100 protein-coding genes and 2 tRNA genes (1 of these 102 running past the window's edge) are annotated in these 115,343 nt (G+C 41.7%); 41 read left to right on the top strand and 61 right to left on the bottom strand.

Annotated features, from left to right (window positions below; all coding sequences use genetic code 11):
• Positions 1 to 558: the 5' portion of a glucose 1-dehydrogenase gene (locus H140_RS0103270; RefSeq protein ID WP_019672227.1), read on the bottom strand. 216 nt of this gene lie to the left of the window's left edge; the window shows 558 of its 774 coding nt (coding positions 1-558); it begins with the start codon at positions 556 to 558; its stop codon lies off the left edge, out of view.
• A gap of 908 nt (positions 559 to 1,466) precedes the next feature.
• Between H140_RS0103270 and H140_RS15780 the strand changes: the two genes are divergently transcribed.
• Both H140_RS15780 and H140_RS0103260 read left to right on the top strand, forming a co-directional pair.
• Complete coding sequence (locus H140_RS15780) at positions 1,467 to 1,757, top strand: hypothetical protein (RefSeq protein ID WP_156819061.1); 291 nt, start codon at positions 1,467 to 1,469, stop codon at positions 1,755 to 1,757.
• A 378-nt stretch (positions 1,758 to 2,135) separates the two neighbouring features.
• Positions 2,136 to 2,933 carry an SDR family NAD(P)-dependent oxidoreductase gene (locus H140_RS0103260; protein ID WP_019672225.1) on the top strand — a complete coding sequence of 266 codons (798 nt, stop codon included), beginning with the start codon at positions 2,136 to 2,138 and terminating at the stop codon, positions 2,931 to 2,933.
• 217 nt (positions 2,934 to 3,150) lie between these two features.
• On the opposite strand, the gene hemH is transcribed toward H140_RS0103260, so the two are convergent.
• On the bottom strand, positions 3,151 to 4,173 hold the full coding sequence (gene hemH / locus H140_RS0103255; protein WP_019672224.1) for a ferrochelatase: 1,023 nt from the start codon (positions 4,171 to 4,173) through the stop codon (positions 3,151 to 3,153).
• Between the two features lie 270 nt (positions 4,174 to 4,443).
• Between hemH and metX the strand changes: the two genes are divergently transcribed.
• The 3 genes from metX to H140_RS0103240 all read left to right on the top strand — a co-directional run bounded on the left by metX (position 4,444) and on the right by H140_RS0103240 (position 7,358).
• On the top strand, positions 4,444 to 5,697 hold the full coding sequence (gene metX, locus H140_RS0103250; protein ID WP_265088625.1) for a homoserine O-succinyltransferase MetX: 1,254 nt from the start codon (positions 4,444 to 4,446) through the stop codon (positions 5,695 to 5,697).
• A complete protein-coding gene (metW, locus tag H140_RS0103245; RefSeq protein ID WP_019672222.1) occupies positions 5,694 to 6,317 on the top strand; it encodes a methionine biosynthesis protein MetW in 624 nt (207 codons plus the stop codon). Before metX ends, metW begins: the two co-directional genes overlap by 4 nt.
• A 459-nt stretch (positions 6,318 to 6,776) precedes the next feature.
• Positions 6,777 to 7,358, top strand: coding sequence for a tetratricopeptide repeat protein (locus H140_RS0103240; RefSeq protein WP_019672221.1), 582 nt, complete (start codon positions 6,777 to 6,779; stop codon positions 7,356 to 7,358).
• A gap of 194 nt (positions 7,359 to 7,552) precedes the next feature.
• Here H140_RS0103240 and H140_RS0103235 read toward each other — a convergent pair whose 3' ends face one another.
• From H140_RS0103235 to H140_RS0103205, 7 genes are all read right to left on the bottom strand, one after another.
• Positions 7,553 to 8,953 (bottom strand): FAD-dependent oxidoreductase, encoded by a 1,401-nt coding sequence (locus tag H140_RS0103235; RefSeq protein WP_019672220.1) that lies wholly within the window; start codon positions 8,951 to 8,953, stop codon positions 7,553 to 7,555.
• A gap of 401 nt (positions 8,954 to 9,354) precedes the next feature.
• A complete protein-coding gene (locus H140_RS0103230) occupies positions 9,355 to 10,542 on the bottom strand; it encodes an isovaleryl-CoA dehydrogenase (protein WP_019672219.1) in 1,188 nt (395 codons plus the stop codon).
• Positions 10,543 to 10,681: 139 nt separating this feature from the next.
• Positions 10,682 to 11,602, bottom strand: a complete 921-nt coding sequence (locus H140_RS0103225; protein ID WP_019672218.1) for a hydroxymethylglutaryl-CoA lyase — start codon at positions 11,600 to 11,602, stop codon at positions 10,682 to 10,684.
• A 105-nt stretch (positions 11,603 to 11,707) separates the two neighbouring features.
• Positions 11,708 to 13,870 (bottom strand): acetyl/propionyl/methylcrotonyl-CoA carboxylase subunit alpha, encoded by a 2,163-nt coding sequence (locus H140_RS0103220; protein ID WP_019672217.1) that lies wholly within the window; start codon positions 13,868 to 13,870, stop codon positions 11,708 to 11,710.
• A gap of 100 nt (positions 13,871 to 13,970) precedes the next feature.
• Positions 13,971 to 14,750 (bottom strand): enoyl-CoA hydratase/isomerase family protein, encoded by a 780-nt coding sequence (locus H140_RS0103215; RefSeq protein ID WP_019672216.1) that lies wholly within the window; start codon positions 14,748 to 14,750, stop codon positions 13,971 to 13,973.
• Between the two features lie 63 nt (positions 14,751 to 14,813).
• Complete coding sequence (locus H140_RS0103210) at positions 14,814 to 16,424, bottom strand: carboxyl transferase domain-containing protein (RefSeq protein WP_019672215.1); 1,611 nt, start codon at positions 16,422 to 16,424, stop codon at positions 14,814 to 14,816.
• A gap of 137 nt (positions 16,425 to 16,561) precedes the next feature.
• Entirely contained in the window at positions 16,562 to 18,295 is a 1,734-nt protein-coding gene (locus H140_RS0103205) for an AMP-binding protein (protein WP_019672214.1), read from the bottom strand.
• Between the two features lie 287 nt (positions 18,296 to 18,582).
• On the opposite strand from H140_RS0103205, the gene hslO reads away from it, so the two are divergent.
• Positions 18,583 to 19,512 carry an Hsp33 family molecular chaperone HslO gene (hslO, locus tag H140_RS0103200; protein WP_019672213.1) on the top strand — a complete coding sequence of 310 codons (930 nt, stop codon included), beginning with the start codon at positions 18,583 to 18,585 and terminating at the stop codon, positions 19,510 to 19,512.
• A gap of 144 nt (positions 19,513 to 19,656) precedes the next feature.
• On the opposite strand, the gene H140_RS0103195 is transcribed toward hslO, so the two are convergent.
• Together H140_RS0103195 and H140_RS13775 are read right to left on the bottom strand one after the other, a co-directional pair.
• A complete protein-coding gene (locus H140_RS0103195; RefSeq protein ID WP_019672212.1) occupies positions 19,657 to 20,295 on the bottom strand; it encodes an HdeD family acid-resistance protein in 639 nt (212 codons plus the stop codon).
• Between the two features lie 259 nt (positions 20,296 to 20,554).
• Positions 20,555 to 22,093, bottom strand: a complete 1,539-nt coding sequence (locus H140_RS13775) for an esterase/lipase family protein (RefSeq protein ID WP_019672211.1) — start codon at positions 22,091 to 22,093, stop codon at positions 20,555 to 20,557.
• A gap of 660 nt (positions 22,094 to 22,753) precedes the next feature.
• Here H140_RS13775 and tynA point away from each other — a divergent pair.
• The gene (gene tynA / locus H140_RS0103185; protein WP_051086846.1) at positions 22,754 to 25,069 is read left to right on the top strand and encodes a primary-amine oxidase; all 2,316 of its coding nucleotides are present in this window, start codon (positions 22,754 to 22,756) and stop codon (positions 25,067 to 25,069) included.
• Between the two features lie 201 nt (positions 25,070 to 25,270).
• The gene (locus tag H140_RS0103180) at positions 25,271 to 26,695 is read left to right on the top strand and encodes an aldehyde dehydrogenase family protein (protein WP_019672209.1); all 1,425 of its coding nucleotides are present in this window, start codon (positions 25,271 to 25,273) and stop codon (positions 26,693 to 26,695) included.
• 175 nt (positions 26,696 to 26,870) lie between these two features.
• Here H140_RS0103180 and H140_RS0103175 read toward each other — a convergent pair whose 3' ends face one another.
• The 9 genes from H140_RS0103175 to H140_RS0103135 form a co-directional block, all read right to left on the bottom strand.
• Positions 26,871 to 27,980 (bottom strand): TRAP transporter substrate-binding protein, encoded by a 1,110-nt coding sequence (locus tag H140_RS0103175; RefSeq protein WP_019672208.1) that lies wholly within the window; start codon positions 27,978 to 27,980, stop codon positions 26,871 to 26,873.
• 507 nt (positions 27,981 to 28,487) lie between these two features.
• Positions 28,488 to 29,681 carry a 3-oxoadipyl-CoA thiolase gene (locus tag H140_RS0103170; protein WP_019672207.1) on the bottom strand — a complete coding sequence of 398 codons (1,194 nt, stop codon included), beginning with the start codon at positions 29,679 to 29,681 and terminating at the stop codon, positions 28,488 to 28,490.
• 91 nt (positions 29,682 to 29,772) lie between these two features.
• Positions 29,773 to 30,840, bottom strand: coding sequence for a 2Fe-2S iron-sulfur cluster-binding protein (locus tag H140_RS0103165; RefSeq protein ID WP_019672206.1), 1,068 nt, complete (start codon positions 30,838 to 30,840; stop codon positions 29,773 to 29,775).
• A 102-nt stretch (positions 30,841 to 30,942) separates the two neighbouring features.
• Positions 30,943 to 31,434: a 1,2-phenylacetyl-CoA epoxidase subunit PaaD gene (gene paaD / locus H140_RS0103160; protein ID WP_019672205.1), complete on the bottom strand. Its 492-nt coding sequence runs from the start codon at positions 31,432 to 31,434 to the stop codon at positions 30,943 to 30,945.
• Between the two features lie 8 nt (positions 31,435 to 31,442).
• On the bottom strand, positions 31,443 to 32,216 hold the full coding sequence (gene paaC / locus H140_RS0103155) for a 1,2-phenylacetyl-CoA epoxidase subunit PaaC (protein WP_167320782.1): 774 nt from the start codon (positions 32,214 to 32,216) through the stop codon (positions 31,443 to 31,445).
• Positions 32,217 to 32,251: 35 nt separating this feature from the next.
• Positions 32,252 to 32,533: a 1,2-phenylacetyl-CoA epoxidase subunit PaaB gene (paaB, locus tag H140_RS0103150; protein WP_019672203.1), complete on the bottom strand. Its 282-nt coding sequence runs from the start codon at positions 32,531 to 32,533 to the stop codon at positions 32,252 to 32,254.
• 386 nt (positions 32,534 to 32,919) lie between these two features.
• A complete protein-coding gene (gene paaA, locus H140_RS0103145) occupies positions 32,920 to 33,858 on the bottom strand; it encodes a 1,2-phenylacetyl-CoA epoxidase subunit PaaA (protein ID WP_019672202.1) in 939 nt (312 codons plus the stop codon).
• 34 nt (positions 33,859 to 33,892) lie between these two features.
• The gene (locus H140_RS15040) at positions 33,893 to 34,345 is read right to left on the bottom strand and encodes a PaaI family thioesterase (RefSeq protein ID WP_019672201.1); all 453 of its coding nucleotides are present in this window, start codon (positions 34,343 to 34,345) and stop codon (positions 33,893 to 33,895) included.
• Complete coding sequence (locus H140_RS0103135; RefSeq protein WP_019672200.1) at positions 34,342 to 35,160, bottom strand: enoyl-CoA hydratase-related protein; 819 nt, start codon at positions 35,158 to 35,160, stop codon at positions 34,342 to 34,344. Before H140_RS0103135 ends, H140_RS15040 begins: the two co-directional genes overlap by 4 nt.
• Positions 35,161 to 35,618: 458 nt before the next feature.
• On the opposite strand from H140_RS0103135, the gene paaN reads away from it, so the two are divergent.
• The 5 genes from paaN to H140_RS0103110 all read left to right on the top strand — a co-directional run bounded on the left by paaN (position 35,619) and on the right by H140_RS0103110 (position 41,885).
• The gene (paaN, locus tag H140_RS0103130) at positions 35,619 to 37,304 is read left to right on the top strand and encodes a phenylacetic acid degradation protein PaaN (RefSeq protein WP_019672199.1); all 1,686 of its coding nucleotides are present in this window, start codon (positions 35,619 to 35,621) and stop codon (positions 37,302 to 37,304) included.
• A 182-nt stretch (positions 37,305 to 37,486) separates the two neighbouring features.
• Entirely contained in the window at positions 37,487 to 39,037 is a 1,551-nt protein-coding gene (locus H140_RS0103125; protein WP_019672198.1) for a 3-hydroxyacyl-CoA dehydrogenase NAD-binding domain-containing protein, read from the top strand.
• Between the two features lie 3 nt (positions 39,038 to 39,040).
• Complete coding sequence (locus H140_RS0103120) at positions 39,041 to 39,613, top strand: hotdog fold thioesterase (protein ID WP_019672197.1); 573 nt, start codon at positions 39,041 to 39,043, stop codon at positions 39,611 to 39,613.
• 76 nt (positions 39,614 to 39,689) lie between these two features.
• Positions 39,690 to 40,976 (top strand): phenylacetate--CoA ligase family protein, encoded by a 1,287-nt coding sequence (locus tag H140_RS0103115; protein ID WP_019672196.1) that lies wholly within the window; start codon positions 39,690 to 39,692, stop codon positions 40,974 to 40,976.
• 135 nt (positions 40,977 to 41,111) lie between these two features.
• Positions 41,112 to 41,885, top strand: a complete 774-nt coding sequence (locus H140_RS0103110; RefSeq protein WP_019672195.1) for an enoyl-CoA hydratase/isomerase family protein — start codon at positions 41,112 to 41,114, stop codon at positions 41,883 to 41,885.
• Between the two features lie 224 nt (positions 41,886 to 42,109).
• Here H140_RS0103110 and H140_RS0103105 read toward each other — a convergent pair whose 3' ends face one another.
• The 6 genes from H140_RS0103105 to H140_RS0103080 all read right to left on the bottom strand — a co-directional run bounded on the left by H140_RS0103105 (position 42,110) and on the right by H140_RS0103080 (position 47,589).
• Entirely contained in the window at positions 42,110 to 42,835 is a 726-nt protein-coding gene (locus H140_RS0103105) for an ABC transporter permease (RefSeq protein WP_019672194.1), read from the bottom strand.
• Between the two features lie 8 nt (positions 42,836 to 42,843).
• Positions 42,844 to 43,584, bottom strand: coding sequence for an ABC transporter permease (locus H140_RS0103100; protein ID WP_019672193.1), 741 nt, complete (start codon positions 43,582 to 43,584; stop codon positions 42,844 to 42,846).
• 291 nt (positions 43,585 to 43,875) lie between these two features.
• A complete protein-coding gene (locus H140_RS0103095; RefSeq protein ID WP_019672192.1) occupies positions 43,876 to 44,691 on the bottom strand; it encodes an ABC transporter substrate-binding protein in 816 nt (271 codons plus the stop codon).
• Between the two features lie 56 nt (positions 44,692 to 44,747).
• Positions 44,748 to 45,587: a transporter substrate-binding domain-containing protein gene (locus H140_RS0103090; RefSeq protein ID WP_026348793.1), complete on the bottom strand. Its 840-nt coding sequence runs from the start codon at positions 45,585 to 45,587 to the stop codon at positions 44,748 to 44,750.
• A gap of 71 nt (positions 45,588 to 45,658) precedes the next feature.
• Complete coding sequence (locus tag H140_RS0103085; protein WP_019672190.1) at positions 45,659 to 46,462, bottom strand: transporter substrate-binding domain-containing protein; 804 nt, start codon at positions 46,460 to 46,462, stop codon at positions 45,659 to 45,661.
• Positions 46,463 to 46,782: 320 nt separating this feature from the next.
• Positions 46,783 to 47,589 carry an ABC transporter ATP-binding protein gene (locus tag H140_RS0103080; protein ID WP_019672189.1) on the bottom strand — a complete coding sequence of 269 codons (807 nt, stop codon included), beginning with the start codon at positions 47,587 to 47,589 and terminating at the stop codon, positions 46,783 to 46,785.
• 470 nt (positions 47,590 to 48,059) lie between these two features.
• Here H140_RS0103080 and H140_RS0103075 point away from each other — a divergent pair, with 470 nt between their 5' ends.
• The 4 genes from H140_RS0103075 to H140_RS13765 all read left to right on the top strand — a co-directional run bounded on the left by H140_RS0103075 (position 48,060) and on the right by H140_RS13765 (position 51,950).
• Positions 48,060 to 49,349, top strand: a complete 1,290-nt coding sequence (locus tag H140_RS0103075; protein ID WP_019672188.1) for a glutamate-5-semialdehyde dehydrogenase — start codon at positions 48,060 to 48,062, stop codon at positions 49,347 to 49,349.
• 297 nt (positions 49,350 to 49,646) lie between these two features.
• Entirely contained in the window at positions 49,647 to 49,823 is a 177-nt protein-coding gene (locus H140_RS15775; protein WP_156819060.1) for a hypothetical protein, read from the top strand.
• Between the two features lie 292 nt (positions 49,824 to 50,115).
• Positions 50,116 to 51,390: a sodium/glutamate symporter gene (locus H140_RS0103070; protein WP_019672187.1), complete on the top strand. Its 1,275-nt coding sequence runs from the start codon at positions 50,116 to 50,118 to the stop codon at positions 51,388 to 51,390.
• Positions 51,391 to 51,503: 113 nt separating this feature from the next.
• Positions 51,504 to 51,950: an OsmC family protein gene (locus H140_RS13765; RefSeq protein ID WP_019672186.1), complete on the top strand. Its 447-nt coding sequence runs from the start codon at positions 51,504 to 51,506 to the stop codon at positions 51,948 to 51,950.
• A gap of 122 nt (positions 51,951 to 52,072) precedes the next feature.
• Here the strand turns inward: H140_RS13765 and glyA are convergent, their stop codons facing one another.
• The 3 genes from glyA to H140_RS0103050 all read right to left on the bottom strand — a co-directional run bounded on the left by glyA (position 52,073) and on the right by H140_RS0103050 (position 55,712).
• Positions 52,073 to 53,329: a serine hydroxymethyltransferase gene (gene glyA, locus H140_RS0103060; RefSeq protein ID WP_019672185.1), complete on the bottom strand. Its 1,257-nt coding sequence runs from the start codon at positions 53,327 to 53,329 to the stop codon at positions 52,073 to 52,075.
• A 320-nt stretch (positions 53,330 to 53,649) separates the two neighbouring features.
• Positions 53,650 to 54,213, bottom strand: a complete 564-nt coding sequence (locus H140_RS0103055) for a chorismate--pyruvate lyase family protein (protein WP_051086844.1) — start codon at positions 54,211 to 54,213, stop codon at positions 53,650 to 53,652.
• 200 nt (positions 54,214 to 54,413) lie between these two features.
• Positions 54,414 to 55,712 (bottom strand): GNAT family N-acetyltransferase, encoded by a 1,299-nt coding sequence (locus H140_RS0103050; RefSeq protein WP_019672183.1) that lies wholly within the window; start codon positions 55,710 to 55,712, stop codon positions 54,414 to 54,416.
• A gap of 651 nt (positions 55,713 to 56,363) precedes the next feature.
• Between H140_RS0103050 and H140_RS0103045 the strand changes: the two genes are divergently transcribed.
• Together H140_RS0103045 and H140_RS0103040 are read left to right on the top strand one after the other, a co-directional pair.
• Positions 56,364 to 58,583: an NADP-dependent isocitrate dehydrogenase gene (locus H140_RS0103045; RefSeq protein ID WP_026348790.1), complete on the top strand. Its 2,220-nt coding sequence runs from the start codon at positions 56,364 to 56,366 to the stop codon at positions 58,581 to 58,583.
• A gap of 192 nt (positions 58,584 to 58,775) precedes the next feature.
• Complete coding sequence (locus H140_RS0103040; protein ID WP_019672181.1) at positions 58,776 to 59,381, top strand: pseudouridine synthase; 606 nt, start codon at positions 58,776 to 58,778, stop codon at positions 59,379 to 59,381.
• A 74-nt stretch (positions 59,382 to 59,455) separates the two neighbouring features.
• Here H140_RS0103040 and H140_RS16110 read toward each other — a convergent pair whose 3' ends face one another.
• The 3 genes from H140_RS16110 to H140_RS13755 are packed head-to-tail and all read right to left on the bottom strand — an operon-like array spanning position 59,456 to position 62,310.
• Positions 59,456 to 59,623 carry a hypothetical protein gene (locus H140_RS16110; protein WP_201546780.1) on the bottom strand — a complete coding sequence of 56 codons (168 nt, stop codon included), beginning with the start codon at positions 59,621 to 59,623 and terminating at the stop codon, positions 59,456 to 59,458.
• Positions 59,624 to 59,625: 2 nt separating this feature from the next.
• Positions 59,626 to 60,297, bottom strand: a complete 672-nt coding sequence (locus H140_RS14865) for a DMT family transporter (RefSeq protein ID WP_201546778.1) — start codon at positions 60,295 to 60,297, stop codon at positions 59,626 to 59,628.
• 27 nt (positions 60,298 to 60,324) lie between these two features.
• Complete coding sequence (locus tag H140_RS13755; protein WP_019672180.1) at positions 60,325 to 62,310, bottom strand: M61 family metallopeptidase; 1,986 nt, start codon at positions 62,308 to 62,310, stop codon at positions 60,325 to 60,327.
• A 323-nt stretch (positions 62,311 to 62,633) separates the two neighbouring features.
• Here H140_RS13755 and H140_RS0103025 point away from each other — a divergent pair, with 323 nt between their 5' ends.
• Entirely contained in the window at positions 62,634 to 63,116 is a 483-nt protein-coding gene (locus H140_RS0103025) for an FKBP-type peptidyl-prolyl cis-trans isomerase (protein WP_019672179.1), read from the top strand.
• A gap of 244 nt (positions 63,117 to 63,360) precedes the next feature.
• On the opposite strand, the gene phoR is transcribed toward H140_RS0103025, so the two are convergent.
• The 3 genes from phoR to dtd form a co-directional block, all read right to left on the bottom strand.
• Positions 63,361 to 64,728 (bottom strand): phosphate regulon sensor histidine kinase PhoR, encoded by a 1,368-nt coding sequence (phoR, locus tag H140_RS0103020; protein WP_019672178.1) that lies wholly within the window; start codon positions 64,726 to 64,728, stop codon positions 63,361 to 63,363.
• Between the two features lie 86 nt (positions 64,729 to 64,814).
• Positions 64,815 to 65,510 carry a phosphate regulon transcriptional regulator PhoB gene (gene phoB, locus H140_RS0103015; protein ID WP_019672177.1) on the bottom strand — a complete coding sequence of 232 codons (696 nt, stop codon included), beginning with the start codon at positions 65,508 to 65,510 and terminating at the stop codon, positions 64,815 to 64,817.
• 166 nt (positions 65,511 to 65,676) lie between these two features.
• Positions 65,677 to 66,114 carry a D-aminoacyl-tRNA deacylase gene (dtd, locus tag H140_RS0103010; protein ID WP_019672176.1) on the bottom strand — a complete coding sequence of 146 codons (438 nt, stop codon included), beginning with the start codon at positions 66,112 to 66,114 and terminating at the stop codon, positions 65,677 to 65,679.
• Between the two features lie 145 nt (positions 66,115 to 66,259).
• Here dtd and asd point away from each other — a divergent pair, with 145 nt between their 5' ends.
• On the top strand, positions 66,260 to 67,156 hold the full coding sequence (gene asd / locus H140_RS0103005; protein ID WP_019672175.1) for an archaetidylserine decarboxylase: 897 nt from the start codon (positions 66,260 to 66,262) through the stop codon (positions 67,154 to 67,156).
• Positions 67,157 to 67,256: 100 nt separating this feature from the next.
• A complete protein-coding gene (locus H140_RS0103000; RefSeq protein ID WP_019672174.1) occupies positions 67,257 to 67,871 on the top strand; it encodes a L,D-transpeptidase family protein in 615 nt (204 codons plus the stop codon).
• 91 nt (positions 67,872 to 67,962) lie between these two features.
• On the opposite strand, the gene H140_RS0102995 is transcribed toward H140_RS0103000, so the two are convergent.
• The 3 genes from H140_RS0102995 to H140_RS0102985 all read right to left on the bottom strand — a co-directional run bounded on the left by H140_RS0102995 (position 67,963) and on the right by H140_RS0102985 (position 69,088).
• The gene (locus H140_RS0102995) at positions 67,963 to 68,574 is read right to left on the bottom strand and encodes an HD domain-containing protein (RefSeq protein WP_019672173.1); all 612 of its coding nucleotides are present in this window, start codon (positions 68,572 to 68,574) and stop codon (positions 67,963 to 67,965) included.
• A gap of 294 nt (positions 68,575 to 68,868) precedes the next feature.
• Positions 68,869 to 68,944: transfer RNA gene (locus H140_RS0102990), tRNA-Gly, on the bottom strand.
• A gap of 68 nt (positions 68,945 to 69,012) precedes the next feature.
• A tRNA-Gly gene (locus tag H140_RS0102985) sits at positions 69,013 to 69,088 on the bottom strand.
• A 754-nt stretch (positions 69,089 to 69,842) separates the two neighbouring features.
• On the opposite strand from H140_RS0102985, the gene H140_RS0102980 reads away from it, so the two are divergent.
• The 6 genes from H140_RS0102980 (at position 69,843) to H140_RS13750 (ending at position 74,768) form a co-directional block, all read left to right on the top strand.
• Positions 69,843 to 70,655, top strand: a complete 813-nt coding sequence (locus H140_RS0102980; RefSeq protein WP_019672172.1) for a M48 family metallopeptidase — start codon at positions 69,843 to 69,845, stop codon at positions 70,653 to 70,655.
• A 499-nt stretch (positions 70,656 to 71,154) separates the two neighbouring features.
• The gene (locus tag H140_RS0102975) at positions 71,155 to 71,490 is read left to right on the top strand and encodes a BolA family protein (protein ID WP_019672171.1); all 336 of its coding nucleotides are present in this window, start codon (positions 71,155 to 71,157) and stop codon (positions 71,488 to 71,490) included.
• A gap of 109 nt (positions 71,491 to 71,599) precedes the next feature.
• Positions 71,600 to 71,959: a SirB2 family protein gene (locus H140_RS0102970; RefSeq protein WP_019672170.1), complete on the top strand. Its 360-nt coding sequence runs from the start codon at positions 71,600 to 71,602 to the stop codon at positions 71,957 to 71,959.
• A gap of 110 nt (positions 71,960 to 72,069) precedes the next feature.
• Complete coding sequence (locus H140_RS0102965; RefSeq protein WP_019672169.1) at positions 72,070 to 72,492, top strand: hypothetical protein; 423 nt, start codon at positions 72,070 to 72,072, stop codon at positions 72,490 to 72,492.
• A 179-nt stretch (positions 72,493 to 72,671) separates the two neighbouring features.
• Positions 72,672 to 74,012 (top strand): beta-ketoacyl-ACP synthase II, encoded by a 1,341-nt coding sequence (gene fabF, locus H140_RS0102960; RefSeq protein ID WP_019672168.1) that lies wholly within the window; start codon positions 72,672 to 72,674, stop codon positions 74,010 to 74,012.
• 120 nt (positions 74,013 to 74,132) lie between these two features.
• Positions 74,133 to 74,768 (top strand): hypothetical protein, encoded by a 636-nt coding sequence (locus H140_RS13750; RefSeq protein WP_019672167.1) that lies wholly within the window; start codon positions 74,133 to 74,135, stop codon positions 74,766 to 74,768.
• Between the two features lie 34 nt (positions 74,769 to 74,802).
• Here the strand turns inward: H140_RS13750 and uvrC are convergent, their stop codons facing one another.
• From uvrC to rpsP, 6 genes are all read right to left on the bottom strand, one after another.
• Positions 74,803 to 76,632, bottom strand: coding sequence for an excinuclease ABC subunit UvrC (gene uvrC, locus H140_RS0102950; RefSeq protein ID WP_019672166.1), 1,830 nt, complete (start codon positions 76,630 to 76,632; stop codon positions 74,803 to 74,805).
• Positions 76,633 to 77,091: 459 nt separating this feature from the next.
• Complete coding sequence (locus H140_RS0102945) at positions 77,092 to 78,594, bottom strand: DUF3360 family protein (protein ID WP_019672165.1); 1,503 nt, start codon at positions 78,592 to 78,594, stop codon at positions 77,092 to 77,094.
• Positions 78,595 to 78,844: 250 nt separating this feature from the next.
• The gene (gene rplS, locus H140_RS0102940) at positions 78,845 to 79,216 is read right to left on the bottom strand and encodes a 50S ribosomal protein L19 (RefSeq protein WP_019672164.1); all 372 of its coding nucleotides are present in this window, start codon (positions 79,214 to 79,216) and stop codon (positions 78,845 to 78,847) included.
• Between the two features lie 187 nt (positions 79,217 to 79,403).
• A complete protein-coding gene (gene trmD / locus H140_RS0102935; RefSeq protein WP_019672163.1) occupies positions 79,404 to 80,159 on the bottom strand; it encodes a tRNA (guanosine(37)-N1)-methyltransferase TrmD in 756 nt (251 codons plus the stop codon).
• Between the two features lie 108 nt (positions 80,160 to 80,267).
• The gene (gene rimM, locus H140_RS0102930; protein ID WP_019672162.1) at positions 80,268 to 80,798 is read right to left on the bottom strand and encodes a ribosome maturation factor RimM; all 531 of its coding nucleotides are present in this window, start codon (positions 80,796 to 80,798) and stop codon (positions 80,268 to 80,270) included.
• Between the two features lie 156 nt (positions 80,799 to 80,954).
• On the bottom strand, positions 80,955 to 81,218 hold the full coding sequence (gene rpsP / locus H140_RS0102925; protein ID WP_019672161.1) for a 30S ribosomal protein S16: 264 nt from the start codon (positions 81,216 to 81,218) through the stop codon (positions 80,955 to 80,957).
• A 217-nt stretch (positions 81,219 to 81,435) separates the two neighbouring features.
• On the opposite strand from rpsP, the gene H140_RS0102920 reads away from it, so the two are divergent.
• Positions 81,436 to 82,932, top strand: a complete 1,497-nt coding sequence (locus H140_RS0102920; protein WP_033426793.1) for an ATP-binding protein — start codon at positions 81,436 to 81,438, stop codon at positions 82,930 to 82,932.
• A gap of 553 nt (positions 82,933 to 83,485) precedes the next feature.
• Here the strand turns inward: H140_RS0102920 and H140_RS0102915 are convergent.
• From H140_RS0102915 to H140_RS0102860, 12 genes are all read right to left on the bottom strand, one after another.
• Positions 83,486 to 85,177: an ATP-binding protein gene (locus H140_RS0102915; protein ID WP_019672159.1), complete on the bottom strand. Its 1,692-nt coding sequence runs from the start codon at positions 85,175 to 85,177 to the stop codon at positions 83,486 to 83,488.
• A gap of 174 nt (positions 85,178 to 85,351) precedes the next feature.
• Positions 85,352 to 86,068, bottom strand: coding sequence for a response regulator (locus H140_RS0102910; protein ID WP_019672158.1), 717 nt, complete (start codon positions 86,066 to 86,068; stop codon positions 85,352 to 85,354).
• Positions 86,069 to 86,286: 218 nt separating this feature from the next.
• Positions 86,287 to 86,703: a F0F1 ATP synthase subunit epsilon gene (locus H140_RS0102905; protein WP_019672157.1), complete on the bottom strand. Its 417-nt coding sequence runs from the start codon at positions 86,701 to 86,703 to the stop codon at positions 86,287 to 86,289.
• A 246-nt stretch (positions 86,704 to 86,949) separates the two neighbouring features.
• Positions 86,950 to 88,377, bottom strand: coding sequence for a F0F1 ATP synthase subunit beta (gene atpD, locus H140_RS0102900; RefSeq protein ID WP_019672156.1), 1,428 nt, complete (start codon positions 88,375 to 88,377; stop codon positions 86,950 to 86,952).
• A gap of 51 nt (positions 88,378 to 88,428) precedes the next feature.
• Entirely contained in the window at positions 88,429 to 89,307 is an 879-nt protein-coding gene (gene atpG, locus H140_RS0102895) for a F0F1 ATP synthase subunit gamma (RefSeq protein WP_019672155.1), read from the bottom strand.
• A 110-nt stretch (positions 89,308 to 89,417) separates the two neighbouring features.
• Entirely contained in the window at positions 89,418 to 90,962 is a 1,545-nt protein-coding gene (gene atpA, locus H140_RS0102890) for a F0F1 ATP synthase subunit alpha (RefSeq protein WP_019672154.1), read from the bottom strand.
• A gap of 233 nt (positions 90,963 to 91,195) precedes the next feature.
• Positions 91,196 to 91,825, bottom strand: a complete 630-nt coding sequence (locus H140_RS0102885) for a F0F1 ATP synthase subunit delta (RefSeq protein WP_019672153.1) — start codon at positions 91,823 to 91,825, stop codon at positions 91,196 to 91,198.
• Between the two features lie 171 nt (positions 91,826 to 91,996).
• The gene (locus H140_RS0102880) at positions 91,997 to 92,467 is read right to left on the bottom strand and encodes a F0F1 ATP synthase subunit B (RefSeq protein WP_019672152.1); all 471 of its coding nucleotides are present in this window, start codon (positions 92,465 to 92,467) and stop codon (positions 91,997 to 91,999) included.
• A 146-nt stretch (positions 92,468 to 92,613) separates the two neighbouring features.
• On the bottom strand, positions 92,614 to 92,871 hold the full coding sequence (gene atpE / locus H140_RS0102875) for a F0F1 ATP synthase subunit C (protein ID WP_019672151.1): 258 nt from the start codon (positions 92,869 to 92,871) through the stop codon (positions 92,614 to 92,616).
• A gap of 48 nt (positions 92,872 to 92,919) precedes the next feature.
• Positions 92,920 to 93,786 (bottom strand): F0F1 ATP synthase subunit A, encoded by an 867-nt coding sequence (gene atpB / locus H140_RS0102870; protein ID WP_019672150.1) that lies wholly within the window; start codon positions 93,784 to 93,786, stop codon positions 92,920 to 92,922.
• Between the two features lie 656 nt (positions 93,787 to 94,442).
• Positions 94,443 to 94,868: an ATP synthase subunit I gene (locus tag H140_RS0102865; RefSeq protein ID WP_227672890.1), complete on the bottom strand. Its 426-nt coding sequence runs from the start codon at positions 94,866 to 94,868 to the stop codon at positions 94,443 to 94,445.
• Positions 94,869 to 95,321: 453 nt separating this feature from the next.
• Complete coding sequence (locus H140_RS0102860; protein ID WP_019672148.1) at positions 95,322 to 96,323, bottom strand: metal ABC transporter substrate-binding protein; 1,002 nt, start codon at positions 96,321 to 96,323, stop codon at positions 95,322 to 95,324.
• 221 nt (positions 96,324 to 96,544) lie between these two features.
• Between H140_RS0102860 and H140_RS0102855 the strand changes: the two genes are divergently transcribed.
• From H140_RS0102855 to gluQRS, 6 genes are all read left to right on the top strand, one after another.
• Entirely contained in the window at positions 96,545 to 97,117 is a 573-nt protein-coding gene (locus tag H140_RS0102855) for a transcriptional repressor (RefSeq protein WP_019672147.1), read from the top strand.
• A 142-nt stretch (positions 97,118 to 97,259) separates the two neighbouring features.
• The gene (locus H140_RS13745) at positions 97,260 to 98,108 is read left to right on the top strand and encodes a metal ABC transporter ATP-binding protein (RefSeq protein WP_083932656.1); all 849 of its coding nucleotides are present in this window, start codon (positions 97,260 to 97,262) and stop codon (positions 98,106 to 98,108) included.
• A gap of 212 nt (positions 98,109 to 98,320) precedes the next feature.
• A complete protein-coding gene (locus tag H140_RS0102845; RefSeq protein WP_019672145.1) occupies positions 98,321 to 99,112 on the top strand; it encodes a metal ABC transporter permease in 792 nt (263 codons plus the stop codon).
• 130 nt (positions 99,113 to 99,242) lie between these two features.
• On the top strand, positions 99,243 to 100,082 hold the full coding sequence (locus tag H140_RS0102840) for a metallophosphoesterase (RefSeq protein ID WP_026348785.1): 840 nt from the start codon (positions 99,243 to 99,245) through the stop codon (positions 100,080 to 100,082).
• A 201-nt stretch (positions 100,083 to 100,283) separates the two neighbouring features.
• Positions 100,284 to 100,718, top strand: coding sequence for an RNA polymerase-binding protein DksA (gene dksA, locus H140_RS0102835; protein ID WP_019672143.1), 435 nt, complete (start codon positions 100,284 to 100,286; stop codon positions 100,716 to 100,718).
• Positions 100,719 to 100,978: 260 nt separating this feature from the next.
• The gene (gene gluQRS, locus H140_RS0102830) at positions 100,979 to 101,965 is read left to right on the top strand and encodes a tRNA glutamyl-Q(34) synthetase GluQRS (protein WP_019672142.1); all 987 of its coding nucleotides are present in this window, start codon (positions 100,979 to 100,981) and stop codon (positions 101,963 to 101,965) included.
• Between the two features lie 35 nt (positions 101,966 to 102,000).
• Here the strand turns inward: gluQRS and ftsW are convergent, their stop codons facing one another.
• Together ftsW and murD are read right to left on the bottom strand one after the other, a co-directional pair.
• Entirely contained in the window at positions 102,001 to 103,209 is a 1,209-nt protein-coding gene (ftsW, locus tag H140_RS0102825; RefSeq protein ID WP_019672141.1) for a putative lipid II flippase FtsW, read from the bottom strand.
• Between the two features lie 90 nt (positions 103,210 to 103,299).
• A complete protein-coding gene (murD, locus tag H140_RS0102820; protein ID WP_026348782.1) occupies positions 103,300 to 104,724 on the bottom strand; it encodes a UDP-N-acetylmuramoyl-L-alanine--D-glutamate ligase in 1,425 nt (474 codons plus the stop codon).
• Positions 104,725 to 105,424: 700 nt separating this feature from the next.
• On the opposite strand from murD, the gene H140_RS0102815 reads away from it, so the two are divergent.
• Together H140_RS0102815 and H140_RS0102810 are read left to right on the top strand one after the other, a co-directional pair.
• Positions 105,425 to 106,942, top strand: coding sequence for a SulP family inorganic anion transporter (locus tag H140_RS0102815; protein WP_019672139.1), 1,518 nt, complete (start codon positions 105,425 to 105,427; stop codon positions 106,940 to 106,942).
• Positions 106,943 to 107,152: 210 nt separating this feature from the next.
• Positions 107,153 to 108,013: a universal stress protein gene (locus tag H140_RS0102810; RefSeq protein WP_019672138.1), complete on the top strand. Its 861-nt coding sequence runs from the start codon at positions 107,153 to 107,155 to the stop codon at positions 108,011 to 108,013.
• Positions 108,014 to 108,162: 149 nt separating this feature from the next.
• On the opposite strand, the gene H140_RS0102805 is transcribed toward H140_RS0102810, so the two are convergent.
• Positions 108,163 to 109,407, bottom strand: a complete 1,245-nt coding sequence (locus H140_RS0102805) for an amidohydrolase family protein (protein ID WP_019672137.1) — start codon at positions 109,405 to 109,407, stop codon at positions 108,163 to 108,165.
• Positions 109,408 to 109,513: 106 nt separating this feature from the next.
• Positions 109,514 to 110,716: an MFS transporter gene (locus H140_RS0102800; protein WP_019672136.1), complete on the bottom strand. Its 1,203-nt coding sequence runs from the start codon at positions 110,714 to 110,716 to the stop codon at positions 109,514 to 109,516.
• A 548-nt stretch (positions 110,717 to 111,264) separates the two neighbouring features.
• Here H140_RS0102800 and H140_RS0102795 point away from each other — a divergent pair.
• Both H140_RS0102795 and H140_RS0102790 read left to right on the top strand, forming a co-directional pair.
• A complete protein-coding gene (locus tag H140_RS0102795; RefSeq protein ID WP_007394533.1) occupies positions 111,265 to 111,603 on the top strand; it encodes a P-II family nitrogen regulator in 339 nt (112 codons plus the stop codon).
• Between the two features lie 179 nt (positions 111,604 to 111,782).
• Positions 111,783 to 113,054 (top strand): ammonium transporter, encoded by a 1,272-nt coding sequence (locus H140_RS0102790; RefSeq protein ID WP_019672135.1) that lies wholly within the window; start codon positions 111,783 to 111,785, stop codon positions 113,052 to 113,054.
• Positions 113,055 to 113,224: 170 nt separating this feature from the next.
• Here the strand turns inward: H140_RS0102790 and H140_RS0102785 are convergent, their stop codons facing one another.
• On the bottom strand, positions 113,225 to 113,701 hold the full coding sequence (locus H140_RS0102785; protein ID WP_019672134.1) for a YcgN family cysteine cluster protein: 477 nt from the start codon (positions 113,699 to 113,701) through the stop codon (positions 113,225 to 113,227).
• Between the two features lie 478 nt (positions 113,702 to 114,179).
• On the opposite strand from H140_RS0102785, the gene H140_RS0102780 reads away from it, so the two are divergent.
• Both H140_RS0102780 and H140_RS15375 read left to right on the top strand, forming a co-directional pair.
• Positions 114,180 to 114,920: a dienelactone hydrolase family protein gene (locus H140_RS0102780; protein WP_019672133.1), complete on the top strand. Its 741-nt coding sequence runs from the start codon at positions 114,180 to 114,182 to the stop codon at positions 114,918 to 114,920.
• A 180-nt stretch (positions 114,921 to 115,100) separates the two neighbouring features.
• A partial coding sequence (locus H140_RS15375) for a helix-turn-helix domain-containing protein (protein WP_156819059.1) occupies positions 115,101 to 115,343 on the top strand: 243 nt, incomplete at its 3' end.

Here is a 115,343-nt window from a genome sequence, read left to right as displayed (position 1 = left end):
GATACGTACTTCTGGACCAAAGTCATGGGCTAAGTTGGCTACCATGTGATTTACGGCAGCTTTTGAACCTCCGTAACCACTCATATTTGGACTTTTGTTGATACTTGACATAGAGGTAGTAAAGACAATTGAGCCATAACCTGCTTTTTTCATATGTGGTACGACCAACTGACATAATCGCCAACCACTAAAAACATTTAGCTCAAAGTCACGTCTAATATCATCGACATCACATTTGAAAGGATTTTCGCGTCCACCGCCACCACCACCAGCGTTATTAATCAAAATATGAATAGCGCCAAACTGCTTCACCGCTTGCTCAGTAAGATTTACTAAGTGCTCGTCTTTTAACACATTACATTCGACAGCCAAGGCTTTGACGCCTAAGTCTTCAATCTCCTTCGCTGCTGTTTGAGCGTCTTCTAATTTTAAATCTGCAATAACGATATTGGCGCCATGCTTGGCAAGCATTAGTGCGGTTGCTTTACCGATACCATTCGCACCACCTGTGACGATGGCAGTTTTATTTTTTAAATTAAATAATTCATTAGCATTCATTTTTCTTCGCTCCTGATCGTTCTACATTTTGATTAACTAATTATTTGTAGATTTAAACATACCAAATTAACACTAAATTCAAGAAGGTTATTTGTTCTTTTTGAGTAATAAATATTTTGATAATGGTATCTATTTTTGATTACTTATTGCCTGCTATCTGATTTGCTTGCTATTGATAGTGGCTTCTTGACTAGGATTAAATTACCCAGATTGAAAAAAGATTTCATTTTCGTGTACAAAGAAACCAGGCTAAATATTTTCTACGAAGGTGCATGCTCAACAGACCCTAATGATTTTTAATATCTTAGTAACCGTGTTTTGCTCTTTGCATACTTTATCAATGCTGTTACTAGCTACCAGCATTAATATTAAACCATAACAGGCTACAATATATAGCAATCTGAACTGACCAGTCTAATAACTATCGTGGCAATACTACTGCTCTTGGTTATATAATAAAGCCTAAATAAAATATAAATACTATTGGTTAAGTTAAGCTTATAATTAGCTGTCATAAATTGATACGCTAATTAGGCTATGTCGTGCCTTATATACGCATTGTATATCTGTAAACGTCTGTTTAGAGCACTAATAAAAACTCACATCCTATTGGATCTACTCGTATTAAATTAATCTGATAGTCGTATTTATAATAAACTCAGGAGACTGCCATCATTACCGAAGATAGCTTGATCGAAATTCTTGAAGCCCTAGTCTTGTTTCTATGTTTGATTCCTACTGCAAGATATGCCATTAAAAGTCAACTAACCACTGGCCGATTATTCTGGACTGCTTCAATATTAATATTTTTATCTGCCATTCGTCGTGAGTTAAGCTTTATACCGAAAATGTATATTCCTAACAATTACCTTATCTTAAATCACTCTTATTACTGGTGGCAGGATTTGGTGCTAATTACAATTGCATTAGTCGCCTTGATGTTTTTAGCCTACGCTTGGCGCTATGTATGGGGGATTTTAAGTAGTATGCCAAAAGCCTTGTATGTGATTGTCGCATCCTTGGTAGTTACCCAATATTTGGGTGAGCATGGCATACTCTTTGGTCATGACCTAGGCGTGGTCGTTGAGGAGGTCTCTGAAGCGACTATCTATTTAATTGCTTTGGTCTATTTATGGCGCTTTGAGCTACCTAAGTTTGAGTACTATTTATGCTCGAATAAGATATTATGCCCAAACTAGGTTACTGTCAGCTACTTATACCAAATCTGAAAATTAAGATATCGAGGAAAAAGAGTGTAAACGCTACAAGTAGTAGGTTTAGCGAGTTTGACAAAGATAGGTTATTTTTCAGAAAAGGTATTACATCAAGACGCCCATCATAAGACAGCACTAGAAGATAAAGGTATCTATATTGAAATTTAAGTACAATCAATATATAGTTTAGTTTAATTCACCTAAAAAAGGGCTAAGCAGATAGCTAAGCTAGGATGCACAAGCACTCCTGAAGTAGGCTTAACACTGTCACTTTTTAATCAAGTTTTGTATCCCCTCCCTACTATCATCAGCCCTTATCTTAAACAAAACAAACATAATAAAACTAAAAACAAGGATACTTTAATGACCACTTTATCTATTTTGATCACTGGTGCATCACGTGGCATAGGTCTAGCTACCGCAAAAAAACTAGCTACTAAAGGTCATAATCTTGGCTTATTCGATATTGACATGGCCAAATTAGAATCTTCGTTGAACGACAAGGCGTTTAAAAAGGCCATCGAATCCAACTCAATTATACAGGGTAACTTAGATGTGACTCGCTCTGAAGACTGGGATAGCGCCATAGATCTCATGACTGAAAAATTTGGTCGTATTGATGTCTTAATTAATAATGCTGGTATTTTGGTAACAGGTATATTGCCTGACACAGACCTAGATGCTCAATTAAAACTGATTGATATTAACTGCAAAGGCGTGCTGATTGGCTGTCATAAAGTAGGCAGTCGTATGACAGGACAAAAGTTTGAAAAAATTATCAATCTGTCTTCTGCCTCTGCTATATACGGACAACCAGAAATCGCTCCTTATTCTGCTAGCAAGTTTTTTGTACGTGGCTTGACCGAAGCATTAAATATTGAGTTTGAACCCAAAGGCATTAAAGTGATTGACGTCATGCCATTGTGGGTCAAAACCGATATGACCAAAGGGGTACATGTCACCAGCATTGATCGTTTAGGCTTAAATCTAACTCCAGAAGATGTAGGTAAGCTACTTTGCAAACTAGCCACCTCGCCAAACACCAAGCTGACCAAAACTCACTATTCGGTTGGCATACCTGCCAAAATATTTAGCACCTTAGCACAAGTTGCACCAAGTGCTGGATTGGTACGTTGGGTCAACAAAATGGTCGGTGCTTAGTGGACTTTAGTGTTGCTTTTAGTAGGCTTTAGTGTTGATTAATATCACTTAGTTTCGTCACTGAGTGTTGCTTTGAGTCGCTTGGTATTGCTTTGAGTCGCTTGGCTTAAGTATCCTTGCTTAAAAGGCTTGAGCTTAAAGCATAATCTGGCTTAAAGCTTAATGACTTTAAGCCATTTAAAGACTAAATGTACTCATAGCAACTGCACTGGGTTACTTACACCCTCACTTGTAGCTGACTTTGTGCCCAACCTATTACCAGCGGCTTAACCAGTGCTTCAATGAGATCAATATGTGCTTCATCATCATTCAATGCAGGGATATATGAATATTCCTGCCCGCCTGCTTGCAAAAAATTATCTCTATTTTCAATCGCCAGCTCTTCTAAGGTTTCCAAACAATCAGCAGAAAATGCAGGACTAACCACCTGCACCGAGCCTACACCAGACTTACCCCACGCCTCTAACGTTACATCAGTATATGGCTTGACCCATTCTTGCTTACCAAAGCGAGATTGAAAGCTAATAATCCATTCATCATCATTCAAGCCAAGCTCTTGCGCTACTAAAGTCGCTGTTGCTTTACAACGCTCAGGGTAAGGATCACCTTTATCAGCATAAGGCTGTGGTATCCCGTGGAAGCTAAACATCAGCTTTTCAGGCTTACCATGTTCAGCTTGAAAACGCCGTATTGAGTCCACTAAAGCGTTAATATATAACGGATGTGTAAAGTAGTCTTTGATTATAGTAAAGCTTGGTAGATTGCGCTGTTGTAGCGACCATTTACTCACCGCATCATACACTGCACCTGCGGAAGTTGCCGAGTACTGTGGAAATAATGGTAAAATAACAAACTGCTCTACACCCTCAGCACTTAGCCTATCCAACACATCTACTATCCCTGGGTTACCATAAGTCATCGCAGGATGCACACTGATATCAGCTGTGTTGATACTGCCCTCTAATCGTTGTTGTAACTTGGTCACTTGCTGTTGTAATATCTTACGAATAGGAGAGTCACCTTCCCAAATCGTAGCATAAGCCTCTGCTACCCGCTTCGGACGGGTAGGCAATACAAATAGATTTAAAATAATTGCCCATAAAAATTGGGGAATTTCTATCACTCGAGGATCGGATAAAAATTGCTTTAAATAACGGCGTACCGCTGGTGCTGTTGGCTCATCCGGAGTTCCTAGATTAACCAATAATACCGCAATACGAGGAGGGTGATGTGGTTTCATAGCAAACAAATTATCCTTTTTCCTAATCAATTTAATTTAACGTATTTATTTAATTTAACCTGTTTAAGCGGCTTAAAGCAGATAGATTATATAGACTTATAAGATATCTAGGTTTACTGATTATGCAACGGTTTGTTTAACAGTGTTATCACACGAAAATAAGAGCTATAATCAACTACAAGCTATAATCAACTACAAGCTATAATCAACTACAAGCTATAATCACAGATTTAACATCACTTTAACATCATTATTGAGGTAATTTTGAGTATCCAAGCGACCACGACAGATCCAAAATTTGCCAACTCTGTGGGAATTGTCACGCCACAGACCATGCATTTTGATACCCCATTAACCTTGGAATGTAACCGTATCCTGCCAGAATTTGACTTGGTTTATGAGACCTATGGCACTTTAAATACTGACAAATCTAATGCTATTTTAATCTGTCACGCCTTATCTGGTAGCCACCATGCTGCTGGCTGGCACAGTATTGATGACAAAAAACCAGGCTGGTGGGACAACATGATAGGCCCAGGTAAAGCCATAGATACCACTCGCTATTTTGTGGTATGTCTTAATAATATTGGCAGTTGCCACGGCTCAACAGGTCCCACTACCCCTAATCCAGTAACGGACAAGCCCTATGGTCCAGACTTTCCTCTGATTACCATCAAAGACTGGGTGACAACCCAAGCTATGCTATCTGATCGCTTGGGCATTGAGGTATGGCATGCCATCGTTGGTGGCTCCATGGGCGGTATGCAGGCGCTACAATGGTCGGTAGATTACCCAGATCGCTTAAAGCGCTGTGTGATTATCGCCAGTACGCCCAAGCTGTCAGCACAAAATATTGCCTTTAATGAAGTCGCACGCCAATCTATATTGTCAGATCCTGACTTTAACAAAGGTCGCTACTTAGAAGCCGGCACCTATCCACGCCGTGGGCTAATTTTGGCACGTATGGTTGGCCACATTACCTACTTGACCGAAGATGCGATGAAGTCCAAATTTGGCCGTGATCTAAAGTCAGGCAAATTTATGTATGGCTATGACGTAGAATTTCAAGTCGAAAGCTACTTACGCTATCAAGGTGAACGCTTTAGCAAAAACTTTGACGCCAATACTTATTTGTTAATGACCAAGGCACTCGACTACTTTGACCCCACTCGTGGCTATGTTGACGATGACAGTCTGTCAGATATGGATGCCTTAAAGCAAACGTTAAAACATACCCAGTGTCAATATCTGGTCGTGTCCTTTACTACCGACTGGCGCTTTGCCCCTGCACGCTCACAAGAGGTTGTCGATGCCCTAATGGCAAATGACAAGCCTGTCAGCTATGTCAATGTTGATGCGCCTCATGGTCACGACTCATTCTTATTTGATATCCCTCGTTATATGGGCGCAGTCAGAGGCTTTTTAAACGCCCCTTTTTTGACTAATACTACTTTGACTAATACTACCTTGGCTAATACAAGCCCCTCATCCACCCAAAACAACCATAAGGAGCGCTTAGCATGAGAATAGATCATCAACTTGCCAAACGCTGGATTACCCCTCACTCTCGAGTGCTTGACTTAGGCTGTGGTGATGGCTCATTACTTGAGCAGATGCAACATACCTTGGGTGTAACTGGCTATGGTCTAGAGCTCGATGAGGATAAGATTAATGAGGCCATTGCCAAAGGACTGAACATTATTGAGCAAGACCTCAATGATGGTTTGGCACGCTTTGCAGACAACAGCTTTGATACAGTAGTAATGGCAAGAGCTCTACAAGCGGTTAAGGCACCAGATGTGTTACTGCTTGATATGCTACGAGTTGCTCGTGAAGCCATCATTACCTTCCCAAACTTTGCACACTGGCAAAACCGATTACATTTGGGCTTAAAGGGGTTAATGCCCGTCTCTGAAGCTTTACCTTATGAGTGGTATAACACCCCAAACATACACTTATGCACTTTCAAAGACTTTGAAAAATTGTGCGCCGATAATGACATTAAAATCATCAATCGTTTTGCGGTAACCGACTCAGGCTTTGGCTCCAAAAAGCACTCTGCTTTGATATCTTCTATTATCAAAAAAGTGCCAAACCTGTTGGCAGATGTGGCCATTTATCGGGTAACGAAATCCAAACCATAAGCAATAGTGGCTGTATATTCAATGCCATTTAATATATGTAAATATATCGTGATATCTTGTAGCTAAAATTAACAGTTTGTTACTACAAGCTTGCCTGTCTTACTTTGTTACAAATATAACCAAAATTTGACTTAATAATCATTTTTCTATGTTAATTTAGCCTAGGATCAGTTTGAATTTCGTTAATGTGGGTGTTAAGCTATGTAAATCATGTAGGCGGTATGTTATCGCTTTTACATCTATTCTCAGGCTGTACCTAAATAATGTTCAATTGAAAAAACGGCCAATTGAATAAATAACGAATTAAATAAACGACTTTAAACCTGTCAGATACTTTAAGCTAAATTAGACGTTTTAAGTATAGATAAGCTTAAACACAACTCGTTTTAACACTATCAGATTTTAACACTATCAGATCTTTTTGCATTTAAATACCGTCATTTTTTGGACATACCCATTATGAAACTACTACAAGCCACGTTATTTACCGCTTTCTTTTGTACCGCTGGTATTGCTCAAGCTGATTTGATCGCCAACATTCCATTAGACTCTTCTCGTTATGAGCAAATGAGTATTAGTGACTTAACTGCTCGTGCTAACCAAGGTAATGACCATGCTCAGTTTTACTTAGCAAAACGTTACCAAAAGGGCATTGGTGTAACCAAAAACTCGTTGAAAGCCATTGAATGGTACACCCGTGCTGCCAACCAAAATGTAACTCCAGCCCAATTAAACCTTGGCATCATGTATGCGCGTGGTGAAGGCGTTGCTGTAAATGAACAACAAGCCCGTTACTGGCTAGAACGTGCTGCTAAGCGTGGTGACAACCGTGCAAGCTACACCCTAGCCTTAATTGATGAAAAACAGCGTAAGCTAGTGGATGCTTATAAATGGTATGAGCTATCAGCTCGTGATGGGATGCTAAACGAGCAGGTGCGCGATAAAGCACGGGGTAAAATTGGTCAGTTAGCATTAAACCTATCTAGCTCTGATGTGGCAAATGCCCGTCACCAAGCAGACAGTTGGTTCCAAACTAAATAAGTCGCCATAAATAAGCGCAACTCAAGCATAAAAAAAGCCCAGCCATTTAAACAATTTAAATAGTAGCTGGGCTTTTTATTGTACTAATTTTACGCGTTTAACTGATTTATAATCAGCTCGGTTTCAAGCAGATAGCCTTAACTCACAGCAATATTAACCAAAAATTATTAACTCTAAATATAAATACTCTAAACTTAAAGCGGCTGCTTAACCGTCAACGTCGCCACCACCTCACCGGCATCTGTCACCTGCTCTAACAGCATATCCTGACTGGTTTCAGACTGAGTATCACTCACCACCCGCCATTGTCCATGCGACTCATCAGCTCTTGGCGTGCCAGTAGCGCTAATCGAAATCGACTTGTTTTTTAAACGTATCATGGGTGGTTTGTGAATATAGGCCTGATGGATATAATGTGGTTGCTGCTGACCCAAAATATGCGCAGCAATGGTTGCCGCCTGAGCACGTAATGGGGCCACGTAACGACATGCGATACCACCTATTGACATACAGTCACCAATCGCATAAATATGTGGCACTTGGGTTTGCAAACTGCCTTCGTCCACCTCAATACCTAGCGCATTATCGGTGTTAATCCCCGCTGTATTTGGTAGGCGTGGGTCAACTTTTAGACCAGTGCTTATTAAGATATTGTCAACAGTGATGACCTGTTGCTTTCCACTATCACAGCAGGTAATGGTTAATTGATAACCACCCTTTGGCGTTCTCTCAACTGCATCAACCCGACTACCGCCTAAGAATTCAATACCTTGCGCCTCTAACGCCTCTTTAATAATATCGGTTACTATACTAGGTAGCATCATTGCTAGTGGTGTGTCATTTGTATCTAGCAAGGTCACTTGATGTCCCGCTTTGGTCAGATCCTCTGCAATCTCAGTGCCTACCATACCCGCACCAATAACCGCAATGTGTTTAGAATCTGTACTGACATCTGTATTAGATAGCGCCTGCTGAATGTTATGAAAGCTATCAATGTGATTGATATGCCAAATCTCCTGCTCTGGCAAGTCACTAAAGCAAGGTGGGATGGCTGGAGTTGCACCCATAGCGAGTACTAGATTAGCGTACGCCACATCGCCTTTATCAGTTTTTATCACTTTATTATGACTATCAATGAAATGCACTGTGGTGTGCGACAATAAGGTGATATTTGCTTTGTCACTTGCGTCTTCACCACTCGCTCTCATTAAATCTTTTGCCGTTTTATTTTGACTAAAAGCGACTGATAGCATGGGTTTGTGATAACGAGCGCCACTGTCAGCAGTAACTAGGGTGATCCCCACTATGTCATCTTGTGCTCGCAGAGCATCTACCACTGCCCAGCCTGCCAGCCCAGCACCGATAATTACAATATCATCAGCCGCTGTTTTCATGCTTAGATGCTGATCGCTTGAATCTGTTGCCTGCACTGGCACAAACTCTGTCTTACCTGCCCCACATAAGGGACAACTAAAGCTGCTGGGTAAGTCGGCAAAAGCAAGGGGCTGGGTGTCTAATTGAGTGTCTGATTGGATATCTGATTGTGGTGGATAGCTCCAACCACAAGCTTGGCATTCATATTGGGTGATGGTCATTATGCGTCCTTATTGATACTTTTAATTGATACTTTTAATTGATACGCTTATTTATTTAGGCGGTTATTTATGATGGATAGGCTTCGTTTTTTTTTGCTATTTTCTTTACCTTCTATCCTATTTCACTACTCCGTACTTACTATCTTATACCTTTTCTGAAAAATAACCTATCTTTGTCAAACTCGCTAAATCTACTACTTGTAGCATTTGCACTCGTTTTCCTCGATATCTTAATTTTCAGATTTGGTATTACTATTAATTCAACAAAAAAACGCCCCAATCATGAGAATGAGACGTTTAGTTGGCTGATTATGCAAATTGGTTATGCGAGTTGATTAATTGCATTAGCTGGTTAATGAAAAATGCATCTCAAATATACATCTCAAATATTAAAGGCCGTCTTATTTGGTTTCGTTAAACAATTCACGACCAATCAACATCCTGCGAATTTCACTGGTACCTGCGCCTATCTCATACAGCTTGGCATCACGCCACAGACGACCTAAAGGATATTCATTGGTATAACCATTACCGCCAAAAATTTGTACCCCTTCACCTGCCATCCAAGTGGCTTTTTCAGCACACCAAAGAATGACACTGGCACAGTCTTTGCGAATCTCACGACTGTGACCTTCTCCACGTGCATCCAGCAAGTCTAAGTTTTTACCCACAGTATATAAAAAGCTGCGACCGGCTTGTAAAATGGTGTACATATCCGCCACTTTGCCCTGAATCAACTGGAACTCACCAATAGACTGACCAAATTGCTTGCGATCATGAATATAAGGAATTACATTATCCATCACCGCTTGCATAATACCTATGGGTCCGGCTGCCAGCACCGCACGCTCATAGTCAAGACCACTCATTAATACTTGCACGCCTTTATTAAGACCACCCAAAATATTATCTTCGGGCACAAATACGTTATTAAAGATCATCTCACCAGTATGACTGCCTCGCATGCCTAACTTGTCAAGCTTCTGTGCGGTGCCAAAGCCTTCCATGCCCTTCTCTACTAAAAAAGCCGTGATGCCTTTTGCACCAAGCTCTGGATTGGTTTTGGCATAGACTACCATTACATCGGCGTCTGGACCATTGGTAATCCACATTTTTGTGCCATTTAATACATAACCGCCGTCTTTGGCTTCTGCTCGCAGTTTCATACTGGTGACATCCGAGCCCGCACCGGGCTCACTCATGGCCAAAGCACCGATAAACTCACCACTGATCAACTTAGGTAAAAACTTTTGTTTTTGTGCGTCACTACCATTGCGTTTAATTTGATTGACGCACAGATTTGAGTGAGCGCCATAGCTTAGGCCCACAGAGGCAGAGGCTCGGCTAATCTCTTCCATCGCTATCATATGCGCCACATAGCCCATATCAACACCGCCGAATTGTTCAGGAACGGTGATACCATGCAGACCCAATTCACCCATTTTTTGCCATAAGTCCATCGGAAATGCATCATTGCGATCAATGTCGCCTGCGCGGGGCACTATCTCTTTTTCAGCAAAACTTCTGACCGAATCACGCAATGCTTGAATGTCTTCGCCTAGTTGAAAATCTAATCCTGGTAAGCTCATAAATATCCCTTTTATGTCTGTTATGTTTGTTGTTACAAAAGTTGTTGTTAAAAAAATGGTTAATTGTTTGTGTTTAAATCAAACTTTTTACTGCTAATATTTGCGGTTTACGGCTATGGTTTGCGGTTATGGCTTACTGCTATGACGTCTGCTTTGCCAATAAGGCTGTTGCAGCTCTTGAGCTGTTTTTACGTCCCAAATAATCACTGATTTTCTGGCCAACATAAATTAATTTGTCCAAATCAACACCAGTTTCAATGCCCATACCTTGTAGCATATAAACCACATCTTCCGTCGCCACATTGCCCGTCGCCCCTTTGGCAAAAGGACAGCCGCCCAAACCTGCTACAGAGGTATCATATTGCGCCACACCCAGCTCAACCGCTGCTAGCGTATTGGCCAACGCCTGACCATAAGTATCGTGAAAATGACCTGAAATGTGTTGCACATCTATATAATCTAGTGCCGCTTTCAGTGCGTTTTGCACTTTAATCGGTGTGCCAACACCTATGGTATCGGCGATGCCTATGTGTTCGGCGCCAATCTCGACCAGACGCTTGGTGACATAGGCCACCTGACTGGGCGCAATCTCGCCCTCATAAGGACAGCCCACGGTACAAGAGATGACACCACGGACTTTAATACCCGCCTCTTTTGCCGCTGCTGCTACTGGCGCAAAGCGCTCAATGCTTTCATCAATACTACAATTAATATTTTTTTGGCTAAAGGTTTCGCTGGCTGAGCCAAAAATTACCACTTCATCTGGCGCAAACACCAACGCATTGTCAAAGCCGCGCATATTTGGGGTTAATACCGAATAGCAAACCTGTTTATGGCGATTATCATTGCTATTAATCAATTGCATCAGCGCACTGTTATCGCCCATTTGTGGCACCCATTTGGGCGAGACAAAACTGGTGGCTTCAAGCTTGGTGATACCAGCGTCAATCAAGCCTTGTATCAGCTCAAACTTAATCTCAGTGGGCACGGTTTGCTTTTCATTTTGCAGCCCATCTCTGGGACTGACATCAATAATCTGAACCTTATCTGGATAATTCATTGGTGCACTCTTTTGTTATAAAAATTAGGCCTTTGTTATAAAAATTAGGGCTATGGCGTTTTTTATGAAAAGTGAGTTGATTGGTAATATTGAGTTGATATATAGCTATTCCGTATCTAGGCGTAACAGCTCATCACCATCTGCTACCAAATCGCCAGGGGCAAACAGCAGCTCAGCAACCACACCATCGGTTGGCGCATTAATGGTATGCTCAATTTTCATCGCTTCAATCACTGCCAGCGCCTGACCTTGCTTAACGCAATCGCCTTCCGCCACTTTAAACGCCACCACCTGTCCTGGCATCGGCGACTTTAAGCTACCTGCAGCTTGGGTATCGCCATCGACATGCACCATCACATCAAGCAACTGTATTTGACCACTGCCAGCATCACTAAAGACACTGACTGTCTCTTGTTCTGCCCAGCACTGCACTGACAAACGCTGACCGTCTAACCATAGCGTATAACGGTTACTGTCGTTATCACCCCTAGTACTGGTGCTGGTATTGGTGCTGCTAAATTCAATCTCAGCATGATATAGCAATGGACTGTCTGCATCTATTGGCTTGGGATGCGTGGTTTCCGCTTCCGTGACCTGATATAGACTCAGCTTAATGCATTTATTATCACGCCCAGCAATGGCCTGTTGTACACCGATCACTGCCTGCAAATATAAAGGCTGTGCTTGTGCGTGCTGCACAAACAGCAAGTTAAAATGGCGCTGATACGGACTGTATCCTCGCCAGCCATCCAGCTGCGCAAAAGGATCTTGTATGCCTTGCGCATCAAGTCGTTGCTGGCTTTGTACCTGCTGCTCTTGCAGCAATTGGTGTACCACAGCACTTGACGCTAACAAGGATACTGGCAATGACTGCTGATTAAATAGCACCTGTTTTTCACGCTCAATAAGCGCTGTATCTAACTTGGCCTGACTGAAGGAGTCTGTGGCCAAGATATGACGCAAAAAGGCGACGTTATTGGGCAAACCGACAATACGAGTTTGCGCCAAAGCTTGATCCAGCTTAGCAAGCGCTTGCTCACGGGTCGGCGCATGTACAATCAGCTTGGCAATCATAGAGTCATAAAACGGGCTAATCACATCACCCTCAGCCACCCCATCATCGATGCGCACAGCACCCGCTTCAAAACTGGTATGCTGCTGCGGCTTGCGGTACGCTAGCAAACTGCCAGTGGCGGGTAAAAAATCTTTATCTGGCATTTCTGCACAAATACGCGCCTCAATCGCATGCCCATTCATGGCCAACGCCTGCTGCTTAAGCGGCAATTCACCGCCAGCGGCCACTCGCAACTGCCATTCCACCAAGTCGACGCCAGTAATGGCTTCAGTCACTGGATGCTCAACTTGTAAGCGGGTATTCATCTCCATAAAGTAAAAGCCCATCTCGACTTTGCCATCTGCACTCGGGCGCTGCTCAACAATAAACTCCACTGTACCTGCGCCCACATAATTGACCGCACGCGCTGCATTTATCGCTGCTTGCCCCATCGCCTCACGCATGACCTCATCGACACCGGGCGCTGGCGCTTCTTCTAGTACTTTTTGATGGCGGCGCTGTACCGAACAGTCCCGCTCAAATAGATGAACATAGTTGCCATGACTGTCACCAAAGACTTGAATTTCAATATGGCGTGGGTTTAACGCATATTTTTCTAGCAGCATGGCGTCATTGCCAAAGCTGGTAATGGCTTCGCGGCGGCACGACTCTAGTAGACTAATAAAATCTTCACTGCGCTCGACCAAACGCATTCCTTTACCGCCACCGCCTGAGCTGGCTTTGATTAATAACGGATAACCAATGCTATCGGCTTGTTGATGCAAAAATTCTGGGGCTTGATTGCTACCATGATAGCCAGGAATGAGTGGCACGCCTGCCGTTTCCATTAACTGCTTTGATTCAGACTTTAAGCCCATTGCCATAATCGCCTCGGCAGAAGGGCCTATAAATACAATACCAGCGTCCTGACAAGCTTTAGCAAACGAGGCGTTTTCACTCAAAAACCCATAGCCAGGATGAATAGCCTGCGCCCCTGTCTCTTTGGCAATTTGAATCAGCAAATCACCTTTTAAGTAGCTGTCCTTTGGCGCAGAGCCACCCAAATAAACGGCTTCATCACAGGCGCTGACATGCTTAGCATAACGGTCAGCATCTGAATAGACGGCAACGGTGCGCACGCCCATCCGCTTGGCCGTGGCCGCCACACGGCAAGCAATTTCCCCACGGTTGGCGATTAAAATTTTTGTAAACATAACTATTCCTTTAGATATTTAACATGCCGCTTACAGCTTTATCTGCGTATAACTGATTCAAAAATAATAAATGATGGTTTTAACTCTTAATATACGAGCCTTACAACAGCCAATTCGGCTTGCGTTTTTGCAAAAAGGATTGCACACCTTCTTTTCCCTCAATAGAGGCACGGATATCGGCAATACCTTCGACCGTTTGCTCAATGAGCTCATCATCGATTATCTCACCAGCCACACTTTGCAACAGCTGTTTGCACACTTTAACCGCATTGGGGCTATTGTTGCATAGCTTTTTGGCAATCGCTGCAACGGTGCTATCCAACTCATCAGCAGGCACACACTCATGAATCATGCCGATACGATGTGCCTCCACGGCATCAAACACTTCTGCGGTTAAAAAATAACGGTGCGCAGCACGGGCGCCCATCGCTCGAATCACATAAGGACTGATAGTCGCTGGCACCAATCCCAAACGCACTTCGCTTAAGCAAAATTTGGCAGAATCAACCGCGATTGCCACATCACAAGCTGCGACCAAACCAATACCACCGGCATAGACATCCCCTTGAATGGCAGCAAGCGTTGGCTTCGGACAGCTATAAATCACCTTGAGCATCTGTGCTAATTTATCCGCATCGGCTAAGTTTTCTTCACGGCTATAATCGGCCATGGCTCGCATCCAGTTTAAGTCAGCGCCAGCGCAAAAGGCTTTGCCTGTACCTGTTAACACAATCGCTCTCACCTCATCATCTTGCCCAAGACGGGTAAAAACCTCATCCAATTCTGCAATAACATCATCATTAAAGGCATTGCGTTTGTCAGGGCGATTTAAGGTAACTGTGGCAATGTGGTTATTTTTTTCTACAAGTAGCGTATTCATAATTTATTTTTCTTTTTTATTCAACGTATTATCCAGGGGTTCAGTGATTGAATCTCTTGTTTCTTACATTCTAAACACACCAAACTTAGTCTCTTCGATTTCAGCGTTATAAGCAGCACTGAGTCCTAGCGCCAATACTTTACGTGTATCGGCTGGGTCAATTACCCCATCATCCCACAAGCGGGCGCTGGCATAATAAGGGTGACCTTGCTTTTCATACATCTCTTTATAAGGGGCTTTAAACGCCTCTTCCTCTTCCACGCTCCAGGTTTCGCCTTTGCGTTCGATATTGTCACGCTTGACTGTCGCCAATACCGATGCTGCTTGCTCACCGCCCATGACTGAAATGCGGGCATTGGGCCACATCCACAAAAATCTTGGGCTATAGGCTCGGCCACACATACCATAGTTACCAGCACCAAATGAGCCGCCAACAATGACCGTAAACTTAGGCACTTTGGCATTGGCAACCGCCATCACCATTTTTGCGCCATGACGGGCAATGCCTTCATTTTCGTATTTACGACCGACCATAAAGCCGGTGATATTTTGCAAAAACACCAAAGGAATATTGCGCTTACAGCACAGCTCAATAAAATGGGTACCCTTTTGCGCCGACTCACTAAACAAGATGCCATTATTAGCAATAATGCCCACTTTCATGCCTTCAATATAGGCAAAGCCACAGACTAAAGTAGCCGCAAATCGTGCTTTAAATTCATCAAACTCACTGGCATCGACAATACGTGCAATGATTTCACGAATATCAAACGGCTTACGGCTATCGGTTGGAATTACCCCGTACAGCTCTTTGGCGTCATATTTTGGTGCTCTGGAAGGGATTTGATTGGGAATCTGTTTTGGTGGACGATTCAGATTTCCGACAATATCACGTGCCAGCGACAAGGCGTGCAAATCATTTTGTGCCAGATAATCCACCACGCCAGACAGACGGGTATGCACATCACCACCACCCAAATCTTCGGCGCTGACCACCTCGCCTGTGGCCGCTTTCACCAAAGGTGGCCCGCCTAAGAAGATAGTACCTTGCTCTTTGACAATAATAGATTCATCACTCATAGCTGGCACATATGCGCCGCCTGCGGTACAACTGCCCATCACCACCGCTATCTGTGGAATACCAGCCGCACTCATATTAGCTTGGTTAAAGAAGATACGCCCAAAGTGCTCTTTATCAGGAAACACCTCGTCTTGGTTGGGCAGGTTAGCACCCCCTGAGTCCACCAGATAGACACAAGGTAGGTTGTTTTCTAGGGCGATTTCTTGCGCCCGCAGATGTTTTTTGACCGTCATCGGATAGTATGTGCCGCCCTTGACGGTGGCATCATTACAGACAATCATACACTCAATGCCATTAATACGGCCGATACCTGCAATCACACCGGCCGCTGGAATATCGGCATCATACATATCATAAGCAGCCATAGGTGCGACTTCTAAGAAGGCGGTACCTGGATCTAACAAGCGCTCCACTCGCTCACGTGGCAATAATTTACCTCGCGCTAAATGCTTGGCTCGTGAGCGCTCAGGCCCGCCTTGGGCAATTTTACTGAGCTTTTCTTGTAGGTCGTCTACCACAGCCTGCATGGCGGCCGCATTATCAAGAAACTCTTTGGAATTTGGACTTAATTTACTATTAATAATGGCGCTCATGACATCCCTTTCTTTTATTTTCTGACCCTATTTTGTACTGAAATTTGTACTAGGCTAGATGAAAAAACTTTACTATTGTTTCGCTAAGCTAGCGTTTTTACGACATTGCACTTTTACAAAACTGTCCTTTTACAGAGCTACAGACCCAGCTCTGCTATCATCATCTCTGTGATTTTATATTTTTGTATCTTGCCGGTGACCGTCATTGGATACTCTTCAACAAAGCGGTAATACTTAGGTACTTTATAATGAGCAATGTTGTCTTTGCAAAATTGCTTGACTTCCTCTTCTGTCAGCTGTGCATTTTTACGCGGAATAATCCAAGCAGCCAGCACCTCACCATACTTTTTATCTGGGACACCGACAATTTGCACATCACGAATTTTTGGATGGCGATATAGATAGTTTTCAATCTCAACTGGATAAATATTTTCCCCGCCACGAATGATCATATCTTTACTACGGCCAACGATTTTGACATAACCATCTTCATCCATAGTCGCCAAATCTCCGGTATGCATCCAGCCACCTTGGATCGCTTCTCGCGTTTTAAAGCGGCTGCCCCAATAGCCCTTCATGACTGAATAGCCTTTGGTTAATAGCTCTCCGGTTTCCCCAATCGGCACCACTTCACCAGTTTCAGTATCGACAATTTTGACTTCGATATTTGGCTGCACCAATCCCACGGTGGACACTTGTTTGTCCAGCGGTGTGTGCTTATTGGTCTGGCAAGATACTGGACTGGTCTCTGTCATGCCATAGGCGATGGTAATCTCGCTCATGTGCATCTCATCAATCACTCGGCGCATCACCTCAATCGGACAGCTTGAGCCCGCCATAATACCTGTGCGTAAGCTAGATAAGTCGTATTTATCAAAGTCTGGATGATCCAATTCAGCAATAAACATGGTCGGTACGCCATGCAGCGCCGTACATTTTTCATTTTGTACCGCTTCTAATACGCTTAACGGATCAAAGCCATCATTGGGATAAATAACACAGCCACCATGGGTCAGGATCGCCAGATTACCAAGCACCATACCAAAGCAGTGATATAGCGGCACAGGAATACACAAGCGATCTTCTTCGCTTAAATCCATCGCCTCACCAATAAAATAACCATTATTTAAGATATTGCGATGGGTTAAAGTCGCCCCTTTTGGCGTACCAGTTGTACCACTGGTAAACTGAACGTTAATGGCATCGGTGTTTTTGAGTTTGGCCTGTCGCTCTGCCACTCTTGGGTCATTGGCATCACCTTCTGCCATCCAATGTGAAAACTTTTGCATAAAGCCAAACTCTTCATCCGTCTCTGGCTCATCAATCCAAATAATACGCTCAACGGTTGGAATTTCGACTAAATCCAGTTGCGTATATTGTTTATGATAAATCTCAGGGCACAGCTCACGAATGATGTTGGTATAATCACTGGTTTTGAAGTGGCGCATCAAGACCAACACCGAGCAGCCAAGCTTATTTAGCGCATATTGCAACTCAAAGCTGCGATAGGCAGGATTGATATTGACCAAGATGACGCCGACTTTAGCGGTGGCCAATTGCATCAGTAGCCATTCTGCATTGTTATGCGACCAGATACCGACACGATCTCCAATTTCCAGCCCCATTTCAATCATAGCGCTAGCCAGTTGGTTGACCTTTTGTTGTAGCTCTCGATAGCTCCAGCGGATATTTTGATGACAGACCACTAAGGCTTCACGCTCAGGATATTTGGCGACCATGGCATCAAAAAAGTCGCCGATAGTGGCTTCAATTAACGGGGTGGTTGGGCCTTGATCTTGGCTCATTGTGAGCGGCGCATTGGCAGATTTTGCGCCCATACTAATGCGGGGCACCTGACTGATATTGATCATAACGAATCCTTTCGTTTTATGTTAAGTACACAGCCTTTTGGTTGTCACTGGTGCAATCCATCACCTAACCAAAAACTGCTTCTAAATCCCTAAAAATCAAGTATACATTAAAATGATACATTTAAAATCATTTAAAGAGCAAATAAATTTTCATAAATCCAAACACTATCTCTTAAATATTGATAAATGCCAATACACCCCCAATATATAGCACATCCTATAAACAAGCTAACCACTCAAAATATTCACAAGCTAATCAAAGTAGCAAACAAATAACTGAGATCCATATGAGCAACCTTACCGATTTACGCCAACGCTTTTTTATCGCTGACTCGCCTGTCCGTGGTGATGTGGTGCGCCTGCAACACAGCTACGCCACCATCACCGCCCAAAAAGAATACCCAGAATCTATCAAACGCTTACTGGGTGAAATGCTTACCGCTGCCAGCTTACTAATTGGCACTTTAAAAATTGACGGCACCCTCTCTATCCAACTGCAATCATCGGATGAAAACAGCCTGATAAACTGGGCAATGGCCGAATGTGATCAATCCGGTATTATCCGTGCGCTTGCCAGCTGGAAGCAAGAAACCGAAGCACAGCAGCAAGCTTGGGCTGCCAAATCGACTGCCAATGAAGCCTTTGCAGAGCTGGGTGCACCGGGCAAAGGGGTGATGTTTATTAACATTCAGCCCAAAGGTGGCGAGGCCTATCAAGGCATTGTGGAGCGCAGTTACGACACCTTGGCCGAGTGCTTGGCACACTATCAACTGCAATCTGCCCAGATTCCAACTTTAATTAACTTGGCCTGTGATGGCTTGCAAGCAGGCGGTATTTTGGTACAAATGCTGCCATTGACCGCAGAAGAGCAGTATGAAATTGAGCAAAATGAATCTGCTGGTATCGATGATGATTTATGGATGCGCTTAAGCCTGTTAACCCGTACGGTGAAGTTCGAGGAATTAACGACCTTGGATGCGCGTGAGATTATCTATCGCTTGTATAATGAAGAGCAGGTGGTGGTGCCAGAAGCAGTTGAGTTGCAATTTGGCTGTACCTGTTCACGCAGCAAATGTGAAGCGGCCATTGCACAACTTGGCGAGGCTGAAGCATTAGAGATTATTGCTGAGCAACAAGGCATGTTTGAGATGGACTGTGGCTTTTGTGGCTCGATATATAGATTTACTAAGGATGATGTTGAGCAGATTTTTGCTTAAAGTTGAGGTTTAACATTGATATCAGCTACATCATTGACATCATCAATAGTCACATAATCATAATAATCACCATAAAAAAGACCTAGTAATTAAAATTACTGGGTCTTTTGTTGTCTGGCACATTGATTTAACGATTAAATTGAATTAACGATTAAAATTATCATTAATCTCATTTTCTAATAACCGAATCTTGTATCTTAACTCATCCGGTATATTTTTTACCCGATTGTTCATCGCTCTTAACTTCCACGCCAAATACAAACTAAATACCCCAGATGAAATCAGCGCCAATCCCGTCCACACAATCAAGGTCATACCCGCAAATACCGGATTCCAGATTAATACAAACGCAAAAATCAGCCCCAACACACCCAGCAGCAGCAACAAACTCCAGTCGCCAATCGCATAACGCTTTAAATCTAACGAAAAACTAATAGCGCTAATGGAGCGAAACAAAATTAAAAAACCCACATAATAAGGCAAAGTGGTCATCGATAACGCAGGATTAATAAACAACAAAATACCCACGATCAACGTCAAAATACCAAAAGCCAACGTCCAGCCCCAGTTATCCATCACCTCTTTATTAGACAGAGAAAAAACAATCTCTGCAATACCAGTGACAATAAACGATATGCTAAACAGTACTGACAAAGCCAAATAAGAAGTCTCAGGCGACATAAAGGTATAAATACCAGTAGCGATAAATAGTACGCCCACAATTAAAGGAATATACCAATATCTGACCGACTCTGTCAGTGCTTTTAAGACTCCAACACTCATAATCCCTCCTAATTTATATTATTATCATTATTATCCGAATCTCAACTCTTTTTTTTAACCCTTGATTTTAAAGGGCTTAAAATATTTAGTTGTTAAGATTTACTGGTATAAACCTTTAAATATCAATAGGTTATAAATAGTTGAGAGCGGAGTGTTATTATAAATAATACCCCATTCCAACTTGAAAAATGAGGGTTAAAGTGTATCTTTATGCTGTTTTTTTGATGCTGTCTCTTTTAGATCCTACTACTTTTTTTGTCTAAACTACCACATCAATATCATCATCAGCAAAAGACTGAATGCGATTATTTAATGCAAAATCTGTCTTTCCATTATCCACCAGCCACGCCAGCACCTGCGCATGTACTCGGCTGTCATACTGTAAGTTTAGATGATTGACTCCATAAAACACCGCCTTATGTCCATCCGGCACATACAGATTGTGCTCGCCGTCACTTTCACCAAGCGCAGACTCAATGGTGACCAAACCATCGCCTACCCAAGTACTCGCTTTTGACGCATAGATACCTTCAGCGATAGTACCCGCAATTAAGAATGTATGAACATGCTTGGGCAAGCGTGCCGGATGACGAAACTCTTCTGGCAATACATCACGGCTGCCCAAATACTTCCAATCTGCATCACGAATACTACCATGACGCAAATCAATAATACCGGCGCTACGGATATTGCCCAATTTCGACAAAGATCCGGCAAAAGGTACCTTACCAACAATATCCAAAATCAAATGACTGATTCGCTCAAGCCCTGCACCTTGATGCGGAGAACCCAAGGTTATTAAGTTGCCTACCCTGTTTACCCAATCTCTACTTTGTAACTCCGCATAAAACAGCGCACTACGTGCCACTAAACCACCCATGCTATATCCCACCAAATCAATTTGACTGATGTCTGGATTGTGAGTTACCAACTCTTGTAGCAAACGGTTTAAACAATGACCATTTTCAGAAATGCGCCTACCAGTATTATAATCCAAATAAAGGACTGTACTTGCTGGCTGCGCCAAGGCTATTTTTTCACCCAAGCTATTGTCCTCTGTCGGATGCCAACTTAAATAACTTAAACACAGTCCATGCAACAAAATAACCACACGACCACAGATTTCTGTCCGCTGTGGCTGTCCATATCTACCATACAGCATCATGGAGACTGCTAATGGATTATTACGACTGACCAAATGATCCCCCAACATACCGTTAAGCACATTAGCCAGTAATTTCAATTTTTCTGGCAAAATACGTCTGTCTTGCTTTTTTAAGCTCTTGCGGTATAGCGCTACGCCAGCTTGGGTCAGACCATTGCCTACCTGATTCATACCTTTACGTAGTACATTATAAGCCTTACGTATCAAGCCTTGCTGCCAGCGAGTCAAATGATCTTCATTAAAGCGCCCTAATGGCCTTAAAATAATCTCCGAATGGATGGCCTCCACTATCTCAGTAGTCTCTACTGCACCTGTGGTCGTCAACTGCGCTAAGCCTTCAAAAAAATTGCTCAATGATAAAGGCTGCGCATCCTGCATACTCTCACAGCCCACCATCTCTGAATTAAATTCTGACTCAAATACACTGTCATCTAAGTTATCTAAATGATCTAGATTTTCATACAGATTGGTTAAAAACACTGGACTGGCTGGGGTAATCAGATCACATTTTTCATAATATCGATAGCGCAACTGATCTGCCACTGTTGAGGCATTTATTGTCGCTGTTTGCACCTTGGATTTGGCGGCTGATTTTGATGCTAGTTTGAATAAAGGAGACATAGCAATAGACATAAATAAGGTTCAATAAATGATTATAAATAGATCTTCCATATTATCCTGTCATCGCTATAAAGTAAAAACCTCAAGCGTGAACTTGAGGTTTTTTAATATTTTTAGCTTTATCTTTTAACTCTCTCTTAGAACAATACCTTTAGTAGGTTTAACATATTTAACCAAGTAAATCAAAGTCAAGCCCACCTTAATACTTGAATTCATTACAACCCTAATCTTAAGCCATAGCTGCGTTAAAAATTGTGATTAAAACGCACAATGAGACTTTTTATAGTCTAAGACTCATGCAAAAGGTCACCCATCTATACTCAAAGTCTACTATTGCCTTCCATTAAGCTTATTGCTATATTGCAGTAGTACGTAACTATTTATTTTATTATTTAAAGTAACTTTATTATCAAAGTAAAAAATAAATAATTAAGCTACGTCACTTATTACTAACAAAAGGATTTTGTTTTGTAGTAAGCGTTATAGACAACAAGCTTTGTGTACAATGAAGTGAGCATATTGCTGATTAAAGATAGCATTGACATATTATTAATTAATAAGTTTATTGATTAAGTCAAAGCTCTCATGCACTATCAAAGTTAAGTATCTATGCGTTTACAGTCAACTATAGTCTTGAAAATATGGAAGTTATCTATGACTAATACTATCTCTATGACTAATTTTAGTCACGCAAAAGCTATTAATGCCAAAGCTATACCTCTAAAACATAAACTACTAAAGTCACTCCTTAGCACTATCATCAGTGGGTTAATGCTCACTTATAGTGCTCAAGCACTTGCTCATGGTGGGCCTATCACCATGATTCCTTTAAATACTGCAATGGCTAGTGCAGGTGCCGATGTGGAGTACGATAGCTACGCAGATGTTTATACAGTGACTAAGAATTCAACACGAATTCAAATCAAACCAAATAGCCATACAGTGATGATTAATGGCAAGCCCTTAGATATTTCAAGCCCCTTGGTCGTAAATAACAACCAAGCCTTAGTTCCTGAATCATTGGTCAATGAAATTTTACAGTCAGATTTAGACCAGACTTTCAAAGTAGAACAAACTCCACATCCTCTTAACACTCTAACCAGTAAAGAGATCGAACAAACCGTCAATATTATCCGACAATCAAAACCAGAGCAAAATAATTTACGTTTTTCTGATATCCGCTTAAAGCAACCTGATAAAAATGCCGTTTGGCAAAGTGTCCTAGAAGGAAAGCCCTATAACGAGGATCGGGTGGCAACTTTTACAATCCTTAAAGGCAATATGGTACATGAAGGCGAAGTTAACTTAACTACCAACAGACTGACAGGATGGAAAACATTAGAGAACACCTTTGGTATGGTTCTATTGGATGACTTCAATACCGTACAAAACGCCATACAAAATAGTGATACTTACAAAAGTGCATTAAGTAAACGTGGTATCCATGACATCACTAAGGTGGTAGGCACGCCTCTAACTGTCGGATATTTTGGTGAAAGCGATACACTAGATAAACAATTAAGAGTCTTAAAAGTTGTCTCATATCTTGATGTTGGTGATGGTAACTATTGGGCACACCCTATTGAAAACCTAGTTGCTGTTGTAGATCTTGATAAACAAGAAGTTATTAAGGTTGAAGATGGCAGTGTAGTGCCTGTTCCTATGGCTTCACGCCCTATCGATGGTCGTGACCAACAAAATATAAGTAGTAAACCCTTAACCATCATTGAACCTGAAGGTAAAAACTATACGATTACTGGGCGTAATGTTGAATGGCATAACTGGAAATTTCATATAGGCTTAGACAGTCGTACAGGACTACAAATCAGCACCGTAACCTTTAATGACAAAGGCATTGACCGCAAGATTATGTATCAAGGTAATCTATCAGGCATGGTTGTGCCTTATGGTGACCCCGATGTTGGTTGGTACTTTAAATCATATCTTGACTCTGGTGAATACGGCATGGGTACATTAACCTCACCTTTAGAAAAAAACGTCGATGCACCACAAAATGCTGTCTTCCTAGATGCGGTCATTCCAGACTTTGAAGGTAATACCTATACTATTCCTAACGCTATCGCTATTTTTGAGCGCTATGCTGGTCCTGAATTTAAACACCAAGAAATGGGGCAAAAAAATGTCAGTACTGAAAGACGTGAACTGGTCGTACGTTGGGTAAGTACTGTTGGTAATTATGATTATATATTTGACTGGGTTTTCCAACCTAACGGTACGATAGGTATCAATGCAGGTGCAACTGGCATCGAAGCGGTCAAAGGTGTACTAGCTAAAACCATGCATGACCCCACAGCTAAAGAAGACACACGTTTTGGTACTCTTATTGACCACAATATAGTTGGAACAACCCATCAGCATATCTATAACTTCCGTTTAGATATGGATATTGATGGAGAAACCAATTATATCGCTAGGATCGACCCCGTTGTAGCTAAAAATACCCGTGGTGGCCCCCGCACTAGCACCATGGAAACCAGAGAAAGTATCGTACTATCTGAAGCAGATGCACAGGAAAAATTTGACCCGTCTACCATCCGATTGATAAGTAACTCTAGCAAAGAAAATCGTATGGGCAACCCTGTTTCCTATCAAATGATACCTTTTGCAGGTGGCACTCACCCTATCGCTAAAGGAGCAAATTTTGCAGAAGACGAATGGTTATTCAATCGTCTAAACTTCATGGATAAACAGATTTGGGTAACCAAGTACCATCCAGAAGAGCTGTATCCTGAAGGTAAATATCCAAATCGATCAGATAGAGATACCGGCCTAGGTATGTATACCGCAAACAATGACAACATACACAACAAAGATCTCGTGGTGTGGTTAACCACTGGAACTACACACGTTGCACGTGCAGAAGAATGGCCGATCATGCCAACTGAATGGGTTAATGTATTGTTGAAGCCTTGGAACTTCTTTGATGAAACACCCTCTTTAAATATGAATCAAAATAACAGTGATTAGGTATTTAAAAACTTAGAGAAGTTTAAGACTTAAAATTAAAAAAACAACTAATGCGATTGGAGTTATGGCTTGGAGTTGTTGAACGAACATAAATTAAAAATAGCAATAGAATCAAATTGTTATTAAGTTAAATTATGTATGGTAAGTCATACTCCCACGCTATCAAGACACTAACAAAATACAATTACAAGAGGCCCAACAGTGAAACAATTCAACTTACTAATAAATGGTAACAGTATCTCCACAACCGAACACTTTGATATCATTAACCCCGCTAATAAATCTGTCGTAGCGCAGAGTCCAAAAGCCAATATTGAGCACCTAAATGATGCCGTTGCTGCAGCAAACGCAGCTTTTCCGAAATGGTCTGCTCTTACCTATCAACAGCGCCGTGACCTACTCATAAAAATTGCAGATATCATTGAAAGCAATGGCGATGAGCTCATGCAACTACTTACCAAAGAGCAAGGCAAGCCCTTAAAAGGCTTTGCTAACTTAGGTTCTGGTTTTGAGTTTGGCGGTACCTTAGCTTGGATTAGAGCCACAGCCAGTATGGAATTAGCGCCTGAGGTCATTCAGGACAATGAAACAGCGCGTATTGAGCTACATCGCAAACCTCTTGGTGTCATAGGTTCTATTACACCTTGGAACTACCCATTATTAATCAGTATTTGGCATATTATCCCAGCGCTTTTAACTGGCAACACTGTTGTTTTAAAGCCCTCTGAAATGACGCCTTTAACCGTTCTACGTTTTGGCGAACTGATTAAAGATATTCTACCCGCTGGTGTTCTAAATATTGTCTCTGGTGATGGTAGTATTGGCGCATCCATGTCTTCACATCAAGATATCCAAAAAATTGTCTTTACTGGCTCTACCGCAACAGGTAAGGCCATTATGAAAAGTGCATCTGTTAATTTAAAGCGCTTAACGCTTGAGCTAGGTGGTAATGATGCAGCAATCGTTCTTGAAGATGCAGATATTAAAGCCATTACTCCTAAGATATTTGCCACCGCTTTCATTAATAATGGACAAACCTGTGCCGCCCTTAAACGTCTTTATGTCCATGAGTCTGTACATGATGAACTATGTACGGCATTGACCAGTATGGCTGGCAATATGAAGACTGGAAATGGTCTAGTGGAAGATACTGACTTTGGACCACTGCAAAATAAAAAACAATTTGAGATTGTAAACTCTCTTGCAGAAGATGCCAGAAAAAATGGAGCAAATTTCCTATGTGGCGGTGAGGTTATAGATGATAGTGGTTATTTCTACCCTATCACTTTAGTCAATAATATTAAAGATGGTACGCGATTGGTTGACGAGGAACAGTTTGGCCCCATACTACCAATCATTAAATTTAGTAATATTGAAGATGCTATCAACAGTGCTAATAGACTTTCGTTTGGATTGGGTGGCTCAGTGTGGTCTACTGATATCGAAAAAGCCCAACAAATTGCTTCACGCCTAGAGTGTGGCACAGTTTGGATCAATAACCATGCTATGATACAGCCTGATGCTCCTTTTGGTGGCGTTAAAGCCTCTGGATTTGGTGTTGAGTTTGGACTAGATGGTCTAAAAGAATTTACCTCGATACAAACGGTTCAAATCTCAAAATCTTAATCTTATATTCTTACACTTTTATCGCCATACTCTGAGCTGGTGCCTGAGTATGGCTACTACGACTTTACAATCTCTAACTTAGCTTTAGTGCATCTGTTCTCTTTTGCGATATATAGCGAGCAGACTCTCAGGAGCTATAAGCAATAACTAGTCTATAAGCAATAACTAAGATGTTTTACATCTTACAAGATGCACTGGCTTCTTTTGCTTTGGCATAAACCTCATCAGCATCTAAGCCTAACGCCTTAACATCATTAAGATACTTATTTGTACCTTGCTCTAATGGTACTTTCCAATCAGGATCATTTAGTGGATCTGGAATTTCTACAATAGTATCACCTTTTGCTTTCGCCTCTTCCATAACCTTAGCATCTTCTCTGTCAAACATCTCACCTACAATGTCAGCCATAACTTTACCTGAGTTATCATCAATGACTTTTTTAAGATCATCAGGCAGTGCATCATATTTGTCTTTATTCATCGTAACTAACAAAGCTGAACTATAAAAAGGAATGTTCGTATGCGCATTAACTAGCTCTACCAGCCTAAATGATCCCGTAGGACTCCACGCAAAGCTCAAACCATCAATAACATTGCGCTGTAAAGAGCTGTAAATATCCGAAGCTGGCAATCCGACAGGAGATGCCCCTGCAGCTTCGATAATATCACCTGCAATGGCTGATGGGCGGCGCAAGCGCATTCCTTTCATATCTTCAGGTGTGCGAATCACTTTATCTACAGTATGTAGTGCTCCTGGGCCTGCACCCATCATAAATAATAAATGAGTATCTTCATACTCACTCGCAATGACACCATCATCATATAACTTTTGTAACATACAGCTCATTTGACTGGCGGAATTGGATAGCCCTGGCAGCTCTGCAATCTGAGTTAATGGGAAACGTCCACTAGTATATCCCTGTGCTTGAGCACCTATATCAATCACTCCCTTAGCTGCAGAATCATAAGTAACATCTGGCTTACTCAGCGTAGCGGATGGGTATATTTCCACCTTCAAACGACCATCTGACTCTTCTTCTATTTTTTTGGCCCATGGCTCAAAAACATCTGTATGCATTGCTGCTGTTGATGGCCAAAAGTGAGAGAAACGTAATATCGTAGCATCTGCCTTAGCTGTTGATGTTGCCTCAGCGCTCTGCGTATCTCCAGTAGTTTGTTCTTGCGTTTCCGATGAGTTTGAACACCCGCTTATACCCAGTATACTGGCCATGAGAACTGCCAGTATACTGGTCTTAAACTGATGCGATAAGGCTTGAGTTAGCATTGTACTTCTTCCTTGAAATTAATTTTGGATACATAGTTAATTTGATTGAAATTACCTTTAATCCATAGTCTGGTAAGATCAATATAGTGAACTGGCTTAAATTACACAGGGCAATCGCACTATAGAAAATACTCGCTTAAAGTTAGTACAACTACATAATAAAACCAGGTTAGTTAGATATATTAACCAAAATAAATGCGTTTAGCTTATATTCTTCTGATTTTCGTCTTACAATTGATAATAACATCTATAAATGATTAGCAAATGAACAACTGTTTGCTAAAAATTATTTGTAGTGCGATTGCCCTGTTAAATTACAGCCTTTTAGTGAAAAATTAAAGCCACTTAGCTATAATTTTTTATTTACTAACTGCTTTATGTGGTTAGAAATTTGAGGGTGTTGCACTTCAGAGTTGAATCCAAGATACCATATATCAAGTTTTAGGCTATTTTTAGCCCATTTAAATATCATTGTACAAATTAAGGACACACTCTAAACTTTAAAGTCTAAACAGCTTCAATTGCCATTGCAATACCTTGTCCAACACCGATACACATAGTTATCAATGCTTTACTCCCTGGCTTACCTGCAATATCAAGCATTGCACTACCTGCAATTCTAGCTCCTGATGCACCTAAAGGATGCCCCAGCGCTATAGCACCACCATTAGGATTTAAACGAGGATCTGTTAGCTTTAACCCAAAATAATTGATAACCGCTAAGCTCTGACTAGCGAATGCCTCATTTAATTCAATGATATCAAAATCATCCATAGTTAAATTCGTACGCTTAAATAAGGCCTCAACAGCTGCTATCGGGCCTATACCCATAAGGCGAGGCTCTACACCACGTGATGCTGTCGCTATAACTCTTACCTTTGGTATTAAGTCATTCTTTTGACAGGCATCGCCCGATGCCAGTAATAGTGCTGCCGCACCATCATTAACACCAGAAGCATTCCCAGCAGTTACTGTGCCGCCCGGAAAAATTGGCTTTAACCTAGCTAACTTCTCTAGGGTAGTATCAGGACGTGGATGCTCATCTTTATCAACGATAACTTCACCACGTTTACGGTCGTTATAAGTTACAGGAATAATTTCTTTTGCCAACCTTTCGGTTGCTTTAGCAGCTTTCATTTGTGAGTGATAAGCAAACTCATCCTGCGCTTCACGTGAAATCCCATACTCTTTAGCAACATTTTCAGCAGTTTCTGGCATAGAGTCACTGCCATATTGTTTTTCTAATACTTTGTTGGTAAATCTCCAGCCAATCGTTGTATCATACATTTCAGCATTTCTATCAAATGCTGTTGTAGGTTTTGCAACTACAAATGGGGCTCGAGACATCGACTCAACACCACCTGCGAGCATGATATCCGCTTCCTCTGACTTGATAGTTCGAGCAGCCAGCCCAATACTATCAAGCCCAGACCCACATAACCTATTTAGCGTTGTACCTGGCACCTCTACTGGATAGCCAGCTAACAATAAAGCCATACGAGCCACATTTCGATTATCTTCGCCAGCTTGGTTCGCAGCACCAAATAAGCAATCATCAACAAGCTTAGGATCAAAATCATGAGCTTCACGGATGTGGCGCAACACCATCGATGCCAAATCATCAGGACGTATGCTAGAAAGCGAACCTCCATAGCGACCAAAAGGGGTACGACAATAATCTACAATATAAACATCCTTCATAACCATATTCTCATTAATTAGTCATTTTTTATCTCTCATAGCACACCATGAGGACTGTTAGCGCTAATCAAGCAATTGTTGACTGACATGATTAAATATCAAAGTCAACAATAGCGGTTTCTGTTTTGATATGAGCTTGGCAAGTTAATATATAGCCATTATCAATTTCATCATCTTCAAGCCCATAATTAACATCCATTGTTGCCGATCCTGAAACCAGCTTTGCTTTGCAAGTCGCACACACGCCACCTTTACAGGCAAAAGGAACGTTTGCGCCAGCCTCAATAGCAGCATCTAATATATTTAAGCCTTCAGGTACATCTATTATCTGCTCTCGACCACCTGAGATAACCGTGACTTGTTTTTCTGTGCCATCACGCTTGATAACCTTACGAGGAGTTTGACTACTTGGTATACCAAAAAGCTCCAAATGAATATTTTTTTTATCAATGCCTTTCTCCATCAATGCCGATCTAAAACCTTCAATAATAGGCATAGGACCGCATAAATAGGTATGATCAAGCATTTTTAGATTTACAAATGACGTTAGTAGTTGCTTGAAGCTCTCACCTTCTGGTCGTGCTGATAGCAAATCTAAATCACGAGGCTCACGGGTTAATACATGAACAACTGAAAGCCTATCTAGATATCTATTTTTTAATGCTTCAATTTGATCAAAGAACATCACAGTTTTTCGCTTGGCATTAATATAAATGAAGTCGATGCTTGTATGCTCTGTTTCCTCTAATAAATACGTCATCATCGATAATACTGGAGTGACACCACTACCTGCGGCCACAAACAAATAATGTCTAGCCTCTTGCATTGCTTTATGGTCATCAAGTGGTAGGCAAAAATCACCCTGAGGTGCCATAATATCTAACGTATCACCCACTTGAATATTTTTTCGAGCATATTGAGAGAAAACGCCCTCTGGCACACCTTTAATACCAATTCTCACAAAGTCTTTTCCCATCTGACAAATAGAATAAAAACGCTCTTCCTCTTTATCATCAATAAGCGCTTTTAATTTTAAATGTTGACCTGGCTTTGCTTTGAATTGATTAGCTAAATCTTGGGGGATATCAAATTTGAGAGTAATGGCTTCCTCAGTTTCAGGAAGCACTTCAACAACCTTTAATGGGTGAAAAACTGACATAATTATTCCTTTAATATCTGTCGATAAAATTCTTGCAAGCTATTTAGTATTAGCCATAACTTATCTGTGAATCAATATTATCTATAAACCTATGTCATAAAGCTAATGACATTTGAAATACTCAAACGGCTCTTTACACTGTAAGCATCGATATAGTGACTTACAGGCAGTGGATCCGAATTGGCTTACTAGTTGATAATCATCGCTACCACAATTTGGACAACGCTTAGGCTCGTTATCTGTATCCGAGCCTGGAGGTGCAATGCCATATTCTTCAAGCTTTTTGAGTGCTTCTGGCTTAATCCATTCCGTTGTCCATGCCGGTATCAATTGCTCTTTTAAAATCGGCTTAGGGTAGCCTGCATCAGTTAATGCATCACTGACCATTTTCTGAATAGCTTCAGTAGCAGGACATCCCATATATGTTGGGGTTAACGTTATAGTGATAGTACCTGCTGACTCATCTATATTTACATCTCTAATGATGCCCAAATCATTTAAGGTCAATACAGGTACTTCTGGATCTGGAACAGTAGCCAGTATTGACATAATTTCATCAGCATCAAGCATAGGTCTAAGGTTTATTTTAGTCATATCAATACCTACCACCGAGCATTGGGAAACTCTCGCCTCACAGATTGCATTTCTGCTAACAAATACCCTAATACCTCTGTGTGCAAGCCTTCTGTACCACCTCTATGATGATAGACTTCTTGTGGCAAAGTTAGGTTGGCTTCTTCTAGTAATGCCAGAACATCGGCGCGCCATTGCGATTTTATATCCGCCATAGAGTCAATCACACCCATATCTTGAGCCGCTAAAATAACGGCATCTTCTTCAAAAAGCTCAGCCGTATATGCCCAACAATCATTTAAGGCATTTTGTACTCTTTTATGACTCTCATCAGTACCATTTCCTAAGCGTACAAGCCATGAGCGCTGATGTATGTAATGATACTTAACCTCTTTAGATGACTTGATAGCGATATCTCTGAAACTATTTACTTGGCTTTTTTGCATCGAACCGTACAGGTACTTGAAATACGTGCTAATAAAAAAACCACGCAAACTTGTAAAACCGAAATCACCATTTTCAAGCTCAGCTAGTAAATAGTTGGTGTATTGTCGTTCATTACGAAAATAGGCTAACTGGTCAGCATCTCTTTTTTGAGCATCATGCTCAGATGCGACATTTAACCATGCCATTGCTTGACCTAATATATCAAGACCAGTATTTGCTAAAGCCAACTCCTCTTCAATAGTCGGTGCTTTGCCTACCCACTCGCAATACCGTTGCGCTAACACTAAAGTTGTATCGCCTAAACGTAAAGCATAATCAAACAGAGGTTTTTTTTGGTTGTTGTGTTCCGTATTCATATTCATTACCATATCCATTGTTAAAATATCGTTGCTTACATATGACCCACTTCATCAGGGATTTCATAAAATGTTGGATGACGATAAATTTTATCAACTGAAGGCTCAATGAATACATCTTGATCGCTATAATCTAAAGAGGTAATGTCTTTAGACTTAACAACCCAAATAGAGGTTCCTTCGTTACGGCGGGTGTACAAGTCACGTGCATTTTGTAATGCCATTTCATCATCAGTGGCATGTAAAGAACCCACATGCTGATGAGATAATCCTGCTTTTGCTCTTATAAATACTTCATATAATTTTGACTGGCTCATTTGCTAACTCCTTTAGCGTTTGCTGATAAATAGCGCGTGTTTTCAATTAGTATAACTATCTTTGTTTGACTATAATGAATCGTATTTTTATCACCATTTTTAAGATGAAAACATGCCCTTGAAAGATTTATAACTACCAACCTAAAGATTTATAACTACCAACCTATTGTCAATAAATATCCAATATCTATTGATGAATCAATTGATAAGCAAATAGGTATATGATAGGTAAACAGATAGACACCTCACTCTCAACTTAATCAACCCTTTATTAGCTAATATTTTTGACACAACTAACTATTTTTTATCATAAATTCTGGGTGAAGATCACAGCCTATATCAATAGCTGTGATTGAGGCGTAAATATGAACTGCATAAATACACAATTAGGCTGCTTTTTTAGCTTTTTGTTTTCTATTATATGCAAGCGCTGCATCTACTACCCATTGACCTTCTTCTTGGGCTTTTCTGCGTGCATCCATACGGGATTTATTACAAGGTCCAAAACCACTAACAACTTGCTTAAACTCATCCCAATCAATCTCGCCATGCTCATAATGCCCAGTCTCTTCATTATATTTTAAATCTGGGTCAGGAATAGTTAGCCCTAAATACTCCGCTTGAGGAACAGTAATATCAATAAACTTTTGGCGTAGCTCATCATTACCAAAACGCTTAATCTTCCACGCCATAGACTGCTCACTATTTGCTGAATCACTATCATGAGGACCAAACATCATCAAAGCTGGCCACCAAAAGCGATTCATAGAATCTTGTACCATAGCTATCTGATCAGGATCACCACTTTGCACCATTTCAGTTAACATTTCATAGCCTTGGCGCTGATGGAATGACTCTTCCTTACAAATGCGTACCATTGCACGTGCATAAGGACCATAAGAAGTACGTTGTAATGCAACCTGATTTACAATAGCAGCACCATCTACAAGCCAGCCGATCATACCTACATCTGACCAGCTTAAAGTTGGATAGTTAAAAATTGACGAGTATTTCATCTTTCCAGCAAGCATGGCGTCAATCGTTGCTTGACGATCCGCACCTAAGGTTTCAGCTGCACAATATAAATATAGTCCATGTCCTGCTTCATCCTGTATCTTTGCCATTAAGATTGACTTACGGCGTAGCGAGGGGGCCCGAGTTAACCAGTTTGCCTCAGGTAACATACCAACAATTTCTGAATGTGCATGTTGGGAGATTTGACGAATAAGGTTTTTGCGATACGCTTCAGGCATCCAATCTCTGGGTTCAATTTTTACATCGCGCTCAATCTTATCTTCAAACCTTCTCATTTCTGCTTTTGACATAACTTACTCCTTGTTATCACTGTCGATTTACTATTTAAATAAATATATAGCATAATGTAGATAGCGCACATAGCTTGTCATCTACATCAAAGAACTCCACTTGACCTCTGACAACCTTACTGCCAGCACGTATAACATTCGCTTTTATGGTAACGACACCTTCTTTTATCGGTCTTAAAAATTCGGTATTAGTATTTAACGTCACCATCTCTTTTTCTTGACCAACCTGTGCCAAAACTGGATAAATGAGCAGGGTATCAGCAGCTGCCATGATAGCTTGACCTGACATAAGTTTGGTTGATGCAGTTCCTGGGACTTTACGATATAAATCAGAGTTATACACCAACTCAAAAACTGCCTGTCCTGCGCTTAGCTCTATCACATTAACCACAAAATTCTTTAGAATCCAAGCAGGTAAAACCTCATCATTCTGCTTTTGAAAGATATAACCGTATTTATCCAATATTTCAGGGCTAGCTTTAATCATGACTGGCTCTCTTTGCCACCATTAGACTCTTTAAAAAAAACAGCTGGTCGTTTTTCTAAAAAGGCAGTAACCCCTTCCTTATAGTCATCACTATAACCTGCTTCGCGTTGATAAGTTGCCTCAAGCTCTAGTTGCTGCTCTAATGAGTTGGTAGTGGCTTGGTTTAAAGCTTTTATTGTTAAGGACATACCAAGCTTAGGTCCGTATGCAAGGTTTGTTGCAAGCTTATTTGCTTCACTCATCAGTCTTGATGATTCATACACCTTCCAAACCAACCCATAATCTAAAGCCTGTTCAGCACTTAACGTTGCATTAGTCAGTACTAACGCCTTCGCACGTGCCAATCCAACAAGCTGTACTAACTGCCAAGTTAAGCCAGAGTCAGGTACTAAGCCAATCTTGCCAAATGCCATTGCAAATTTGGTTGTCTCAGAGCATAAAACTATGTCACAAGCCAAAGCTATACCAATACCAGCCCCTGCTGCAACACCATTTACGACTGCAACAGTCGGCTTTCCTAAATTTTTAATACGCTTAATTAGTGGGTTGTAAAACTCAGTAATGGTTTGACCTAAATCATAGACTTGCTTGCGTGGATCTCTGTTACCCAAATCTTGACCAGCACAGAACCCTTTTCCTGCGCCTGTAATAATAATTGCACGTGCTTTATCATTAGCAGCAACTTCATCTATCACAGCTGCTAGCGCATGGTGCATCTCTTCATTAAAAGCATTAAGCTGTTTTGGGCGATTTAAGGTAATGGTGGCGACACCATTTTGATAGACAATTTGAACTGTATCTGATGTATAAGACATTTTTCAATCCATTGAAATATAAGCTTAATTTTATTAAAACTGAATGTCACTAACACAAAGTTAGTAAGATAGTATGAAAGTGTAATAGGAAAGCAACAGTAAATAAACTAGTCGTTTTTCAAAGGAAGATAGGTGGCTCTGATAGGCTTAGCATGGAGACAAACAGTGTCATAATGTGCTAACAGCAACTGGCTTCCTTTCCATCTGCTCATATCATTAGCGTTTTAATAATAGTAAAACATTAAATTTAAGTTTACAAGTGTGTTATTGCTTGTCTAATATTATTTTTAAATCATCATATTGCAACCATTTTCATAATGGTGTATTGTTTTTTGAGTTTACAAGTGTGTTATTAGGAAGTAGACCTTCTCAGTTATAGTATTAATTTTTAAACTTAATTGAATCAAGTTAAATCCACAGGGTTTATTCAGTCGGAACATAATTAAAAGGAGTATTAGATGTCCGCATTATATGAAAAACATAAAGACACCCTACTAAAAGCAAAACAAGTAATTAAAACCCGAGAAGAATGGGCAGCTTATCCTGAAATGCCCAGTGAGCGACATTATGGAGAGGGTGCAAAGCAAAAGGGGGAAGATGATTTTAACGCTCTATTGGGGAATAAATTTGAGCTCAAAGTACCCATGCAAGATGCTGACTATGTCACATGCCAATCAACTTCTCCCTTCGGTATTGACACCACCATGCAATTTCCGAAACTTGACAAAAAAACACTATTAGATCGCTCTCAGCAAGCACAAAAACAATGGCGTCGTCTGGATGCTGAAACTCGATTTGGTGTGTGCTTAGAAGTCCTTGAACGACTGTCTAAAAAATCTTTCCTGATGGTTCATAGTGTGATGCACACCACAGGCCAACCTTTTATGATGTCATTCCAAGCAGGCGGTCCCCATGCCTTAGAAAGAGGCTTGGAAACCCTCGCTTATGCTGCAAATGCCATCGAATCAACTGCCCCAAGTGTTCAGTGGAATAAAGTAACAGGAAAAGATAAAGAAGGTAATTTAATTACGGTTGCAATGGACAAACACTTTATTCCACGTGGTAAAGGCATTGATGTTACGATAGGCTGTGCAACTTTCCCAACATGGAATGGTTATCCAGGTATTTTTGCAGCACTGGTAACAGGTAATAGTGTGATCGTTAAGCCATCTGATAACGCCATCCTTCCTCTTGCGATAACAGTTGATGTTATGCGTGAAGTCTTACAAGAAGAAAATATTAATCCTGATGTCGTACAACTGGCTATTTCTAATGGCGACAATGCTTATACACAGGATATTCTTAAAGACAAGCGCATTAAGATGATTGACTTTACTGGTAGTAACGCATTTGGTGATTGGCTAAAAGAAAACACGAATGGTGTTCAGCTTTATTTAGAACAGGCAGGCCTAAATAACATTCTGATTCAATCAACTGATAACTTCAAAGCCATGACCAGCAACATCGCTTTTTCACTATCCCTATACTCTAGTCAAATGTGTACTGCACCTCAAAACATTTATATTCCGAAAAACGGCATAGAAACAAATGACGGGCATAAGAGCTTTGATGATGTTGCTCAAGGTATCGCCACTGCCGTTGAAAAGCTATTAGGTGACGATCGACGTGCATTTGCACTAATGGGTGCGTTAAATAATGAAGGCGTCTGCAAGCGCGTAAATGATAGTGCTCAAAGTGACAAAACTTTTGTGCTAGCGATGGAAAAAGCTAACTTTGAAGCCTTCCCTAATGCCAACACAGCCAAGCCTCAAATAATTAAAGTGGATCAAAATGATGCATTAATTTATGAGGAACAGTTTGGTCCTATTGCTTATGTAATAGAAACGGAGGATGCGGACAGCGCATTAACTCTAGTTTGTGACAGTATTGAAGAATATGGTGCAATGACAACTGCACTTTATAGTGTAGAGGATGATTTTAAACAAAAAGCAATAGATGATATTGCCGATGCTGGATCACCTTTATCTGTTAACTTAACAGGTGGAGTATATGTCAACCAATCTAGTGCCTATTCTGACTTTCATGGCTCAGGATTAAATCCTGCTGCTAATGTTAGTCTTACAGACTTAGGTTTTGTAGCACCTCGATTTGGTTGGGTTACCGTACGTGAGCAAACCAACTAACTGCTATTATTGAGAAAGTCCATTTAAAAAAGTCCATTTTTTATTATTTAAATGCTTAACGTTAACAACAATTAACGTTAAGCACCTTTCAGCTTTGATGCATTCATCGAATATAGCAGGACGCTAAAGCTGATTGATTTTACATAAGATATTTATATACCATAACAAAACAAGGATGTTTTATGAGTGATGAAAGACTCACCGTTGGTGTTATCGGTGCAGGTACAATGGGTCAAGGCATTGCACAGCTTGCATTGCAAGCAGGGCATAAAGTTGTATTGGTTGACCAGTCATCCGAGCAATTACAAAGAGCAAAGAACTCGCTCGATAGCTTGTTCACTAAATTTGTCAATAAAGAAAAGATAACTCAGCAAGATAAAGTCCAGTGGCTGTCTGCTTTAACACTCAGTGAAAATAACGATGCCCTATCAGATGCTAAGCTGGTTATCGAGGCTATTGTCGAGCGCTTAGATATCAAGCAAACAGTCTTCCAAAACCTTGAGTCTATTGTTAGCCAAGACACCATTCTTGCAACAAATACCTCTTCATTATCAGTAACAGCGATTGCCTCTTGCCTAAAAAAACCTGAGCGTTTTATCGGATTACACTTCTTTAATCCACCAGGTATCATGCCACTTGTCGAAGTGATTGAGGCGTTGCAAACCTCATCAGATACCACCGAGATTTGTATTAAACTGATGCAAAGCTGGGGGAAATCGCCCGTTAAATGTAAAAACACACCAGGCTTTATTGTTAATAGAGTAGCTCGACCCTTTTATATCGAAAGCTTTCGATTAATCGAAGATCAAATTGTCACGCCTAGCCAGCTGGACTCTAGTTTGCGTAACGCAGGATTTAAGATGGGACCTTGCGAGTTAACTGACTTTATTGGTCAAGATGTAAACTATGCTGTCAGCTGTTCAGTTTTCGATAGCTTATTCTACCCTCCACATTTGCGACCAAGTCTGATACAAGGCAGCTTAGTAGAAGCAGGCTTCCTGGGTCGTAAGAGCGGTAAAGGTTTTTATGATTACAAGCAACCCTCACCACATCCATCTAAACCCTTATCTCACAATACCAGTAACCAGCCAAGCGATAAAAACAATCCCACTGGTGACTTAAAGCGTTATGCTTTATTTAAAGCCTTTGGCAACCATCCATGGGTCGCTGAACAAAAAGCACATCTAAGCTCAAAAATAACAGATGCCAAATCAGCCCCTCATTATGACCAGCTCATTGGCATTTTAGATAGTAATGTCTATGTTTATGCATCAGATGGCAGATTAGCCGCTGAGTGGGAGTACTCTTGTGAGCATCCCGTCATTCTTGCTGATATTAAAAATCCCAATGTTTTAGACACGACTGTGGCCATCGCAGCGGGCCCCATCGCTCAAAAGATAATGGAAGGTAAACAACCAGAGCCGTTGGGAAATATTCACTGGACAATCGTGCCAGATTGCCCAGGTCTAATAAACTTGCGTGTACTTAGCATGATTATTAACGAGGCCGCTATTTGTGCAACCCAAGGTATCGCAACCCCTGAAGGTATTGATAAAGCTTTAAAAGGCGGCGTTAACTACCCTTTAGGCGCCTTTGAGTGGCTAGATGTAATTGGCATAGAAGTCGTTATAAATACTCTTGAGACCCTAAGACGATTATACGGAAGTAGTTGTTACACTGTACCACCTATGCTAATGACCCAATCAAATAATAAATCTATTGCTAAGGAGTAGCTGATGAACAGTACAAATAACACTCCTATATCAGAAGAGCTGAACTCTCCAGATACCTCTGCTAATGTTCGGAAAAGTAGCTTGTGTAAAGCCAACTCTACTTGTAATAAAAGCGCTACTGATGTGACGCTCAAGCAGTTATTCGAGCAACGCACTTCCGATGAACGGGCACATAATATTGCTCAAAAAATGCTCGATAACTGTTCATTTTCAGCCCATTTGGGTATTGAGTTGGTTGACGCTAGAGCGCACTACTCTGTATGTAAGATGAAAGTTGAGTCTAAGCATACCAATGGTCATGACACGTGCCACGGTGGTGCAATCTTTAGTTTAGCAGATACTACTTTTGCTCATCTTTGCAACGCTAATAATCAAGTTGTAGTGGGACATATGTGTACCATTGCATACTGGCAGCCCGCATTGATCGGTGATGAGCTATATGCTTACGCATATGAGTCAGGCGTTTATGGACGCTCAGGCTCCTATCGTGTCGAAGTAACCCGAGGAAAAAACGGTGACATACTAGCCGAATTTCAAGGGTTTAGCCGTGCTTTAAAAGGAAAAATGCATTTTTAATGCCATTATTTAATAAGCACTAATTTTATTACTTAATATTTTGTTACTTAAATAGACATTTAAAAAGGAATTTAAAATGAGTCTAGAATACTACAATCGTATTGAGGTTGCCTCTCGTGATGAAATCTCTACCCTTCAGCTAAAGCGTCTTAAACATATCGTAAGACATGCCTACAATAACAATAACTTCTGGAAAAACCATATGGCAAATGCTGATGTACATCCAGACGACATCAAATCGTTACAAGATTTGAGCAAATTTCCATTTATGGTTAAAAATGATTTCAGAGATAATTATCCATTAAAATTACTATGTGTCGATCGCCGAGATGTTGTGAGACTTCACGGCTCATCAGGTACCACCGGCAAGCCTACTATCGTCGCTTACACTAAAAATGACATTAAAATGTGGTCAGAAGCAGTAGCACGCTCTTTGGTTATTGCTGGTGTCACACCTGATGATATTGTCCAGATCGCATATGGCTATGGTTTATTCACCGGTGGTATGGGTGCACATTATGGCGCAGAGCGATTAGGCTCGATAGTTATTCCTATCTCTGGCGGTATGACTAGCCGTCAAATTCAAACCATTGAAGAGATTAAGCCAAATGCAATGATGGTAACGCCGTCCTATATGGTCAATATAGCCGAAGCCATGGATAAAAAAGGCATGGATACTAGAAAAACCAGTATCCGAGTAGGCATTTTTGGTGCTGAGCCTTGGACCAATGAGATGCGCTCACATATCGAAGAACGTTTTGACATGGATGCTGTTGATATTTATGGCTTATCTGAAGTAGTGGGTCCTGGTGTTGCCCAAGAATCTGTCGAAAGCAAAGATGGTCTGACTATATGGGAAGATTTATTCTATCCAGAAATTATTGATCCAGAAACAGGTGAAGTGCTCCCAGACGGTGAACAAGGTGAGTTGGTGATCACCACGCTTGCTAAAGAAGCCATGCCTGTTATTCGCTATCGAACTGGTGATATTACTCGTATTATTCCTGGTGATGTTCGCTCCATGCGCCGGATCGAAAAAATCACTGCACGTAATGACGATATGATTATTTTGCGTGGTGTTAACATTTATCCCTCGTTATTAGAAGAACAAATAATGAAGGTACCTGGGTTATCATCAAACTACTTAATTGAGCGATATCGCATGGGTGCAATGGATCAATTACGGATACGTGTAGAGCCTGTTGATGAAGAACAGGATAGTTCACGCATGCAACGGCAGCTTACTTACAATATCAAATCTACTATTGGTGCTAGTGTCGATGTCATTATTGAGCCACTAGGTGTACTACCTCGTTCTGAAGGTAAAGCAAAGCGTGTAGTCGATTTACGTAGATATAACTAAAAATATTTCCTATTACTGATTGGTTTATCGAAAGTTCGAGTGCCTCATATATAGGACATAGGTATTTAGACATGTAGATATGTGGCACTCTAACTTTACTCTATACAAGCGCTAACCCATTAAAAGAGAGTGGATATGCAACATCAACAATTTTTAAAGGTTGAATCACTAGAAAATAATATTTTTACATTGGGCATCAATAGACCAGAACGCAAGAATGCCTTAAATACAGCATTGGTAGTGCATATAGCAGATACTATCGAGCAACTAATCTCTGATCATACAGCTAAAGCTATTATTATTTATGGCCTACAAGGTAATTTTGCTGCCGGCGCAGATATTGATGAAATCGCTACGCTGAGTCCGAAACAAGCACTTTTGGATGCCAGAGTCGCTGCATGGATGCGAATTAGACAATGCTCAATTCCTTTAATTGCTGCTGTTGAAGGTTACTGCTTGGGTGGTGGCATGGAGTTACTATTATCCTGCGACTTTGCTATTGCTGATAAAAATGCAAAGTTTGGCTTACCTGAGGTCAAGCTTGGCATTATGCCTGGAGCAGGTGGAACACAGATATTACCACGTCTGATTGGAAAAAATAGAGCTGCTCGAATGATTTATACTGGTGAAATTATGTCAGCATCTACCATGGCGGAATGGGGTGTGGTGACAGAGCTTTGTGATGATGTACTCGAACAAGCCAAGTCGATTGCCACCAAGATAGCTAGAAACGCACCATTTGCTATTAGTCAAGCCAAACGCTCACTCAATAACTCAGTTGAAATGGGGTTAGAAGCTGCTATGAACTATGAACGGCAAGTTTTTTCACTTCTAGCTTCCACTGAAGATAAGAAAGAGGGTATTGCTGCGTTTAAGCAAAAACGACATGCTGTCTTCACTGGTCAGTAACACTGTCTATTCAGTAAGATCATCCACTTAGCAATTATGCTACTTTCGCTCTTGATGATCAAAAAGAAGGTATGCAAGCATTTTTAGAGAAACGTTTGCTAAAATGGAAGGATAAGTAAGCAATAGGAACTAAGAAGCTAGAGCGTGTCTTTATTTTGTTATGCCAAATCATTAAGGGCTGTTAGTAATATTTATCAATGTCTATACAGCCCTTATATTATTATTCAAGGTATCGTCTGAGTTGCCACATCTGGCGGCACATAACTGCTGTGACGGTTCATACGCTTTTCTAAGAAGCGGAAAGCCAGTAATACCACCCAAGATAGCACCAAATAAATCACCCCAGCTGCAAAATACAACTCAAAGATGGTATAGGTACGAGCGCTAATGGTTTTGGCAATACCGGTAATATCCATCAGGGCAATGGTCATCGCCAATGAGCTGCCTTTTAGCATAAAAATCACTTCATTACTGTATGCTGGCAACATGATACCAAAGGCTCTTGGTAAGGTAATGCGGGTCAATTTTTGCCAGCGTGACATGCCAATGGCATCAGCCGCTTCCAGCTCACCTGGTGGGATAGATTGAATCGCCCCACGAATGATTTCAGCGGTATAAGCACTGGTATTTAAGGTAAAGGCGATAATCGCACACCAAAAGGGCTGCTTTAATACCGGCTCCCAAAGCACAGACTCTTTGATAAAATCAAACTGTGATAAGCCATAGTAAATCAAGAACATCTGCACCAATAACGGTGTGCCCCGAAAAAAGAAAATATATAAAAAGGGCAGCACTTGCACCAACTTATTATTGGACAAACGCAATAGCGCCAATATTAAGCCAAAAAACAGACCCAAAATACCTGAGATACCCACCAACTGAACCGTTAATGCCACTCCGCCTAATAGGTCTGGTAGATATTGAAAAATTACTTGCCAATTCCAATCCATAACTACCCCTACCCTTCAGCTGCATTTAATGACTGCGAGACTTTTTGCTTTGCCAGCTTTTTTGCATAGCGCTGCGCAGGATTTGCCCGCCACTCAAGCCACATCATAATAGCGGTAACCACCACAGTTAACCCTAAATAAATAAAGGCCGCAGCCATATAAAAGGTAAAGGCTTGCTGGGTGGCTTGTGCCCCTCGAGAGGCGTGATACATGATATCTTTCAAACCGACCACAGACACCAAGGCCGTATCTTTTAACAATACCAAAAACAGGTTTCCCAATCCAGGTAAGGCCAAGCGCCACACTTGCGGCACAATGATGCGAAAATAAACCTGCATCGGCTTCATACCAATGGCTTCAGCCGCTTCCCATTGCCCTTTGGGTATCTCTTGAATTGCCATCCGAAACACTTCAGTTGCATAAGCACCGAATGCAATTGACAGCGCCAAAATACCTGCCAAGAATGGGCTGACTTCGACATAGTCGGTATAGCCAAACTTTTGCAGTACTGCCATGATCAGCATCGAACCGCCATAGTACAAAAACAGCACCAGTAGCAACTCAGGAATACCACGCATGGTCGAGGTGTAAATGGTCGCTAATTTACGCAAAATCCAAAATCTAGAAAGTTTGGCTGTCGCACCCAACAGACCTAAGATCAACCCTATCGCAAGACTTGATACAGCCAGCTTGATGGTAATCAACGAGCCACTAAGTAAGAGATGTCCAAAACCTTGCAAATCAAACACGTGAGAAGATACCTAATGATTAAGAAGAAGTGAAAAGAAGTAAATAACGTCAAAAACCAAACATACAAGCGCCAAATTTTAACACATTATACTCGGATATGTCCTTATCCGCATAAAAACTGTTTTGACTTACAAGGCTCATTTTTGTTATATGCGTATTTCCATTTCCTATCCAAAATAAAGAAATAACACTTAGATTCAACAAAAAAGTGCTGCCTAATTTATTAAGCAGCACTTTGATGCTTATACTTTTATGCTCAAGCGCTCAAACTCTCACACTTAGGCTAGCTACTAAGGAATCGAGAAGTGCTTGTCTTTTAACGTATCATAAGTACCATTGGCTTTGATGGCAGCCAATGCCTCATTAAGCTTCTGCTTTAAAGGATCTTCTTTACGTACCGCAATCGCAAAATTATCATCAATTTCGATTTCATCACCTTTGAGCTCAAAACCATCATTGTTATGACTCAGCCATTCTAAAGCTGGTAGCTTATCAGAGATCATCGCTTCAACACGGCCAGACTCTAAATCTAAAAACGCATTATTTAAGGTATCATACATTTTGATATCCGCTTCAGGATAGGTATTTTCTAACCACTGTGATGAAATGGTCGAGCGCTGCGCGGCAATCTGATGACCATTAATCATCTGCGCTTGGCTTGGATCAAAGGCACTGTCTTTGGTCGCAATAAATACCAAAGAGTTGGTAAAGTATGGCTCGGTAAAATCAACCTGTGCAGAGCGTTCTGGCGTCACAGACATGGCTGCGACAATGGCATCATATTTCTTAGCTTTTAAGCCAGGAATAATACCTTCCCAATCTTGTGACTCTATCTCACAAGTTACCTGCATCTGTTCACACAAGGCATTACTAATATCCACATCAAATCCAGCTAGATTACCGGCAGCATCCGTATAGTTAAAAGGTGCATAAGCGCCTTCCGTCGCAATATGTAACACATCATCTGCGGCTTTTTCTTCTGTCGCTGCTGATTCTGACTGACCACCACAGGCAGTCAATGCTACTGACATTGCCACTGTGGTTAACAGTGTGACCGTCTTAAGACGACCCGGTTGTTTCTTACCTGATGTAAATAAGTCAAGCATCCTTGTATCCTTTATCAAAGCGTTATATAGAGTGACAAGCACCCATTTATTGGTTATTAATTGGCAGCGGCTTGTGCAGCAGCAGTGCTCTCTGTACCAAAGTAAGTGGCTGAGATTTCATCGTATTTGCCGCTTTCTTTAATGGCGGTCAATGCGTTGTTAAATTTCTCAACCAATGGGTCGCCTTTACGCATCGCTATCGCCATTTTGTCGTCATTTTTGAACTCAGCGCCTTTTTGTTCAAAGGCTTGACCTTCTACACTGGTTAACCAGTTACCAGCAGTCACTTTGTCTGAGAATAAGGCACGAATACGACCTGAGCTTAAGTCTAAGTAAGCATTTTCTTGCGTATCATATAAGTTAATTTTGGCTTCAGGATGAGTCTCTTCGACATATTGAGAAGCGATGGTTGCACGCTGCGCACCTACTGGGATTTGAGCAAAATCACTGTCTACGCTGACATCTTCGCCTTTTTTGGCTACTAAGATTAGACCGTTTTCTAGGTAAGGCTCAGAAAAATCAACCTTCTCTAAACGATCAGGCGTCACTGACATACCAGCAATAATGGCGTCAAACTTCTTCGCTTGTAGGCCAGGAATTAGACCATCCCATTCTTGCGAGCTAATGTCACAAGTGGCTTGCATCTGTTCACATAACGCATTGATTAAGTCAATTTCAAAACCAACCAAAGTACCATCAGCATCTGTATAACTTAATGGCTTATAGCTTGATTCAGTCGCAATTCTAATCACTTCACCACTGGCAGCCGCGTCTGAGCCTGTTGCATCAGCTTGTTCATTGCTGTCAGCTTTACCGCCACAAGCAGTTAACAGAAGTCCAGATAAAGCCATAGATAATAGCGCCCACTTACCTTTTACTTTCATTGTATGTGTCATTATATTTTCCAACTTTCAATAAATTTTTGTATATGGATTTGCCATACGCTTTTTTAATCATGCCAATTATTTTATTTGCTAAAGTTTTTGGCTTCAATTTCTGCCAAAGTGCCGTTTTCACGCAAGGTCGTAATCGCTGCGTCAAACTCAGCTTTTAATGGATCTTGTTTACGAACCGCAATACCTAAGTTATCATCATTATCAATCTCGCCGCCGATAAAGCCATAATCTGGGTTTTCTGATAGCCAATCCGCAGCCGATACTTTTTCAGCCAATACTGCATCCACACGACCAGATCTTAGTTCCATATAGGCATTTTCATAAGTGTCATATAAATTTACTTTGTTGCCATCTTTATCGGAATAGTTTTGTAACAGATACTCAGCCAAAGTGGTTGAGCGCTGGCTGCCTAAACTTTTGTTGGTGATATCATCTGGACTAAATTTGCCATCTTTTTTGGCCAGCCATACCATGGTATTTGAAAAATAAGGCTCGGTGAAATCAACCGTTTCTGAACGCTCAGGGGTGATTGACATACCGGCAATAACCGCGTCATATTTGTTGGCCAATAGCCCTGGGATAATACCATCCCACTCTTGCGAGACGATGTCACATCTGGCTTGCATCTGCTCACAAACTGCATTGATCACGTCCACATCAAAGCCACCCAAGCTGCCATCACTGTTGGTATAGTTAAATGGAGGATAAGCGCCTTCAGTCGCAATACGAATGGTTTTGCCCGCTGTAGATTGGGCCGCCTCTGTGCTGTTATCGGTTTCAGATTTTGTACAGCCAGCCATAGCAATTAGGCTAGCTAATGCCAACGCAGGTAACGCCTTGCCAGACAATTGCTTGCTTAATGTAATAAATGTCATGCTTTTTTCTCCAATGCCTACAATGGGCTGAATACGGGACTTATATAAAAATAATATTTGTGTAAACTTTATAAACAAAAATAATACATGAGGGCTAATCTAAAAACAAATGTTTTTGAGCAATAATTTTTGAGCAACAATAAAGGGGAGCGCTTAGAGTGGCGTATATATCGCCACTCTCGCCCCTAATATTTTATAGGTTATGATTGAATATTGACCCTGCTGCTTGAGCACTGAGCTCTATGTGTGCTTAACTCTTTTTACTTTTACGTTGTACGCATAACTTTAAAGTTGTACGCATAACTTTAAAGAATCAACACTTAAAGCAGCTGGTTAGCATCGGCTCGATGTGAGGCCATAAACTCACGTACTCGTGATGAAGTCGGATTGTCAAATACCTGCTCAGGCGTGCCCGACTCTTCAATGCGCCCTTTGTGCAAGAAGACCACTTGCGTTGAGACATCACGTGCAAAGCGCATTTCATGAGTAACAATCAACATAGTGCGCCCCTCGGCTGCCAAATCACGCATTACCGCCAGTACCTCGTTGACCAATTCAGGGTCAAGTGCTGAAGTCGGCTCATCGAATAATAGAACTTGTGGGTTCATCGCCAAGGCACGAGCAATCGCCACACGCTGGCGTTGGCCGCCAGATAAATTAGCAGGATAGGCTTCTTTTTTGTCCAGCAAGCCCACTTTTTCTAGTAAAGCTTCAGCTTCACTAATTGCCTGTTCTTTGCTAATTTTTAAAACTTGGGTTGGGCCTTCAATGATGTTTTGTAAAATGGTTTTGTGCGGCCATAGGTTGAAGTTTTGGAACACAAAGCCGACTCGCGCGCGAAAGCTTTCTAGCTGTGCGCGATTGGCTGCCTGCAACTCACCTGACTTACCCTGCACCAATTGCAGCGACTCACCGCCTAAGGTGATGGTACCTTGATTTGGTTTTTCAAGCAGATTAATACAGCGCAATAAAGTTGATTTACCTGAACCTGATGACCCCAAAATTGAGATAACATCGCCATCATAAGCGGTGAGCGATACTCCTTTTAATACCTCAAGCGAGCCGTAGCTTTTGTGAATATTTTGTAAATCAAGGGCAATGGGTCGATCTGGAGTAGAGTGTGGCATAAGGTAGCACGCATCCAAAAAGGTTAAAAAGAAAGGGTAAAAATTAAGTCGCTAGCCATAAGTTGCTAACGGTTATCAGCAAATATAAAAATATATACAACGCTCAGTCACGTCAAAGACGCATAGAATAATACAAGCGCGTGGGCGTATATTATAGGCGCTAAATGAATGATTTTAACAGTAAATCAGTATTTATAAACGAATAAGTATACCACTTGCTAACGCAACTGATAACCACTAGGCTCAAACCGAGCCGAAATGGCGCTTATTTTGCGAAAATGGCTTATTTTAACTGCTAAATATCTGGATTTAAATAAGCGCATACGTTAAAGATTATAACGTTCAGCAGACAGCCAATACAATAAAATCCAATCCTTGCTGATTGACAGCGGTCTGCACTCCCTTATACTCACCTTAAATATCTGCTACTCTAAGAACACTAAAACATCGAAACAACCTCAGGAGAGACCATGACAACAGACATCCACGCCTATATGCAACAAGTCGGCAAACAAGCCAAAGATGCCTCACGTGCGCTAGCCGCTGCCAGCACTGAGCAAAAAAACAACGCCCTACTTGTCATCTATGACAAGCTAGCCACCGCCAAAGCAGATATCCTTGCCGCCAACAAAATCGATATGGATAATGGCAAACAAAACAATCTAGACGCAGCTTTACTTGACCGCCTAGAGCTGACCGATCCCCGCTTTGATGCCATGTTACAAGGCTTAAAAGATGTTGCCGCCCTACCCGATCCAATCGGCGAAGTCACAGACATGACCTTCCGCCCCTCTGGCATTCAACTGGGCAAAATGCGGGTGCCACTAGGTGTGGTTGGTATGATTTACGAATCACGTCCGAACGTAACGCTTGAAGCCGCCTCACTTGCGCTAAAATCAGGTAACGCCATTATCTTACGTGGTGGCTCAGAAGCCTTTGAATCCAACCAAGCCATTGCCAAATATATCCTAGAGGGACTCAAAGAGGCTGGACTGCCAGCGTACGGAGTGCAAGTCTTACAAACCACCGACCGAGCCGCAGTTGGTGAGCTGATCACCCTGACCGATTATGTCGACGTCATTGTGCCTCGTGGTGGTAAAGGGCTGATTGAGCGCATCAGCAATGATGCCAAAGTACCCGTTATCAAGCACTTAGATGGCAACTGCCACACTTATATTGACAGCGATGCCGATCCAGAAATTGCAGTCAAGGTCAGCGTCAATGCCAAGACCCACCGCTATGGCACTTGTAATACGATGGAAACTTTATTGGTCGACAAAGCCGTTGCCAACGACTTACTACCGAAGATTGCTGAAGCCATCATTGATGCTGATGATGCGATGCAACTGCGCTTAGATGCTGAAGCAAAAGCCATTTTGCAAGACAATGCCAAACTTGCTGGTCATTTAAGTGATGCCACTGACAGCGACTGGGATACCGAATATCTGGCGCCCATCTTAGCCATCAAAGTCATTGCTGGGCTAGATGCCGCCATCGACCACATCAATACTCATGGCAGTCAGCACACAGACGTCATCATCACCGACAATTACAGCAAATCACAACGTTTTATCCGTGAAGTTGACTCCTCGAGTGTCATGATTAATGCCTCCAGCCGCTTTGCTGATGGCTTTGAATATGGCTTAGGTGCCGAAATTGGTATTTCCACTGATAAAATCCATGCCCGTGGTCCAGTCGGTCTAAACGGCCTTACCTCACAAAAGTGGATTGTATACGGTCACGGCGAAGTGCGTGGATAATAGGCGGTTGCAAGTATAATGTGTAGCTAGCCAAAAACCTTGCGCGATCCACATTCGCTGGGTGTCGTTACCTCCACACCAGCCTACACACCATATATTGTAAGGATTTTCGGTCTTTTGTGTTTGCACGATTTGTTGATGTCGAGGTACGATACCCAACGTTTTATCGGAAGAAATGTGCTTTATTGGTGTCTTGAATGTGGCCTTGGGATGCGGTTTAGCCCCGACAGTAGCGGGTATCCTTGGTAAAGCACAGGGTTGCAGGCGCTTGGCTAGGGGCAGTCTCGTGGCGCAGGAATGGCGCTAGCCGGTAGCGCCTGCCCCTGTGCAAGCCAAGATATGAGCGGATGGCGGGATTGGCTCCAATATGTGTTGGATGCAAATGGCGATACCTTGCACAACTCACATTCGCTGGGTGTCGTTCCTCCACGCCAGCCTACGCCACAACCTCCACCAAGCCTTAACTCACACTAGGCTTTACTCCCTTCCTTTGCCAAAGGATGGGCTGGGGATGGATTTCAACCAAGGCACAGCCTTGCAACCAGCGGACTTTTAATCACCCCAAACTTTTAGTTTACATTTGCATAACCCAGCTTACTTTAAGTTACCCTTATCTTGTTTCTGATAATCGTTATTATCCTGTAAAATAGCCACGTTCGAAATATCTAAACCTACTTTTTTTACACTCAATAGAATTATAATTTTAGTAAACTTTAAACAAGTATAAGGTCTCAGTATAGACCTTGTCTTTATGAAGGAGGCGCTGATGGAAATTACTTTAAATGGGTATTACACTCTGATTTTAGCGACTTTGGTCTTGTTAATGGGTCGCTTTTTGGTCAAAAAAATTAAATTTTTAGAAGACTTTAACATCCCTGAGCCAGTGGCTGGTGGTCTGGTTGCCGCCATTATCGTCTATGGGCTCAACTTAATGTGGGGATATAGCTTTAACTTCCACCAAGATTTACAAACTGCCTGTATGTTGATGTTCTTTGCCTCAATTGGGCTAAGTGCTGACTTCGGTCGCCTCAAAGCTGGGGGAACACCGCTGATAGTCTTCACCTTAGTGGTCTCAAGCTTTATCATCGTCCAGAACGTGGCCGGTGTGGCACTTGCCAGCGCACTTGGCTTAGATCCATTGTTGGGTCTGGTCACTGGTTCAATCGCCTTAACCGGTGGTCATGGTACCGCAGGTGCTTGGGGTATCACGCTTGAAGAACAATACGGCGTGGTTGGTGCGACAACTTTAGGTATTGCGGTTGCAACTTATGGTCTGGTAGCCGGTGGTATCGTCGGTGGTCCGGTCGCTCGCCGCTTAATTAACAACCTTGGTGTTAAGCCTGCGCCTGAAAACCCAAACCCAACCCGTGTCGAAAAGGTCGCGGGCAAACAGTCTTTGTATAGCACCAAGCACAAAGAAGAAGATGCTTTTGACAATAAAGAAATCTTTGAAAAACCAGACAACATTCGTTTGATTACGGCGTCTTCATCCATTGAAACCTTTGCACTATTTGCGGCTGCTTTGGCATTTGCAGACGTGATGACGATTGTGGGTAAAGATACTTGGTTTGAGCTACCGACTTTCGTTTGGGCACTGGCTGGTGGTGTGATTATTCGTAACGTACTGACCATGGTGTTTGATTTTGATATGTTTGACCGTGCTATCGATGTGATCGGTAACGCCTCTTTAAGCTTATTCCTTGCAATGGCTTTATTGTCACTGAAGTTATGGCAATTGGCAGATCTGGCAGGTCCTGTCTTGATTATCCTATTGGTACAGACGTTAGTTATGATCGGCTATGCTTACTTTGTGACCTCTAAAATTATGGGCAAAGACTACGATGCTGCGGTACTGGCAGCGGGTCACTGTGGTTTTGGTATGGGTGCCACACCGACCGCCATTGCCAACATGCAAGCTGTAACTGATCGCTATATGCCATCACCTAAGGCCTTCTTAATTGTACCTATGGTTGGTGCATTTTTCGTGGATATTGTTAACGCCACGGTATTGCAGATTTTCACCAAGCTGCCGTTTATGTAATACAAGATAACCTTTGATACCATACAAAAAAGCATTACAAAACTGGTTAAAGTCAGCTGTTAAATCAATTCGATAACTTAACTTAATCACAATAAGCCAAAGGATAACAAGTCATGAGTTCAAAATTAGCACAGTTTAATGTCAACAGTCACTCTGATGGTAAGATGCGTGTCGATTTAGACATGCGTGACTTGGGCATGACCTTAGATGAGCCAACCGAGCTTGGCGGTACTAACAAAGGCGCATCTCCCGTGGAAGCTGCTGTCGCTGCATTATCAGGCTGTGTATCTATTATGGTTAGCTTAGTGGCTAAGCGTATGGACATCACCGTTAATGCGGTAGATATCAATGCAGACTTTGGCCTTGATATGCGTGGTGTGATGTTTGTAGCAGAAACAGGAAACCCTTTTAAAAACATAAACTTATCTGTAATGGTAGATGCTGACATGACTCAAGAGCAGTTCGCAAAAATGCAGGACGAAGTACGAAAATACTGCCCACTGCATAATTTATTTACTGCTGCAGGAACTGAGATTACAGAAGATTGGCAGCTAAAGTAGACTCACAAGTCTCCCAATAAATCTTTACCTTTTAATCAAAAAACCGCTTAGCCATAAGCTAAGCGGTCTTTTTATATCAATCGTTTACGCAGTTTAACGCATACAAGAAACAATATAGCGAACTACTGATTACGCTCATATACTGGCAATTCTGCACAGATTTTCTCAACTTTCGCACGAGTATCTGCCAGTACCTGCTCATCGCCACGGCTGTCTAATACATCACAGATCCAGCCTGCTAGTTCAGCAGATTGTGCTTCGTTAAAACCACGAGTGGTGATAGCAGGTGTACCGATACGGATACCAGAAGTTACGAATGGTGATTTAGGATCATTTGGTACGGCGTTTTTGTTAACAGTAATGCCAGCATCGCCCAGCCATTTGTCCGCTTCTTTACCCGTCATTTCTTGCTTAACTAGACTAATAAGCATGAGATGGTTTTCGGTACCGCCAGAGATGATGTCATAACCACGCTCTTGGATGACTTTGGCCATCGCTTGTGCGTTTTTGACCACTTGCTGCTGGTAAGTTTTGAAGTCGTCCTGTAACGCCTCTTTAAAGCAAACCGCTTTGGCAGCGATTGCGTGCATCAATGGACCACCCTGGTTGCCTGGGAATACCGCAGAGTTTAGCTTTTTAGCCAGCTTGTCATCACGAGATAATATAAGGCCTGAGCGTGGACCACGTAACGTTTTGTGGGTGGTGGTCGTTACCACATCTGCAAAAGGTACTGGACTTGGATAGACACCAGCAGCGACTAGACCTGCTACGTGCGCCATATCGACAAATAGGTAGGCACCAACACTGTCTGCGATGTCACGGAAGCGCTGCCAATCGACCACTTGCGAATAAGCTGAGAAACCAGCGATAATCATTTTTGGTTTATGCTCTTTGGCAAGACGTTCAACTTCGTCATAGTCGATAAGACCTGTTTCTTCAACCAGACCATACTGAACCGCATTGTAATTGATGCCTGAGAAGTTGACGTGTGCACCGTGAGTCAAGTGGCCACCAGCGTCAAGGCTCATACCTAGTACGGTATCGCCTGCTTCTAATAGCGCTAAGAATACCGCTGAGTTTGCTTGGCTACCAGCGTGTGGCTGTACGTTTGCATATTCAGCACCGAACAACTCTTTGGCACGGTCAATGGCCAATTGCTCAACGATATCGACAAATTCACAACCGCCATAATAGCGTTTGCCTGGATAACCTTCCGCATATTTGTTCGTCAAATCTGAACCTTGCGCCTCCATTACTGCTGGTGAGCAGTAGTTTTCTGACGCAATCAGTTCAATATGGCTTTCTTGACGCTTGGTTTCTGACACCATGGCTTGATACAAGTCTGGGTCATAATCTTTAATGCTAATATCTTTAAACATAGTGAGTCCTATAATGGCATATCAAAAGTGACAATAAAAAAGCGCTACACCGCCTAACCCCTACCTACCAAACACTTTATTGGACTGTATCCCATAGCCATACCAACAAAATATACCAGTAAAATAAGAGATACCAGTGAAAAACGGCAACGTTGCACAGTAGGCAATAAGTGTAACATGAAATTCAAATATCGAAACCTAAAAAACAACTCACCAATTGCTCTTTTTAGCTTAGGGTCTTGCTTTTTTTAGCTAAGAGCCTGTTGAACATTCACCACATATGATGAGTATCAAATTAGGTCTGAAGAAAAATTTTATTTTCATGCAAAAAAATCTGGCAAAAAAGTTTCACTAATTAATAACGGTCTTCGGTACCAGTCATATAGGGTATGCCGACACCATTTCACATCCACTGTTGCAGTTGTCGTTGTTTTTTCTGTTATCGGTGCTTGTTGCGATTGAGACTTAATACTCTGAAAGTAGCGTATGGAAGGCAGCTTATTTTGTCGCTTGAACAATACATAACCAATGGGTGTATTTTGCAAACTCTGTAATCGTTTGGCTTCCCCTTGTAAGCTAGGCAGTGGAAATAGGCTTCTAGCCACAACCCAAGGTTGCTTACTATTGCCATACAATAGCACCTCTCGCACCCACGCCATCATCGGACGGGTTAAGCATGTTCCTTGATAACCCAACTGCTTTTTTTGTGCCAAAGTTAACGGCCGATAGCCTTCAAAAGCACGCTCAACCTTTAGTCGCTGTCCTGCTTGCTGCTCAAGTAGTGCAGTCAATGAGCCATTACTGGTAAGCCAATAAGCAATTTGTTTTGACTGTGTTGAATCGGCGACCTCTGTCGTCAACAGATCCTCTATTCGGCTATACATACCGGCGACTGGCAAGGCTGTGTTGGTGTGCGATGGCATCATAAAGACCACAGTATTTGTTGGTAAAAAAAGTATGGGTTGTTAAAAAGTATGGGTTGTTAAAAAGTATGGGTTGTTAAAAAGTATGAGCTGTTAAAAAGTATAGATTGTTAAAAAATATAGATTGTTAAAAAATATCGCAGCTAATTAACACCTAATAATTAGCCGTTAAACTCAGGCATATTATCCACATTAAATGGCAGTGCCCGATGTGCCTGCTGACGATATTGACGCATATATGTCCTATCCTGCTCACAAAACTTAGCAATCGCTGGTTGAAAACGCAGATCATAAATACGGTGTAACGAGTGTGTCTTTTGAGGAATAAAACCTCGAATCAGCTTGTGCTCACCTTGTGTACCTGGGTCAAAATACTGCAAGCCTGTCGCAATCGCAAACTCAATGCCTTGATAGTAACACAGCTCAAAATGCAGACTATCATACTCTGCCAATGCACCCCAATAGCGACCATACAAAGTAGCATTAGGCCGATTGGGATCATCATAAAAAAACAAACTACTGGCAACCACCTCGCCAGTTTCGTCAAGTGCCTGTGCCAACATGAGACACTTTGACATACTCTTTGCAATTTGCTCAAAAAACGCTGGCGTCAAGTAAGGATGGCGACCACGTACAGCATAAGTCATCGCATAACAGTGATAAAATACTGCCCAATCACTGGCATTGATATCTGCACCAGTTTTAATCTGACAAGTTAAGTTATGTTTGGCTATTTTTTTTCGTTCAGCACGGATATTTTTCCGCTTTTTGGCAGTCAGTGTCATTAAAAAGTCATCAAAGTTGCTAAAGGGTATTGACTTGCCCGCAGCATCCCACTCCGTTAACTTTTGGTTTTGCCATAAAAACTGGCAACCTTCACGCTCAAACAACGGATACTCAAGTGATTGGCGCTCAAACTGTTGATTGTCAACTGAAGTTTGAGACACGTTAAAGGTTTGAGACACACTATGAAAGATATTATATTGCTCGTCACCGACAAACAACCCATGCCAACTTGAAGCACCCACTTGCGCCGCCACCGAATCAATAGCCGCCATTGCAGTTTGTAATATCTCTGTACTCAAAGTCACCCCTTGAGCCAACCATAATCGCTGGCCGCTCACAGGGGTATAAGGCACACTGGTCACAAGCCGTGGATAATACGCTACTCCATAGCGAGCATAAGCTTCTGCCCACACATGGTCAAATACATACTCGCCTTGATGGTGCTCTTTGATAAAAACTGGCATCACTGCAACTGGCGTAATTTGTGACTGATTCTGTGGCTGAGACCGATAAATGACAATATAAAGTGGCACCCAACCCGATGCCTCACCGATTGCGCCAGTATCAGTCAATGCTTGCCAATAAGCGAATGACATGAAGGGCGTATCTGGTGGTTGCCACTGTGACAGCGACTGCCATCCTAGATCTTCTGTGATGATATAACTATAAATCATAATAAACGGAACTGCTCAAACTTATAACTTCAACTTTATAATTAAATCCATCTAACATCGAACATGATGGCAGTACCTCTTATCCCATAGCAATGTTTGCTAGGGCGTGTCTTCATTTTAAAAATAGTGATAAAAATAAAATAAATCGAAGTCAGGTGAGAAAGATAACGCAGATAATATCATTATATTAATTAGTTATTTAACGCTGTATGACAAAATTTAGCTCTGTTTAGCCCATTTAAATATCATTGCACGAATTGAAGACACGCCCTAGTATAATACTGACAATGTTTCGAGTTTATATGGATAAACTGTAATAACTCGTCACTATACTGTAAAATAAAAGGATGTTAGTCGTTGGATTTATGTTAAAAAACAACTGTTCACTTTAAAACCCACTTTAAAACAAAACAAAAATCGCTAGAATAGAGGGATAGATTCAAGAATACGTATTCATGAAAAAATTTATTCTTGAAAATTTATCCTTGAAAAATAGAAGCGAAATACAAATAGTCAGTGAAATACAAATAGTCAGTCACATACAATGGATATTATGACACTGCCTATGACATACAATTACTTGAACTATATACAAATCATTTAAGTCTTATTATCTCACTACAGCCTAGAGGAATAACTATAATGTCAAAAATGTCAAAAATTATTTACACCAAAACTGATGAAGCCCCTGCACTTGCAACCTTATCCTTTTTACCAATTGTCAAAGCCTTTGCCAAGACAGCAGATATCGAAGTTGAAACCAGCGATATCTCAGTTGCTGCTCGTGTATTGGCTGAATTTCCAGATTACTTAACAGAAGATCAGCGCGTTCCTAACAATCTAGCTGAGCTTGGTCGCTTAACTCAAGACCCAAACACAAATATCATTAAACTACCTAATATCAGTGCTTCTGTTCAACAATTAAAAGCTGCTATCAAAGAGTTACAAAGCAAAGGTTATGCTCTTCCCGACTTCCCAGAAGACCCCCAAACAGAAGAAGAGATTGAGCTACGTAAGCGTTATGGTAAGGCGCTAGGTAGTGCGGTCAACCCAGTACTGCGTGAGGGTAACTCAGATCGCCGTGCACCAAAAGCAGTCAAAAACTATGCGCGCAAACACCCTCATTCAATGGGTGAATGGAAACAATGGTCAAGAACTCACGTCTCACATATGCATGGTGGCGACTTCTACCACGGTGAGCAATCAATGACCTTAGATAAGGCACGTACAGTACGCATGGAGCTGTTGCTTGACAATGGAGAGACTCAAGTACTCAAGCCTGAAATTGCGTTACAAGATAAAGAAGTCATCGATCTTATGTCGATGAGCAAAAAATCACTGCTTGAATTCTATGAGCGTGAAATGGAAGACTGTCGTGAAGCCGGTATCTTGTTCTCATTACACGTTAAAGCAACTATGATGAAGGTATCACACCCCATCGTCTTTGGTCACGCCGTTCGTATTTACTATAAAGATGCATTTGAAAAACACGGTAAGCTATTTGAAGAGCTTGGTGTCAACGTCAACAACGGTATGGCTGACTTATATGACAAAATCAAGTCCCTACCTGAATCAACTCGTGATGAAATTGAACGCGACTTACATGCGTGTCAAGAACACCGTCCAGGATTGGCGATGGTGGATTCTGCAAAAGGTATTACCAACTTCCACTCTCCAAGCGATGTGATCGTTGATGCCTCAATGCCAGCGATGATCCGTAATGGTGGTAAGATGTGGGGTGCTGATGGCAAGCTATATGATTGTAAAGCCGTCATGCCAGAATCGACGTTTGCACGTATTTATCAAGAAATGATTAACTTCTGTAAATGGCATGGTAACTTTGACCCAACCACTATGGGTACGGTACCAAACGTAGGTCTGATGGCACAAAAAGCAGAAGAATACGGCTCCCACGACAAGACCTTTGAGTCAAGCGATGCGGGTATAGCTCGTATTGTTGATGTTGATACAAATGAAGTATTAATGGAACAAGCGGTTGAAAAAGGCGATATCTGGCGTATGTGTCAGGTAAAAGATGAGCCGATCCAAGACTGGGTAAAACTTGCCGTTACTCGTGCTCGTGAGTCAAATACCCCTGTTGTATTCTGGTTAGACCCATACCGTCCACACGAAAATGAGCTTATCAAGAAGGTTAAAACCTACCTAAAAGATCATGACACTGAGGGCTTAAAAATTGAAATTATGTCTCAAGTTCGTGCAATGCGTTATACATTAGAGCGTGTCGCTCGTGGTCAAGATACCATTTCTGCAACTGGTAATATCTTACGAGATTACCTAACCGACCTATTCCCAATTTTAGAGCTAGGTACCAGTGCTAAAATGCTATCGATTGTTCCTTTAATGAAAGGTGGTGGTTTGTTCGAAACAGGCGCTGGCGGCTCTGCACCAAAACACGTTCAGCAGCTACTTGAAGAAAACCACTTACGTTGGGACTCACTAGGTGAGTTCTTAGCATTGACAGTTTCCTTAGAGCATCTAGCAAAAACCCAAGACAATCCAAAAGCCCAAGTATTGGCAGATACACTAGATAAAGCAACTGAAAAACTGTTGGTAGAAAACAAGTCACCTTCACGCAAGACAGGTGAGCTTGATAACCGTGGTAGCCACTTTTACTTAGCCAAATTCTGGGCAGAAGAGCTTGCCGCTCAAGATCAAGACGCTGAGCTAAAAGAGAAGTTCTCAACATTAGCACAAACTCTTGAAAGTAACGAAGACGCAATCGTGAAAGAGCTACTTGAGGTTCAAGGCAAACCTGTCGATTTACATGGCTACTACCTTGCTGATGAATCGGTTGCTGAAAGCGTAATGCGCCCAAGTAAGACCTTCAATGACGCAATCGAGTCATTTTAATTCATGAACTAAACTGCCCAATCACTATCGATTGCCTTAGTTTATGACTGTGTTTTAGCATGAAAAAAGCGTCGCCAACCGTTTTGGCGGCGCTTTTATTTATCAGTCTTTTATTGATTAACTTTTGACTAATTAGCTTTTGACTGACAGTTAAGCCTGTCACTTCTTATCTTAATAGTGGTTCACTCATTTATGCCAAGCCTCGTTCTATTTAATAAGCCTTATGGTGTACAAAGCCAATTTAGCAAAGATGCGAATAATAAGTTTGCGCCCTTATCTACATTTTTTAGTGACAAATCATTACGGGTTGCCGGCCGACTCGATGCCACCAGTGAAGGTCTGCTAATATTAACCAGTGATGGACAAGTCAACAAAGCCATTACCCACCCACCACGTGCCAATGATGGCCGTAAACAAGGCAAAACCTATCTGGTACAAGTGGAAGGCATTCCTACAACTGCACAGCTTGAGCAGCTACGCCAAGGTGTGATGTTAAAAGATGGCAAAACCCTGCCAGCCGAAGTACAGCATCTAAGTGAAGACGAGTTGCCGATGCCGTTATGGCAACGTGATCCACCAATACGAGAACGCAAAAATGTTCCTGATTCGTGGCTGATGTTGACCATTTATGAAGGCAAAAATCGTCAAGTTCGACGCATGACAGCGCATGTTGGTCTGCCCTGCTTACGCTTAATCCGCTGGTCGGTTGCGGGCTTTGAGCTGGGTAATTTGGGCGTGGGTGAGTTTGTGCGGGTGCATTTGAATAAAAAACGCTTACGGCAATTGGGCATTGATTAAGTCAATATCCCCACCAGATACTGGATTGACATCGTGCTAGATTTACATAGATCCAGATACATTAGCGACTTAGCTTACTTCTCTTTATGCGTCTCTTCCCACAACACTTCGACAGGGTTGCGGCGACGCTCATAATGAGTGACAAAGACAACAGAAGCAATAATCAGCGCAGAACCAAGCCATAACATGCCAGGTGGTACCCAGCCAAATACCAAAAATCCTGCCAGTACGTTAAGCGGCAACTTCAGGTGGTCAACGCTCCTATCAAGATTAATAGCACCCAGACCTGCCAGTTTGTGGGTAAGGCAAATGTAGGTAACCCGAATAATAAATTAAAGGGCAACATCAATACCAATAAGTAAAAAACGATAGTGGTTGGGCTATCACGACTGACCGTAAACTTGGTCAATAAAGAAGCGCTCGCCCAAAAAAAGGCCGCTGCTACTGGCAATAAACTCGCCCATACAAATTCATCCGACCAAGGCTGTAACACCAACAGCGCACCCACAAAACCCACCAAAGTGGCAATCCAGCGCACACCACTCACCGACTCACGTAACAACAATCCTGACCCCATGGTCGCAAACAAAGGCGAGACCATCAGCAGTGCAATACCCTGCCAGATGGGCACTGGATACGCCAGCGCCCAAGTCCACAGCTGAATACCAATCACAGAAAACCCAACCCGCAAAATATGCAACAGTCGAAAGTCTGAGCTAACTGCGGAGCGAATCGCACCAGTGCGCATCATGGGCAAAAATAAGATTAAGGCAATCCCATATTGAAACAGCACAGCCGCCCCTGAGCCTAGCCCATAATTGATGCCCAAGTATTGTAAGGTGGTGTTGATAATGGCAAACATCGCGCCTGCTGCCACCATCCAAAATGCCCCTTGTAGAGGGTGGTGTGCTGTCATAGGTTGTCTTCTAAATATCTTATAAAATTAGCAAACAAAGCTTGGGCGTAACCAGTCTTCATAACCTGACTCTGCCAGACTCAAGCTGATTTTTTCTAGACTCGGATTGGCGCTAATGCCTGACTGGGTATTATTCATTACCTCAAATGTCATCAGCTCATCACGGCGAAACGCATGACAAGTCATAGAGTTAAGGTTGGATTCCGCCACCATTTGTAACTGTTTTTTGGTTGCTTTGATGCCGTCAATGGCGATAATCACATCTTTGGCAGAAAGTCCTGCTTCCGCTGCAACACTGTCACGTAATACCTTGTTGACTTTCAGTCCTTCTGAGGTCTCAGTGATACTTATCCCCCATGGCAAGGTGTTATCTTTTGTATCTGGCTTGACATCAATGCCATTGGCTTTTAGTAGCTTGTAAATGGGTAGCTCATCTACGCCATCAACATAACGGGCTTTGAAGTCGTACCATAGCTCGATATCGATAAACTGGGTGATTACCTCATCTAAATTATCATCATTCATACCAATCCGGATACGGTTGCCAGCTTCGCCTTGCGCTTTGGCCAGTTGATAAAAGGCTTTGACCACGTCAAATAAACGATATTTGCCAGCGCTGTGTTGCATTAAAGTTAAGTCCAGACAAAGGGCGACTAAAGCCCCTTTGTTGTAGTAACTGATACCTGCGTTGCCTGTATTTTCATCAGCTCGGTACAGCTTAATCCACGCATCAAAGCTAGACTCTGCCACGCTTTGCAAGCTGCGCCCGTGGGTTTGGGTGTAGCGATTAATCTGGGTTTGTAGAAGTTTAAGATAGCCTGCCTGACTGACCACGCCGGACGCTTGTAACATAAAATCATCAATATAAGAGGTAAAGCCTTCAAATACCCAAAGCAGTGGGGTATAAGCCTCTTGGCGCAAGTTGACATCCATCATCACATCGGGGCGGACAGTTTTTACCCACCATGAATGAAAATACTCGTGGCTACATAAACCTAAAAAGCGCTGATAACTGTCACTTGGTTCGTCAGCTTCTTGCGCTGTCGGCAAGTCGCTACGAGGAGTCACTAAACTGGTAGAGTTGATGTGCTCAAGACCACCATAGTCATTGCCACTGGCATAGGTCATAAAGGTGTAACCATTATTTTTTTGGCTGATGGAGGTGCCATCACTACCAAAGGGCGCATCACCAAGCCAGTTGACATAGGTTTGACAGATTTGTTGTACGTCTTGTTGCAGTCTTCCTAAGTTGGCATTGTGTTTGCCAGACAAATAAAAACGGTGCGCTATGGCAGTGTGCTTGTCGTCATGGACGATAAAGCCAAACTCATCTTGTGGTGCAATTTCAAAGGGGTAATCTATAAGCTCATGATAGTTTTCGGCATGTAGCTGGTAATGGTGCGTGTTATCTGTATATAAATAAGTATGCTGTAAGCCACAGGCAATTCTCACTTGGGCAGGTGATGAGTCATGCCCGTCATAAAAGCTGGTGGGTACGCTCAAGGTAACCGCCACTGGATTATCTTCTAAGCTGGCGACTGCTAACGCTAATGAGGTAAAGTTGCCATATAAGCGCTGCTGATCGACATAGGCACTGCGGACGGATAAGTCATAACAATAGACTTCGTACTGCACTTGCACTTGCTCGCCAGCCTTAACCTGAGGCAGTTGCCATTCATTTTTACTGAGCTTGATAGCTCTGTATTGGTCATTTTGACTGTGTTGCTGCTGACAGTCATTAGCCTTGTTGGAATTAGGGCTGTTGTGGCTGTTACCCGTATGATAATGGACAGCGGTGATATTGCGCGAAAACTCACGCATAAAATAGCTGCCTGGTATCCACGCTGGTAGCCACAAGATTGGGGCATCTTGATTGGCCTCAAAATATAAGGTCACATCCACCAGATGCTGCTTAAAACGACAAAAGTCTAATACATAATGCGGTTCTGGAGATCCTGTGACTTGTGCTTCTGTGCTGTCATGTAAATGGGCGTTTAGGGTTGTCGTTGTCATTGTTATACTCGTTATCAATTAAACTTTAGCGATTTATCATATGTTATGGGCTTTTGTTTTATTTGCGTGCTATGTACTGTCTTTTCAACCATCCACAGCAATTGAGTGGCTAATAATTCTAAAAAACGTAAAAAAAATTAGCAATTAACGCATTAATTTGAGAGTATAGTCTTGAAAACTTGATCTACAATCGCAATCTAGTAGGCAAGGCAATGAGTAGCGGTATGGCATTGATGGCATAAACACAATTTATCATGTCAAAAAAGACTGCCCTGCTGTATTGTATTTTTCACTTATCGACCCCTTATATATTAGGAATATTTATGACAACAATTGCAAAAGATACTGCTGTACGCTTTAACTACATTTTAAAAGACGAAAATGGCAACGTTATTGACCAATCACAAGGTGAGCCATTAGCTTATCTTCACGGCCACAACAACATCATTCCAGGTCTTGAAAAAGAACTAGAAGGCAAGTCTGCAGGCGATTCACTAACTGCAGTTATTGAACCTGCTGATGCTTATGGCGAATACCAAGAGCAAGCCGTTCAAAAAGTACCTCGCGAAAACTTCCAAGGCGTTGATGATATTCAGCCAGGCATGCAGTTTCAGTCAGAAGCTGAAGGCCAAGTAATGCTGGTCACAGTAACTGACGTCACTGATGATACGGTTACTGTTGATGCTAATCATCCTCTAGCAGGCAAAAAGCTAAGCTTTGATGTTGAAATCGTTGACGTACGTCCGGCCACTGAAGAAGAAATCAGCCATGGCCACGTACACGGTGCTGGTGGTGTTCAACACTAATCGCTATTTGGCTAAGGGGTTGTATAGATAGTCCCTATTAGCTGTATAAAAAAAGAGCCATTCATGATCAGAATGGCTCTTTTTTTATTGGCTATTACTTATTTAATTAACAGCTTGCTTCATTAACAGCATGTTAGTTTAGCGGTTTATTATGGCTTAGCGGTTTATTATGGCTTAGCGGTTTATTATAGCTTAGCGGTTTATTATAGTTCAGATGCGCTACAACTAAAGCAACATAAGTCTGCTAAGTGGGCTTCTTATCATCCTCGTTGCCTTTGTCTTCTGTATAAATACGCTGACTGGGAAAAAATATATTAAAGGTCGAGCCCTTGCCTTCAGTTGACTCAATACTTAACGTTGCCTGATGCTGATACAGCACATGCTTTACAATGGCTAAGCCCAATCCAGTGCCGCCAGTATTGCGACTGCGCCCACTATCAACCCGATAAAAACGCTCAGTCAAACGCTCAATATGCTCTCTCGCAATCCCTATCCCGTTATCCGATACCGAAAACAAACAACCCTCCTTGCTATCTTGCCAACCAATATTAACCTCTCCTCCTTTAGGCGTATATTTAATGGCATTGGTCACCAGGTTTAATAAGGCGCTGTGCAAATAAGTTTCAGATCCATAGACACTTTTTTGAGAGTCTAGATGCAAATTAATCACATGACCATACTCCTTGTTATACACTTGTGCATCATCAAAGATATTGACCAATAAGCGAGGCATATCCACATACTCAACTGGGATAGTCTCTTCGTTTTCGAGTCGTGATAACAGCAACAAGTCATTAATGATACGATTCATCCTACTCGTCTGTTGCGTCATCAATTGAAAGCCACGTTGCCACTTAGGATCCAGATCTGGCTGATCCGAAAAAGTTTCTATATAACCCATTAATACTGTCAACGGTGTTCTTAACTCATGCGACACGTTGCCCACAAAGTCCTTGCGCATCTTCTCCAAATGTTGCAATCGAGTGACATCATAAATAATTAACAGCTTTTCATGACCAAAGTGGGTCACTTCACATTGCAAAAAGCGCTCAGAATTGCGCCACGAGCGCAGACGTATGCCCTCATTAGGCGAAGTTGCACTCACATAATATTGATGAAACTCTGGTACATTAATCACCTGCAAGATGCTGCGTCCCTGATCTTCAGAGCTTAATGCCAATAGAGTCTCAGCTGACTGATTCCACCAATCCATTCTATCTTCTTTATCCAGCAAAATCACTGCATCTTGCAGCGCCAAGAGTGAGCTACGAATCTTGGTAACCAAAGCAGTTATCCGCTGATCTACTTTTTGTTTTTGCTTCTTGCTTTCATACAACTGATTGGCCATAAAGGTCAAACTACCCGAAAAATCAGGTGGTGGTACCGTCAGTGAGCGACTCATCCAAAGATAAAACTGCTGCACCGCATACAAACGCCAACCATAATACAGCAACAAGCTAATAATAATTCCCCACTCGATGGAGCCAGCATACCACCCAAACACAGCACCCAGCGCAATCATAAATACCAACCACTTAAAATCAGTCCAAAATAACGTGGCGGTATGTCGCTCTTGGCGTGGTGCTTCAGGATGTCTATTATCTAGGTTCAATATAGTTCTCTTAATACCTTAATATCAGCTTTATTGCTATTTGAATACTGCTGTTCACATATCACTTACCCTCTATCTTACACCTACTATACATTGGTTGAAAAGCGATAACCTGTACCTCGAACCGTCTGAATAAAGCCTGCATAGCTATACGGCTCTAGCACTTTGCGTAAACGGCGAATATGCACATCAATAGTACGATCTTCCACATATACATTACCACCCCACACCTGATCTAACAGCTGAGTGCGGGTATAAGCACGCTCAGGATGACTCATAAAAAAGGCCAATAGACGATACTCAGTCGGCCCAATCTCAACCGCAATCCCATCGGCAGACACCCTCTGACTTACTGGATCTAAGCTCAGTCCCTCTGCCTGCAACGGTTTTTCTCCAGATAATGCATTGCTACGGCGTAACACCGCCTTAATACGAGACACCAGCTCACGTGTCGAAAAGGGCTTAGTGATATAATCATCCGCCCCCGCATCCAGCCCCTGTACTTTATTATCTTCTTCCCCACGTGCAGTGAGCATAATAATCGGGATCTCTGACAACAGCTCATCTTTTTTCAAACGCCGACAAAGATCAATCCCCGACAAACTCCCCGTCAACATCCAATCCAACAAAATCAATGCTGGTCGATGATCCACCACCAGACCGTGTGCTTCACTGACCTCCTCCGCCTGCAAGCACTCATAGCCCGCCATCTCCAAAGTCGTGACTATCATCTCACGTATAGCCGGCTCATCCTCCACCACCAAGATTGTATCCGTATTCATCTCATCACTGCCTTATATTAACCACTTTATAGAAATATGACCGTTCTATTACACCCGATAATTATGACAATTCGATGACACCTATTTGACACCATGCCGATACTGGGCTGAATAGCCCTTATGGTATCCGTTATAGTCTAGCTTATCCCTTATACCGTATTGAAAATCAAACTTCCAATATAAAATTTAATGGCCCATCATTATCCGCTTGCACCAACATATTAGCACCAAACTCACCAGTAGCGACTTTGTCATGCTGACTTTGAGCATAAGCAACCAATTGCCCAAATAAGGCATTGGCGGCATCTGGCGGCATAGCGCCGCCAAAGTCTGGGCGCCGTCCTTTATCGGTTTTTGCCATTAAGGTGAACTGCGATACCAATAATAACCCGCCAGCAACTTGCTGAACGTTTTTATCCAATTTACCTGCGTCGTTATCAAAAATGCGATAGGTTAATATTTTGTCGATCATTCTTTGAGCGCTTTGTAAATCATCGTCATGACCAATACCGATATAAGCTAGGATGCCGTGCTCAATTTCACCCACGATGTTGGCATCGACACTGACGCTGGCACTGGTGACACGCTGAATTAAAGCTTTCATACTCTGTTGTGACTCCTGATTTTGTTAAACTCGGTTTGTGCTAAACTAAAGGTTAATTATAATTATTGATTCTAACGCCTGACACCACTCCCTTCTATTCATACACAATTAACCACAAATAGACAACCAACGACTGATAGCAACTATGAAAAATACGATTAAAGACGCTCTAAAAAAACAAGCCAGCCACCTGTTAACCCGTGACGGTCTGTTTACTACAGTACAGCATCTGGTGCCACAACAAAAGCTTAGCGAAACCGCAGGGCGCTTGGCAGGCAGCCAAAACCCAATTGTCAAAAAAGCCTTTGTCCATACTTTTGCTAAAGCCTATGGCATCACTTTAGATGAATATGCACGCAAAAATCTAGATGATTTTGCCAGCTTTAATGACTTTTTTACCCGTGAACTAGAGGACAACGCACGTCCGATTGATGACAGTGCAAACGGTATCGTCTCGCCAGCCGATGGCATGGTTTCACAAATTGGGCAGATTGAGCAAGGTCAATTACTACAGGCAAAAGGCCGTTATTATTCAGTCAGTCATTTGCTTGCTGATACCGAAAATAAAGAAAGCAGTTATTATAACGGCGGAAGCTTTGCCACTGTCTATCTTGCGCCCAGCAACTATCACAGAGTACACATGCCGTTTGATGGCAAACTGATCAAGACCCGTTATGTCCCAGGTACTTTGTTTTCAGTGAATAATGTCACCGCAGAAAATGTGCCAGACTTGTTCGCTCGCAATGAACGTTTGGTCTGTATATTTGAGACTGAGTTTGGCAAAGCTTCTGTGGTATTGGTCGGCGCCATGATTGTTGCTGGTATCGAAACTGTGGCGACTGGTAAAATTGAACGTACCGAGCAGATTGAGACCCTTGAGCACAATATTAGCTTAAAAAAAGGCGATGAGTTAGGACGCTTCTATCTGGGCTCCACCGCCATTGTGGTAATGCCAGAGTCTGCCAGTGTTGAATGGTCACAGGACATGCAGCATGGCTCTGTGGTGCGTATGGGCGAGCTGTTAGGCGTGGCAAACGCTTAATCTTAATGTAACACCCTTACATCTAAAATCCATACTTTCTACGTTATCCTTACATATCAAAGCGTTATCCTGTTTTATACTTTATAAGACAGGATAACTGATGATGCCGCAACAAAAGACCGGCTTATTAAAAACCGTATTTTTTATCATATTTGCGCTTGCTGTGATTGTCATCATCGCTAATCCTCCTAATGACCTCGATGAGATGCAACAGTATTACGACCAGCTTTATCAACAAACTAGATCAAACGACATCTACTTTCCGCCCTCCCCATACACTCTAGAGCAAGCCCATATAGATAAAGTCTATGTCGATAAGTCTTCACAAATACTGTATCTATTGCAAGATAGTAAAGCGGTCAAAAGCTATCACATTGCGCTTGGCGACGCACCAAAAGGCCGCAAACAGCAAGAAGGCGATGAGCGGACGCCAGAAGGTGAGTATATTTTAGATTATAAAAACGAGAACTCGATTGCCTATCGCTCTATCCATATTAGCTATCCCAATAATACCGATATTACCAACGCCGAAGCCCGTGGCGTCTCACCAGGTGGTGATATTATGATACACGGACAAATGAATGGCTACGGGCACTTGGCTGGTGTGATTCAAAAGCGCAACTGGACAGACGGCTGTATGGCGGTCACCAATGCAGAAATGGACGAAATCATGAGTGCAGTGAAGGTGGGCACACCCATCGAAATCGTTTGGTAAGCTTTCGATTTATATATAACCATGTTCGCTTTAATAGGAAAGTTCGTTTCGCCACTCTTTAACATTCATCTTTAGCACTTATCAATTAACCCTACTCATCAATTAACCAACCTTGCCGTGTCGCATAATCAATTTGTTTGGCCAGCCAGTCATGAATTGGTGGAAAGCTATCGGCAATAAAGGCGTGCATGCCTGCCACTTGCGAACGCTTGATGCCATGATCACGCCAAGTTTTGCCATCGGTATTTAGGTTTAACAAAAACGGCAACAAACGATCAACCACTTTTAACAACTGCGTCTCTTTACTGTCACCAGTTTCTTGCTCATCCCACACCGCAAGCAAATCCTTGATGCCATTGCCTGGCTCTGCTTGCAAACGGGCAATACCTTCACGCTCCCCAAGATGGGCGTCACTGCGACTGCTGGCATATAAAAAGGTGTCGCCGGCATCGATTTCACCCAAATCATGCACCAAGGCAAGCTTAAGCAGCTTTTCATGATTGATATCTAGCTCAAATAGCTCAGCAATCGACCAACACGCCATTGCCAAATGCCAAGAATGCTCAGCGGAGTTCTCAAGCCTTGTGGTCTGGGTGACATAACTGCGGCGATTGACACGCTTTAAGGCATCCAGCTCTAATAGAAAATGGGTGACCTCGTCAATGCTGATGTTGCTAATATTTTTGTTTTCAGTTATTGGCATCGAGCTATCCACTTCCTTTCAGTTGAAAATTCACTTTTGATGAGAATCCGCCGTAAAATCTTTGATTCCAACCTATAAAATAGGAAGGCTGGGGTCAAAATTAAATTAGCGAATTTTGGCAGGGGCACATTTTGGGCACCAAATGGGCACCGTCAAAAACCTTATAATTTGATTTATAAATATAGCGAATACATAAACTTTATAAGTTTAATGAAATATCAAGCCAAACCCTTAATTTTACACACAAAAAAAGCCTCACTACTCTTAATTAGAGTGTGAGGCTTATTTAGAATATGGAGCGGGAAACGAGATTCGAACTCGCGACCCCGACCTTGGCAAGGTCGTGCTCTACCAGCTGAGCTATTCCCGCATTGGTATAGATTGTGCTATCTGTTTTTGACATTATAGTTGAAAATAAACAACTGTCAATAGAAAGTTTGGAGCGGGAAACGAGATTCGAACTCGCGACCCCGACCTTGGCAAGGTCGTGCTCTACCAGCTGAGCTATTCCCGCTTAATCTAATGTTAGATTATTAATCAAGAGGCTTTTTAAATTACAAAAACCACAATGTGTCTTGATAGGTGGGCTATTATAGATTATATTTTTATTCTGTCAACCCCTTTTTTTAATCCATGCGCTTTTTTCAATATTTTCACTAGCAACACCCATCCAACTATATGTTTTAATTATAGTTTTTTATTTTTAATTACAGTTATCATAATAGTGCAAACTGTCTGCTTGGTATGACAGGCACATTAAGGATAACTAATAGCAACAAAGTCATTCCCTATTTACAATAAACAGGCTGTTTTCTTCATTAGAATTCGCTAAAATTCGTTTTAATTAGAAATATTGACACTAGGTCGTATAGTCGCAGTCAGATATTTGAGGTACAAGGCAACCGAGCGTAAGTACTACAAATGTAGGCTTAGCGTGGTTAACGCCGTACCTCTGTTATATGACTATATCTTCATGTTGAGGATAATGATAAAAAGATAAACAAAAGACCAATCACAGTCAGACATCACAGTTAAGCGAGAAAAGTAACGCAGATAACGTCATCGTATTAACGTGATCATATTAGGCCGTTATTTAACACCAAATCTCAAGATTTAGCTTTTTACTCATGTATTTTTATCCATGTAGTTCCATGTATAAGGGATGTACACATGTGAAAGCAATGGCACGAATGTAAGACACGCCCTAGATATTAACAACTTCATTTCAAATTAAAGAAAAAGGATGCAAGCCACTAACGAGGACAGTTATGAAAAGATTTTTAATTCGTAGTACCTTAGCCGCTTCAATGTCGGTTATGGCATTAACAGGATGTAGCTCGACTACCAACTCAGGTGTGCTTGGTAGTGAAAGACAGCAATTACTGCTGGTGTCTAATGAGCAAATCATGCAGGCATCTGCTCAAGGCTATAACCAACTGCTACAAGAAGCCAGAGCCAAAGGTCAGCTCGATACCAACCCTGCGATGACAGCCCGTCTCAATCGCATTTCACGCAATTTGATCCAACAAGTTGGCTTGTATCGTGCCGATGCGCTTAATTGGAAATGGGAAGTTCATACCATTAAATCTAATGAGATGAACGCCTTTGTTCTGCCAGGTGGTAAGATTATGTTTTACACTGGTATTATAGATCGTTTACAGTTAACTGATGCTGAAATTGCGGCCATTATGGGTCACGAAATGGCACATGCGATTCGTGAGCACTCTCGTGAAAGAGCCTCAAGCCAACAGTTAACTCAGGTTGGTCTCGGTATTGCCGCCAGCGTGTTTGGTCTGTCACAAGGTCAGACACAAGCTGCTTCTATCCTAAGTGATCTAGGCATTAGCTTACCGCATAGCCGTACGCAAGAAGCTGAGGCAGATAAGATAGGCTTGGTATTGATGGCTAAGGCTGGCTATGATCCGAATGCAGCGGTTAGCTTATGGGAAAAAATGAGTCGGGCCAGTCAGGGTGCGCCACCACAATTCTTGAGTACCCATCCATCCAGCTCAACTCGTATCAATACACTCAAGTCTTTGATTCCTAGTGTAATGCCTTATTATCAGAGTGCAAGAAGATAGCCAGCATTTAAAAATAAGCCTATCACGACAAGCAACCAGACAGTCAATAAAACAAACAACAGGACAAACAGCCAACGCCTTATCAGAGTGCAAGAAGATAGCCAGCATTTAAAAATAAGCCTATCACGACAAGCAACCAGACAGTCAATAAAACAAACAACAGGACAAACAGCCAACGCCAATGCGATTGGCTGTTTTTTTTTACGTGCCTGTCACGTTAACGTTAATACGAAAATACGAATAATTTTTTGGACGAATGCTTTTATTTTTGAATAAAATAGTTTACACTTGTTTACTGAAATGTATTGTTACATTCGGTGTGGAAGTGGGTATAGGTTGCCATTAGCGGTAGGCTTGCGTTACGTTCGGGTTACTTGCCTTGGATTCTGTTGCATTCAGATACTAGAGAAAAGCAGGTATTAGCTGTTATTATAGGCTTATGTTTATTGCTGTTTTAACAGATGATTAACTGTTTTTAGTGATTTTTGGGAGACTAATTTTGCAAGTACATAATGCAGTGATTGAGCGAATACAAGCGCTTATGCCTGAACATGTTGAACTGGTGAACGAATCGATGAACCATGCTGGCTATTTTGAAGGTAAAGAAAGTCACTTTAAGCTGACTGTGGTAAGCGAGCAGTTTGCTGGTAAACGTGCGGTCGCAAGACATCAATTAATTTATAAGTTGGTTGATGAATTGATGACTTCGCAAGGTGGTACGATTCATGCGCTGGCAATTCATGCTTATACACCAGATGAGTGGCAACAGTTGACTCAGGATAAAGGGACTGTGCCTGCTAGCCCACTATGTGCTGGGCAAAATAAGTCCGAATAAGACAAGCGCTTAGTCTCATAATTCGATACAATCTTGCTCCTTGTGTTTATCCTCCCGTATAGCAGTGCAAATGGATATACCAAGCCAGCCAACTTGATGTGGATAACTTATGAAACACTTTCACCTACTTATGGTGTTCATTACTCTATCGCTATTCGTGTGGCAAGCCTCTTTGGCATTGTCACAGTCGCCTGGATTCAGCAAGCAGACCAAAATAGCCACCCATGTTATATATACTTTATTGGTCATTTCTGGCGTCATGATGGTGTTACCTTTATTATCAACCAATGCGCCACTGCAATGGGTGATGGCCAAAATTATATTACTCCTAGTCGCAATAAGTGCTAGTATGAAAGCCTTTAAGGCTTCGGTAGAGCCAGCACAAGTAAAGGCAGGTGTGTTTGTTGCAAGTATCGCTTATATTGGCATTATTGGGTTGGCTGTGATTAAACCAGCGAACTTTATCTAGAATCTAGTCGTTTTTAATGTCTAGCAAATAATGTCTAGCAAATAGTGTCTAGCAAAATTAATAAGCCCACACTCTACTACCCCATTGAACAAACAATACGAGAACCTCTTATGTCAAAATTAACTTTAAAATCAGTATCGTTAACCAGTATGGCTGTCGGTGGTCTACTTCTAATGAGCGGCTGTGCCAGCACTGGCAATGTCACACCTCAATATATTCCACCTAGCAATTATCAAAGCTATGACTGCTCTGCCCTGTCACAAGAGTTCAACCGCTTAAACTCATATATCAACAATGAGCAAAGCGCTGGCTCATCATCAGGCATCACCACCACAGGGGTTGGTGTGGGTATCTCAGCAGGACGCTGGGGTATTTCACCAAATATCAACGTAGGCTTAGGACGCAGTAACAGCAACAACGCTCGCAATGCAAAATTATCACGTCTATACGGTGAGCGTGATGCTGTTATTCAGTCAGCACATATGAAGCGCTGTGCATTTGCCAATAACCTAAAGGTTTATGGTCAAAAGTAACCAGCGCTCATTATTTTAATAATAATTTTTTTGGTAATACATTTAGAACATTACGTTAAGCAAAACCACCCGCAATGTCTAATAACTCTTAAAATAATAATAAGTATTCATTAGCATTGCCATAACAGTAACACTAGGATTAAATTAGCACTAAGACTAAGTTATAAGGCAGTAACACTATGAATCAGCCCATATCAAACTCGAAAAACAACACAGCATCGACCAAGCCTGCCCACTTTGAACGTGATGATCGCCAACGTGTGGTTATTACTGGTATGGGTGCAATCACACCTTTAGGGTTGGATGTCGAAACAACTTGGCAACGCTTAATAAAAGGTGAAAGTGGCATCAGACCCATCACCCACTTTGATGCGTCTGACTATCGTACTCGATTTTCAGGCAGTATCGAAGGCTTTGATGCCACACAGTATATGGCCGCTAAAGAAGCACGCCGCTATGACGCCTTTATCCATTATGGTATTGCTGCTTCTAGTATGGCGTTGAAGCAAGCTGGCTTTATTGATACAGTTTCTGTAGATCCTACGCCAGTGCAAAGTGTTGATCCCAATCGCTTTGGTGTCATTATCGGGTCAGGCATTGGTGGTATCCAGACCATCGAAGACAACCGTGATGTGTTAGCAAATAAAGGTCCGCGCCGAGTATCGCCATTTTGTTTACCAGGCTCCATCGTCAATATGGCCTCTGGTATGGTCGCCATCAAGCACACCCTTCGTGGTCCAAACTTAGCGACTGCCACTGCTTGTACCTCTGCCGCTCACGCCATTGGTCTGGCAGCACGCCTAATCGCTTATGGTGACTGTGATGTGATGTTGGCTGGCGGTAGTGAAAAAGGCTCTAGCCAGCTGGGTATGGCTGGCTTTGCTTCTATGGGCGCCTTATCTACCCGCAATGAAGACCCAACCCGTGCGAGTCGTCCTTTTGATAAAGACAGAGATGGCTTCGTCCTAGGTGATGGTGCTGGTATCTTGGTACTAGAGAGCTTAGCACATGCCAAAGCTCGGGGGGCAACCATCTTAGCTGAGCTAGTTGGCTTTGGTATGAGTGATGATGCACATCATATCACTGCCCCACCAACTGATGGTGATGGTGCAGCACGTGCGATGCAAACAGCCATTGCCGATGCAGGTATTAATACCTGTCAGATCAGTTATGTGAATGCACATGGCACCAGTACCCCTGTCGGTGATATTGCAGAGTCAAAAGCGATAGAAGGATTATTTAGTAACTGTCCACAAATGCCTTTAGTCAGCTCGACAAAATCAATGACTGGTCACTTGCTAGGTGCTGCTGGTGCGGTAGAAGCCATCTTTACTGTAAAAGCGCTACAAGAACAAGTGATACCGCCAACTATTAATCTGGATAATGTCGATGAAGAATGCCGTTTAGACTATGTACCCCATACCGCACGCTCTGTCACTGACCTAAACTATGCCTTATCCAATAGCTTTGGTTTTGGCGGTACTAATGGCTCCTTGTTATTTGCACGTTGGCAACATTGACTAGTTGTATAATGTATCAGTCAGCACTGTTTTTAGGCACAGGTTAGAAAAACATTTAGGGTCTATTGAACAGATTCTAATTCCCAATTCATAATACTCAAAATACGGAGATACTCCTAGATGACTCAAGTTGCTTTCTCGCATCAGTTTTCACAGCGCTGGATTGATACGCCTGCAGAAATAAAAAATGCATTATTACAAAGGCTAGATGACATCGTCCGCCTGTTAGATGAAGACACTGATTTAGATAGCTTTGAGTTTAGTATTGCAGATTTAGATGGGTATCTAGATGATCTATATGCACAAATGGCCACTGAAATAGCAGAAAAACAAGCTGAGGCACAAGCTGAAGCAGAGCGTGCAGCAGCTGAACAAGCAGCGGCAGAAGAGCAAGCGCAAGCTGAGCAACAAGCTGAACAAGTAGAAGCGTTCGACGTCGATATTGATGAGGCGGAAGAAGTAACAGAGCAAGCGTCTGTACAAACTACTGAGACTGAATCAGCAAGCAGTGACAGTCAACATTCAGACGAGCATTCAGAAGCAGCAAGCCCTGCCCAACAGCCAGTTGCTGCATCCGTACCACCTGCTTTTAACTTTGAGCGCACTGAAGGCGAGCTAGATGCTGAGTTTATCAAAGATTTAGAGTGCAGTATTGATGACTATCTAAGTGATCAATTAAGCAGCATGTCAGAAGATCTAAAGTCTTGGCTGCGTGAAGCCATTGAAAACCGTCTTAAAAAACAGTCTAAAAAATAAACCAAAACCACAAAGCAAAAGTCAAAATAAGGTGCTATTCATGTAGCACCTTATAGATAGTACTGGCCAATACCTTGCCAATACCTTTTACCCCCTCTAGTTCTTGCTGTGATGCACCAAGTAACTGCTGTAAACCACCGAAATGATTCAGCAAGTCACGGCGACGCTTCTCGCCCAAACCTGGTATTGCCTCAAGCACAGAAGACGAGCGCCGTCTGTCCCGCTTTTTGCGATGGGCAGTGATTGCAAATCGATGCGCCTCATCTCGAATATTCATAATTAAATGCAGCGCTTTAGAATCCATAGGCAAGTCTAATGGCTCATGCTCAATAAAGTGTAGCACTTCAAGCCCAGCTTTTCGACCTTCACCTTTAGCAACACCAATCAGCAAGGTTTCATTTAAAATACCCAGCTCAGTAAGCACCTCTTTTGCCATATTCAACTGACCCTTGCCGCCATCCACCAACAAAATATCGGGCAGTGGATGCTTTTTATAACGCCGTGTCAATGCTTGCGCCATGGCTGCATAGTCATCGCCATCTTGCACGCCATGAATGGCATATTGGCGATAATCACGCTTGCGTGCCCCGCCTTGGTCGAACACCACACAGCTAGCAATCGTTGCCTCACCCATAGTATGTGAGATATCAAAGCACTCAATAGTATTAATATTGCTTTGGCTAACTGGCTCAAGCACTTCTTTTAACGCTATAAATCTGGCATGCAGCTCAAGATAATCACCCAGCTTGGTTTTAAGCGCATTATTGGCATTTAACTTTGCCAATTCTAACCATTCTGCACGGTGCTCACGCACCACCGTTTTAATCACCGTTTTACTATCGAAATGGGTGATTAGTGCTTGCTGTACTGCATCTTGATCTGGTAATTCGTGGCTAATAATAATCTCTGGTGGTAAATCATCGGTTACCTGAAAGTAAAATGAGCTGATAAAGGCAGATAAGTTGTCTGCCAATGGCTCACTGCTGTCCACATCTGGGAAGTAGTTTTTGCCACCCAATACCCGTCCGCCACGCACAGTCAGCACGTTGACACAGGTAATACCCGCCTGACTGGCAATGGAAATGATATCAGCCTCACCAGCCACCGTATATACCGCCTGCCTTGACTGCACTTCACGCAGCATTGACAATTGATCTCGATAAAGCGCAGCTTTTTCAAACGCCATATCTTCTGCCGCCGCTTCCATTTTCTCAATCAATACCTTGTGAATATCACTCGAATCCCCTTTTAAAAAGCGAATGGTATTACTCACGTCTTCGGCATATTCTTCAGGCGTGACCAAGCCCACACAGGGCGCACGGCAACGCTTGATTTGATATTCCAAGCAAGGACGCTTGCGCTGACGAAAAAAGGTGTTGGTGCATTGCCGCATTTGAAACATTTTTTGCATCAAAGTGAGAGTTTCTTTGGCTGCCGTTGCCGATGGAAAAGGACCAAAAAACTTACCCTTTTGATGCTTGGCTTTACCACGCCCATAAGCCAAGCGAGGATATGGCTTATCAGCTGAGATAAACACATATAAATAAGATTTATCATCCCGCAATAAGACATTATAAGGTGGGCGATGCTCTTTAATCAGGTTTTGCTCAAGCAATAAAGCTTCGGTTTCACTGCGAGTAATAATGGTATCAATATTATGTATTCTTGATACCAGTGCCCGTGTTTTAGGATGATCAATGGTCTTCGCAAAATAACTGTTCACCCGATTTTTTAGTGACTTAGCTTTACCAACATATAGAATGTCACCATTTTTACCCAACATTTTATAAACCCCTGGAAAATTGGGCAGGCGCTTAATCAAATGCTTGAGACGGGCTTGTTTGTCATCAGTTGCTGATGCCATTTTATTCACCATTGCTTCCAATACCAACCTGATAAAATAATTAAACAGATAGTATATTTATGGGGGGCTAAGCTACTTATTACAAGCACAGCTTCTAAACCTAACCCAGCGAGCTGCACACATCATCTAATTATTATCGCAACCTAGCTGTCAGCATAACTCAGTTTTTAGAATAACTCAGTTTTAGAATAACTCAGTTTTTAAAATAGCCCTGTTGTCAGAAAAGAAAGTTATACCTTTTCTAAAAAATAACCTATCTTTGTCAAACTCGCTAAACCTACTACTTGTAGCGTTTGCACTCGTTTTCCTCGATAGCTTAATTTTTAGATTTGGTATTACAAGCGCAAAAAAGCTGGCACAGAGGCCAGCTTAGTTTATCGTTTGGTACTGAAAACACTCATTGTTGTCATAAAGCGTTTAACTCAACCATCCAATTAAATTAATATGACAACATTAACCTTAATGTCTAAAACTAGACATCAGCGCAGGAATACCTGGCAACATACCAACCATCGCCATTACTGCCGTTAACAATACAAACATAAAGGCTGGGATAATCCAGCGGCTCATACGGCTTAAGCCAGCACTGCGCTCTTTAGAACCAATTAGGCCCATGTTATCCAGTAGTACGGTCAATGACCAACCAAAGGCTGGATTAACCAATGCCGAGGCGAATACAACAATCGCTGCCGATTGAGTAGTTTTACCTTCACGTGTCATCTCCATACCTGCCTCAAGTAATGGAATAAACACGCCAACTACAAGCGCCACACACATTACAGGCTCCCAAATAGCCAAATCCATTGGATAGCCCCACAGCGCAGCAATAATACAAAGCAATGCGGTTAAAATAGCCCCTGCTGGGATAGGACGCTTAGCAATGGCAGCAGGAACAATATAGGTACCCCAAGATGAGGTAAAGTTGGCGCCACCCAATACTGAGCCAGCAATCTGACGAATAGACGCACTGGCCATAGTGTCATCAATGTTCATGATGACTTTTTCGGTACGCTTAGGATAGCTGATCTTTTGGAAAACCTGGTGACCTAAGAAATCAGGTGACCACATGGCAACGGCCAATACCGCAAACGGCAATACTACCATAAAGCTTTCTAAATTTGGCAGGCCCAATTTCCAGCCTGTCGTTTCACCCCACCAATACATAGGGCTTAACTCTGGAATACCAGGACCTGTCTCAAAGTGGAATGGTGCCCCCAACAAATAGGCAGTTACACCACCTAAAAAACAGCTTAATGGCACTGCCAACCAACGTTTATTATAATTTTCTAATATGGCATACAACACAATGGTGCCCAAGATTACAATGAAGGCAATGTGTGGCATATTAATAGTTTCTGCCCAAGCCAATAATTTATTAACCTGCGAGGTGGTGCCAATAAAGCCGAGATACAGCAGCAAGCCACCACACACCCCTTTACTGGTCAGGTTTGCCAGCAAACTGCCCCCTTTACTAATCGCTAACAGCAGTCCAAACAAACCAATTAACAGACCAAAGGCCATTGGATGCCCACCAGCCAACACCACAATCGGAATCAGCGGAATCAATGGACCATGGGTACCAGCCAAGTTGGCCGTCGGTAGGATAAAACCTGAAAACAAAATAACGAAGAACGAAACGATTAATAATTCATAACGTACGTTTTCTAAAATAAAGTGATCACCAAGACCTAGTGCACCTGCAAAGGTAGCGGCAATAGCGCCCACCATCACAACTTTACCAATGGTCGCCGCTAACGCAGGAATGGTGTCTTCATATTCAAAACGGTAATCGCGGAAAGGTAGGTTGGGTCGCCAGCGCTTAGGCTGCATAATCTGTAGCTCATGATCTAAATATTCATCACGGCTAGCAAAGCTAGAACTTGGCTTATGAAGCTCTTGATAGGTACCTGAAATAACAGGTGCACCCTCGTGGATAGAGGTCTGTTCTGAGTCCTTACTCATAGTTTCTCCTTGTACACTAATTTCATCCCTGCTCGGAATTGTAATTCGTATCAATTCAGTACACTTGTGCCCTTATTGTATGCCAACATGACAAAAAATACGAGAAAAATTTTGCCTAACCTGATGATTTAATGGTAAAAAAAACAAGCTTATACAAAAAAACCCTTATGCCATAAGGGATAAGGGTTTTTTGTGGAAACCTATTTAATTTATATTTAATTAACATATCAAAATATTAATAATATATTTATTAAGCTTCTTCACGACGTACAGCAAGCTTCTCACGAATACGTGCAGATTTACCTGAACGCTCACGTAAGTAGTAAAGTTTCGCACGACGTACAGCACCACGACGTTTCACTTCAATGCTGTGAATGATTGGTGAATGTAGCTGGAATGCACGCTCAACACCGATACCGCTTGAGATTTTACGAACAGTGAAAGCTGAGTTCAGACCACGGTTACGCTTAGCGATAACCACACCTTCAAAGGCCTGAAGACGCTCACGCTCACCTTCACGAACTTTTACTTGAACCACTACTGTATCACCAGTAGAGAACTTTGGACGCTCTAATAGTTGAGAATTTTCAACTGCTTGTACTAGTGGATGTACATTACTCATGAGATTGCTCCTCACATGGGATGGCATAGGCTAAGGCGCGTACCACCCGTTTATAATAATTACCTCTTTTGCTCCGCCAGAGTCAAAAGATGGAAACAGGAATAAGAAATAGCATATAAGTGATGGTTAAAATAAAGACTATAAGCAAGAAAAGGTCTATCGGCCTTGTCTTTTTAAGTTATATCCTTTATTTTTTATTCACTTTTTTGAGCAAGCGGGCTTGCTCTGTATTTGGCTTAAAGTTTTGCCACAAGTCAGGTCGCCTTTGCTTGGTGCGATTGACTTGCTGTGTAAAGCGCCACATTGCGATATTGGCGTGATGACCAGATAACAACACTTCTGGCACCGTCAAACCTTCAAATTCATGAGGCTTGGTATAGTGTGGACAATCAAGTAATCCTTCAACAAAGGAGTCTTGCTCAGCAGACTTTGCATCACCCATCACATCGGGCAATCGTCGAATCACACTGTCCATTAGCACCATCGCAGGTAGCTCACCTCCCGTTAATACAAAATCTCCAATCGAGATTTCCATATCAACATAACGCTGCAAAAGTCGCTCATCTATGCCTTCATAACGACCACATAATAAAATCATAGCGTCATAATCATGCAGCGACATTACTGTCTTTTCATCTAACTTATCGCCTTGCGGGGACAGATAGATAACCGGACAATACTCAGCTTGCGTACGGCAGCCGTGTTGACTGGCTTGCGACTTAGCAAATTGAATGGCTTTCGCCAGTGGCTCTGCCATCATCACCATACCGGGACCACCGCCAAAGGGGCGCTCATCTATACGGCGATAATTATCGGTCGTAAAATCACGTGGATTTATACAGTCGATGACGACTTGCTTATTTTGTACCGCTCTCCCAGTAATGCCGTAGTCACGGATGGCACTAAACATTTCTGGTAATATGGTGATGACAGCAAAGTACATTAGGTCACCTCCATCTTATGAATGGGTCAAAATAATCAATAACAGCGATTTATTGTCAGACTTAGAACAGATAACTAACTAATAGCTTGAAGCAACTAGAAACTAGCACTAAAAATCTTTTTCCCAATCAACAATCATCTGTCCTGTCGGCAAATCGACTTCGCCAACCGTTTGCTTGTGCCAAGGAATGAGTCGTGCTTCATCATCAATACTGTCACTGGTCGGTACTACCTTCATAATAGGATGGGCACCGGTTTCGAACAGCTCTTTGATACGGCCAAGACATTCCTGTTGCTGGTTAATAACGGTTAGACCAACCAAATCAGACCAGTAATACTCGTCTTCTTCAGTCTCAGGTAAGCTGTCTTTGTCAATCCAAATGCTCACGCCATTCATGGTTTCAGCAACATTACGATCTGGAATCTGCTCAAACTGAGCCACAATTCCTGATCCTTGCTTCCTCCAGTTGACAACGGTTAAAGGCTTAAAGCCTGTTGCCGTTTTTATCCACCAAGGTGAGTAACTAAAAATAGCCTCTCGCTCCTCAGTTTCGCTAAATACCCATAACCAGCCTTTAATGCCGTATGGTTTCTTTAGCTGTCCTATTTGCATAAGACTGTCAGCGTTTGGGGTTGTCATAAGACCTTCTCAGCAACAATAATTATTATAAAATACAGGTGTTGTTCTAAAAACACACCCTCTTTCACAATAGTTAATTAAAAAAGAAATGCTCAAATCTACCTTGCAATCGGTTATGATCTACTGAACTCGCCAATTACAAAAATTAGATTTGAATTATGCAGTTTCTTCTTCAGTTGCAGGCTTGTAACCTTTTGCCAATGCTTTAACGCGATCTGAAGGTTGTGCACCTTTTGCGATCCAAGCATTGTAAGCTTCCATATCCAAGCGAAGCTCAACTTCTTGACCTTTCGCTAATGGGTTATAAAAACCTAGATTTTCGATGTAACGGCCATCGCGTGAACGACGCTGATCTGCTACAACAACTTGATAGAATGGGCGTTTTTTGGCACCGCCCCGTGCTAAACGAATAACAACCATTTGAGTTCTCTCTTCCGTAGGTATACCAAAAAGGGCATAATTATATCAGAATACTAATGACTTGGAAACCTTTAAGTTAACAAAACTGTTAATATCAGTTATATCCGCAGCCACCTATACGATTTATCATGTACATTATATTATATAATCAAACCATGCGTTAGCCATGAACATTTAATACATAATACAGATATACATCAATACAGCGACCTTGCCAATGACCAATACTTCGTTCCGCTCATTTTTATCTCGGCTCAGCCTAAGACCCAGATCCAACACGTGGCAAACCACCATAGCAGTGATGCTAATGGTGAGTATTAGCGTGGTTGTTTCTATCTGGTTCTTTTGGCGTAGCTTGTATCTACCTGAGTTAAAAAACCATGCTCGTTACTTAACCACTGAGTTAAAGCTAGTGACAGCAACTCGTGAGCATTGGGCAGACAACGAAGAAGTCAGCAATTGGATTCTCGCTAACAATCATATCGTGGTTGTCGACGATCCAAGCCAGTTTCCTGACGTTTCAGATAAAGCTGTGGTTGAATTCTTTACTGATGTTATTCAAAAAGAAATCAGCCAACAGCTTGGTCGCGAGAGTGTGGTTTACTTTAAATTCAAACCAACACCCCAGCTCTGGGTTCAGGATACAGCATCTCCAGAGTTTTGGATACGTGAACCTGTTATATTTTATGCACAATACAGTCCAAGTACCTTCGCTTTCTTCTTACTTGGCATTCCATTGTTCACTTTGATCACCATTTTACTGCTAGTTCGTCAGCTCAATCGCCCGTTACGTAAACTGCAACAGGCCGCCACTAACTATATGCGCTTAGGCACCGCCACCAGCTTGCCGACCAAAAAAGGAGCAACAGAGATTCGCCGCGTCAACATGGCATTTAACCGTCTATTTACCACGCTCAGTCAAGCACAAAAAGAGCGTACCATCATGCTAGCTGGTATCTCGCATGATCTGCGCACCCCTTTAACTCGAATGCGCCTGACCGCTGAAATGCTACCAGACGAGTTTTTCCGTGAAGGTCTCATCTATGATATTGAAGACATGGATGCTATTTTAGAACAATTCATCTCCTTTATGAAGGATGGTTCCGATGAAGCCGTTCGCCTCACCGACCTGGATAACATTTTCAATGAAGTGATGGTTCAGTTTGCACCTTTAGAGTTTATTTACCAGTCAGAAGGTCTACGCAAAGTTCCCGTACGCCCCTTATCTATTAAACGTCTCATTATTAATCTCATTGTCAACGCTCAGCGCTACGGCAAGCCTCCTATTTATCTTACCGCTACTATCAATCCAACCTTCAATGCTCATGACACTCTCGATCAAGACGAAGAAAGCACCGTTTCAACTCCTGGCATGGTGCGCAAAGCCAAAGAACAGCTCATCATCTGTGTCCGAGATTGTGGTCCTGGCGTGGCAGACGACCACCTAGAGCGCATTATGCAGCCTTTTGAGCGTGGTGAATCCGCTCGTACCACCCAAGGCAGCGGATTGGGTCTGGCTATCGTTCAGCGTATTGCAGCCCTGCACCACGGCACCGTCGAAGCCATCAATCATCCTGAAGGCGGACTGCAAGTATGTGTCCGTATTCCACTGCTGTCAGAAACATTGCCAGAAGCTGAAGACACCAACCAAACAGAAACTGCTTCAAGTGACAAATTAAACCTTAAAAAACAAAAACCAGATACAGACATTTAGCACCTAGAATAAGACAAGCAGCCACCCCTAGCCGAACCAAACCACACACCAAGCCAAACAGGAGCCCATCTCGCTTTACGCTCCTATCTTGGCTTGCACAGGGACAGGCACTAAGGCCAGAGGCGTTCCTGACTCAGCGATACCGCCTCTAGCCAAGCGCCTGTAACCCTGTGCCTCACCAAGGATATCCGCTACAATCGAGGCTAAACCGCCCCTTCAATTCACACTCACGTTGAAAATCCCCCTAATCTCCCTTTCAGAAAGGGCGACTTTGCATCGTGCAAAACTCTACGTCATTTATTGATTGCACGATTTGTAGGTTGGTGTCGAGGGACGATACCCAACATGTTATAAATAACAAATTTGAATATCGCTGGGTGTCGTTACCTCCATGCCAGCCTACATGCCTTACCATGCAAGGGTTTTCGTAATTCGATACTTGCACGATCCACAAAACCGCCACCAACAAAAAAGCCAGACACGCATTTTGCACATCTGGCTTTTATTAATAGCAATCTAGCTGAGCTTGGTCGCTTAACTCAAGACCCAAACACTAGCTGTCTTCAGCAATAATCTTACGCTCGCCCTTCTCTTGGGTCAGCTGATCAGCGGCAATAGTCTGAGTCAATGGACGCACCGGCCAACGCATAATAAAGCGAGCACCGCCTAAATCTGGGCTTTCATCGACTGACATTTTACCATTAAACCAGAACGCAATACGTGACACAATAGACAGACCCAAGCCATAACCACCTGATGCTCTGGTACGACTGTCATCAAGACGAGCAAAAGGTACAAATACCTTATCCCTATCTTCTTCAGGAATACCCTGACCATCATCCTCAACACAAACAAAGGCATCACCTTTATTCACACCTGCGCTGATGATGATTTTGGTTTCGGCATAGCGCAGTGCGTTACCGGCTAAGTTTTGTACGACTCGATGCAAGTAGCGTCTGTCAGCAACCGCTGTGACTTTGGCAGAAGGTGGATCGCCAATCACTTCAATCGGCTTGCCTAACGCATTGGTCTCACGCACGATTTGCTCGACCAATTCCCGTAAGTTGACTGGCTCAAGGTCTAGCTTAGGCGAGCCTTCTTCTAGCTTAGCATAGGTCAAAATCTCATCAATCAAGCTATTAAGTGACTCAATATCTTCATCAATATAATCACGTTGCATTTGCCGTGATTCAGGATCATCAGTATCAGCCAACATATCTACTGCAAAACGAATACGCGCCACTGGCGTTCTTAACTCATGGGATACCGCACGGGTCAGCTCACGTTGGGATTCAATTAAGCGCTTAATATGTTCGGTCATGGTGTTAAAGGTGGCCGCCAAACGGGCGATTTCATCTTGACCCACTACTTGCACCTGAGTCTCTAGATTACCCTCACCCACTTCATTAACACCAGACTGAATCAGCTGTAACTTGCGCTCTAACGGAAAAATCAAGGCATAAACACCCAAACTAATCAGGAACATACTGATCAGCACCACACTGATAATTAGATTGAACGGAAACCACTTAAACAAGCTGACAGGACCAATAACCACTACCATACCCTCTAATTCAGAAGGGGCGATAATCTTGATAGAGGAGTCATCTGTACGGGTACTATCACGGAACAACATCACCACTTCATCACGCTCTAACCGACGCATCTGATCGTCATCTAGCTCTAACGCTTCAATGGTTTCTATGCTCAATGGGAAAGCAAATTTTTCTGATATCTCAGCAAGGCGATGTTGTTTGGCTGCTAAGCCCTTGTAGTAAGATAAGTCATTGAGTAGCAATACAGCCATCGCCCGAACTTGCTGCTCGGTTACCTTACTTATACGCACTGTAATCACATTATCTTCACCCTCAATAGGATGGAAGATATCTGCATAAGCGGGCTGTGCTACATAGCGCACTACTGTTTTTTCTTCTTCTAAGCGCTTTAGCTCACTGGCCTTAAAATCAATATTCGATGCAGGCTCAATACTAAAGTTATTGCCAAACAGCTGACTAATATCATTTAACCAATACTCCCGCTGCACATCTGATGCCTGCTGCTGTAATCCTGAACCAATAAGATATAAAGCGCCAGTCGCAACGTTTTCTCGATATGATTGGATTCGCTCTTTGTTGATGGTATCAACTAACAACTGCGCAAACATGGCCACAAACAAACAGACCAATAACAGCCCAGCATAGATACGCAAGAATATACTATGTTTTAATGATGAGAAGATTGGCATATGGCATCTTATTACATACAATAGTGTTTTAAGTTATCATTTTAACTTAAAAAAGCCAGCTTGATAGCTGGCTTTTTTATTTTGTAACACAAACAGTCTAATTAAATACTCACATTCACGAATATACGGTGTATTAAATCGAATGACTGTGTATCACTTACATCCAGCGCAGAGTTAGCTACCTTCTTTAACGAACAAATAGCCTTTACTGCGAACTGTTTTAATACGTTTTGGATTTTCTGGATCATCACCAATCTTTGGACGAATGCGAGAAATACGTACGTCAATCGAGCGATCTTGACCATCATATTCAATACCACGTAGTCGCTCAAAGATATCTTCACGTGACAAGATACGGCCAGCATTAGAGGCTAGTAACCATAACAAATCATACTCAGCACTGGTGAAATCAACCAACTCGCCGTTTAGGGTTACTGAACGACCACCATTGTCAATAATTAACTCACCAAATTCTAAGCGTTGCTGTACTTCTTCTGACGGTGTATTTTCTGATCGGCGTAGTAGTGCACGGATACGGGCTAATAAAACTCGAGGTTGAGCAGGCTTAGCGACATAGTCATCAGCACCCATTTCTAAACCCAATACCTGATCCATATCTTCGGTACGTGCTGTCAACATCAAAATTGGGCTATGGAAATGTGGACGCACTTCGCGACAAACAGTTAGTCCGTCACTTCCTGGTAACATCACATCTAGCACAACTAGATCTGGTTGCTCATTAATGATACGGCGAATAGCACGGTTACCATCAGTTTCAATAGCAACATCCATACCATTTTTTATCAGATAATCTTGAGTTAACATAGCTAACCGCTCGTCATCTTCGACAATCAAAATTCTTGGGGCTTGTTCTTCATCAATAGTGGACATTATTATTTTCCTCAAAAATTGTAAACTCTTAATAGCAATCTTTAAAAGCAAGCTGTTTTATGCGCTAAAATGATTGCTGTTTAGTTCAGTATATATAATTTTCATAGAATTGAAATGTAAATGTTAATATAACCGATATTAGCATAAAAAAAAACAGCCTAATGTAGGCTGTTATTTTTATCAGTCACTATTATGTAATATAAAAATATTTAACCAGCCTACGCTCGGTTACGATACTTACGAATCGTTTGTAACTGTGCAACAGACTCTGCAAGTGATGCTAAAGCTGCATTAGTTTGTAGGGTTTCAGATTGATTCACCAGCATTTGCTCCGCTTTCTTACGGGCTTCGATGATTTTAGCTTCGTCTAAGTCATCAGCTCGTACAGCTGTATCTGCTAACACAGTTACCATTTTTGGTTGAACTTCAAGAACGCCACCAGACACATAAACAATTTCTTCATTTCCATCTGGAGTTTGAATACGCATTGAGCCTGGTTTAAGTAGAGTTATAAGTGGCGTATGACCTGCTAATATACCAATTTCACCATCAACACCCGTCGCAATTAACATGCTGATATCACCAGCATATATCTCTTCACGAGCACTAACTACTCGGCACTGTAAGGTTGCCATGCGACTCTCCATTATTAACGCATTAATTAAATAATTTAATTTAAATCACTTGATATAATAAAAAACATAACTACTTTTAATAAACAAAGCGATTTAGATAGTAAAATATTTGGTTAGTAGATACTTGCCTAGTTGGCTGTCAGGTTAGTACATACGTTAAATTAACAAACGCCTTACTAACCGACTATATAGCACAACCAACTATTAACTTAATAAGCTTTATCTACACTTAATTTAACTGGTACATTAAGCAGCAGATTTCATCTTCTCAGCTTTAGCAACCGCTTCATCAATGCTACCTACCATATAGAATGCTTGTTCTGGTAAATCGTCATATTTACCTTCGATGATGTCACGGAAGCTTGAGATAGTATCACGTAAAGAAACGTATTTACCAGGAGCACCTGTAAACACCTCTGCTACGTGGAATGGCTGTGATAAGAAGCGTTGAATCTTACGTGCACGATAAACTACCAACTTATCTTCTTCTGAAAGCTCATCCATACCCAAAATCGCAATAATATCTTTTAGTTCTTTGTAACGTTGCAATACTTCTTGCACGCCACGAGCGACATTATAATGTTCTTCACCGATTACTAATGGATCTAATTGACGTGAGGTTGAGTCTAGTGGATCTACCGCTGGGTAAATACCTTGTGACGCAATATCACGGCTTAGTACAACAGTTGCGTCTAAGTGAGCAAAGGTTGTGGCTGGTGATGGATCCGTCAAGTCATCCGCAGGTACGTATACCGCTTGGATAGAGGTAATAGAGCCTGTTTGAGTAGACGTAATACGCTCTTGTAGTACACCCATCTCTTCAGCAAGTGTTGGCTGATAACCAACCGCTGATGGCATACGACCTAGAAGTGCTGATACTTCTGTACCCGCTAATGTATAACGATAGATGTTATCAACAAACAGTAGAACGTCTTTACCTTTACCAGTTTCATCTTTTTGATCACGGAAGTATTCCGCCATGGTCAAGCCTGTTAGCGCAACACGCAAGCGGTTACCAGGTGGCTCGTTCATCTGACCGTAAACCATCGCAACCTTTGAGTTAGTGAAGTTTTCAACGTCAACAACACCAGCCTCTTGCATTTCGTGATAGAAGTCGTTACCTTCACGAGTACGCTCACCAACACCAGCAAATACAGATAAGCCAGAGTGTTTAAGGGCGATGTTGTTAATCAACTCCATCATGTTAACGGTTTTACCAACACCAGCACCACCGAACAATCCAACTTTACCCCCTTTTGCAAACGGACATAGCAAGTCAATAACTTTAATGCCTGTTTCTAACAAGTCAGTACTGTTTGATTGTTCATCATAAGAAGGTGCTTGACGGTGGATAGACCATTTATCTTCTGAATTAACAGGCCCCTGCTCATCGATAGGGCGACCCAATACATCCATAATACGACCTAAGGTGGCTTCACCAACAGGCACTGTAATTGGTGCATTGGTATTTGAAACAGTTAAACCACGTTTCAAACCTTCAGTAGATCCCATGGCAATAGTACGTACGATACCATCACCCAGCTGCTGCTGAACTTCTAATGTGGTTTCAGTACCATCAACAACCAAAGCATCAAAAACTTTTGGTACTTCAGTGCGGTTAAACTCGACGTCAATAACTGCGCCAATAATCTGTACTATACGACCGCTACTCATAGCGTTCTCCTTGAACTTCTAAAATATGGGCTTTCTAAATAAGTGGGTCAATTAGGAAACAGCAGCAGCACCGCCGACAATTTCCGAAATCTCTCGGGTAATTGCCGCTTGACGCAGCTTGTTATAAACTAACTGTAAATCATCAATTAAGTCACCAGCGTTATCCGTTGCCGCTTTCATAGCGACCATACGTGCTGATTGTTCAGAAGCGATATTTTCCATAACCGCTTGATAGACAATAGATTCAATATAACGACCTAAAAGACCATCAATCAAAGTCTTCACATCAGGCTCGTAGATATAATCCCAATTACTTTCAGTACGAACACCTGAGCTTGGTTCTACAGCATCTTCAGGAAGTGGCACAAGCTGGCTTACGGTAGGCTCCTGAGTCATCGCATTCACAAACTTATTATAAACAATATAAATACGATCTATATTGCCATTTGCATAATCATCAAGCATGGCTTGTACAGGAGCATTAATTTGCTCAAATGTTGGATTATCACCATAATCTGTTATCGCTGAGGTTACTTTGCCACCAAAGCTTTTAAAAAAACCAACACCTTTCGAGCCTATCACTGCAAATTCAGGTTCGACAGATTGGTTTTCAAATTCTTGTACATTTTTCATCAACTTTTTGAACAAGTTGATATTTAATCCACCAGCTAAGCCACGATCAGAAGTAACTAGAATATAACCCACACGATTAATCGCACGGCTGTTCATATATGGATGCTTATAATCTGAAGACGCATGGACCAAGTGGGAAACCACGCGACGCATACTCTCGGCATAAGGACGACCCACTTCCATACGCTCTTGAGCACGGCGCATCTTACTGGCGGCTACCATTTGCATCGCACGCGTGATTTTCTGCGTACTTTTAATACTGGTAACCTTAGCACGAATTTCTTTTAAACTTGCCATAACATTTCCAATTCGGCGGGGTTTAAATGAGGTTAAATCTCAAGCTCAGATAAATCACAAATTCACACAATTCAATAGTGCGACCAGCCTAGCCAATCGCACCCATTAAATTAGAATGTGTGGTTTTGTAAAAATGTTTCAACTGAAGCTTTTAAACGGCCCGCAATATCATCATTATAGTTTGCTGTTTCGTCGATCTCTTTCATAAAATCAGCCTGCTCGTCATGCATATAGCGTAAGAATGCTTCTTCCCATGCACCAATTTTTTCGACTGGGATATCTGCTAGATAACCTTCGTTCGATGCATAGATAACAGCAGCTTGCTCAGCAATAGACATAGGCTGATACTGCTTTTGCTTCATCAGCTCAGTCACACGCTCACCATGATCTAGCTGTTGCTTAGTGGCATCATCAAGATCCGAGGCAAACTGAGCAAAGGCAGCTAGCTCACGATATTGGGCTAGTGCAGTACGAATACCACCTGATAGCTTTTTGATGATCTTAGTCTGAGCTGAACCACCAACACGAGATACTGAAATACCGGCGTTAACAGCAGGTCGGATACCTGAGTTAAATAGGTTAGATTCTAAGAAAATCTGACCGTCTGTAATCGAAATTACGTTGGTTGGTACGAATGCAGATACGTCACCAGCTTGCGTTTCAATAATTGGTAGCGCAGTTAAAGAACCTGTCTGACCTTTTACTTCACCATTAGTGAACTCTTCAACATAGTCAGCGTTAACACGTGATGCACGCTCTAGTAGACGTGAGTGAAGATAGAAGACATCACCTGGATAAGCTTCACGACCTGGTGGACGGCGTAATAATAGTGAAATTTGACGATATGCAACTGCTTGCTTAGATAGGTCATCATAAACAATTAAGGCATCTTCACCACGATCTCGGAAATACTCACCCATTGTACAACCAGAGTAAGGCGCAATATACTGAAGAGCTGCTGGTTCAGAAGCTGATGCCACAACAACTGTTGTATATTCTAAAGCACCTGTTTCTTCAAGCTTACGTACAACGTTAGCAATGGTCGAACGCTTCTGACCTACTGCAACATAGATACACTTAATGCCTGAATCTTTTTGAGCAATAATGGCGTCAATTGCTAACGCAGTTTTACCAGTTTGACGATCCCCAATGATAAGTTCACGTTGACCACGTCCGATTGGAATCATGGTGTCAACTGCCTTATACCCAGTCATTACAGGCTCATCAACTGATTGACGAGCAATAACACCTGGCGCAATTTTTTCTACTTTATCTGTTAACTTCGCATTGATTGGACCTTTGCCGTCAATTGGGTTTCCTAAAGCGTCTACCACACGTCCTAACAACTCAGGACCTACTGGTACTTCAAGAATACGGCCAGTACAGTAAGCTTTTTGACCTTCTTGCAGACCTAGGTAATCACCCAAAACAACGGCACCTACGGAGTCTTGTTCAAGGTTCAATGCCATACCATAGACATCACCTTCAAACTCAATCATCTCACCGTACATTGCATCTTCAAGACCATGAATTTGAACAATACCATCAAATACTTTGACGATAGTGCCTTCATTTTTTGCGGTCGCACCCGTATCAAGGTCTTGAATTCGCTGCTTAATCAGCTGACTGATCTCTGCTGGATTCAATTGTTGCATTGCCTTGTTTCCTTTAATTTGTGATTGCCTGCTTACTCGCTGGTTTATTAATGCTCTAGTGACTGTTTGGCATGTAAGTATTCATTTGTGTCTATACTCACTGTCTCAGTCACTACAAATAATAAGCAATATAATTAATAAGCAATATAATGTCAGTGAGCTATGATTACATTTCGTAATTAACGCTTATCACTTTTCATTAGTATTAATTATGAGTATTAATTAAATATGCGTTAAGCAGTTAGCTGTGTTTTTAACTGTTTTAATTTACCACGCACCGAGTCATCAATAAGCTTATCGCCAATTTTTATAGTAGCACCCGCTATTAAACTAGGATCTACATCCTCATGAAGGATTACAGATGCGTTAAAGTTCTTTTCTAATCTTAGCTTTAACAAGTTACGCTGAGCTTCTTGTAGCGGATATGCAGACGTCACATATGCATCAATTTGCTTGAGTGCTTCTGCACGATACAAGCGAAATTGCTCATAAACCTGAGGTAGTAAGCTTAAACGCTCTTGCTCGGCTAATTGATGCACAAAATTTTGAATTTGAGTAGAAGCCGCCGGCAGTGGATCGTTAGCCTGTCCGCCTCTATTATGACCTTGAGCACTAAAAAGCAATGACTTAAGCGCAGTTGCTTCAGTTGAGGTAACTTGTTCATCGTAAATGCTGACAAGTGCTTTTGCTTTTTGCTGGGCCGTAATAGCTGGGTTGTCTAACATATGCTCGAAGGCAGAATCACTAACCACGCTACTTGCGATAAGCAAGAAATCTTCCCACTCACCGATGACCGAGTTTTCATGGGCATAGTCAAATGCTGCTTTAGCATAGGGTCTCGCTAGTGTAGATAATTCAGCCATTATGTCCTCTTAGCCACTTTTTTGAAAAACTTATTTTAACAAACCAGATAACAAAAATTGAGCATCGATTAATTGAAAAATTATGATTGACTGGCAGTTGATTTTTCATTTTGCCATATTAAAGCCATATAGCAACATCATTCGTTACTCTAAAAAATTAGCAACTATCAACTAAAGCTTAGCTGCTAACTCCTCCAGCATACTGGCATGCTTTTGCGAATCAATTTTTTCTTTTAGTATCTGCTCTGCGCCTAGTACTGCAAGCTCTGATACTTGAGTGCGTAAGCTTTCACGTGCTTGATTGATCTCAAGATCTATCGATTCACGTGCTTGCTGGCGTATACGTTCGCCTTCAACTTGTGCCTGCGCTTTTGCTTCTTCAATAAGCTGATTTGCACTTTTATTAGCTTGTTCAATAAGTGCGGCAGCTTTTACTTTTGCAGTTGCAAGTTCTTGCTCAGCCGATTGCTCTGCACTTGCTAAGTCTTCTTTTGCCTTTTCCGCCGCATTCAGACCTTCAGCAATTTTTTTCTGACGTTCATCAATTGCGCCTGATAAGAAAGGCCATACAAACTTCATGCAAAATAAAACAAATATTGCAAAGGCTATGGACTGACCGATAAGGGTTAGATTAATATTCACACGATCACCTCTTTATTAATAAAAATCAGTTTCATTGACCATTCGGCATCAAGTACCATCTATTTAAACATCTAGTACTATCAATTGAAACATCAAGTACTATCTATTGAAACATCGAATGGTCAACAGGCTTAACTGATGTTTAATTAAGCTCCAAGAGGGTTAGCGAATAATAACAACATCGCAATACCAACACCAATCATTGGTACCGCATCAAGTAGACCGGCAACAATAAACATACGAGTTTGCAACTGTGAGCCAAGCTCTGGCTGACGTGCAACACTTTCTAGGAATTTTCCGCCTAATAGAGCGAAGCCAATGCCGGTAGCTAGTGCACCTGCGCCAATAAGTATTGCAACTGCAATAACAGTCTGACCATTTAATGTCGCTAATACTGGATCCATTGATGTATCCTCATTTACCTGTTGATTGATTAAAAAAATCTAACTAAATTAATGTTCAGTTTGTGATGCAAGCGATAAGTAGATTATCGTTAGCATCATAAAGATGAACGCTTGAAGTGTAATAATTAAAATATGGAATATTGCCCAAGGTACCGATAATGCCCACTGAATCCAGAATGGCAATAAGGCAATCAATACGAAAACCAATTCGCCTGCATACATGTTACCAAACAAACGTAAGCCAAGTGACACTGGTTTTGCAATTAAAGTAACTGACTCTAAAATCAAGTTAACTGGGAATAATAAAACTTTTGCAATTGGATTTGAAGCACTAAAAGGATGCATGGTTAGCTCACCGATAAAGCCACCTAGCCCTTTTTCTTTAATGCTAAAACCAATAATTAAGAAAAATACCGAAAATGACATTCCCAAAGTGATATTTGGATCTGTTGTCGATACTATCTTAAAATATACATGGTGGGGATCATGTCCCATCGCCGCACCAATTTTTTGTGCTAATACTGGAATATAGTCGATGGGCATTAAATCCATCAAGTTCATCAAAAATATCCACACAAAAATTGTCAATGCTAAAGGTGCAATAAGCTTCGATGTACCATTGTATGAATCGCGTACGTTGGTATCAACGAACTCTACAATCATTTCGATTGCTGCTTGTAGCTTTCCAGGCACTCCAGAAGTTGCACGTTTAGCAACAAACCAGAATAAAGCACAAAAAATAACACCAAGCCCAACTGACCAAAGCATAGAGTCCAAATGAATGGCCATAAAACCCATGTCACTAGCTTCTTGAGCTGTATGGGCAACCTTCCAGCCTAACTCAGGATGATAACCAAAGGTCCAGTTAGTTAAATGGTGTGCAATATAATCAGACGAGGATATTTCAGCTGCCATAATCTAAGCTTCTTATAAGTTTGTGTTAACCATAAATTTATTTAGCAAAAAATATTTACTCTTAAAAGCCTACACTTTGCTAAATAAATTTGGCGCTTAAAAAACCAACCTCTATATTAATGCAGGTTGTTAAAAGTGTAAAGAATTTGTTTAGTTCTTAAGTTCAATCTTACTGAATTTGTTATAAACCTTGTTTATAGATTCGGTAGTCATATAAAAAACGTATATATATCATACACTATTTATACAGAGTTATCATGGTTTATACTCATGTTTATCATAGTGATACTGACTGTTTTTTTCGACCACCATTGAATAGCTATAAATCATATTCATTTTAGCTAATACTGGCTTTTTTTAATTAAAGTGAGCCTTATTTATATACTCTGTATTTTTGTTAAATGCTTTGTATAGCTATGTATTACTATGATTGTATTATGTTAGAGCTGTACGTTGATGGCTCACATTGTACTTATTCGATGCTAGCGTATTTACATTAAATTTCTTACTTCTTTTATAACTTTATATGTCTTTTATAACTTTATATATAGTTTATGACTGTTGCGTTTACATATTAGTTTGCCTTAATCGCCCATCTCATCACTCTCGGCTTATTAAAGTAGCGCTTTATTATTAACAGCCCATCAATAGTAAACTTATCGAAACTTCCATAAACTAATAAAGTGACCCATCTGCATGGCAATAAAACCAAAAATAACAGCGCCGGCAGAAATAGGTTTAATGGCGAAAAACACCAGTCCAAACCCTGAAATTACCACCACCCATTTAATAATTTGACCAAGATACATTTGGCCAACTATGCTGTGCTTTGCCTGTGCGCCTGTATAACGAAAAACTAGCCCAGCAAAAATTGATTGTGCTAGCCAGTTAATAAAAGCACCAAGTGTTATGCCTTGGGTAATTAACAGCTTGCTATTTAATACGCTCGCATCGATTAACCAAGTTATCAGAATGATACACAGTAACATTGTTGAACTAAGCCGAACTTGTCGTTTTAGCTTCTGTCGCTGCAAGTCTTTTCGTTGCGACGCACGTAATGGCGTATTTGAATGAGTAACCATAGCTAAGTCTGTGTCACAAAACGCAACCATTATAGATATGGTCCTCTAGTAAAGCAAGAGAAAAGTATATATTTGTCAAACGGTTTTTATATATCCATGTGTAATCAAGGTGTTACCTTATTTTTTACCTAACTACTTTGTAGATATTTTTGTAATTTTACTATTCAATCAATTGTTTGTATTAACCAATCATAAACAATGGGGTGTAAAAGTTACAAACATATTGCCCTTGTAGTTTATTAAAAGTAAGTTATTAAAAGCAGGTTATTAAAAGTAAGTTATTACAAAAGCGCTAAGCCACCTTTCTTAATATACAGAGACTTAGCGCTTGTATTTATTATTACTTGTCTGCTTATCTTATTTATGCTCTGTTTATTTTTTATAATTCAAATCAAGCCCCATGCCTGACAAAGACCCTTCTACTATTAATTCTAATTCATTCCGTAAATGACATTATACTCGCCCAATACATTGGTTTATATCTTCGCTTAATTCTCGCCAGCCTGATATAAAGTCGTTTGCACTACTCATATCTTCTTGCTGTACGCTACTAGTCACTGGTTTTAACTTACTAAGTACACCTTGATTGCTGTCTGCCTGCAATAATATACACATCTTTGGTTGTGGTCGGTTTTGTATTAACCAATGAAACTGGCTCGCTTTTGGTGGCAGGTGATGATCTATCGTCAAGGCACCAACCATATTTAGCTTTAATGTGGGCTCGATATAGTGAAACGCATCATGATAAGCCCAATAAGGCTGCGCTGTGCTCGACTTTAACTGTGCTTGACGAACCGCCTCATCCATCTGCTTGGCAAACTCACGAACGTTAGCAGCATAAACCTCTTTATATTCTGGATTGGCTCGACTGAAGATGGCACCTAACGCTCTGGTAATGGCTTTGGCATTTTCTGGATTAAGCCAGATATGAGGGTCTAAGGTGTCTTTGATTGGCACACCCTTAACATCGCGCAGCGGCTCACGATAAAAGGCGTTTAATTCAAATAAGCTGATGCTATTGACACTGCCACCCACAGACTTGACCAAGTTGGACTCAAGCTCATTGCCAAACCACACCACATAACGACTGTCTTTTACCGTCTTCATATCGCCTGGACTTAAACTGCCGTGATGCCCGACATCACCTGGTTCTAGCAGTAATTTTGCTGACGGAGCACCTTTTGTCACTGCCTGACTTAATAAGAATAAAGGATAGTTGCTCACTGCAACTTGTGTCTTATTACGAATACTGTCTGGCAAAGCATCGATACTAATATGACGCCAAGACTTAGGTTTTACTTTTTTGGCTAAACTGCTGCTTGTGGTGGTGGTCGTTTCTACCGCTTGCGCGCTATGGTAAGTGGCGGATAGTACTGGTGCTATACTTAATAAAGCGATGCAGAGACTTTTTTTAACTTTATTAAGTTTATTTTTTTTCAGTTTTGATACCAACATATGGGCCTCTTTTTATCAATATATTTTGTATTAATAAATACGATGTGTCAGATAAAGTGATAATTAGGGAGTATTTACTAGATATGTTATACTATAACTCATATAAAATTAAGTCATTTTAGGTTAACCGATTGAATAATTCTCTCAATCACAACTTTTGGCCTAGCTTGGCTATGGCTTGAGCCCTAAAGGCTTAACATAAAATTCAAAGGAGGTAGGTGATGACTGTGTCAATAACCCAGCCAGATATACACGATGCAGCTTGCGACAACCACTCAGGGCCTCATTTACATGATGTACAGGCCTTCTCAGATCAAGAGGTCAGGCAACGTCTATTAGCCGCAGAAAAGTTGTGTGGCTTAAAGGGTGCCCGCTTTACACCACTAAGAAAAGCCGTATATCAGCTTATTTTACAAGCAGATAAACCGTTAGGTGCCTATGATTTGATTCAGAGTTTACAAGATAAGCGTGCAAAACAACAAGGCGAAAAAGCTAAAATGGTAGCACCACCAACTATTTATCGCACTTTAGAGTTTTTATTAGAGTTTGGCTTTATCCATCAGCTAACCTCGATAAATGCCTTTGTCCCCTGCTGCCATCCCCGTGATGCGCATAACGCAGTTTTTTTGTTATGTGATGCCTGTCAACGAGTACAAGAATTTAGTGGGTTACCAGTACAACAGATTGTTGACTACGTCAAACATCAAGTTGGCTTTCAAGTACAACAAAGTGTCATGGAATTAAAGGGCTTATGTGATAGCTGCTTACCAAGTTACACCAATGTATCAGTATAAACACAATATAAACTACCCTATGAGCCATAATATGAGCGCATCCAGACCAGTAAACATCCAAAAACAGCAGGCACCCACTAGCCCTCTGTCCCAGTCTAACTCCAAATCTAAACATCTGTCTCAATTACAGACAACACCTTTAATGACCCTAGACTCTATTGGTTATCAGGTTAGTGGTCATAGTAATGTAGGTCGTCATACTTGGTGTTCAAGAGTTAACTGGCTCTCTGGCGCACGCTCTGCACAGCAAAAGAACGGGCAACATAAAAGCCACACCAAACATAGTTATACGTCAGATGCCAGCACACCACAAAAAGTACTGTTAACCAATATTAACTTGAAAATTATGCCCAATGAAAAAATCAGTGTTATTGGCCCTAATGGTGCTGGAAAATCTACATTAATGAAGTTGATGTTGGGACTTATCTCTCCTACGTCTGGTAGGATTAGCTGTCATCCAGATCTAAAAGTCGGCTATGTGCCACAAAAGTTTAGCATTCCACCAATCTTGCCACTGCGAGTACAGGATTTATTAGCACAAACTAAAAGCAGGCTTAGCACTGATGAGCTCGATTTTTTATATCAATACCTGTCGATTTCACCTTTGTTAGCAAAGCAGGTTATTCATTTATCTGGCGGCGAAACTCAACGAGTGCTGTTGGCCCGCTCTTTTTTGGCAAAACCAAATTTATTAATACTAGATGAGCCAATGCAAGGACTTGATCCTGAAAGTGAGCGTTGGCTCTACGAATTTATTGATGATCTACCTGATTTTTTGCAATGCGCTATGGTGGTAGTTTCTCATGATTTGCATTGGGTAATGCGTGGCAGTCGCCGAGTAATTTGTTTAAATAAACATATTTGCTGTGAAGGTCAGCCTAGTACTATTGGTACATCACAAGAGTTTCAAAAGCTATTTGGACATCAATATGTGCAACCGTACATTCATCAGCCACATCATTGTCAACACCTTGATCCACACCTACATTAAATTGTTAATGATGAGCAAAGGCTGTATGCCAAGATTTAGTTTTTCTAGGGCATTTTCAATCTATTTAAGAATAATTATACGACTTAAAGACGTGCCCTAGGCGGATTATTGGCTTAATCTTATGTGATAAAGCGCAGGCCACCTAATGCAACAAACTACCCTTACTTTGAATACCCTTACCTAGAACACCCTGACTTTGGAACCCATTGTTTATGCTAACAGAATGGCTTAATATCATTGCTCCAGCATGGATTGCAGGCAGCCTTTTGGCACTGCTATCTGCCCCCTTAGGCTGTCTTGTCTTATGGCGACGCATGGCATTTTTTGCAGATGCTTTGGCGCACGGCACCTTATTCGGAGTTGCCTTAGCCGCTTTATGGCAATTGCCATTTTCTGCCGGTATCGCTTTGGTCAGTATCTTGGTAGTACTCGGCTTAATCTGGCTGGAAGATGAGCGCTTACCTAATGATGCGCTATTGGCAGTGGTGTCCGTTACCTTGCTGTGTTTGGGGCTACTAACACTTACTCACTTAACTCAGCTACAATCAAATGTTCTTAGCTATTTATTTGGTAATTTATTAGAAGTAGGTTGGGATGATTTACCGATACTGGCAGCTTGTGTTGGCATCGGAATTGTGGTGCTGACTTCTATTTGGCGCTCTCAAGTTATCTTAGCCAGTCATCGTGATCTAGCCTTGGTATCTGGTATTAATGCTACTCGTCAACGTCTATTTTTTATGGGAGTGTTGGCTGGCTTTTGTGCGTTGGCCTTGCAAGCAGTGGGTAGCCTGCTCATTAGTGGTTTGTTGATCTTACCTGCTCTAACCGCTAGATTGTTTGCACATTCACCTAAACAAATGGTTATTATTGCCATTATTCTGGCACAATTGGCCGTCACTGGTGGGGTTTGGGGCAGTGTACTGCTAGACATTCAGACTGGCTTAGCTATTGTGTTGGGACTCGCTTGTGCTTTTTTTGCATCTTTTATTGTATCGCGAGTGTAGGTCAAACTTATAACCACAACCTCTACTCTGACCCACTGCACTTTTCTTATCCTCCACACTTAACCTGCGCAATTAAAAAGTAGCTATGCTTACTGATATCAATAACAATAAAGCTAATGATAATAAAACTATGACTTCTAACCTAGATGTTTTTCAGCCTCCAACATTTATTAATACTGACGATGGCAATATCAACATTCTACAACTGACAGACTTACATTTGTATCTTGATACCAGCACTACCACATCTGGTATCAATAATCACCAAAGCTTTGTTGCCTGCCTTAATCAAGCACTGAATGAAGACAGACGCTGTGACCTTATCTTACTAACTGGCGACTTAGTTAACGAAGTTGATACCATAATCTACGACAGAGTGTTTGCATTGTTGCAACAGACAGGGATTCCTTTTGCCTGTCTTGCTGGTAATCACGATGTGACAGATGAAATCGATAACGGAATGAGCTTTGAACAGCGCCAATTTGTTGCTCATAACGCCGACCCTCGCCTTCTGTCTCGTCACCGCATCGCACTTAATAATTGGCAATTGCTATTACTAGATAGCAGTGTGCCAGGCAAGGTATATGGCAGCCTTGGTAACAAAAACTTGCAATGGTTACGCCAAACTCTCGCAAACTGTCATAACCCTGTCATGATTGCCATGCATCATCACCTACTTCCAATGAGCTCTGCTTGGATTAACGCCCACATTACTCAAGATTCGAGCGACTTTTGGGCATTAATAAAACAATTTCCACAGGTTAAAGCGGTGTTAACTGGACATGTACATCAGAATTTTGAGAGTAGTAAACAAGGTGTAGCAGTCTATGCAACACCGTCAACTAGCTATCAATTTCAACCCAATCAAGATGAGTTTGGCCTCGATACCGAAGCAAAACCAGGGTATCGTTGGTTGACACTCACCGCAGAAGGAGAGATTGACACTTGGGTCACTCGTATCGCTGAATAAAAACATGAAGACCCTAGGGCATATCCCTAGTAACTTACTGATTATGCCCACAATTTTATCTTTCTAACTAGGTGATTAGCTCCTCATCTTGATACATACCGATCAATATTTATATATTGACCCTAGTCAAATAAAATAAATTATGGTATAAGAGTCAATTATTTTGTTTCAGCCCCTAATAAATGGATATAGGAAACTGTCATGAGTCAAACTGCTACTGACGACTTAATCTTTAAGCCTTACGAAGCGAAAGCAGACGAAGAATACATGTCAGATGCCCAGCTTAAACACTTTGAGAATATCTTGAAAGCATGGAAGCTACAACTGGCAGGCGATGCAGATCGCTCTAAAAGCTACATTAAAGATGAATCTACTTCTTTGTCGGATACTAATGACAGAGCAACACAAGAAGAAGAGTTTGCTTTAGAGCTACGCACTAGAGATCGTGAACGCAAACTGATTCGCAAAATTGATAAATCATTAGCGGATATCAGTACAGGTGATTATGGTTTTTGTGAAACCTGTGGCGTTGACATCGGTTTACGCCGTTTAGAAGCACGACCAACTGCCACTCAGTGTATTGACTGCAAGACGTTGTCTGAAATTAAGGAACGTCAAAACTGGGGACACTCATAACCTTGGAAACACTCATAACCTTGAATACAAAACAAGTCTAAAGTCTAGGCGCATTTAAACTTGTTTTGTTTGATTATGGCTTAAATGTCTTATACCAAATCTGAAAATTAAAATATCGAGGAAAACGAGTGCAAACGCTATAAATAGTAGGTTTAGCAAGTTTGAAAAAGATAGTTTGTTTTTCAGAATAGGTATTGATATAAGTTATAGTTTAAGTGTCTCAGCCAGCAGACTACTAGACCAAATGATAATTACTGCCTATGCCAATAGCTCGCACAAAACGATCTAGTGTTCCTTGTACTGGTGCACAAGCAAATACCAGCCATAGGTCAACTTTGGGACGTTTTGCACCCTCCCCCACAGGGCAGTTACACCTAGGCTCACTAACCACAGCCGTTGCTAGCTACTGTCATATCAAGTCACTGCGAGGCAGTTGGCTAGTACGTATCGAAGATACCGATCTTGAGCGCTGTCGTCCAGAATTTAGCGCTCAAATCCTACAAGATCTTGAACACCTTGGCCTTCACTGGGACCAAGAGGTCAGCTATCAGTCACAGCGTCAGTCCCTCTATAATGAGCTACTATATGCAGGCTTATCCAATCGCTTATATGGCTGCCGTTGCTCACGTAAGCAACTGGCACAATATGATATTTATCCTGGTACTTGTCGCCCAACTCCCAACACTCAAACCCAAGCTATGCTAATGTCAGATGAAGCCTATCAGCAGCGCAAGCTCACATTTAACCAGCGTAAAGTTAGAGTACAGCTACCTAATTATAGTATTGGTTTTTTGGATGGTATCCAAGGTATGCAGTGGGCAAATCCGCAACAAAGCCTAGGCGATGTAGTACTGCGCCGTGCTGATGGCACTATCAATTACTTTTTGGCTGCCAGTATAGATGATGGCTTGCAAGGGATCACTCATGTAATGCGAGGCTTGGATATTTTGCCGTTGACTGTGGCGCAAATCAGTATAATGTCCTATTTAAAAATACCAGTTGTTGAACATTGGTATCACTTACCTTTGGTCGAAAATCAGTTTGGACAAAAGCTATCCAAACAAAACTTAGCCACTCCGATTGATACTTCAACTACCAAAAAATGCCAGCTGCTAATTCAACAAGCATTAGCACTATTAAAGCAACCCAAAGTTGAACTCGATACCCCAGAGGTTATGTTACAACAAGCTATACAGCAGTGGTCAAATGTACCATTACAACATCATAGCGTCCTTGGCAAGGCATAATCTACTCAAAAAAACATTATACTTATGCTATTTTGTTAATAATGACGGCAACGAATAGGAGCTATCTTGGGGCTGGTTTTTTGAATATTTAATAACAATCCAACCATAATTAAACACATCAGCATTGAAGATCCACCATAACTAAAGAAGGGTAAAGTCAGACCCTTAGTAGGCATAACGCCCATATTCATACCCGCATTAATTACAATTTGACCAATAAAAATAACACCTATACCAAAAGCGGTGTAACTTAAACGCATTTGATTATTACGCAGCGCATTGTAACTAATTCTCATGGTGCATATCACCACTACTGCTTCTAAAAACAAGACTGTCAGCACCCCAACCAAACCTAGCTCTTCACCAGTAATAGCCAATAAGAAATCGGTATGTGCCTCTGGTAAATGCGCTAACTTTTGCACACTTTCACCATAGCCGACACCCGTAACCTCACCACGACCAAAGGCAATCAAACTACGCGCCAACTGGTAATCTGAACCTTGGATATCATCAAACGGATCCCAAAATGATGCAAAACGTATCAGCCGATATTCTTGGAATAAAATCGCATAAACACCACCGATTGCACCCAAGACGACCAAAATCGAAATCTGTGCCCAAGAAGCACCTGCCACAAAGAAAATAGATAAAATGACCCCACTTAAGATAACCGCTGATCCAAAGTCTGGCTGTGACATGATTAACCAAATCAAAACACCGACAGTAATCCCTAAGCGAATGATGCCACCTATACCTTGACGTACCTCATTAGCGCGCCGTACCACAAAGTCGGCGGTAAATAATACCATCACCAGCTTAGCGAGCTCGGCTACTTGAAAATTAAACGGCCCTAACTGTATCCAACGTTTTGCGCCATTAATTTCATTGCCAATTGCCAAGGTTAATATTAGTAGTAATAAGACTGCGGCCAAAGACAGTACCAGAAACAACATGTCATAAAACCAAGATAAGGGGGTTTTATAGACAATAAAACCCACAGCTAGACCAATAATCATATACAAAAACTGATTTTTAAAATATGTCAGCTGTGGAAGATCATGCATATTAGCAAAAGGAATAGAGGCGGAGGCGACCATGATAAGGCTCAACACCAATAAACAGCTTACGCTAGTAATCAGCACGCCCCCAGCGGTTGGTACTGAAAACATACTAAAATAATCACGTTTGCGTGATGTTGCTGTATTTGTTGCAAAGGCAGATGCCTTAGACGTATCTTTTGCCATAGGGATTCAACTGTACTTATAAACGATGTAGATGAGTAATAAAAATAAAAAATGGGATAATAAAATGAGCTTAATATTTACTTACAGTATTTACTTATCACTAGCAAGCTGTGTCACTAACTGGCAGAAGTGCTCACCCCGCTTGTTGTAATTGGGATACTGATCTAAGCTGGCACAAGCAGGCGATAATAAAACCGCAGCCACTTGTGACAAACTATTGGTCGTTAACGATTGTACCTTTTGCATCGCCTGCTCTAGTGTCTGACAATGATGGATGCCAACTTCATCGCTAATCTGTGCTTGCTGTAAATGCGTGGCAATAATATTAGCATCTTCGCCTATTAACAAAAGCTGGCTAACATATTTATTAATCAAGGGTGCCAACTCACCAAACTGTTGCCCTTTTCCTTGTCCACCTAAAATAAGCAGCAACTTATTCCTACGATCACTACGATGCTCATAAACAGAACCCAATCCCAAAATGGCAGCCAGTGTAGATCCAACATTGGTGCCTTTAGAATCATTGAAGTAATCTACGCCTGCTACATTATCCACAAACTGACAGCGGTGTGGCAGTCCTGCAAACTCTTGTAATGTTTTTAGCATACTCTCTAGTGGAATGCCCGCCAGCTCGCCCAGTGCTAATGCTGATAAGGCATTGAGCAAATTATGCTTACCTTTTATTTTTAATTCATCAGCATTAATCAGCTTTTGAGCACCCTTGGCCAAATAAATCTGACCATCTCCTTCAGTAATCAGACCATAGTTATCCAAATCTGGAGCATTAGATCCCACACTTAGGCATGGCATATCATCAGCCACTAATGGGCGTGATAAGGCATCATCTCGATTAATGACAATAGAGTGAGCGCCTTGAAAAATTCGGTGTTTGGCTTGATGATAACTGAGCATATCGCCATGACGATCTAGGTGGTCTGGCGACATATTTAATACTGTCGCTACTTTAGCACCAAGACTGCTAATGGTTTCTAATTGAAAACTAGAAAGCTCCAGCACAGCTAGCTGCATCTTATCACCAAGCAGCCCATCCTCTAATAAGCTTAAAGCAGGCACGCCTATATTACCACCCACACCCACCTTTATCCCCGCATTCTTTGCCATTTGTCCCACCAAAGTAGTTACTGTACTTTTGGCATTGGAGCCTGTAATAGCAACAATAGGTGCTTGACACGCTTCTTTAAATAGTTGGATATCACTGACAATAGCAATACCCGCCTGTTGAGCCTGCTTCACCGCTGGTGTCGTTAGTGCAACCCCTGGACTGATAATAATACGATCTGCGCTTAATAGTAGATCTGCATCGACCGCTCCAAAGGATCTAATATCAACATTTGGCTCTAGTTGCTCTGCCAAATTTGGTGCAACATTGGCATCAGTAACTGCAACTCGATAACCTCGGCGTGCCAAATAGTTGGCTGTGGCAAGTCCAGACTGCCCCAAGCCAATGACGACTTGTAAGCCGCCTCCTTTTTGGATAAAGGCCTCTGTTGTCATATCTGATGCAGTAGTATTCGGTAATGTCGTATTTGATAATATAGTATTTGATAATATAGTATTTGTTGTCATAGCTTTTGGTGGCTTGGTTTGAGGCATAGTGGTATCTGATGTTATATCTGTCATAGTAAGTGGCATTGACATGGCAGTTAGACTTGGTATTGTAGTGGATATGAATCTACATTCAACTTTGGTCAGGACGCTTAACCTTTCGTTCTCTATTTATCTTTCATTCTCTATTTATTATGGTATGATGCTGCTGTTTTTTAAGCACCAGTGTAAAACTTAAAGGCAAATAATGCTAAAATAGTGATTGGGCAGTAATAACCTTTGTTATTCTATCATGACCCTAGCCTTATTGGCCGTAAATTAATAACACTAAATTGCACATATTATTAAAAGCGTCTTACCTGCTAATATAATTAGAGGATGTATTGTCGTTATCGTTGTCATAGTTGTTGTCATAACTTTATGATCAGTAGTTATATCATGATCAGTAGTTATATCTAGCAATACTTAGAATTTTTCTCATGTTGTGCTATTAATTTCAACTCAAACCAAATACTATCAATCAAAATCAAATAAAACGCTTAATTCTAGTTATATCAATAGCATTAAGTTATTTGAAAAGCATCAAAACAGCAGGTAGCCATCAATAACCTGTTAATATCCAACCCAACGAATAAGTTAAAACCTAAATATGATACTACCTTCTGTAAATACAATACGCGATGAGTGGTTTTCCAATGTGCGTGGTGACGTACTCTCTGGATTGGTAGTCGCTTTAGCACTAATTCCTGAAGCCATTGCTTTTTCTATTATTGCTGGTGTTGATCCTAAAGTAGGGCTTTATGCTTCCTTTTGTATCGCCGTGGTGATCAGCTTTGTCGGCGGTCGTCCTGCTATGATCTCAGCAGCAACTGGTGCTATGGCATTGGTCATGGTCACTTTGGTCGCTGATCATGGACTGCAATACTTATTGGCAGCTACCTTATTGTGTGGTGTCATACAGTTTATTATGGGGGTCTTTAAGCTTGGCAATCTGATGCGCTTCGTTTCCCGTTCAGTGGTCATTGGCTTTGTTAATGCGTTAGCTATTCTGATTTTTATGGCGCAGTTACCCGAGCTTATCCCTGCCCTCAATCCTGAAGGCGCTGATAGGATTGGATTACCAGTATATATCATGACAGCTGCTGGACTTGCCATTATTTATGGTTTTCCATTAATTCCTAAGATCGGTAAGGTCATCCCTTCACCGCTAATTTGTATTGTAGGATTAACTGCAGTTGCCTTGTATTTGGGTATTGATATCCGTAATGTCGGCGATATGGGAGAGCTTCCTGATACCTTGCCTGTCTTTTTATTACCTGATATCCCATTAAACCTAGAAACCTTGTTAATCATCGCTCCTTACTCCGCTGCCTTAGCGGTTGTCGGTCTATTAGAATCGATGATGACAGCAACTATTGTTGATGATTTAACCGATACGCTAAGTGATAAAAACCGTGAGTGTCGTGGTCAAGGTATTGCAAACCTGGTGTCTGGGTTTTTTGGTGGTATGGCTGGTTGTGCCATGATTGGTCAGTCTGTAATTAACGTGAAGTCTGGTGGTCGTACGCGTCTATCGACCTTCATTGCTGGTGCTGTATTACTGATTCTGGTAGTGTTTTTGAGTGATTGGGTTAGTCAAATCCCTATGGCTGCATTGGTAGCTGTGATGATTATGGTCTCTATTGGTACCTTTAACTGGGAATCACTACGTGAGTTTAAAACACATCCAATGTCATTTAACGTGGTGATGCTGGCCACTGTCATTACCACTGTCTTTACTCATAACTTGGCATATGGCGTATTGGTCGGTGTGTTACTATCAGCACTATTTTTTGCAAACAAAATTAGTCAGTTTTTAAGTATTAATAGTGAGTATGACGAGCAATCTGATACCCGTTATTATTATGTGCACGGGCAAGTATTCTTTAGCTCAACTACTTTTTTCTTAGACAGTTTTGATACCAAAGAAGCACTGAGCAATGTGGTTATTGATGTGACTCATGCCCACTTTTGGGATGTGACTGCCGTTGATATCTTAGACAAACTGGTGCTGCGTTTTCAGCGCGAAGGGATAAATGTTAAAGTAATTGGACTAAATAGTGCCAGTCGCACCCTTATTGATAAATTCTCGGTACATGACCGCCGTGATATTGGTATGCTTGATTAATTATGTAAAAAACAGCCTCTAGTCAGTGACACTTAGCAAGTCTATATATAGTTATAGTCATATAAAAGAGGTACGGCGTTAACCACGCTAAGCCTACATTTGTAGTACTTACGCTCGGTTGCCTTGTACCTCAAATATCTGACTGCGACTATACCTGTATTAAGATATTAACCTATTAAGACGTTGAGTATTATTTATGAGTAACTTATTATGAGTAACTTACGACCAGATAGTGTGATAGCCTGCCTTGATTTTCCTGATTATGTGCACGCTGTACTTAATGGCAGCTTATGGGCAGCAAAAGCACTACGAGCTCCCATAGGTCTTCTACATGCAGCACCAAGCGTGTATCACAAGTCAGCGGTCGATTATTCAGGTTGCCTCATTGGTGACGATGGTGACACCTTATTAAATCAATTGGCACAAGAAGAAAAAGATAGCAATAGCAAACTACGAGATCAAGGACGCTTACTATTAAAGCAGGCAGAAAGCTACTGCCAACAGCATCAAGGGCGTTATCAACATCAGATATATACCCTGCATCGCCATGCGTCTTTAGCGGAAAGCTTAGATTATGTCGATAACAGTGCACAAATAATTGTCATTGGTCATCAAGTCACCTGTAAAGATACCTTATCACAACTAGTACGAGCCAGTCGTTGCCCCATCTTGGTCACGCATGAAGTCTTTCATACTCCAAAAACGGCGCTATTTGCTTTTAACAATCGCCCAACTAGTTTGGCGCTATTAGACTGGCTATGTAGCAGTTCTCTTATTCGCAATCTAAGCTTACATGTGGTCATGGTCGGTGAAGACAATGAGCGCAATAAGGATGCATTAAGGGAAGCCTATGCTCGTCTAAAACAAGTTGGTATTGACTGCAAAAAAGAGTTGCTAGAAGGCCGTGATGTCACTGCGACCTTAACTTTTTATCAACAGCAACACGAGCTGGACTTGCTCATTACTGGTGCCTTTGGTGAGTCACGCCTGCATGAGCTGTTACATGGTAGTAATACACGTAAGCTATTAAAAACGAGTCGCACACCTTATTTACTTTATCCGCGTATGTAGCTTTATCCACAGATGTAACCGCACAACTGCCTAACAAAAGACGAGCTACAAAAAAATAAAAATCGCTTTAAATAAAAAACAGCTTTGACTAAGCAAAGCTGTTTTATTGTGAATGTGACTCTCACAATCATTGAGAAAATTCGCTTAACTTACAAGTCTAGCTCAATTTCATAACTTGGTTCAGGCTTTTTAAACAAATACTGACCATGACGAATTGATGCTAGCACATCTGCACGTTGACGCACCGCTTCAAACGGTGTGTCAGCATCAAGCACCAAGAAGTTGGCTGGCTTACCTTTTTCTAAACCATACTGTTCTTCAACATTTAAAGTTTTGGCACCGTTAAAGGTGATAAGATCAAGACAAGTATCAAGTTGCTCAAAAGACATGGTCTGAGCTAAGTGAATACCGTTATCTAAGATGTTCATTAGGTTGCCATTTCCCGCAGGATACCATGGGTCATTGATAGAGTCTTGCCCAAAGCAGACATTAATTCCACTTTCCCAAAACTCTTTGACTCGAGTCAGACCACGGCGCTTTGGATAAGTATCTTGGCGACCTTGCAGATAAGCATTTTCAGTTGGCAATGAAATAAAGTTCATACCTGATTGCTTAAATAGACTCATCATACGGAAGGCATAAGCATCATCCGCTGAACCAAACGAGCACGTATGACTGGCCGCGGTACGAGTACCTATGCCTTCAATCATCACCAACGCATTAAGCAACTGAACATGGCGACTCATTGGGTCATCGGTTTCATCACAATGAATATCGATTAGCTTATCATATTTGACTGCCAGCTCGACTGCTTTACGCACCGAGTCTTGACCAAACTCATAAGCCCATTCAAAGTGTGGAATACCGCCAACACAATCTGCACCCATCTTCAGCGCTTCTTCAACCATTTCATCACCGCCTTGATAGGCATACATGCCCTCTTGCGGAAAAGCGACAATCTGAATCGTTACCTTATCTTTGAGTCGCTCGCGTACTTCTAGCATGGCTTTAAGACCCGTCAAATTAGGGTCACAAACATCAATATGGGTACGGATAAACTGTACACCTTTTGATACTTCTTCTTTAATTCCCTTTAAAGCACGCTCTTTAGCATCTTCTAGAGTCTGATGTTTTTTGACATCATGCCAACGGGCAATACCTTCAAACAAGGTACCTGTATCATTGGTTGCGCCTTCATTACGACCTGTATATACATAATCTAAGTGCAAATGTGCATCAACATAAGGTGGCACTACCAGCCTGCCTTTTAGATCTATCTCTTCCGTAGCTTCTGGCAAATGACGACCTATGGCTTCAATCTCACCTTGATCATTGACCAAAATCTGATCCGCATTGTCATTGCGGTAAATAGTTGCGTTAATAAATTTTTTCATTATAAACTCCATTTCCATGTGTTTTTCAGTCGCTTTAGCCGCTGCTAATCACTACCTATCAACAGTGATAGTTAAGAGTTAACAGTTCATAGTTCATAGTTAAAAATTAAGATTTCAAAGTCCGCTTAGCCATATACGACAGTATGATGGCAGGGATAAAACAAAGAATTGACAAATATACAATGCCCATAGCACCTGTCTTTGGCATGTGTACTAAAATTAATCCAGCTATCCATGTGGCAATCATAATTGAGAAGTTAAACACGCTTGACTGCACTGATGTGGCTACTGCCTTAGCTTCCGTTACTTGCTTACTAACGGCAGTCTGCCACATAGTGACTAGCGGCCCAAATGACAATCCCCATAAGAAAAAAGCAAGGTGAGATAAGCCGCTCGTGCCACCAAACAAAGTAAATATCGCCATTGCAATCGCACCTGCTAGTAGCATTGAGACAATTAATCCACGTAGATGTGTATCAATAACACGTGCTGATAATACAACAGAGATTACCGAGCCTATACCAAATATAAGCAAGGCCAGACTAATGCCACCGCTAAAGCTGATGGTATCTACCAATAACGTAATATAGGTATAGGTGCTATAATGAGCAACAACCGACAAAAAGGTCAGAATTAACACAATCCAAACTTGTGGTATCTTTAAAATAGCGGTTGGCGAATTGCTATGCGTCAGCTTCTCCCCAGGTACCGCTGGCAAAAACTTAGCAGCTAACAGTGCAATCAACACACCTAAAGCCCCAAGCAACATAAACTCTATGCGCCATCCGACATGGGTACCGATATAAGTCATAAAGGGCAGTCCTAAGCTTACGCCAAAGGTGTTGCCTGCCATAATAATGGTGATCGCTCTCCCTTGTAAGTCATCTGTTACCAGCGCTGCACCATAAGCGGCAATCATCGGCCACATAATACCAGCACAGATACCACCAAGTATGCGCATCGCAACAATCAGGTAGTAGGAACTGGTTAATCCCACAATAATATTCGATAGTGCAAAGCCACCCAGTAACAGTAGCAATAAGGTTTTGCGATTGACCGAGAGCGTCATACTAATTAACGGAATAGCAAATATGGCTGAAGCTAGCGCATACACTCCAACCAAAAAACCAACTTGGGTTTCTTCAATGCCTAAACCTTCGGTCATTTGAGGTAAGATGCCAGACGGCACCAGCTCTGATAGAATGCCAACAAAAGTGACACTGGCCATGAGGCCAAAGATAAACCAAGAAATATAATCCTTTTTAATCACTGCTGGTGGTGACTGTCTGTCTTGAGAATCTATAGACACATTATCTCCTCCCTAATTAATGCCTACACCAACCAATGGGGTTTTACTGTCTTAATATACATACTCACTACAATCTAACACAGCTACTACTATTGTAATTGTAGATTATGAGTATTGACGATTATGATGTTGTTATTTAATAGAAAATTAAAGTAACCATTATAGCTAATCAGTAATCACATAACCTCCATTAATGACCACAACCCTAATTATTACTTCACAAATTAACTAACCATTGGCTAACCCTCTTACAACAAACTTAGTTATAATAATTCCGTTATTGCTCGATATGGTGCATTCTATTTTGGTGCACCATCTGTAATTTGCACTACTTTGATGCATTTTTGCCTTAAAAATGTCCTCCCCCTTCATTTTTAATTGGCACAATTCTTGAAACAATGTCATCACAAGAGACAAATAGTCTGTGCTATTAACAGCTCAGCTGGCTAAATGCCAACAGCTAAGTTTGTAACAACCAAGTTGACAGCTATTTAGTCACAAACAACTTACTTTCACACAACTATCAAAATCATTAATAAGGATTTCCTATGAAATTGATTACCGCTGTATTAAAGCCGTTTAAATTAGATGATGTGCGTGAAGCCTTATCTGAAATCGGTGTAAAAGGCGTTACCGTTACAGAAGTTAAAGGCTTTGGTCGTCAAAAAGGCCACACCGAGCTGTATCGTGGTGCAGAATATGTAGTGGACTTTTTACCAAAAGTAAAAGTAGAAGTGGCCGTCACTGACGAAATGGTAGAGCCTGCTATTGAAGCCATTACCCGCATTGCCAGCACAGGAAAAATTGGCGATGGTAAAATTTTTATCTCCCCACTTGAGCAGGTCATTCGTATCCGAACTGGCGAAACTGGTCCTGACGCTATTTAAGCGCATCTAACCTTGCTATCAACCTATAAAGCGAGACCTAAAACACTCCGCTACTTAACGAAAAGATAGCTCAGCGCAAACAATAGCCCTCATTACTCATTGTTTAAGATCAAGAACTTAACACTGATTAGATGAGCACACGCCAAGTCAATATGCACTAAATTCCAAGGGGGAACATCATGCAAAACCAAATTTTTGAACTACAATACGCACTCGACACTTTTTACTTCTTAATATGTGGCGCTTTAGTCATGTGGATGGCGGCAGGCTTTGCTATGCTTGAAGCTGGACTTGTCCGCTCTAAAAATACCACAGAAATTTTAACCAAAAACATCGGCTTATTTGCCATTGCCTGTACCATGTATATGATATGTGGCTACCAGTTTATGTATGATGGTGGCTTCTTCTTAAAAGGTATTATGGGTGGCGATAATCTTGTCGCTGATGCTTTAGCTACCTCTGCTGAAAACGGCTTTGATGGAGGATCCGTCTATTCAGGGGCTTCAGACTTCTTCTTCCAAGTTGTCTTCGTAGCGACTTGTATGTCTATTGTATCGGGTGCAGTTGCTGAGCGTATGAAGCTTTGGGTATTCTTTGCCTTTGCTGTGGTGATGACCGGCTTTATTTATCCGATGGAAGGTAGCTGGACATGGGGTGGTCAATCTGTATTTGGGCTCTACTCATTAGCTGATCTTAACTTTAAAGACTTTGCTGGATCTGGTATTGTGCATCTAGCTGGTGCTGCCGCAGCATTAGCAGGCGTACTATTACTGGGAGCACGTAAAGGTAAATATGGTAAAAACGGTGAAGTTCGTGCCATTCCAGGTGCCAACTTACCATTAGCTGCTCTAGGTACATTTATTCTATGGTTAGGCTGGTTTGGCTTTAACGGTGGCTCAGTATTAAAGCTTGGTGATATTGCCAGTGCAAACTCTGTTGCTATCGTATTTATGAATACCAATGCTGCTGCTGCTGGTGGTGCGATTGGAGCCTTAATTATTGCTCGTATTATCTTTGGCAAAGCTGACTTAACCATGCTACTTAACGGTGCATTAGCAGGTCTTGTGGCGATTACTGCCAGCCCTGACACCCCAATACCTTTTGTATCTACAGTATTTGGTATCGTCGCTGGTGTTATCGTTGTGCTTTCAATCTTAGCTCTTGATAAGTTGAAGATTGATGATCCTGTTGGTGCAATCTCGGTACATGGTATTGTTGGCTTCTATGGCTTGATGATTGTTCCTATTACAGCGACTGGTGAGGGTAGCCCTAGCTTTCTTGGTCAGTTCATAGGTGCAGCAACTATCTTTGGTTGGGTCTTTGTAGCAAGCCTTATCGTTTGGGGAATCATCAAAGCTGTCATCGGGCTACGTATATCAGAAGAAGAAGAATATGAAGGTGCTGACTTGTCAGAATGTGGTCAAGAAGCCTATCCTGAATTTGTTAACTAGGTAGAGCTTTAAATTTGACTAATTACACATTATTAACTAATCACACATTAATGCACATTTAAATCAAGTAGCATTTAATAAGTTAAATGATAATTAAGTAACATTACGGCACTCATCTCAAAGGTCTGTTATCAAAACGATAGCAGGCTTTTTTGGTTAATCAGTATGAGCTAGGCATGCACCCAGTTTACAATACGCTCCTCTAGATCTTCCTCACTGACCTGTAACTCACTGATACATCGCCCTGCTACACCAACACCCGCTTGTCGCATTCCCTGCTCAGTTTTCACTGCATCTTGTGTGATTAACAAATGCCACTTTGGTAAGCGCTGACCTAAGTATAAGCGCTTATAAGCACAGCTTTCTGGCAACCACATCATATGTTGTAATTTATCTACTGTTAAAGAGATACACTCTGGTACAAACAGATGTCGATTGTCATAGTTAGAACAGTACCCTGTATCACAGTCTAATAACTGACAAGCCACATCGGTATATTCTACCTCATAAGGCTCATCTGGATCCTCCAAAAACTTCTCTAGACAGCAGGCACCACAGCCATCACAAAGCGCTTCCCACTCCGCAGTGGTCAGCTCATCTAAGCGATACTGCTGCCAAAACTTAGGTCTTATCAACTCGTTATCCACTTTACCCTCAACTTACCATATTCACTATGCCTGACACGCACATACAAATGATCGCTAGACTAATGGATAAGCCAGCGCTTATCAATATCAAATCGTTTTAATAGCCAACTAGGGTCTGTATAGACTCTAAGAATTGATTTACGGAACGAATAAATAAATTCTATACAGACCCTTTCAATAACTAATAAATCAGCGCCCTCTAGTAGCCTCTGTTCACATTTCTTCAATCGAAACTAACAAAAGTATTTGATATGGTTATCTTGTACTTAGCAAAAAAGCTGACGATTCATAATAAATCAATTAGGGTCTGCTGGACAGTCATTTTCGTAGGAAAAATTTAGCCTGTTTTTTTTGTGTAAGAACAGGTGCACAAAAATGAAATTTTTCTTTAACCTAAATTACTATTAAGCACATATGGCAAATGTTCAACAGACTCTCATAAACTAACACATCAATAAGGATATAAAAGGACATTACCATGAGTATCAAGACCTACGAAATCAAAACCACTGCAGACTATGGCATGGAGCTTATCAGCTATGTTGCATTACCAGAAACAGCCACTGACGAAGATGCCGTACCTGGTATTTTAGTCGCACCAGAATGGTGGGGCGTGGTCGAACACCCCAAAGAAGTTACCGAACGTCTTGCCAAAGCAGGGTTTGCCGCCATCGCTATGGATATATATGGTGAAGGCAAACTAACCACAGATGCTGCCCAAGCCAACGAATGGATGACGCAGATGCTGGATGACCAAGATAAATTAATGGGTCGTTGCCAAGCTATCTTAAATGACTTTGCCGATCAGTTGCCTGTGGATGGCAATCGCTTGGGCGCAGTTGGTTTTTGTTTTGGCGGTAAAATTGTATTAGATATGGCACGTGAAGGTATGCCTGTCAAAGCAGTCGCAGCATTCCACGGCAACTTGTCTCCAAAACAACCTGCCGAAAAGGGTAAATTTACTGCTGATGTATTAGTAGCTCATGGTCGTGATGACAGCATGGTAACTATGCAAGATGTCGAAAACTTTAAACAAGAAATGGACAAGGCTGCAGTCAACTATGAGGTTGATGTTTATGACAATGCCAAACACGGTTTTACCAACCCGAATGCTGACAAACGTGCCGCAGAAAATGGTGTTGACTTAGGCTACAACGAAGCTGCTGCTAAGCAAAGCTGGGACAAAATGATTGCTTTTATGCGTGACAAGCTAAAATAAACATATAACCCAGTTCGATATACCCTCTAATTAAACAGACGCCTACTGTCATAAGTAAGGCGTCTGTTTGACATTCAACTTCAAAAAAACAGTCAACCAACCTTAAAAACATTCAAATTTAAAAAGATCTCAGCTCTAAAAATCTTATACCAAACCCAAAATATATAGTATAATTCAATTATGACCAAACTAACAAATACCCTAGACGATCACGACTTTGGCAAATACTCAAAAACTGAGAGCAATCCCAGAGCCCGCCTACGACTGCTGATCTTACACCAGTACAGCATAGGCAAATCCACGATAGATATTGCCAAAGACCTCTGCATACACCCCGAAACTGCCAGACGTACTAAGAAGCGATATTATGAACGAGGACTTGAAAGCATCTACGATCGTCATCGTCGAGGCCGTCACAGCAAG

It is taken from the genome of Psychrobacter lutiphocae DSM 21542 (assembly GCF_000382145.1).
GTDB classification, from domain to species: domain Bacteria; phylum Pseudomonadota; class Gammaproteobacteria; order Pseudomonadales; family Moraxellaceae; genus Psychrobacter; species Psychrobacter lutiphocae.
Note: the sequence above shows the minus strand (reverse complement) of the source record. Positions and strands in the feature narration are given on the sequence as shown.

Bases quoted from the DNA above. Each gene is read 5' to 3' on its own strand.
- H140_RS0103205 (WP_019672214.1), bottom strand. From the start codon at position 18,295: ATGATCAATATCAGTCAGGTGCCCCGCATTAGTATGGGCGCAAAATCT.
- atpE (WP_019672151.1), bottom strand. From the start codon at position 92,871: ATGGATCCAGTATTAGCGACATTAAATGGTCAGACTGTTATTGCAGTT.
- H140_RS0102965 (WP_019672169.1), top strand. From the start codon at position 72,070: ATGTCAAAATTAACTTTAAAATCAGTATCGTTAACCAGTATGGCTGTC.
- H140_RS0102810 (WP_019672138.1), top strand. From the start codon at position 107,153: ATGAGTAACTTACGACCAGATAGTGTGATAGCCTGCCTTGATTTTCCT.
- murD (WP_026348782.1), bottom strand. From the start codon at position 104,724: ATGACAACAGAGGCCTTTATCCAAAAAGGAGGCGGCTTACAAGTCGTC.
- H140_RS0103120 (WP_019672197.1), top strand. From the start codon at position 39,041: ATGAACAGTACAAATAACACTCCTATATCAGAAGAGCTGAACTCTCCA.
- H140_RS15040 (WP_019672201.1), bottom strand. From the start codon at position 34,345: ATGATTAAAGCTAGCCCTGAAATATTGGATAAATACGGTTATATCTTT.
- paaB (WP_019672203.1), bottom strand. From the start codon at position 32,533: ATGAGCCAGTCAAAATTATATGAAGTATTTATAAGAGCAAAAGCAGGA.
- H140_RS0102815 (WP_019672139.1), top strand. From the start codon at position 105,425: ATGATACTACCTTCTGTAAATACAATACGCGATGAGTGGTTTTCCAAT.
- glyA (WP_019672185.1), bottom strand. From the start codon at position 53,329: ATGTTTAAAGATATTAGCATTAAAGATTATGACCCAGACTTGTATCAA.
- asd (WP_019672175.1), top strand. From the start codon at position 66,260: ATGAAAAATACGATTAAAGACGCTCTAAAAAAACAAGCCAGCCACCTG.
- H140_RS0103220 (WP_019672217.1), bottom strand. From the start codon at position 13,870: ATGTTTACAAAAATTTTAATCGCCAACCGTGGGGAAATTGCTTGCCGT.
- H140_RS0102805 (WP_019672137.1), bottom strand. From the start codon at position 109,407: ATGAAAAAATTTATTAACGCAACTATTTACCGCAATGACAATGCGGAT.
- H140_RS0102840 (WP_026348785.1), top strand. From the start codon at position 99,243: ATGACTTCTAACCTAGATGTTTTTCAGCCTCCAACATTTATTAATACT.
- H140_RS0103210 (WP_019672215.1), bottom strand. From the start codon at position 16,424: ATGAGCGCCATTATTAATAGTAAATTAAGTCCAAATTCCAAAGAGTTT.
- H140_RS0103025 (WP_019672179.1), top strand. From the start codon at position 62,634: ATGACAACAATTGCAAAAGATACTGCTGTACGCTTTAACTACATTTTA.
- H140_RS0102905 (WP_019672157.1), bottom strand. From the start codon at position 86,703: ATGGCAACCTTACAGTGCCGAGTAGTTAGTGCTCGTGAAGAGATATAT.
- atpA (WP_019672154.1), bottom strand. From the start codon at position 90,962: ATGCAACAATTGAATCCAGCAGAGATCAGTCAGCTGATTAAGCAGCGA.
- uvrC (WP_019672166.1), bottom strand. From the start codon at position 76,632: ATGGCATCAGCAACTGATGACAAACAAGCCCGTCTCAAGCATTTGATT.
- paaC (WP_167320782.1), bottom strand. From the start codon at position 32,216: ATGAATACGGAACACAACAACCAAAAAAAACCTCTGTTTGATTATGCT.
- ftsW (WP_019672141.1), bottom strand. From the start codon at position 103,209: ATGGCAAAAGATACGTCTAAGGCATCTGCCTTTGCAACAAATACAGCA.
- H140_RS0103260 (WP_019672225.1), top strand. From the start codon at position 2,136: ATGACCACTTTATCTATTTTGATCACTGGTGCATCACGTGGCATAGGT.
- H140_RS0103240 (WP_019672221.1), top strand. From the start codon at position 6,777: ATGAAACTACTACAAGCCACGTTATTTACCGCTTTCTTTTGTACCGCT.
- H140_RS0102865 (WP_227672890.1), bottom strand. From the start codon at position 94,868: ATGGTTACTCATTCAAATACGCCATTACGTGCGTCGCAACGAAAAGAC.
- H140_RS0102945 (WP_019672165.1), bottom strand. From the start codon at position 78,594: ATGAGTAAGGACTCAGAACAGACCTCTATCCACGAGGGTGCACCTGTT.
- rplS (WP_019672164.1), bottom strand. From the start codon at position 79,216: ATGAGTAATGTACATCCACTAGTACAAGCAGTTGAAAATTCTCAACTA.
- H140_RS0103135 (WP_019672200.1), bottom strand. From the start codon at position 35,160: ATGTCTTATACATCAGATACAGTTCAAATTGTCTATCAAAATGGTGTC.
- H140_RS0103230 (WP_019672219.1), bottom strand. From the start codon at position 10,542: ATGAGCTTACCAGGATTAGATTTTCAACTAGGCGAAGACATTCAAGCA.
- H140_RS13750 (WP_019672167.1), top strand. From the start codon at position 74,133: ATGACTCAAGTTGCTTTCTCGCATCAGTTTTCACAGCGCTGGATTGAT.
- H140_RS0103070 (WP_019672187.1), top strand. From the start codon at position 50,116: ATGGAAATTACTTTAAATGGGTATTACACTCTGATTTTAGCGACTTTG.
- H140_RS0103090 (WP_026348793.1), bottom strand. From the start codon at position 45,587: ATGACACATACAATGAAAGTAAAAGGTAAGTGGGCGCTATTATCTATG.
- paaN (WP_019672199.1), top strand. From the start codon at position 35,619: ATGTCCGCATTATATGAAAAACATAAAGACACCCTACTAAAAGCAAAA.
- H140_RS0102795 (WP_007394533.1), top strand. From the start codon at position 111,265: ATGAAATTGATTACCGCTGTATTAAAGCCGTTTAAATTAGATGATGTG.
- H140_RS0103125 (WP_019672198.1), top strand. From the start codon at position 37,487: ATGAGTGATGAAAGACTCACCGTTGGTGTTATCGGTGCAGGTACAATG.
- dksA (WP_019672143.1), top strand. From the start codon at position 100,284: ATGAGTCAAACTGCTACTGACGACTTAATCTTTAAGCCTTACGAAGCG.
- H140_RS0103105 (WP_019672194.1), bottom strand. From the start codon at position 42,835: ATGGATTGGAATTGGCAAGTAATTTTTCAATATCTACCAGACCTATTA.
- H140_RS13765 (WP_019672186.1), top strand. From the start codon at position 51,504: ATGAGTTCAAAATTAGCACAGTTTAATGTCAACAGTCACTCTGATGGT.
- H140_RS0102995 (WP_019672173.1), bottom strand. From the start codon at position 68,574: ATGCCAATAACTGAAAACAAAAATATTAGCAACATCAGCATTGACGAG.
- H140_RS0103045 (WP_026348790.1), top strand. From the start codon at position 56,364: ATGTCAAAAATTATTTACACCAAAACTGATGAAGCCCCTGCACTTGCA.
- H140_RS13775 (WP_019672211.1), bottom strand. From the start codon at position 22,093: ATGTCTATTGCTATGTCTCCTTTATTCAAACTAGCATCAAAATCAGCC.
- H140_RS13755 (WP_019672180.1), bottom strand. From the start codon at position 62,310: ATGACAACGACAACCCTAAACGCCCATTTACATGACAGCACAGAAGCA.
- phoB (WP_019672177.1), bottom strand. From the start codon at position 65,510: ATGAATACGGATACAATCTTGGTGGTGGAGGATGAGCCGGCTATACGT.
- paaA (WP_019672202.1), bottom strand. From the start codon at position 33,858: ATGTCAAAAGCAGAAATGAGAAGGTTTGAAGATAAGATTGAGCGCGAT.
- H140_RS0103195 (WP_019672212.1), bottom strand. From the start codon at position 20,295: ATGAGTGTTGGAGTCTTAAAAGCACTGACAGAGTCGGTCAGATATTGG.
- H140_RS0103080 (WP_019672189.1), bottom strand. From the start codon at position 47,589: ATGCCACACTCTACTCCAGATCGACCCATTGCCCTTGATTTACAAAAT.
- H140_RS0103110 (WP_019672195.1), top strand. From the start codon at position 41,112: ATGCAACATCAACAATTTTTAAAGGTTGAATCACTAGAAAATAATATT.
- H140_RS0103170 (WP_019672207.1), bottom strand. From the start codon at position 29,681: ATGAAGGATGTTTATATTGTAGATTATTGTCGTACCCCTTTTGGTCGC.
- atpB (WP_019672150.1), bottom strand. From the start codon at position 93,786: ATGGCAGCTGAAATATCCTCGTCTGATTATATTGCACACCATTTAACT.
- H140_RS0102885 (WP_019672153.1), bottom strand. From the start codon at position 91,825: ATGGCTGAATTATCTACACTAGCGAGACCCTATGCTAAAGCAGCATTT.
- H140_RS0103115 (WP_019672196.1), top strand. From the start codon at position 39,690: ATGAGTCTAGAATACTACAATCGTATTGAGGTTGCCTCTCGTGATGAA.
- H140_RS15775 (WP_156819060.1), top strand. From the start codon at position 49,647: ATGGCGCTAGCCGGTAGCGCCTGCCCCTGTGCAAGCCAAGATATGAGC.
- dtd (WP_019672176.1), bottom strand. From the start codon at position 66,114: ATGAAAGCTTTAATTCAGCGTGTCACCAGTGCCAGCGTCAGTGTCGAT.
- H140_RS0102855 (WP_019672147.1), top strand. From the start codon at position 96,545: ATGACTGTGTCAATAACCCAGCCAGATATACACGATGCAGCTTGCGAC.
- H140_RS0103095 (WP_019672192.1), bottom strand. From the start codon at position 44,691: ATGCTTGACTTATTTACATCAGGTAAGAAACAACCGGGTCGTCTTAAG.
- H140_RS14865 (WP_201546778.1), bottom strand. From the start codon at position 60,297: ATGACAGCACACCACCCTCTACAAGGGGCATTTTGGATGGTGGCAGCA.
- trmD (WP_019672163.1), bottom strand. From the start codon at position 80,159: ATGTACTTTGCTGTCATCACCATATTACCAGAAATGTTTAGTGCCATC.
- fabF (WP_019672168.1), top strand. From the start codon at position 72,672: ATGAATCAGCCCATATCAAACTCGAAAAACAACACAGCATCGACCAAG.
- rpsP (WP_019672161.1), bottom strand. From the start codon at position 81,218: ATGGTTGTTATTCGTTTAGCACGGGGCGGTGCCAAAAAACGCCCATTC.
- H140_RS0103175 (WP_019672208.1), bottom strand. From the start codon at position 27,980: ATGCTAACTCAAGCCTTATCGCATCAGTTTAAGACCAGTATACTGGCA.
- H140_RS0102780 (WP_019672133.1), top strand. From the start codon at position 114,180: ATGAGTATCAAGACCTACGAAATCAAAACCACTGCAGACTATGGCATG.
- H140_RS0103235 (WP_019672220.1), bottom strand. From the start codon at position 8,953: ATGACCATCACCCAATATGAATGCCAAGCTTGTGGTTGGAGCTATCCA.
- H140_RS0103215 (WP_019672216.1), bottom strand. From the start codon at position 14,750: ATGAATACGCTACTTGTAGAAAAAAATAACCACATTGCCACAGTTACC.
- gluQRS (WP_019672142.1), top strand. From the start codon at position 100,979: ATGCCAATAGCTCGCACAAAACGATCTAGTGTTCCTTGTACTGGTGCA.
- H140_RS0102845 (WP_019672145.1), top strand. From the start codon at position 98,321: ATGCTAACAGAATGGCTTAATATCATTGCTCCAGCATGGATTGCAGGC.
- tynA (WP_051086846.1), top strand. From the start codon at position 22,754: ATGACTAATTTTAGTCACGCAAAAGCTATTAATGCCAAAGCTATACCT.
- paaD (WP_019672205.1), bottom strand. From the start codon at position 31,434: ATGACTAAAATAAACCTTAGACCTATGCTTGATGCTGATGAAATTATG.
- H140_RS0102980 (WP_019672172.1), top strand. From the start codon at position 69,843: ATGAAAAGATTTTTAATTCGTAGTACCTTAGCCGCTTCAATGTCGGTT.
- H140_RS0103055 (WP_051086844.1), bottom strand. From the start codon at position 54,213: ATGTATAGCCGAATAGAGGATCTGTTGACGACAGAGGTCGCCGATTCA.
- H140_RS0103075 (WP_019672188.1), top strand. From the start codon at position 48,060: ATGACAACAGACATCCACGCCTATATGCAACAAGTCGGCAAACAAGCC.
- atpG (WP_019672155.1), bottom strand. From the start codon at position 89,307: ATGGCAAGTTTAAAAGAAATTCGTGCTAAGGTTACCAGTATTAAAAGT.
- H140_RS0102920 (WP_033426793.1), top strand. From the start codon at position 81,436: ATGACCAATACTTCGTTCCGCTCATTTTTATCTCGGCTCAGCCTAAGA.
- H140_RS0103050 (WP_019672183.1), bottom strand. From the start codon at position 55,712: ATGATTTATAGTTATATCATCACAGAAGATCTAGGATGGCAGTCGCTG.
- H140_RS13745 (WP_083932656.1), top strand. From the start codon at position 97,260: ATGACCCTAGACTCTATTGGTTATCAGGTTAGTGGTCATAGTAATGTA.
- H140_RS0103000 (WP_019672174.1), top strand. From the start codon at position 67,257: ATGATGCCGCAACAAAAGACCGGCTTATTAAAAACCGTATTTTTTATC.
- H140_RS0103040 (WP_019672181.1), top strand. From the start codon at position 58,776: ATGCCAAGCCTCGTTCTATTTAATAAGCCTTATGGTGTACAAAGCCAA.
- rimM (WP_019672162.1), bottom strand. From the start codon at position 80,798: ATGACAACCCCAAACGCTGACAGTCTTATGCAAATAGGACAGCTAAAG.
- H140_RS0103225 (WP_019672218.1), bottom strand. From the start codon at position 11,602: ATGAATTATCCAGATAAGGTTCAGATTATTGATGTCAGTCCCAGAGAT.
- H140_RS0102915 (WP_019672159.1), bottom strand. From the start codon at position 85,177: ATGCCAATCTTCTCATCATTAAAACATAGTATATTCTTGCGTATCTAT.
- metW (WP_019672222.1), top strand. From the start codon at position 5,694: ATGAGAATAGATCATCAACTTGCCAAACGCTGGATTACCCCTCACTCT.
- hemH (WP_019672224.1), bottom strand. From the start codon at position 4,173: ATGAAACCACATCACCCTCCTCGTATTGCGGTATTATTGGTTAATCTA.
- H140_RS0102860 (WP_019672148.1), bottom strand. From the start codon at position 96,323: ATGTTGGTATCAAAACTGAAAAAAAATAAACTTAATAAAGTTAAAAAA.
- H140_RS0103085 (WP_019672190.1), bottom strand. From the start codon at position 46,462: ATGACATTTATTACATTAAGCAAGCAATTGTCTGGCAAGGCGTTACCT.
- H140_RS0102790 (WP_019672135.1), top strand. From the start codon at position 111,783: ATGCAAAACCAAATTTTTGAACTACAATACGCACTCGACACTTTTTAC.
- H140_RS0103165 (WP_019672206.1), bottom strand. From the start codon at position 30,840: ATGTCAGTTTTTCACCCATTAAAGGTTGTTGAAGTGCTTCCTGAAACT.
- H140_RS0102970 (WP_019672170.1), top strand. From the start codon at position 71,600: ATGAAACACTTTCACCTACTTATGGTGTTCATTACTCTATCGCTATTC.
- atpD (WP_019672156.1), bottom strand. From the start codon at position 88,377: ATGAGTAGCGGTCGTATAGTACAGATTATTGGCGCAGTTATTGACGTC.
- H140_RS0102910 (WP_019672158.1), bottom strand. From the start codon at position 86,068: ATGTCCACTATTGATGAAGAACAAGCCCCAAGAATTTTGATTGTCGAA.
- hslO (WP_019672213.1), top strand. From the start codon at position 18,583: ATGAGCAACCTTACCGATTTACGCCAACGCTTTTTTATCGCTGACTCG.